Here is a 91,755-nt window from a genome sequence, read left to right as displayed (position 1 = left end):
CATGCACCAAGGCGTTCGCGCGCAAATCCCACAGGAATAATTGGCCCGAAACAGATGTAGGAGCGAGCTTGCTCGCGATGCGCCGCGCGGGCGGCGCTCGATCTCACAGGCGCCACAACATTATCGGCGAACAAAGAAAAGCCCCGCCTCAATCGCGGGGCTTGTCCTTTCAGCGTTCCAGCCTTACCGCTGAGCCTGGCTCACCGAGCGTGGTGCCACCGGCTGGTTGTCGTTGGAGATGGTCACCTCCACCCGACGGTTCTGCGCACGCCCCGAGTTGCTCGAGTTGTCCGCTACCGGGTACTCCTTGCCATAGCCTTGCGAAACGATACGCGCCGGATCTACCCCGGCACGTACCAGTGCCATGCGCACGCTGTTGGCACGGCGCTCGGACAGTGTCTGATTGTAGTTGGCCGAGCCGACGCTGTCGGTGTAGCCCTCGACGATCACCTTGCGTTCCGGGTTTTCCTGGAGGAACCGCGCCAGCTTGGTGATGTTCGGGTAAGCGCTGCTCTTGAGTTCGGCCTTGTTGAAGTCGAACAGTACATCGCCGAAGGTCACCAGCGTTCCGCGGTCGGTCTGCTTGGCGTTGAGGCTCTCCTGCAGCTTGGCGATCTGCGCGTCGCGGGCATCCAGCTTGGCCTGGGCGCGCTGGGCCGAGGCGTTCTTCAGTTCAGCTTCGGCAGTGCGCAGGGCAATGGTCTGCTTGGCCACTTCGACGCGCTGGTTGGTCAGGTAGGCCAGTTGGTCGACTTTCTTCTCGTCTTCACGGTCCATGTAGGCCTTGTCGGCCTTGTTCAGCCAGTCCTGGGCGTCCTTGGTCTCCAGCGCCGCAACCTTGCTCGCTTGCGGATTGCTCTGCAGCGAAGAGAAGTTGGTGCGGGCCGCTTCCAGGTTGGCATTCGGATCGTGCGAGCAGGCAGCAAGACCGACGCTCAGGGCCAGCAGGGCGGGAATCATGACGTGTTTGCGCATAGTGTTCATCCTTTGATCGTGTGCGAAGGCTAAGGTTGGCGGGGCAGGGCTCACTGAACGCTGCGCAGGCCTTCCTCACGTACGTCCTGAACGCCCTGGCGGGCATCCTGCACGGCCTTCTGGGCTTTGGCTGCCTGGGCCTTGCGTTCGGCGAGGCGGGCATCCCATTCGGCCTGTTGGGCCAGGCGCTTGGCCTCGTCGTACTTCTTGTCGTGCATGGCGATTTCGGCTTGCTTGAACTTGTCCTGAGCCGCCTTCATTTCCACGGCGGCGAACTCGGTACCGCCGGCGCTGACGGCGGAGTTCACGGCGGACTGGGTAACGGCATACTGCTCGGTGGGCGGATTGCCCGCACAGCCGGCCAGGACCAGGCTACTGCCCAGTGCCAGCGCGGCCAGCTTGAACCCGCGCACATGAGTGGATGACAGTTTGCTAGTGCGGGTCTTCATGGTGGTCAGTTCCATTGGATCACTCCTGATAACGACGATGTCCGTAGCAGTCCATCGCTTAATCCCTGACAAAACCGCGCGCTTCAGCTCAACGGTGCACGAGGGCAGTGTGCAGGGTTTTAGCGTGATGGCTATTGGCTCCGACTCGGACGTTTTTCGAATAGTTCAGAAAAAAGCGCCATGATCGGATAACTATTTCTGACTGATCGGTCAGTGCGATTTGCCTGGAACTTTCTCAGGCTGAAGCGGTATTCCGGGCCTTGAGCAGGCCCGGAACGGGGGAGCGGACGGTTACTTGTCGCTGTCGACTGTAGCGTTGCTCAAGTTGTGCAAGTGTTGGCGGGACAGGGAGAGAAAGCGCGGTGTAGGACCAACGTCTTCGTACAGGGGGTCACCCTCTTCGTCGGTGGCGATGACCTGGCGGCCCTGTACATAGGGGAAGCTGGCCTCCAATTCTTCAAGGGCGGCTGCGACCAGTTCGCCGAGCAGTTCTTCGGCCGTGCGTTTGGGGTACATGTCGATCAGCGCGGCCAGGCGCGCCTCGGACTCCAGGTCCAGGTGCAGGACATGGCCCGTACGGCTGAGGGTGCCGGCGGCATTCTGTTCCCAATGCTGGGCGAGTTCACGAATTTTCATGATGACCTCTGTTGACGCCTGGAAAGGCTGCACTGCATGGGAGTGCTGTGCTTTCACTTTAGTTTGGTTTGGCCGATCACGGCTTGCCATCGTCGCCCGGCTATGGGCACTCTTGGGGGATACCGCCCCCCCTGTAGGAGCGGGTTTACCCGCGAACACCGGCAACGTCGGTGCCAGGCACCGCCTTGGGTTATTCACGGGTTAACCCGCGCTTGCACAGGGCGCGCTGAGGCTGATAGGGATGCAACGGAGAGAGCGCCAATGACCGATATCGATGTGCGTTTGCGTGAAGATGTCCATGTGTTGGGCGAACTGCTTGGCGAAACCATTCGCCAGCAGCATGGCGATGCGTTCCTGCAGAAAATCGAGGACATCCGCCACAGTGCCAAGGCCGACCGCCGCGGCCCTGGTGAGCAACTGAGTTCAACCCTGGCGGACTTGGCCGAAGAAGACCTGCTGCCCGTAGCGAGAGCCTTCAACCAGTTCCTCAACCTGGCCAACATGGCCGAGCAGTACCAGTTGATCCGCCGCCGCGACGCTGACCAACCCGAACCTTTCGAAGCGCGGGTACTGCCCGAACTGCTGGGGCGCCTGAAGCAGGCCGGCCACAGCAACGACGCCCTGGCCCGGCAACTGGCCAAGCTCGATATCCAGTTGGTGCTCACCGCACACCCCACCGAAGTGGCCCGTCGCACGCTGATCCAGAAGTACGACGCGATCGCCGGCCAACTGGCCGCACAGGACCATCGTGACCTGACCGCGGCAGAACGCCAGCAAGTGCGCGAACGCCTGCGCCGGCTGATCGCCGAGGCCTGGCACACCGAAGAAATCCGCCGCACCCGGCCTACGCCGGTAGACGAAGCCAAGTGGGGTTTCGCAGTGATCGAGCATTCACTGTGGCACGCTATCCCCAGCCACCTGCGCAAGGTCGACAAGGCCCTGCTGGATGCCACTGGCCTGCGCCTGCCGCTGGAGGCCGCGCCGATCCGCTTTGCCTCGTGGATGGGTGGGGACCGTGATGGCAACCCCAATGTAACGGCTGCCGTCACCCGCGAAGTGTTGCTGCTGGCGCGCTGGATGGCCGCCGACCTGTTCCTGCGCGATATCGACGCACTGGCCGCCGAGCTGTCCATGCAGCAGGCCAGCGACGCCCTGCACAAACAGGTCGGCGACAGTGCCGAACCCTACCGCGCAGTGCTCAAGCGACTGCGTGACCGCCTGCGTGCGACACGCGCATGGGCGCAGTCGGCCTTGACCAGCAACCAACCGGCCGGTGCCGACGTGCTGGTGGAGAACCGCGAGCTGATCGCGCCGCTGGAGCTGTGCTACCAGTCACTGCACGAATGCGGCATGGGCGTTATCGCTGAAGGCCCGCTGCTTGACTGCTTGCGCCGTGCGGTCACCTTCGGCCTGTTCCTGGGCCGCCTGGACGTGCGCCAGGACGCTGCCCGCCACCGTGATGCGCTGACCGAGATTACCGATTACCTGGGCCTGGGGCGTTACGCCGACTGGGATGAGGAGCAGCGCATCGCGTTCCTCCAGGCCGAGTTGAAAAACCGCCGGCCCCTGCTACCTGCGCATTTCAAGCCGCAAGCGGACACCGCCGAAGTGCTGGCGACCTGCAGGGAAGTGGCCGCTGCACCGGCCGCCTCGCTGGGGTCTTACGTCATCTCCATGGCGGGGGCCGCCTCGGATGTACTGGCGGTACAACTGTTGCTCAAGGAAGCCGGCCTGACCCGCCCCATGCGTGTGGTGCCACTGTTCGAGACCCTGGCCGACCTCGACAACGCCGGCCCGGTCATGCAGCGCCTGCTTGGCCTGCCGGGCTACCGCGCAGGCCTGCGCGGCCCGCAGGAAGTGATGATCGGCTACTCCGATTCGGCCAAGGACGCCGGCACCACGGCTGCTGCCTGGGCGCAGTACCGGGCTCAGGAAAACCTGGTGCGTATCTGTGCCGAGCATCAGGTCGAGCTGCTGCTGTTCCATGGCCGTGGCGGTACGGTCGGGCGAGGCGGTGGCCCGGCCCATGCCGCGATCCTGTCGCAGCCACCGGGTTCGGTAGCGGGGCGTTTCCGCACCACCGAGCAGGGTGAAATGATTCGCTTCAAGTTCGGCCTGCCGGGCATCGCCGAGCAAAACCTCAACCTGTACCTGGCTGCCGTGCTTGAAGCCACGCTGTTGCCACCGCCGCCCCCGCAGCCGGCCTGGCGTGAGGTGATGGACCAGTTGGCCGCCGATGGCGTCCAGGCCTACCGCAGCGTGGTACGGGAGAACCCCGATTTCGTCGAGTACTTCCGCCAGTCGACGCCAGAACAGGAGCTGGGGCGCCTGCCGCTGGGCAGCCGCCCGGCCAAGCGTCGCGCCGGGGGCATCGAAAGCCTGCGCGCCATCCCGTGGATCTTCGGCTGGACCCAGACCCGGCTGATGCTGCCGGCCTGGCTGGGCTGGGAAACCGCGCTGACGAACGCCTTGGCCCGGGGACAGGGTGAGTTGCTGGCGCAGATGCGTGAGCAATGGCCGTTCTTCCGCACTCGCATCGACATGCTGGAAATGGTCCTGGCCAAGGCCGATGCGCAAATTGCCGAGGCCTACGACGAACGTCTGGTGCAACCGCACTTGCTCCCTTTAGGTGCGCACCTGCGCGACCTATTGTCGCAGTCGTGCCAGGTGGTGCTGGGCCTGACCAGGCAGCCGGTGCTACTGGCGCACAGCCCCGAGACACTGGAATTCATTAGCCTGCGCAATACCTATCTGGACCCGTTGCACCGCCTGCAGGCAGAGTTGCTGGCCCGCTCGCGCAGCCGCGAAGCCGCTCTGGACAGCCCGTTGGAGCAGGCCTTGCTGGTGACCGTGGCGGGTATTGCTGCCGGGCTGCGCAACACCGGCTAAGGGCAAGCCCGGGTCATGTCTGGCGAGTGTCATACAGGCCCGGCACAATGTCGGGAAGGGTGGTTGCGCCGGGCGCAACCGCCTGCCCGGTCAGCCGCAAGTGGCGCATTCCTGCAACTTTGGGACGCTTGTCTGGCTGCCGGGCGCTGTGTATCTTGAGCAGCCTTCTGACCGATTTATGGTCATACCCGATTTTCCGGACTTGGCCCTGGTTGCCGAATCCATTGAATTTCATAAAAAAATTTGAGGAGCACAAGATGCGCGTAATTCTGCTGGGAGCTCCCGGGGCCGGTAAAGGTACTCAGGCAAAGTTCATCACCGAAAAGTTCGGTATTCCACAGATCTCCACCGGTGACATGCTGCGTGCCGCCGTCAAGGCCGGTACCCCGCTGGGCCTGGAGCTGAAGAAAGTCATGGATGCCGGCCAGCTGGTCTCCGACGAGTTGATCATCAGCCTGGTGAAGGAGCGCATTGCCCAGCCTGATTGCGCCAACGGCTGCCTGTTCGACGGCTTCCCACGCACCATCCCGCAGGCCGAAGCCATGGTCGCTGCCGGTGTCGACATCGATGCCGTGGTCGAAATTGCCGTGGACGACGAGGAAATCGTCGGCCGCATGGCTGGCCGCCGCGTGCACCTGGCCTCGGGCCGTACCTACCACATTCAGTACAACCCGCCGAAAGTGGAAGGCAAGGACGACGAGACCGGTGAAGACCTGATCCAGCGTGACGACGACAAAGAAGAAACCGTTCGCCATCGCCTGTCGGTCTACCACAGCCAGACCAAGCCGCTGGTGGATTTCTACCAGAAGCTGTCGGCTGCCAATGGCGGCAAGCCGAAGTACAGCCACATCGAAGGTGTCGGCTCGGTTGAAGCCATCACCGCCAAGGTCCTGGCAGCCCTGAGCTGAACCGGCGCCTGACGCACCTCGACAACGGCCCGCTTGCGGGCCGTTGTCGTTTGTAGGCCGCACAGCGGCCCCCTCGGGACACAACGCCGCTGCTGCTCTATACTGCCGCTCTTTTTCATTCGCACCTGGATACCCGTTCGATGACCACCCTGCTGGCCCTGGATACCGCCACCGAAGCCTGTTCCGTCGCGCTGCTGCATGACGGCAAGGTAACCAGCCACTACGAGGTGATCCCGCGCATGCATGCCCAGAAGCTGCTGCCGATGATCAAGCAACTGCTGGCCGACTCTGGCGTGGCACTGAATGCGCTGGATGCCATTGCCTTTGGCCGTGGCCCGGGCGCGTTCACTGGCGTGCGTATTGCCATCGGTGTGGTGCAAGGCCTGGCCTTTGCCCTCGAACGCCCGGTGCTGCCGGTGTCCAACCTGGCCGCACTGGCCCAGGGTGCATTGCGCGAGCATGGTGTGCAGCAGGTGGCAGCGGCCATTGATGCACGCATGGATGAAGTGTACTGGGGTTGCTACCAAGCCACGGCGGGCGAAATGCGCCTGGTCGGCCGTGAAGCCGTGTTACCGCCCGAGCAGGTGGCGCTGCCGGCAGGCAGCAATGGCGAGTGGTTCGGTGCCGGTACCGGATGGGGCTATGCCGAGCGCTTGGCGGTTCAGGTGGCCGCGAGCAACCCTGGCGCCTTGCCCAATGCCCTGGACGTCCTCAGCCTGGCCACCTTCGCCTGGGCGCGTGGCGAGGCAATCGTCGCCGAGCAGGCGCAGCCGGTTTATCTGCGCGATAATGTAGCCACGCCCAAGAAGCACTGAGTGCTGTTCGTCGGTTATCGCCGAACACGCTAAAACCTTTTTCGCGATCTGTGGTCCAGTTATCACTCAAGCATTAGCGACGGAACCCTGATGCTGCTAAATTGCCATCATTGGTCCTGAGTGCTCATGCCATGCGTATCGACGGTTTCTCATCGCAGTCCTACCCGCTCAAGCGCACCTCGCGCAAAGCAGCGGTGCGTGACCAGGCCATCGACGATGCCGAGGTAATCGAGGAGGCAGAAGCCGCCCCGCAGGAAACCACCACCCGCCGCCCTGGTGGTGGACTGCCAGCCCGGCAGCAGGACATGGTTTTCCCTCGTGCCCGTGACCGCCGCACCGCCACCGCACTGGCCAGCTACCTGAGCACTGCCGGTTTTACCGACTGGGACATGGAAGTACTGGGGCTCGACCTGTACATTTGATGGATGAATCCGTCACCACTGCCTTACTTTCTCGGTTGCCCGTCGTGGAGCGAAAACGCCTGGCGCGACTACCTGTACCCCGCTGACGCCAACAGTAATCAAATGCTTGGCTTCTACAGTCAGGTCTTCAACGCCGTCGAAGGCAACACCACTTTCTATGCACGTCCCGCGCCCGGGACCATTGCCCGCTGGGCGCAAGTCATGCCCGAGCACTTTCGCTTCACTGCCAAGTTTCCGCGGGATGTCAGCCATGAGGGCGACCTACGTGACCAGCTTGAGCCTGCCTTCGACTTCACCCGGCTGATGGCCCCGCTGGGCCAGCGCGTATCACCCTACTGGCTGCAGTTGCCGGCCCAGTTCGGCCCGGCGCGCCTGGGTGAGCTTTGTCACTTCCTCGATCAGATCGCCGTGCCGGTGGCCGTGGAAGTGCGCAACCAGGCCTTTTTTGCCAAGGGTGAGGAAGAACGCCTGCTCAACCGCCTGTTGCACGAACGCGGTGTGGAGCGCATCTGCCTCGACCCCCGTGCGTTGTTCAGTTGCACCTCGCGCGACCCTGCCGTGCTGCATGCGCAGTCGAAGAAACCCAAGGTGCCACCGCGGCCCGCAGCCTTCAGCCAGCATCCGCAGGTTCGCTTCATCGGCCATCCGGAACTGGAGGCCAATCACACCTTCCTCAGCCCTTGGGTAGAAAAAGTCGCCGCCTGGATTGAAGAAGGCCGCAATCCCTATATCTTCCTGCACACCTCGGACAATCGCCTGGCTGCGGCGCTGGCCCAGCGTTTCCATCAGCGCCTGATGGCGCGCCTGCCTGGCCTGGCACCTTTGCCGGAATTGCCGCGCGCCCCTGAGGTCGAACAATTGGGGCTACTCTGACCTTTCCCTGACTGCCGGAGGTTGAACCATGGATGTGCAAACCCTGCGAGCTGAGGCCTTCAAGGCGTTACACGAGCGCGAGGGCGCGTTCGTCATCCCCAACCCGTGGGATGCCGGCTCCGCCAAGTTGCTCGCCAGCCTGGGTTTCGAGGCACTGGCTACCACCAGTGCCGGCTTGGCCTTCAGCCTGGGCCGGCCAGACGCCGAAGGCGCCTTGAGCCTGGACGATACACTGGACAATGCCGGCGAGATCGTCGACGCCACTGCGCTGCCGGTGGCCGCCGATCTGGAAAACGGCTTTGGCGATTTGCCCGAAGACTGTGCCCAGACCATTCTGCGTGCCGCCGAAGTCGGCCTGGTGGGCGGCTCCATCGAAGATGCCAGTGGCCGCAGTGATGCGCCCATCTATGACTTCGGGCTGGCCGTGGAGCGGGTGCGCGCCGCCGTGCAGGCTGCGCGAAGCCTGCCGTTCCCGTTCACCTTGTGTGCCCGGGCAGAAAACCTGCTACACGGGCGCATGGACCTCGACGACACCATCTTGCGCCTGCAAGCCTATGCCGAAGCCGGTGCAGACGTGCTCTACGCCCCGGGGCTGCGTACCGTGGAGGAAGTCCGTGCCGTGGTGCAGGCAGTCGCACCGCGCCCTGTGAATGTGCTGATGGGCACGGCGGGCGTGCCGCTCAACGTCAACCAGTTGCAGGACCTGGGCGTGCGTCGCATCAGCGTGGGCTCCTCGCTGGCCCGTGCTGCACTCGGGGCCTTTCACCGAGCCGCGTTGGAAATTCGCGATGAGGGCACGTTCGGCTACGGTGAGCAGGCAATGCCGTTTGCCCAGCTGAACGACCTGTTCCGCCGCTGATGCGGGCATTGCTGGCGCTACTGGTCGGCCTGCTGACGGTGGCCGGCCTGGCCTGGCACTTTGGCTGGCGCCTGCCTGCCCTGTGGAACCCCTGGACGCCGCTGGACGTGCGCCAACCGCCCAACCTGCTGACCCCCTACAAACTGTCACGCTTGCGCGATGACCCAGCGCTGTGCCGGCAGGCGCTGGAAACCAGCCACCTGCGTTACCGGCCACAAGCCGACAGCCCGGCCTCGGCCAACTGCCCGTTGCAGAACGTATGGCGCATCGAGGGCGGCCAGGCGCGGTTGAGCAGCAGTTTTCTGGCCAGTTGCCCGCTGGCGGTGGCCTATGCACTGTTCGAGAACCATGGCTTGCAGCCGGCGGCGCAGGAGGTGTTTGGGCAACCGGTGACGCAGGTCGATCACCTGGGCAGCTTTGCCTGCCGCAATGTCTACCACCGTAAGCAGGGCCGTTTGAGCCAGCACGCCACGGCCAATGCGCTGGACATCAGCGGTTTCCGTCTGCAGGACGGCCAGCGGATCGTGCTGGCGCGTGACTGGCAGGCGGGTGGGCAGAAGGCCGAATTCCTGCGTCGGGTGCAGCGGGCGGCTTGCGAGAGCTTCAGTACGGTACTGGGGCCGGATTACAACGCTGCGCACCGCAACCACTTTCACCTGGACATGGGGCGCTGGCAGATCTGTCGTTAGCCACAGGCGTACGCGCGCACGTTGTTCAGCACCACTGGGCGCGCCCAGTGGATGTCGAACTCCAGGTCATTCTGCTGCTTGGCCAGGGTGGCGTCGTCGAACGGTTCGGGCGCCGGGTCCAGCAGGTTCGTCTCGAACTCGGCAATGGGCAGGAATAGTGACCGTGGCGTGGGGCCAGGGCCGGGCTCGGCAATGGGCTGGCCCTGGCTCATTACCACCGGACGCAGCCAGCTGTTGTTGATGTCGAGCTGGCGCTGCTGCTCGATCAGTTCAATGGCACTGAACGGCTCGGGCGCGGGTGGTAGCAGCTTGGCCTCGAGCTCGGCCTTGGGCAGGAACAGCGGCTCGGGCGGTGCCACCACGGTGTCTTGCACCGGGCAGGCGCGCTGGGCGTCGATCAACGCCAGTGCACGGGCGCCGCCGATGGGTTCACCGCTGTCCTGGTCGTACTGCACGAACGACTGGCTGACGCCGTCTACGGGCTCTTCCTGCTGCTCGGCCATCGCCCGGGCAAAGAAATCCTGCCACAGGTGGCTGACGCCCCCGAGTGCCTGGGTGTTGTGCTGACTGTAGTTGCCGACAGGCGACAAATAGGTCAAGCCGATGGGAAGAGTATCTGACATGGCAGTCGTGCGCGCTGTGCTCTGGCAGAATAGCGGGATATTGCCTGTATCGGCCGTGGTTGCCGATTCATTAAGGGCTTGGTTTGATTTTTCGGGTGTGAACGATGGAAGAGCAAGGCACGGGTATCAGGGTCGAGGCGATGACAGCTGAATATGCGCAACAGGCCAAGGCGTGGGCTGAACGCCTGAGCCTGCCGCTGCAGGACGATACCGCCGGCTTCGCTGTGCAGGTGGGCGCCGACGGCTTGCAGATTCAGCAACTGGGGCCGCAGGCGCCCGGGCCGGTGCGTGTCGACTTCGTCGAAGGCCAGGCTGCGCATCGCCGCCAGTTTGGCGGTGGCAACGGGCAGATGATCGCCAAGGCTGTGGGCATTGCCCAAGGTATCCGGCCGCAGGTGCTGGATGCCACGGCGGGGCTGGGCAAGGACGCGTTCGTGCTGGCCAGCCTTGGCTGCCAGATGACCCTGATCGAGCGCCAGCCGCTGATTGCCGCGCTGTTGGAGGACGGCCTGGCGCGGGCGCGAGCGGACGAAGAAGTGGGCCCGATTGTCGGGCGCATGCGCCTGCTGACCGGCAACGCCATTGAGCGCATGCGCGCCTGGGAAGGGGAGGCGCCGCAGGTGATCTACCTCGACCCGATGTTCCCGCACCGGGACAAGAGCGCCCTGGTGAAAAAGGAAATGCGCGTGTTCCGGCCCTTGGTGGGCGATGACCTGGATGCCCCGGCGCTGCTCGAAGCCGCCCTGGCGCTGGCCAGCCACCGGGTGGTGGTGAAGCGGCCGCGCAAGGCGCCGATCATCGATGGGCCCAAGCCCAGCCATAGCCTGGAAGGCAAGTCGAGCCGGTATGACATATATCCGAAGAAGGCGCTGAAGGCCTGAGCGCAACTGTGAAATCACTTTGTTAGCTTCGCCTTAAGACCAATTTGCGATATTGCGGAGTCTATTTACTTCCCGGTTGATGTAATTACCTGTGAAATTAAGGAGGTTTTGCGATGGTGGCCTGTTTCTCGGCCAGGTCCCTAAGAAGGTAGCGGAGGTAGAGGCAATGTCGCTCATGCCTAAAGCTTTGATTTTTTCAAATCTGTCGTTTAGATCTTCCCAGGATGGTAAGTCTATCGAGTTGATTGAATCCCTGTGGTCTATCGAACCGATGTATCGCGTTTTGCCCTTGATTTTTACAGGCGTAAGTCTCGTTAATATGGATTCTTGGAGGGTAGCGTTGAGAATTCTTTGGTCACCTTCGTTTCTTGTTTTGTTGTCGTGGGCTTTTGTTTCTTTCGCTCCTTTAGCTTTTTGGGCCGTAATGTGATTTTGAAGTATTTTGTATTCTCGGCGTGTGAGACTGGGGTTTTGTTGATCCAAGCGGGAAGAAATTTTTTTTACGCTGTATCCTCCCTTCATGAGTTTTACTATCGAATACATGCCGCTAGGATCCGATCTGTTAATAGGATCATTGATGCAGTAAGCGTAAGCATTAATTCCCCCCCTTTCAAATGGCGACCAGCTATCTGGACTGTGAAAGCGCATCAGTCCTGGATTGAACAGGCGATGACCATTACCCAGCAAGTAGCCTATGGCAGAGGGTAACCAGCTCTGGCCTGTGAATCGAGATAACAATGTATTGGCCGGCGGGCTGCTGTCATTGCCGTAGGGGCCGTAAGTAATGGTCGTCTGGCTTTCTGAAACCATGTTGATGGTTGACGCTTGTGTGTCAGTGGCCAAGAGGCTCGCTTGCGAAGGTAGGCTTATCATTTCGCATAGGTTTAGGTTACTGGCGCTGAGCACGGTCTGCTGAGCGCTGCTTGTATACAAAGTTGACAGCTTATTGTCTTTGTAAAAGATCTTCAGTTTTTGAGCTTTCATGGGGGCGTGCTTATATTGGTAGATTAAATACAAGCTTGCGGACGAATTGCATGGTTGGCTACTGGCAAAAATGCTAGGTGGGCGTGTCGGTTAAACGGGCTCTGGCTGATTGGCGAGCGTGGTCCGTGCAGGATTGGCTTGTATCCAGCCCCCGATGTGTGTCCACCACCGATCAGTGTGGAGGTTTACCCTCGAGTACGGTGGTGGCTGCAACGGTGAACGGCAGGTGGAAATTGGCCGGTAGGCCCGGCCCTTCGCGGGTAAACCCGCTCCTATCGGGGGGCGTGATAGGTGTTTTCAGGATGGAAAGCCCGCAAGAATACTCTTACCACCTCGCGCACATGCGCCTCGGCTTCATCGCCCTCCAGCGGCCCCGCGCAACCTAGCAACAACCGGTAATCCGGTGCCCCTTTGACCAGGCAGAAGAAGTGCTCCGCAGCGCGCAGCGGGTTGTCGATGCGCAGCAGTCCGCGCTCATGTGCCCCGCGCAGTAGCGCTTCCATGCCAGCGAGCACGCGCTTGGGCCCGGCTTCGTAGAAGTACTCGCCAAAACTCGGGTCCAGGCTGCCCTGGGCCATGATCAGGCGGCTGAGCTTGATCGCTTCGTCACTGCTGATAAGCGCCTGGAAGTTGCGGGCAATCGTCAGCAGCACTTCTTCCACCGGTACCCCCTCGGGATACTCGAACAACAGATCAGGCAACTGGATCTGGCAGGTGGCCATGACCGCCGAGCAGAACAGGGTCTGCTTGTCGGTGAAGTGGCTGTACACGGTGAGCTTTGAAACACCTGCCGCCGCAGCGACCGCATCCATGCTGGTGTTGGCGTAGCCAAGGCTGAGGAACAGCGTCTTGGCCGCTTCGAGAATTGCCTCGCGCTTGGCCAGGTCCTTGGGCCGGCCCGGGCCGATGGGTGCGTCGTTGGACATTGTGGTCTGCATCTGGTTGAAGGATCACCATCTTAACGGGTCAGGCGCCATCCGGCGAAAGCCAGGCTGCATTACCTGCTCACCGCACGCTTGAAAAACCCGCGCACACCCTTCCCGGCATCGTTGCGCTGATTTAATATACCCGTCAGTACAAATATTAAATGTGCACTCCGCGAAAGGATTCATCATGTTGCGCCATGCCTTGTCCATCGCTCTGCCCGCCGCTGCTGCCCTGCTTCTGGCGGCATGTGGCCAGGAAGCCGCCCCACCCGCTGCGCCGCGCCCGGCGCTGGTGGCGCAGCCGCAGCCGGCCGAAGCCGCTGCCGACAGTTACCCCGGCGAAGTGCGCGCGCGCTTCGAGCCGGAGCTGGCCTTCCGCATTGGCGGCAAGGTTAGCAAGCGCCTGGTGGAGGAGGGGCAGCGGGTCAAGGCCGATCAGCCGCTGGCCGAGCTGGACCCGCAGGACGTGCGCCTGCAACTTGAAGCCAATCGCGCCCAACTGGCGGCTGCCGAGGCCAACCTGGCATTGGTGCGCGCCGAGCGCGACCGCTACCAGAAGCTGCTGGAACGGCAGATGGTCAGCCATTCCCTGTACGACAATGCCGAAAACCTCTACCGCGCAGGCCTTGCCCGTCTGAAGCAGGCCAAGGCCGAGTTCGATGTGGCTGGCAACCAGGCCGAATATGCCGTGCTGCGTGCGCCGCAGGCCGGGGTGATCGCCAAGCGCCAGGTTGAAGTGGGCCAGGTGGTCGCCGCCGGGCAGACCGTGTTTACCCTCGCCGCCGATGGCGAGCGAGAAGTGGCCATCGGCCTGCCGGAGCAGCAGTTCGCCCGCTTCGCTGTGGGCCAACCGGTGAGCGTGGAGCTGTGGTCGCACCCGCAGGCGCGTTTCCAGGGGCGCATTCGCGAGCTGTCACCGGCTGCCGACCCGCGTTCGCGCACGTTCGCGGCGCGCGTCGCCTTTACCACGGCCGCCGTTCCGGCTGAGCTGGGCCAGAGCGCCCGGGTGTTCATCGCCAAGGATGGGCTGATCCCGCTGTCGGTACCGCTGTCGGCAGTGACTGCGGAAAACGGTCAGGCCTATGTCTGGCGGGTGAACAAGGAAAGCCGCCTGGAGCGGGCGACGGTGCGGCTGGGGGCGTATGGCAGCGACAGTGTGCCGGTGCTCGAAGGCCTGGACCCGGGTGACTGGGTGGTTGCCGCTGGTGGCCATGTACTGCGCGAGGGCCAGGAGGTACGCCCTGTGGACCGCAGCAACCGTGTAGTGAACCTGGCGGCCAAGGAGTAAGTCCCGATGGGTTTCAACCTTTCTGCCTGGGCGCTGCGCAACCGCCAGATCGTCCTGTTCCTGATGATTCTGCTGGCGGCCATTGGCGCCATGTCGTACACCAAGCTTGGCCAGAGCGAGGACCCGCCATTCACCTTCAAGGCCATGGTCATCCGCACCCTGTGGCCAGGCGCCAGCGCCGAAGAAGTGGCGCGGCAGGTGACCGAGCGCATCGAGAAGAAGCTGATGGAAACCGGTGAGTACGAGAGGATTGTCTCATTCTCCCGCCCCGGCGAATCGCAGGTCACCTTCATGGCCCGCGACTCGCTGCATTCCAAGGACATCCCCGAGTTGTGGTACCAGATCCGCAAGAAGGTTGCGGACATTCGCCACACCTTGCCGCCGGAGATCCAGGGCCCGTTCTTCAACGACGAGTTCGGCACCACCTTCGGCAATATCTATGCGCTGACTGGCGAAGGCTTTGACTATGCGGTGCTCAAGGACTACGCCGACCGTATCCAGATCCAGCTGCAGCGGGTCAAGGATGTGGGCAAGGTCGAGCTGATCGGCCTGCAGGACGAGAAAGTCTGGATCGAGCTGTCCAACCTCAAGCTGGCCACCCTCGGCGTGCCGCTGGAAGCCGTACAGAAGGCGTTGCAAGAGCAGAACGCGGTGAGCACCGCCGGTTTCTTCGAGACGCCCAGCGAGCGCCTGCATCTGCGGGTGAGCGGGCGTTTCGACAGCGTCGAGCAGATCCGTCAGTTCCCCATTCGCGTGGGTGATCGCACCTTCCGGATTGGCGATGTCGCCGAGGTGCACCGTGGCTTCAACGACCCACCCGCACCACGCATGCGCTTCATGGGCGAGGATGCCATTGGCCTGGCAGTGTCGATGAAAGACGGTGGCGATATCCTGGTTCTGGGCAAGGCCCTGGAAGGCGAGTTCGAGCGCCTGGCGCACAGCCTGCCGGCCGGCATGGAGCTGCGCAAGGTTTCGGATCAACCTGCGGCGGTGAAGGCTGGCGTGGGGGAGTTCGTCCAGGTGCTGGTCGAGGCGCTGGTCATTGTGCTGCTGGTGAGCTTCTTCTCGCTGGGCCTGCGCACCGGCCTGGTGGTGGCGCTGGCCATTCCGCTGGTGCTGGCCATGACCTTTGCCGCCATGCATTACTTCGGCATCGGCCTGCACAAGATTTCCCTCGGCGCACTGGTGCTGGCCCTTGGCTTGCTGGTGGACGACGCGATCATTGCCGTGGAGATGATGGCGATCAAGATGGAGCAGGGCTACGACCGCCTCAAGGCAGCAAGCTATGCCTGGACAAGTACGGCCTTCCCGATGCTCACCGGTACGCTGATCACGGCAGCAGGCTTTCTGCCGATTGCCACCGCAGCCTCCAGCACGGGCGAATACACCCGGTCGATCTTCCAGGTGGTGACCATCGCTCTGCTGACCTCGTGGGTGGTGGCTGTGGTGTTCGTGCCTTACCTGGGCGAGCGCCTGCTACCCGACCTGGCCAAGCTGCATGCCGCACGCCATGGCAAGGACGGCCATGCGCCAGACCCCTACGCCACCCCGTTCTACCAGCGTGTGCGACGGCTGGTGGAGTGGTGCGTACGGCGGCGCAAGACGGTGATCCTGCTGACCGTTGCCGCCTTTATCGGCAGCATCCTGCTGTTCCGCTTCGTGCCCCAACAGTTCTTCCCGGCCTCCGGGCGCCCGGAGTTGATGGTTGACCTGAAGCTGGCCGAAGGCGCCTCGCTGGCCAATACCGCCAAGCGGGTCAAGCAGCTGGAGGCGCTGCTCAAGCAGCAGGACGGTATCGACAACTACGTGGCCTATGTGGGCACCGGTTCGCCGCGCTTCTACCTGCCGCTGGACCAGCAACTGCCGGCAGCCAGCTTTGCCCAGTTCGTGGTGCTGGCCAAGTCTATGGAGGACCGCGAGCGCCTGCGCAGTTGGCTGATCAGCACTGTGGACCAGCAGTTCCCCGACCTGCGTGCCCGGGTCACGCGCCTGGAGAATGGCCCGCCCGTGGGCTACCCGGTGCAGTTCCGGGTCACTGGCGAGCATATCGAGAAGGCCCGTGCACTGGCCCGTGAAGTGGCTGACAAAGTGCGCGAGAACCCGCATGTGGTGAACGTGCACCTGGACTGGGAGGAACCCAGCAAGGCGGTGTTCCTCGAAATCGACCAGGACCGCGCCCGGGCGCTGGGCGTAAGCACCGCGCACCTGGCCAGTTTCCTGCAAAGCTCGCTGATCGGCACCACGGTCAGCCAGTACCGCGAGGACAATGAGCTGATCGAGATCCTGCTGCGCGGCACCCTCCAGGAGCGCAGTGACCTGGGCAACCTGGGTAGCCTGGCGTTGCCTACCGACAATGGCCAAAGCGTGGCGCTGTCGCAGGTGGCGACCCTGGAGTACGGCTTTGAAGAAGGCATCATCTGGCACCGCAACCGCTTGCCGACGGTGACCGTGCGCGCCGACATCTACGATCAGGAGCAGCCGGCGACGCTGGTGAAACAGATTCTGCCGACCTTGCAGGACATCCGCGCCAAGCTGCCCGATGGCTATCTGCTGGAGGTGGGCGGCACAGTGGAGGACTCCGAGCGTGGGCAGAAATCGGTGAATGCCGGTATGCCACTGTTCGTCGTGGTAGTGCTGAGCTTGTTGATGATCCAGCTGCGCAGCTTCTCGCGCACGGTGATGGTGTTCCTCACCGCGCCGCTGGGGCTGATTGGTGTGACCCTGTTCCTGCTGGTGTTCCGCCAGCCGTTTGGCTTTGTCGCCATGCTCGGCACCATTGCCCTGGCGGGGATGATCATGCGCAACTCGGTGATCCTAGTGGACCAGATCGAGCAGGACATCGCAGCGGGGATGGAGCGTTGGCAGGCGATCATCGAGGCCACCGTGCGGCGCTTCCGGCCGATCGTGCTGACCGCGCTGGCGGCGGTGCTGGCCATGATCCCGTTGTCGCGTAGTGTGTTCTACGGGCCGATGGCGGTGGCGATCATGGGCGGGTTGATCGTGGCCACGGTGCTTACACTGCTGTTCCTGCCAGCGCTGTATGCGGCGTGGTTCAGGGTGAAGAAGGGCTGAAGGCCGCTCCTACAACGGCCTGTGTCCAACCCCGCCGCCGTGTAGGAGCGGGTTTACCCGCGAATACGGTGGCGGCAGCAACGGTGAGCGGCTGGTGAAAATTGGCCAGCAGGCCCGGCCCTTTCGCGGGTGAACCCGCTCCTACAGCGCGCCGAAAACCTTCTTGGCCAGGCTGGTAGCTGCGGCTGCCGGATTCTGGCGAATGCTCTGCTCCTGCTTGCCGATCATCTCGAACAGGCCATCCAGCGCCTTCTCGGTCACGTAGTTCTCGATATTGGCGTCATCCTTGACCAGCCCCAGGCCTTTGGCCTGGGCGGCGAAGGCATTGTACTGCTGGGCCACGCCAACCTTGTCGGTGGCCTGCTTGACGATTGGCAGGAACTTGGCGCGGATCTGCTCGCGGCTGCTCTTGTTCAGGTACTGGGTGGCCGAGTCGTCACCGCCGCTGAGAATGCCCTTGGCATCGGTCACGCTCATGTTCTTCACGGCCTCCACCAGAATTGCCTGGGCCTGCGGCACGGCAGCCTCGGCGGCCTTGTTCATGCTGGTTTCCAGGGCTTCGACCTGTTCACCCTTGCCGAACATTTTCATCGCCTTGGCAGCTTTGCCCAGGTTGCCTGGCAGCTCGATGCGCACGTCCGGGTTGTTGCTGAAGCCGCCTGGGGTGCTCAGTTGCTTGACGGCCAGTTGCGCACCTTGGGTCAGGGCGTCCTTCAGGCCGCCGGTGGCGTCTTTCTGGCTGAGGTCGCCGAGCGACAGGGCCAGGGCGCTGGCCGACAGCAGCAGGCCGGCGCACAGGGTGGTGAAGCGCAGGGAAGTGCGGATCATGAAGCTTTCCTTGTAAACGGATGAGTACGGGTATCAGCGAACCTGGTCTACCTTGATGCGTACCGATTGCGGGTCACTGCCATCGAGCGCGACAGCGTGGTGTTCGGTGTTGATGAACAGCAACTTGCCATTCAGCTCGATGCGCGCGCTCACCGCATAGCGGTGGCCAGGCTTGACCTGCGCGGGGTCATAGGTGAGATGGAACGGCAGTGGTACGTTGCCTTTGACCGGGCCGGCCTGGCGCGCCAGGGTTACGGCAGGGGCGTCCATCAGCGATACATCCTGCAGTTCCACGCTCAGGGTGGCGGCAGGCGGCAGGGCAATACGCTGCAGGTAGAAGACTTCACCGTCCAGGCTGGCCTGGCTGTGTGGGTTTTGGCTGGAACAGGCTGCAAGCAGGGATGCGCAACACAGCATAAAGAGCTTTTTCATGGAATCTCCGGTGTCCTTGGAGCTGGCTTGTGGCCAACCCCAGGGACTTTAGCGGATTTTCCCGACCGATGAACCGTTAGAGGGCCGAAGTTTCCAGCCCGTCGTCACGGTGCAGGGCCACCTGGCGGATCGACAGGCGCAGCTCGGCCGACAGCACACGCTTGGCCACGCCCTCGGCCAGCTCGCCAAGCTTGTCCTGATAACCCAGCTTGCCTTGCGCGTCGGCGTGCAGCACGCCTTGCTCGAGCAAGGTCTGGATGAAGTGGCGGAACAGCGTCTTGTCGAAGAACTCCGGAGCGTTCAGGCCATGCAGGATCGACAGGCGCTGGGCCATCATCACGCACAAGTCTTCCAGCGCTTCGGCGCTCAGGCTGTTCTGCCCGCTGTTGATCAGCAGCGAGGTGGCCATGTAAAAGCGCTGCAGGGTTTGGGTGATGGTGCGGGCGAGCAGGGTCAGCAACACGAACTGCCGCGAACTGGGCGCCGGGCGCACGTACAGATCGTTGTCCTGGCGCAGCAAGCCCTGTTCCACCAACGCGACCAGCCATTGGTCGATTACTTCGTCCAGCTGTTCTGGCGTCCAGCGCAGGAACAGTTCGGCCTGCAGGTACGGGTACAGCGCGTGCACATACTGGCCCAGCAGTTCACGGCTCATGCGTGAACTGCTGAGGAAGAAGCTGGCCAGCAGCGCCGGCAGGGCGAAGATGTGCAGCACGTTGTTGCGGTAATAGGTCATCAGTACCGCATTGCCTTCATCCAGATAGAGGATGCGGCCCAGGGCGTCCTTCTGCTCGGCCACCAGGTTCATGCTGCGTACATGTTCGATCAATGCCTGGCCGTCGCCCTCGGGCAGGGTGGTGTGGGGCGAGTAGGGCACTTGGCGCAGCAGCGCCAGGTACAGGTCGAGTACGCGGGCCAGGGCGCGTTCGTCCAGGGCAAGGCGGCTGGTGGACAGCAGTGCCAGGGCCACCAGGTTGACCGGGTTGATGGCGGCTGCCTCGTTGAGGTGACGGGCCACGGTTTCTCCCAGGCGGGCGGTGGTAGCGTTGAGCCAGTCCGGACGGTACTGCGGACCGTGATCCTGTTCACGCCAGCCGGGCTGCTGCTGGTCGAGGAAACCAGCCAGGCGGATGGGTTCGCCGAAGTTCACGTAGACCTGGCCAAAGCGCTGCTTGAGTGCGCCGAACACCTTGAAGATGTCGAACACCGACTCCTTCTTCTTGCTGGCGCCGCGCAGTTCGCCCAGGTAGGTACGACCTTCAAGCACGCGTTCGTAGCCGATGTACACCGGCACGAACACGATTGGCGTACGCGACGAACGCAGGAAGCTGCGCAGGGTAATGGCCAGCATCCCGGTGCGCGGCTGCAACATGCGCCCCGTACGCGAGCGGCCGCCTTCGACGAAGTACTCGACCGGGAAGCCCTTGGTGTACAGGGTATGCAGGTACTCGTTGAACACCGCCGTGTAAAGCGGGTTGCCCTTGAACGTGCGGCGCATGAAGAAGGCGCCACCACGGCGTAGCAGGTTACCCACCACCGGCATGTTGAGGTTGATGCCTGCAGCCACGTGCGGCGGAGTGAGGCCGTTGCGGAACAGCAGGTACGACAGCAGCAGGTAGTCGATGTGGCTGCGGTGGCACGGCACATAGATCACTTCATGGCCAGGGGCGATACCCTGCACCTGTTCGATGTGGTTGACCTTGATGCCGTCGTAGATCTTGTTCCAGAACCAGCTGAGCACCACTTCGAGGAAGCGGATGGCGGTATAGGTGTAGTCCGAGGCTATCTCGTTGCCATAGCGCAGTGCCTGGGCCTCGGCTTTGGCCAGCGGCAGGTTCTCGCGCTGTGCTTCGTCGGCAATCGCCTGGCGCACTTGCGGGGCATGGACCAGGCCTTTGACCAGGGTGCGTCGGTGCGAGATGTCCGGGCCGATGACCGCCGTCTTGAGGTTGCGAAAGTGCACGCGCATCAGGCGCTGTGCCATGCGCACGGTGCGCTCGTGGCCTTTGTTGTGCTGCACCAGTTCGCGCAGGTGGATTGGCGCGGAGAACTGTACCCGGGTCTTGCGCCCGAGGATCAGTACGGTCAGCAGCCGGCGCAGGCGCCCGGTTACCGCCCAGCTGTCGGCGAACAGCAGCTTCCAGGGGCTGGACTCGCTGGCCGGGGTCTGGCCCCAGAACACGCTGACAGGAATGATCTGCGCATCTTCTTCGGCATGCTGGCTGACGGCAGCCACCAGGCGCTCGAGCGTGGGCGGGGCGCCGCTTTTGTCCTGGCGGCCGAGCCAGTCCGGGTCGGGGGTCAGGTAGAAGAACCCGGCGGGTTCCTGCAGTGGGCCGACGGCTACCGGCAGCACCGGGCGCGGCAGCCCCGCCTTGGTGCACTCGTGGTCGAGCACGGCCAGGTCGGTGAGCGCGGGCGAGGGCAGTGCGTAGAACACCGGCCGGCTGCGGTCGAGGTTGAGGGTCATGGAAGACTGGTTGATGGTCTCGGAGCGCACCCACAGGTACAACAGGCGACGCAGGCCGCCGAAAATCAGGCGGCGCAAGGGGGAACGGGTCATGGGGTGTGTGCCCTGGGTGTGATTATCAGGTGAGTATCCTGCTATTTAGTCTGCCGTATCGGCGTAAGTTCAGCAAAATTCGGCCAACAGCGGGGCCGTCATCATTTTTTTTTGTTCTGTGTCATATACTCGGCCTGCCACTTGCAGGATATTTCGGCAAGCGGCGTTGGCACGGGGCAGGTGACCTCATGCCTGCAAGGCGATCTTCACAATAAAAATCCGGAGTAGTTCAGATGTCGTCTCGTGAGACTGGGAATGTAAAGTGGTTCAACGATGCCAAGGGTTATGGCTTCATTCAGCGCGAAGGTGGTGCGGATGTGTTCGTCCACTATCGGGCGATTCGCGGTGAGGGGCATCGTACCCTGGTCGAAGGGCAGCGGGTGGAGTACGCCTGCGTGCAGGGCCAGAAAGGCCTGCAAGCCGAAGACGTAGTGGGCCTCTGAGCCTCTGGTTTCAAGCCGTAGGAGCGGGCTTGCCCGCGAAGCAGCCACCACGGTGGCTGTCACGGGCATAGCCCGTGTTCGCGGGTAAACCCGCTCCTACAGAAACAAGCAAGGCGGCCGTTTCATGATGTACGCCAGGTGATTTCCTCTTCACCGTCGGCGCTGATGCGGACCCAGCGGTCGGCATCTTCTTCCCCGTCTTCCTCAACCCAGCCACCCGGCGCGCAGCGCACTTCCACACCCAGTGCGGCAAATGCGGCGCGGGCGCAGGCAACGTCATCAACCCAGGGCGTCTGGTCGCTTTCCAGGTACAGGCTGTTCCATTTCCCTACAGCCTTGGGTAACCAAGTGACCGGAATGTTACCGGCCTGGCATTTGAAGGTATGGCCTTTCTGCTTCCATTCAGTGCACGGGCCGATCGCCTGGGCAAGCCATTCGGCAATCTGCTTGTGGTCGACGTCGGCGTCCTTCAGGTAGATCTCGATATCAGGTTGACGCATAAGGGCTCCGGATGTGCTCAGTCTTGGCGCACGAAATAGTCATAACGCATGGAAACCGTGACCTCGAACGGCTCGGCCTGGTCGATCACCCGGGCACGTTTTTCGGCGCTGGCGCGCCAGCCGTGTGGGGTCATGGCCAACAGGTCGGCGCGGGCCTTGGGCGCGGCCAGGCTCAGGCGGAACTCGAGGGTTTCGCTGTGTGCATGGGCCATGCCTTCAGGGACCAGGGCCAGGTGCTTGTCGTCGGCGTAAGGGCGTACTTCATCGTAGAGCACTTCACGCAGTTCCATCAGGTGGCCGCTGGTCGGGCCGACCCGCATCAGGCCGCCGCCGGGGCTGAGCAAACGCTTGGCCTCGGCCCAGTCAAGCGGGCTGAAAACGCTGGCGATGAACTGGCAGCTGGCGTCGGTCAGCGGCACGCGGGCCATGCTGGCGACCATCCAGGTGACCGCCGGTGCTCGGCGGCACGCACGCTTGACCGCTTCGCGGGAGATGTCCAGCGCATAGCCGTCGGCGGCCGGCAAGGCCTGGGCGATCTGTGCGGTGTAGTAACCCTCGCCGCAGCCGATGTCCAGCCAGGCGCCTGGCTGGCGCTCGGCGGCCAGCTCGGCCAGGCGGCGGGCGACTGGCGCGTAATGGCCGGCGTCGAGAAAGTCGCGCCGGGCCTCGACCATGGCCTGGTTGTCACCGGGGTCTCGGCTGTTCTTGTGCTGCACCGGCAGCAGGTTCAGGTAACCCTGGCGGGCGCGGTCGAAGCGGTGGCCGGCCGGGCACACCACACCATTGTCGAGCCGGCTCAGCGGCGCCTGGCAAAGCGGGCAGGCAAGCATCAGGCGAGCAACCGGACCAGGGTCTGGTAGTAGATTTCGGTCAGCAGATCGAGGTCACTGGCAAGGATCCGCTCGTCAACCTGGTGGATCGTAGCGTTGACCGGGCCGAGTTCGACCACCTGGGTGCCCATGGTTGCGATGAAGCGACCATCGGAGGTGCCGCCGCTGGTGGAGGGCTGGGTATCGCGACCGGTGACGCCCTTGATGCTGGCCGCCACGGCGTCGAGCAGCTCGCCTGGCTCGGTCAGGAACGGCAGGCCCGACAGCGCCCAGTCGACCGACCAGTCCAGTTCATGCTTGTCGAGAATCGCCGATACCCGTGCCTGCAAGCCTTCAACGGTGGACTCGGTGGAAAAACGGAAGTTGAACAGCGCGGTCAGCTCGCCCGGGACCACGTTGGTGGCGCCGGTGCCGGAATTGACGTTGGAGATCTGGAAGCTGGTTGGCGGGAAGAACGCGTTGCCTTCGTCCCAGTGCTCGGCAGCCAGTTCCGCCAGGGCCGGGGCGGCCAGGTGGATCGGGTTGCGCGCCAGATGCGGGTAGGCCACATGGCCCTGTTTGCCGCGTATGGTCAGCTTGGCGCCCAGCGAACCACGGCGACCGTTCTTGACCACGTCACCCAGCAAGGTGGTGCTGGACGGTTCGCCGACGATGCACCAGTCCAGGCGCTCGTTGCGCGCTTTCAGGCGCTCGACCACCGCCTTGGTGCCGTGGTGGGCCGGGCCTTCCTCGTCGCTGGTGATCAGAAACGCGACCTTGCCGCGGTGGTTCGGGTAGTCCTGCACGAAGCGCTCGCTGGCGATAACCATGGACGCCAGGCTGCCCTTCATGTCGGCGGCGCCACGGCCGCAGAGCATGCCGTCGGCGTCGATCAGCGCCTCGAAGGGTTCATGCTGCCATTGCTGGACCGGGCCGGTAGGCACCACGTCGGTGTGGCCGGCAAAACACAGTACCGGGCCGTCCTGGCTGCCATGGGTGGCCCAGAAGTTGTCGACGTCTTCAATGCGCATCGGCTCCAGCTGGAAGCCTACGGCACCCAGACGGTTCATCATCTGCGCCTGGCAATCGGCGTCGACGGGGGTGACCGAGGGGCGACGGATCAGGTCGCAGGCCAGTTGAAGGGTAGGCGAGAGCTCGGCAGGGGCCGTCATGGGGGACTCCGGGGCAAGGCAAGGCGGGGAAATCTGAGGGGCGTTATCTTATATCAAATGATTTCGGGCAGCACGGCCCATTCGCGGGCACGCCCGCTCCACCAGGTACCGCACAGCTCTGAATGCCTGTGCCAGGCCTGTGGGAGCGGGCGTGCCCGCGAATGGGCTGCACAGGTCAGCCCAGGCAACTTCAAGCCTGCTGCGCTTCGGCAGCCTTTTCTGCGGGCTTGGGCAGCGACGACAGAAATGCCATCACCAGAGCTGCCACATATGGCAACGACTGCACCAGCAACATCGCCACCCAGAAGCGCATGTCCGAGCTCGGCAGCCCCTGAACCAGGTAGATGCCCAGCGCCGCGCCCCACAGCAGCACCATGATGAACAGCTCTTCACGCGCTTCGGAAATCGCCACCAGCAACCCATGGCTGTCAGCATTCTTCGGCGTGCGGAAGAACGGCATGCTGCTGGTGAAGAAACCATACAGAACCGCCTTGGCGATGGTGTGCGACAGTGCCAGCCCGGCCAGCGCAGCTGCGAAGGCATCCTTGAGGTTCACCCCCACCGCTCGGCGGTACAGGAAGACGATCTTGCCGACCTTGAAGAAGAACAGCGCCAGCGGCGGGATGGCGAAGATCATCAGCGGCGGGTCGACCCGATGCGGCACGATGATCATCGCCGCCGACCACAGCAGCGCGCCGATGGTGAAGAAGATGTTCATGCCATCGGCGATCCACGGTAGCCAGCCGGCCAGGAAGTGGTAGCGCTGGCCACGGGTCAGCTGGCTGCCTTTGCCGCGCAGCAGTGCGCTGGCGTGGTGCTTGATGATCTGGATGGCGCCGTAGGCCCAGCGGAAGCGTTGCTTCTTGAAGTCGATGAAGGTGTCAGGCATCAGGCCCTTGCCGTAGCTGTTGTGGGCGTAGGCGGCTGACAGGCCTTTCTCGAACACGCGCAGGCCCAGTTCGGCGTCCTCGCAGATGCACCACTCGGCCCAGCCCAGTTCTTCCAGCACACTGCGCCGGGTCATGGTCATCGTGCCGTGCTGGATGATCGCGTCACGGTCGTTGCGGGTGACCATACCGATGTGGAAGAAGCCCTTGTACTCGCTGTAGCACAGCTTCTTGAAGGCGCTTTCGTGCTGGTCGCGGTAATCCTGCGGTGATTGCACCACGGCAATTTTCGGGTCAGCGAAGTGCGGCACCATGTGCTTGAGCCAGTTGCGGTCGACGCAGTAGTCCGAGTCGATTACCGCGATCACTTCGGCGTCCTTGGCCGTGTGCGGGATCAGGTAATTCAGTGCACCGCCCTTGAAGCCGGCCAGAGGCGCGACGTGGAAGAACTTGAAGCGCTCGCCAAGCTTCTCGCAGTGGGCCTTGAGCGGCTCCCAAACGGCCGGGTCCTTGGTGTTGTTGTCGATCACCAGCACTTCGTAGTCGGGGTAGTCCAGGGCGGCCAGGGCGTCGAGGGTTTGTTTCACCATCTCAGGTGGCTCGTTGTAGCACGGCACATGCACCGAAACCTTGGGCCGGTAGGCACTGTCTGCCTGCACGGGCAGGAACTCGCGCCGGCGCTTGTGTATCCATACCGCCTCGGCCAGTTCGTGGGCCTCGGTGAGCAGCACGATGAACACGCCCAACGCGCCAAGGGCCAGCAGCACGCCCACGGTCAGGCTGAACCAGGTGCTGTACTGCTGGCTATAGTCGTAGGCGATCCACACCAGTACCGACCCGCACAGGAAGGTGATGAACGTCAGGAAGGTGCGACCACGCTGGCGCAGGGCCGAGCCATCGATGAACAGCACCGTCAGGGCGATCATTGCCAGCACCACAGACGCCACTGCCAGGGCCCGCCACTGCGGGATCGCCACCACGGGGCCGTCGAAGTTGAACTTCTGCTGGCGCTCGGCGTTGTAGACCCCCCAGTAGGCGCCTACCGAGCCTTCGTCGCTGGCTTTCCAGGGTTGGTCATAGGCTTCAATGACAAAGTAGTTGTAGCCTCGGCGGTTGAGGGTGTTGACCAGGGTGCGCAAGTAGATGGCCTGGTCGGCCTGTGTGGCATCGGCACCACCGCGCATGCGGCCGTTGCTTGGCCAGCCGACTTCCGACAGCAGCAGGGGTTTGCGCGGGAACTGGCGCTTCAGTTCACGGGCGCGGTCGAGGACGAACTCGACCGAATCCTTCATCGGCACGAACTCCCAGTAGGGCAGGATGTGCGCCGCAATCAGGTCGACGTGCCTGGCCAGCTCGGGGTGTTCCTTCCAGATGTGCCATTGTTCACTGGTGGTCACGGGCACCTTTACAGCTGCGCGTACCCGGTCCAGGTATTTGATCAGGTTTTCCGGTGTGACTTCTTCCCGGAACAGCGCCTCGTTGCCGACCACCACCCGCACCACGCTACGCGACGTGTTGGCCAACTGGATGGCCGTGGCGATTTCGCGCTCGTTGCGCTCCAGGTCCGGGCTGATCCATATCCCCAGTGTTACCCGCAGGCCCAACTCCTCAGCCAGGCGCGGGATGTCGGCCTGGGTGCCTTCCACGGTATAGATACGGATGCTGTCGGTCAGTTTGCTCAACTGCTCCAGGTCCTGGCGCATTTCGTCGTCAGTGGGATACTGACCCTTCTGTGGGCTTTCGCCCAGGCGGAACGGCGAATACGAAAAGCCAGAGATCTGTTCTGGCCAGGCGGGGGCGGAGACCGGGCGGTTGATCAGTGCCCAGAACCCGGTGAACAGTGCGGCGATGGCCAGCACCACTACCAGGTTCAGGCCGAATTTACGTGAAGACATCGTCGTCCATTCATGTCGAAGTGATAGGACATTAAAGCAGGGTTGGCAGTCTCTTTCCTAACGATGCAGGGCAGGGGCTCACTGGCATATAATGCGCGCCGGTTTTTTGGGGTATGAACATGAGCACAGAAGATCCACGCTTTGCCGGCGTTGCCCGGTTGTATGGCGACCAAGGGCTGCAACGGCTGGGCCTGGCCCATGTGGGCGTGGTCGGTATCGGCGGTGTGGGCTCGTGGGTGGCCGAAGCGCTGGCCCGCAGCGGCGTGGGCGAAATCACCCTGTTCGACCTGGACGATGTCTGTGTCAGCAACACCAACCGCCAGGCCCATGCGCTGGAAGGGCAGGTGGGGCGGCCCAAGGTCGAGGTCATGGCCGAGCGCCTGCGGGCGATCAACCCGGCGTGCACGGTGCATGCGGTGGCCGACTTCGTCACCCGCGAGACCATGGCCGAATACATCACCGAGCACCTCGACTGCGTGATCGACTGCATCGACAGCGTCATGGCCAAGGCGGCGCTGATCGCCTGGTGTCGGCGGCGCAAGATTGCCATTGTCACTACCGGTGGTGCGGGCGGGCAGATCGACCCGACGCAGATCCAGATCGCCGACCTGAACAAGACCTTCAACGACCCGCTGGCCTCGCGGGTACGCTCCACCCTGCGCCGCGACTACAACTTCTCGCGTAACGTCAGCCGCAACTATGGCGTGCCGTGCGTGTTCTCCAGCGAACAGCTGCGTTACCCCAAGGGTGATGGCAGCGTTTGCCTGCAGAAGAGCTTTGTCGGTGAGGGCGTGCGTCTGGACTGCTCGGGGGGCTTTGGAGCGGTGATGATGGTGACCGCGACCTTTGGCATGGTGGCGGCGAGCAAGGCGATCGAGAAGCTGGTGGCCGGAGCGCGCCGGCCGTCGGAACGGGTCAAGCCTGAATAGACCGCGTGGGCATCTTCGCAGGCCCGCCCGCTACAGGTATTGCATCTCTCTCAAGCATGATGCCATACCTGTGGGAGCGGGCAGGCCCGCGAAGAAACCGGCGCCGATTCAGCGGTCGGACGCCAACTCTGCCATCCGCTGCAACACCGCATGCAGCCCATTGCTGCGCGACGGCGACAATTGGCGTTCCAGCCCGAGCTGGGTAAACCACTCGCGCAGATCAAGCCCGGCCAGCTCCTCACTGGCCAGTCCCTGCACCCGCACCAGCAACAGCGCCAGCAGCCCACGCAACAAGCGGGCATCGCTGCTGGCCTTGAACCGCCACACGCCCTCGACCTGCTCGGCCACCAGCCACACCAGGCTCTCGCAGCCATGCACCCGGTTGGCCTCGGTCTTTTCGGTGTCATCCAGCGCGTCCAGCCGTTCACCCCACTGCATCAGCAGCCGCGCACGCTGTTCCCAGCCTTTGCCCTGTTGAAACGCTTCCAGCGCTTGGTGCGCCTGTTCCGGCAGGCTCATCGCAACAGCTCCAGGCCTTGGTCCAGCGCGTCGAAGAAACGCTGCACGTCATCGCTGTCGTTGTACAAACCCAGCGATACCCGTATCGCGCCTTCCAGCCCCAGCCCCTTCAGCAGTGGCATGGCGCAGTGGTGACCCGCACGCACGGCAATGCCCTGTTCAGTCAGCAGGTGAGCGATATCGGCGTTGTGCACGCCCTCAATGACGAAACTGGCCAGGGCCGTCTGCGGTGCGCCCAACACCCGCACGCCCTCGCGGTCGCCCAGGCCACGCAGCAGGTGCTGGTGCAGGCTGGCTTCATGCGCTGCGACCGCATGGGCATCGAGGCTGGCCAGGTAGTCCAGTGTCGCGCCCAGGCCGATCACCCCGGCAATGGGCGGCGTACCCGCTTCGAAGCCCAAGGGGGCGGGGCGGAAAGTGGCGCTGTGGTACTCGGCCTGCTGCACCATCTCGCCACCGAACTGCCAGTGGCGCAACAACTGCAGAGCCTGGCTGCGGCCATAGAGCACGCCGACGCCGTCCGGACCGTACAGCTTGTGGCTGGAAAACACATAGAAGTCGCACCCCAGTTGCTGCACGTCATGGCGGCCATGCACCACGCCCTGGGCGCCATCGACCACAGTCAGCGCGCCCTGGGCGCGGGCATGGGCCAATAGCGCTGGCAGCGGCTGCCAGGTACCCAGCACGTTGGACAGCTGGCTGATGGCGAGCACCCGGGTGCGTGGGCCGATCAGCTGCAGTGCCTGGTCCTGGTCGATACGACCATGGGCATCCAGTGGCAGCACCACCAGGCGCAGGTTGCGCCGGTGCGCCAGCTGTTGCCAGGGCAACAGGTTGGCATGGTGCTCCAGGGCACTGACGGCAATTTCGTCACCGGCTTCCAGGCGGTGCTCCAGGCCATAGGCCAGCAGGTTCAGTGCCGAGGTGGCGCCGTGGGTGAACACGATCTGCCGCGAGTCTGCGGCATTGAGCCAGGCGCCGACCTTGTCGCGGCTGGCTTCGAAGGCCTGGGTCGCCAGCGCACCAGGCAAATGCTGGGCACGGTGCACGTTGGCCGCGCCATGGCCGTAGTAATGGCTCAGGGCATCGAGCAAGGCTTGCGGCTTCTGGGTGGTGGCGGCGCTGTCCAGATAGGTCTGGTGCTGCCGTTGCAGGGCGGCGATGGCGGGGAAGTCGGCACGCCAGGGAGAGGGCTGGAACATGTTTGCGAGGCCTGGAATGAAAATCGGGTCTGGTGCATTGGCGCCAGACCCGATCTTAACACCTCAAACCCGGCAAGGTTCTCAGTTGTGAGCGTGCAGCGCTTCGTTCAGCTCGATGGCCGACTTGTGGGTCTTGCACTCAACTGCGCCGTTGAGCGAGTTGCGGCGGAACAGCAGGTCGGTCTGGCCGGCCAGGTCGCGGGCCTTGACCACTTTGACCAGTTCGTTGTTCTCGTCCAGCAGGTTCACCTTGGTGCCCGCGGTGATGTACAGGCCGGCTTCGACGGTGTTGCGGTCGCCCAGCGGAATACCGATACCGGCGTTGGCGCCGATCAGGCAACCCTCGCCGACTTTGATGACGATGTTGCCGCCACCGGACAGGGTGCCCATGGTCGAGCAGCCGCCGCCCAGGTCCGAACCTTTGCCAACGAATACACCAGCGGAAACGCGGCCTTCGATCATGCCCGGGCCTTCGGTGCCAGCATTAAAGTTGACGAAGCCTTCGTGCATGATGGTGGTGCCTTCGCCGATGTAGGCACCCAGGCGCACACGGGCGGTGTCGGCGATACGCACGCCGGCCGGGACCACGTAGTCGGTCATTTTCGGGAACTTGTCCACCGAGAACACTTCCAGCAGCTCGCCCTTCAGGCGTGCTTCCAGTTGCAGTTCGGCCAGTTCGGCCAGGTCGACTGCGCCCTGGTTGGTCCAGGCCACGTTCGGCAGCAGCGGGAAGATGCCGGCCAGGCTTACGCCATGCGGCTTGACCAGGCGGTGCGACAGCAGGTGCAGCTTGAGGTAGGCCTCTGGGGTCGAGCTCAGTGCTGCGTCTTCGGCCAGCAGGGTGGCGACCAGCGGCTTGTGGCTCTCTGCCAGACGGGTCAGCAGGGCGGCCTGGGCAGCGTCCACGCCTTTCAGGGCTTCGGCCAGTTGTGCGGCCTGGGCGTTGCTGAAGGCGATGGCCTGGTTGCCACCTTCGTAACCGAGAACAGGGGCTACTGCAGCAACCAGTTCGGCGCTCGGGTTGAGCAGGGGTTGTGCGTAGAACACTTCCAGCCAGGCGCCCTGGCGGTTCTGGGAGCCGACACCAAAGGCCAGGCTGAACAGGGTATTGGACATGTGATTACCTCGTGCGAAATAGGGTAGGGGCTCAGGCCAGGGCAGCGGCGTACAGGTCGGGCTTGAAGCCAACCAGGGTACGCGCGCCAAGGTCGAGCACCGGGCGTTTGATCATCGACGGCTGGGCCAGCATCAGCTCGACGGCCTTGGCCTGGTCGAGGTCTGCCTTGCTGGCGTCGTCCAGCTTGCGGAAGGTGGTGCCGGCACGGTTGAGGATGACTTCCCAGCCGTGTTCGTCGCACCAGCGGTTCAGGCTGTCACGGTCAATGCCTTGGGTCTTGTAGTCGTGAAATTCGTAGGCGATGGCTTTGTCTTCGAGCCAGGTACGCGCCTTTTTCATGGTGTCACAGGCTTTGATGCCGTAGAGCGTGTAGGTCATTGTGTACATTGGGGGTACAAGTCGCCCCAATCTCTCCGTTTTTCGATGTCAGTCGCGGGATTATGCGGGAACGCTCCTCGCGGCGCCACGCCCGTGGCGCCCCTGTTTATTGATCAGGATGTGTTCAAGCGACCAGGCGCTGGACCGACCCGATGATCTCATCGCCGTGTTGCTGTTCGGCTGTGCGCAGATCGAAGGCCGTCTGCAGGTTGAGCCAGAACTCAGGGGTGGTGTCCAGGCAGATGGACAGACGCAGTGCCATGTCGGCGGAAACACCGCCCCGTTCGCGCAGGATGTTGTTGACGGTTGGCGTTGCTACACCCAACGCCCTGGCCAGAGCCGCGGCGCTGAAGCCCATTTCCTTCTGGAAGTCCTCCCGCAGGATTTCACCCGGATGGATTGGACGCATACCGTTCTTGAGCATGATGCACCTCAGTGGTAATCGACAATTTCAACGCTAACTGGCCCGTGTTCTGTCCAGGTGAAGCACAACCGCCATTGGTCATTTACACGGATATTGTGTTGGTCGGCGCGGTTGCCGCTCAGTGACTCGAGGCGATTGCCAGGTGGCGACCTAAGGTCTCGCAACTCTGTTGCGGCATCGAGCATGGCCAGTTTGCGCTCCGCGACTGACTTGATATCTGACCAACGCCGTGTCTTTCCCGTTGTGAAGAGCGCTTCCGTGTCGGCACAGCTAAAGCTTCGAATCATGAGCCTGAATGCTTAACGTTATTCGTTAATGTCGATTATACGACGGGATCGCTGTAGTTCAAGTCTTCAATAACGGGGCACGCGACTCCCAAGCTCCGGTCACATCTGCTGGGTATCATCATGTTACATATTCCCCCGTCACCTGCGACTATCGTGCAGCGGTCCCGAACCGTCGGTCGCCGCTAACATATTGTTTCAATGGCGATGCCTCGCCCTGCCATCGTTTCAGCTCACAAAGGAAGCTTTCCCGGATGCAGTCCGCCTACACCGTCCTCATCCTGTTGACGTTGGTCAGCCTGTCGAAGCTGGTCGGCCGCATGATTCCGCTGCCGTTGCCGTTGGTGCAGATCGCCGCCGGTGCTTTGCTGGCCTTGCCGACACTGGGCTTGCATGTGGCCTTGAACCCGGAGTTGTTCCTGTTCCTGTTCTTGCCTCCGCTGCTCTTTGCCGACGGATGGCGCATTCCCAAGCGTGAGTTGTGGCGCATTCGCGGGCCTGTGGTGGCGCTGGCTGTCGGGTTGGTACTGTTCACCGTGGTCGGGGCCGGCTACTTCATTCACTGGCTGCTGCCGAGCATCCCGTTGCCGGTGGCCTTCGCCCTGGCGGCAGTGCTGTCGCCCACCGACGCCGTGGCGGTTTCGGCCATCGCCCAGGACCGCCTGCCTACCCCGCTGATGCACATGCTGCAAGGGGAGGCCCTGATGAATGACGCATCAGGCCTGGTGACCTTCAAGTTTGCCTTGGCGGCGGCGATCACCGGGGCGTTCTCGCTGGCCGATGCAAGCTTCAGTTTCGTCCTGGTCGCGCTGGGTGGCCTGGCGGTGGGCGTTGCCCTGAGTTGGCTGGTCGGCCGCTTGCGCGCCTGGATGATCGCCCGCGGCTGGGACGATCCAGCTACCCATGTGGTCTTCATGCTGCTGCTGCCGTTCGCCGCCTACGTGCTGGCCGAGCGTCTGGGTGTTTCGGGCATTCTCTCGGCGGTGGCTGCCGGCATGATGCAGAGCTGGCTCGACTTGCTGCCGCGGCAGACCAGCACTCGCTTGCTCAACAGAAGCGTCTGGTCGCTGCTGGAGTTTGCCTTCAACGGCCTGATCTTTCTGCTGTTGGGCCTGCAATTGCCGGACATCATCAAGGCGGTGGTCAGCCACGAAGCTACCCTGTGGCCGACCCTGGCTTACCGCTGCCTGGATGTGGTGGCGATCTTTGCCGCGCTGATCCTGCTGCGGTTCGTCTGGGTGCAGAGTATCTGGCGCTCGATCGGTGTGGTGCGCCGCTGGCGCGGTAAACCGGCGCTGGTGCTGATGCCCACGGCGCGCTCCTGCTGGTTGCTGACCCTGGGCGGTGTGCGGGGCGCAGTGACCCTGGCCGGTGTGATGTCGATACCTTTGCTGATGGGGGCGGGCAAGGCCTTCCCGGAACGGGACTTGCTGATTTTCATTGCAGCCGGGGTGATCCTGCTGTCGTTGATCAGCGCCTGCATCGCGCTGCCGATATTACTGCGCGGGGTCACCAAGAGCCCGGACGAGCGCTTGCACCAGGAAGTGCAGGAAGCCTGGCGGCGCACGGCCGAGGCGGCGATTCATGCCTTGGAAGCAGAGGAGGTGATCGACGCCACTGCCCCGCAAGACGCCGCGCAGGCTACCTTGGCGACCGAGCTGAAGGCGCGGTTGATGGCAGAGTATCGGGATGAGCTGGAAAGCTATGACGACAGTGCCGAAGCCAGGGCATTGGCCGAACAGATGGACTTGCTGGAGCGGCGTTTGCGCTTGCGTGCACTGAGGGCGCAGCGGCTGGAGCTTTACAACCTGCATCGCCAGCACCTGGTGGGGGATGAGGTGGTGCGGCAAGTACTGGGTGAGCTGGATATGAGTGAGGCGAACCTGGGTTCAGTCAAGTAGATCCCAAGAGGGCTGCGTTGCAGCCCCTGTAGGAGCGGGTTTACCCGCGAAGAATCCAACGCGGTAAATGGCACCGGCCGTGCCGCGCTGGTAACCCGCTCCCACAGGCCCCTGCCAGATCAGCGGTTTTGCAGGAAGGCGCGAATCCGCTCCGCCGCCTCGATGCATTCGGCCAGCGGTGCAACCAGTGCCATGCGCACGCGCCCGGCACCCGGGTTCACCCCGTCCACTTCACGCGACAGGTACGACCCCGGTACCACGGTCACATGCTGGGCTTCGAACAGGTCACGGGTGAACTCGGCATCGTCGCCCGGTACCTTAGCCCACAGGTAGAAGCTGCCGTCCGGGCGCTGCACGTCCAGTACCGGCTGCAGAATATCCAGCACGGCATCGTACTTGGCCCGGTACTGGTCGCGGTTCTCGCGCACATGCGTCTCGTCCTGCCAGGCGGCGATGCTGGCCAGTTGGGTTTGTACCGGCATCGCGCAGCCGTGGTAGGTGCGGTACAACAGAAACGGCTTGATGATCCGGGCATCGCCAGCGACGAAGCCCGAGCGCAGCCCCGGCAGGTTGGAGCGCTTGGACAGGCTGTGGAACACCACGCAGCGCGCAAAATCGCTACGACCAAGCTCGGCGCATGCCGTCAGCAGGCCTGGCGGTGGTGCGTCTTCGTCGAAGTACAGCTCGCTGTAGCACTCATCGGCGGCGATCACGAAGTCGTGCTCGTCAGCCAGGGCAATCAGCTTCTTCAGGGTGTTCATCGGCACCAGCGCACCGGTAGGGTTGCCCGGCGAGCACAGGAACAGGATCTGGCAACGCTTCCACACCTCGGCCGGTACGGCGTCGAAGTCCGGGTTGAAACCGTTGTTTTCCAGGCACGGCAGGTAGTGCGGGGTGGCGCCGGCCAACAGCGCTGCGCCTTCGTAGATCTGATAGAACGGGTTGGGGCTTACCACCAGGCCGTCATCGGCGCGGTTGACCACGGCCTGGGTGAAGGCGAAAAGTGCTTCACGGGTGCCGTTGACCGGCAGGATGTTGCGGTCGGCGTCCAGCCAGCCGGTCGGCACGCCAAAGCGTCGTTCGCACCACTGACCGATGGCCTGGCGCAGGGCTGGCAAGCCGATGGTGCTGGGATAAACCGCCAGCTTGTCGAGGTTGTCGGCCATGGCCTGGGCGACGAACGCCGGCGATTCGTGCTTCGGCTCACCGATCGACAGGGCGATGGCGCGTTTGTCCGCCGCAGGCGTCACGCTGCCCAGCAGGGCACGAAGCTTTTCGAACGGATAGGGCTGAAGCTGGGTCAAGGCATGGTTCATCGGCGCAAGGTCTCGTCAATCGTCTAATCGTTAAAAGGTCACGCGGGTCTGGCTGGTGTCGCTACCTTGGCCGGCCTGCAGTTGCTGCACGATGGCCTCCTGCAGGCGGCTGCACAACTGCGGGTCTGACAGCGGCTGGTTGTCGGCATCGGTAATGAAGAACACGTCTTCCACCCGCTCGCCGAGGGTGGCGATCTTGGCATTTTGCAGCGAAAGGTCGAACTCCAGGAAAATCCGTCCCAGCCGGGCCAGCAGGCCCGGGCGGTCTGGCGCGGTGATTTCGAGGATGGTCACCGGCCGCTGGGCATCGTTGAGGATGGTCACTTGCGGCGGGAAGTCGAAGTGCTTGAGCTGGCGCGGTACCCGGCGCTGGATGATGGTCGGGTAGTCCTCAGGGTTGCGCAGCGCTTCGGTCAGTCCGTCGCGAATCTGCTTGACCCGTTGCGGGTTGTCGCCGATCGAGCCACCGTCGTTGTCCAGCACAATGTAGGTGTCGAGGGTGAACTGGCTGCTCGACGTGATGATCCGGGCGTCGTGGATGTTCAGGTTCAACTGCGACATGGCCGCCACCGTCACGGCGAAGAAATCATGCTGGTCGGGGGCATAGATGAAAATCTGCGTGCCGCCTTCGAACTCGCGCTGGGTGGTTTCCTTGATCAGTACCAGTGGCCCGCCATCGGCCGGTTGCTGCAGGATCGCATCCGTGTGCCAGGCCACGTCGGCGGCGGTGTGCTTGAGGAAATAGTCATCGCCCAGTTGCGCCCATAGCTGCTCGACGTCGTCCGGGTCGGTCCCCTCGCGCACCAGGATATCCAGCGCTGACGACTGGGTCTGGCGAATCTGCTCTTCGCGGTCCAGCGGGTTTTCCAGGCCACGGCGCAGGGCGCGCTTGGTCTCGCTGTACAGCTGGCGCAGCAGGCTGGCGCGCCACGAGTTCCACAGGCTGGGGTTGGTGGCGTTGATGTCCGCCACAGTCAGCACGTACAGGTAGTCAAGGCGTGTCTCGTCGCCCATGTGCAGGGCAAAGTCGTTGATCACCTGCGGATCGGACAAGTCCTTGCGCTGAGCGGTGGTCGACATCACCAGGTGGTTCTGCACCAGCCAGACGATCAGGCGGCTGTCCCAGGCCGGCAACTGGTGTCGTTCGCAGAACTTCTGCGCGTCCACTGCACCGATTTCCGAGTGGTCGCCCTGGCGACCCTTGCCGATGTCGTGGTACAGGCCGGCCAGGTAGATCAGCTCGGGTTTGGGCAGGCGCCCCATGAGCTTGCTGGCCAGCGGGAATTTCTCGGACACCGGCGTGTATTGCAGCTTGCGCAGGTGCTTGATGAGGTTGAGGGTGTGCGCATCGACCGTATAGATGTGGAACAGGTCATGCTGCATCTGCCCAACGATCAGGCCGAACTCTGGCAGGTAACGGCCAAGAATGCCGTAGCGGTTCATCCGGCGCAGGTTGCGGTGGATGCCGATTTCGCACTTGAACAGCTCGATGAACAGGCTGGTATTGCGGATATCGGTGCGGAACGTGTCATCGATCAGGTGGCGGTGTTCGCGCAGCAGGCGCACGGTATCGGCACGCACGCCCTTGATCTCGGGGTGTTGGGCCATCAGCACGAAGATTTCCAGCATGGCGAACGGCGTGCGCTTGAACACGTTCGGGTTGGCGGCCTCGATATAGCCGTCATGCAGGCGGAACCGCGCGTTCAGCGGCTGGGTGCTGCCACTTTCCTCGTCGGCGAGGATAACTTCTTCGAAGTGCTGGATGATCAGGTCGCACAGTTGGCTGATGCTCATCACCACCCGGTAGTACTGCTGCATGAACTGTTCGATCGCCCGCTTGGGGTTTTCGTCGCTGTAGCCCAGCAGCGTGGCGAGGCTGCGCTGGTGATCGAACAGCAGGCGGTCTTCGGCGCGCCCGGCCAGCATGTGCAGGGCATAACGGACTTTCCAGAGGAAGTCCTGGGACGAAGCCAGCAGTTCGTTCTCGCTTTCCAGCAAGAAGCCTTCGCCGGCCAGTGCATGCAGGTTCAGTGTCCCGTACTGGCGACGGGCTACCCACAGTACCGTCTGGATGTCGCGCAGGCCACCTGGCGAACCCTTGACGTTGGGTTCGAGGTTGTACTCTGTGTCGTTGTACTTGTGGTGGCGGGCCTTGAGTTCGGCGCGCTTGGCCAGGAAGAACTCCTTGCTCGGCCACATGTGCGCGGTGCTGGTGACTTCCAGCATGCGCTGGCGCAAGGCCTCGGGGCCGGCGATGGTGCGGCTTTCCATCAGGTTGGTGATCACCGTCAGGTCGGCGCGGGCCTGTTCGGCGCACTCGTCGACGGTACGCACGCTCTGGCCGACTTCCAGGCCAATGTCCCACAGCAAGGTTAGAAAGCGCTCGATGGCGTCGCGGTACTGCTCGTGCTCGGCAGCGCCTAGCAGAATCAGCAGGTCGATGTCCGAGTGCGGGTGCAGTTCACCGCGCCCATAGCCGCCCACCGCAACCAGGGCAATGCCGCTCTGGTCGCCCCAGTCGAACTGGTTCCACGCCTGTTGCAGGATATTGTCGACGAGCCAGGCGCGGGCCTCGATCAGCGGGCGGATGTCGCTGCCGGCGCGAAAACGCTTGTCGAGCACCTCGCCGGCCAGGCGGATGGCTTTCTTGAAGGCGGCGATGGGGCTCGCCTTGAGGGCCAGTTCCGCCTGGAACTGGCCACGGTCGAACAGCTCGGGGTCCACCTGGGGCATCGCGTCACGTTCCTGTCGTGGGGTGGCCTGTCGGGGTGCGGTCAGGCCGAAGTGCGCGGGATGGTGTCGTCCTTGCGCAGGGTGAAGATCTCGTAGCCGGTCGCGGTCACCACCAGAGTGTGTTCCCACTGGGCCGAGAGCTTGCGATCCTTGGTGATGGCGGTCCAGCCGTCGCCCAGCACCTTGGTGTCGGCCTTGCCCTGGTTGATCATCGGCTCGATGGTGAAGGTCATGCCTTCCTTCAGCTCCATGCCCGTGCCAGCGCGGCCGTAGTGGAGGATCTGCGGCTCTTCGTGGAACACCTTGCCGATGCCGTGACCGCAGAACTCGCGTACCACCGAGAAACCGTTCTTCTCTGCGTGCTTCTGGATCACTTCACCGATGTCGCCCAGACGGCAGCCCGGCTTCACCAGCTCGATGGCCTTGTACATGCATTCCTGGGTGACCTTGGACAGGCGCTCGGCCCAGACCGGCACGTTGCCGACGTGGAACATGCGGCTGGTGTCGCCGTGGTAGCCGTCCTTGATCACGGTGACGTCGATATTGAGCGTGTCACCGTCCTTGAGCGGCTTGTCGTTGGGGATGCCGTGGCAGACCACATGGTTGATCGAGGTGCAGATCGACTTCGGGTAGCCCTTGTAGTTGAGCGGTGCCGGGATGGCCTGCTGGACGTTGACGATATAGTCGTGGCACAGGCGGTCGAGCTCTTCGGTGGTGATACCGGGCTTGACGTGTTCTTCGATCATTTCCAGCACTTCGGCGGCCAGGCGGCCAGCGATGCGCATCTTCTCGATGTCTTCTGCGGTCTTGATGGTGACGGTCATTACAGGCTCTCTACGGCGCCGTGCACGGCGCGAACAAACGGGAAAGGCCGGATTCTAGCAGAGCAGGGCGCCGATCGGTCGGGATAAAGACGGCCATGCTGTTGTCTACAGCTGGCATTCTGGCGCGAAAGCCGGGGTGCTGCAAAAAGTGCTGACAGACGCAACAGTATCCGGGTTCCGTTCGCTCGCGGTCTGTGGTATAAAATGCGCCGCTTTCGGGGACGACCCCGTCAGTACTTAACCCACACACGTGTCGACACGATGACCTGGGTGCCCCGAGTTGCAGAATTCGCGGGTTGGTCATTGGGATACGTGGAGGCCCAACCCGACTTATCAAGGAACTATCATGTCCCAAGTCAATATGCGCGATATGCTGAAGGCCGGTGTGCACTTCGGCCACCAGACCCGTTACTGGAACCCGAAAATGGGCAAGTACATTTTCGGCGCGCGTAACAAGATCCACATCGTCAACCTGGAAAAAACCCTGCCAATGTTCAACGACGCTCTGTCGTTCGTAGAGCGCCTGGCCCAGGGCAAGAACAAGATCCTGTTCGTCGGCACCAAGCGTTCCGCCGGCAAGATCGTTGCCGAGCAAGCAGCTCGTTGCGGTTCGCCATACGTTGATCACCGTTGGTTGGGCGGCATGCTGACCAACTACAAGACCATCCGCGCTTCGATCAAGCGTCTGCGCGACCTGGAAACCCAGGCCGAAGACGGCACTTTCGCCAAGCTGACCAAGAAAGAAGCCCTGATGCGCTCCCGCGACCTGGAAAAACTGGATCGCAGCCTGGGTGGCATCAAGGACATGGGCGGTCTGCCAGACGCTCTGTTCGTTATCGACGTTGATCACGAGCGCATCGCGATCACCGAAGCCAACAAGCTGGGCATCCCGGTTATCGGCGTTGTCGATACCAACAGCAGCCCGGAAGGTGTTGACTACATCATCCCAGGTAACGATGACGCCATTCGCGCTATCGAGCTGTACATGACTTCGATGGCTGACGCAGTCATCCGCGGCCGCAACAACGTTGCCGGCGGCACCGAAGTTTACGCTGAAGAAGCGGCTGCACCTGCTGCTGAGTAATAGGCGCTAGCGTCTACTTGGCACGCAAAAAGGGGGCTCTGCCCCCTTTTTGCCACCTTGAAATCCTGCTGTCAGCATCGGCCCCGCATCATGGGCCTGCTGAAATCAAAACAGCGGATTTGCAGAATTGAACGCCCGTGATTGACGGGTGGAATGGTTGAAAAACTTTCCAAGAGGATTTTGAAATGGCAGCAATTACTGCAGCGCTGGTAAAAGAACTGCGCGAGCGTACCGGCGAAGGCATGATGGATTGCAAAAAGGCCCTGGAAAAGGCCGGCGGCGACATCGAGAAAGCCATTGACGACATGCGTGCCTCGGGCGCCATCAAGGCCGCCAAAAAGGCTGGCAACGTCGCTGCTGAAGGCGCTATCGCCGTCAAGACCGACGGTACATCTGCCGTCCTGCTGGAAGTGAACTCGCAGACCGACTTCCTGGCCCTGCAAGACGACTTCAAGAACTTCGTGGCCGAAAGCCTCGAAGAAGCCTTCGCCCAGAAGCTGACCGACGCCGCCCCGCTGATCGCCTCGCGCGAAGCTGCTCGTGAAGCCCTGGTTGCCAAGTGCGGCGAGAACGTCAACATCCGTCGCCTGGTGCGCGTTGAGGGTGACGTTGTCGGTGCCTACCTGCACGGCAACAAGATCGGCGCTGTCGTCGTTCTGAAAGGCGGTGACGTTGAGCTGGCGAAGAACATCGCCATGCACGTTGCAGCTTCGAACCCTGAGTTCCTGGATTCGTCGGAAATCTCCGCCGAGGCCATCGAGCGCGAGAAGAATGTCTTCCTGCAGCTGAACGCCGACAAGATCGCCGGCAAGCCGGAAAACATCGTTGAGAACATGATCAACGGCCGTATCACCAAGTTCAAGGCCGAAGCCTCGCTGAAAGAGCAAGCCTTCGTCATGAACCCGGAAGTCAAGGTTGGCGAGCTGGCCAAGAAAGCCGGTGCTGAAATCGTTTCCTTCACCTACTTCAAAGTAGGCGAAGGCATCGAGAAGCCAGTCGACGACTTCGCTGCTGAAGTTGCCGCTCAGGTAGCTGCTGCCAAGCAGTAAGACAGCCCCGTCTGTCGCCCCAAAGAGGCTGCCCGCTCACGCGCGCAGCCTCTTTGTCAAAACGGAGAGGGGTTTATACGACTCCCTCTTCGCTGGCACCGAAGCGGTGCCACGCTACAGTTAGCAGGCTGCAAACAGCCCGCACGAATTTTCTAAAAGTACGCCGCAGGAGAGACTCGCAATGGCTCAGCAGGTGAGTGGTCGCCAACCTCGCTATAAACGCATTTTGCTCAAACTTAGCGGCGAGGCCCTGATGGGCTCGGAAGACTTCGGGATCGACCCGAAAGTGCTGGATCGCATGGCGCTTGAAGTTGGCCAGCTGGTAGGGATCGGTGTTCAGGTCGGCCTGGTGATCGGTGGTGGCAACCTGTTCCGCGGCGCTGCGCTCAGCGCAGCCGGCATGGATCGCGTCACGGGTGACCACATGGGCATGCTGGCTACCGTGATGAACGGCCTGGCCATGCGCGATGCGCTGGAGCGCTCGAACATCCCGGCCCTGGTAATGTCGGCGATTTCCATGGTGGGTGTCACCGATCATTACGATCGTCGCAAAGCTATTCGTCACCTCAACTCCGGGGATGTGGTAATTTTCTCCGCCGGTACCGGCAACCCGTTCTTCACCACCGACTCCGCGGCCTGCCTGCGCGCCATCGAAATCGATGCTGACGTGGTGCTGAAGGCGACCAAGGTCGATGGCGTGTACACTGCCGATCCATTCAAGGACCCGCACGCCGAGAAATTCGATCACCTGACCTACGATGAGGTTCTGGATCGCAAGCTGGGTGTGATGGACCTGACCGCAATCTGCCTGTGCCGTGACCACAAGATGCCATTGCGGGTATTCAACATGAACAAGCCTGGCGCCCTGCTGAACATCGTGGTGGGTGGCGCTGAAGGTACACTGATCGAGGAAGGCCAAGCATGATCAACGACATCAAGAAAGACGCGCAGGAGCGCATGGGCAAGTCCATCGAAGCCCTGTCTCGCAACCTGGCTGCAATCCGCACCGGTCGCGCTCACCCAAGCATCCTGGACAGCGTCAAGGTTACCGCCTGGGGTAGCGAAATGCCGCTGAACCAGGTCGCCGCGATCACCGTCGAAGATGCCCGCACCCTGAAGATCGTCGCTCACGACAAGAACCTCAGCGCTGCCATCGAAAAGGCTATCCTCACCTCCGATCTGGGCCTTAACCCGTCCAGCGCCGGTACTACCATCCGTGTACCGATGCCGGCCCTGACCGAGGAAACCCGCAAGGGCTACACCAAGCAGGCCAGCGGTGTTGCCGAGGATGCCAAGGTGGCCGTGCGCAACGTGCGCCGCGACGCCCTGGCTGACCTGAAAAAACTGACCAAGGACAAGGAAATCAGCGAAGACGAAGAGCGTCGCGCCGCTGACGAGATCCAGAAGCTGACCGACAAGTTCGTTGCTGAAGTCGATGCCGCCTTCAAAGCCAAGGAAAAGGACCTGATGGCCGTCTAAGGCCGGGGTTTTTTAATGGAAAAGACCAAGCCAGCGGCGCCGTCCTCGGTGCCGCGTCATGTCGCGATCATCATGGATGGCAACAACCGCTGGGCGAAAAAACGCCTGCTGCCTGGCGTGGCCGGGCACAAGGCGGGTGTGGACGCCGTTCGCGCGGTCATCGAAGTCTGTGCCAAGGCCGGGGTCGAGGTGCTGACCCTGTTCGCCTTCTCCAGCGAGAACTGGCAGCGCCCTGCCGAAGAAGTCGGTGCGCTGATGGAGCTGTTCTTCTCGGCTCTGCGCCGTGAGGCCAAGCGCCTTGACGAGAACAATATCAGCCTGCGCATCATCGGCGACCGTTCGCGTTTCCATCCTGAGCTGCAGGCCGCCATGCGCGAGGCCGAGGCAGCCACCGCCGGCAACAACCGCTTCATTCTGCAGATAGCAGCCAACTACGGTGGCCAGTGGGACATCGCCCAGGCTGCCCAACGGTTGGCGCGGGAAGTGCAAGCTGGGCATCTGCGCCCGGAGGACATCACCCCGGGTCTGCTGCAGACCTGCCTGGCAACCGGCGAACTGCCGTTGCCGGATCTTTGCATTCGCACCGGTGGCGAGCACCGCATCAGCAATTTCCTGCTGTGGCAGCTGGCCTATGCCGAGTTGTACTTCTCCGACCTCTACTGGCCGGACTTCAAACACGAGGCCATGCGCAAAGCCCTGGCCGATTTCGCTTCGCGCCAGCGCCGCTTCGGTAAGACCAGCGAGCAGGTCGAGGCTGGAGCTCGTGCTTAATGCTTAAACAACGCATCATTACTGCGCTGATCTTGCTGCCGGTCGCGCTGGGCGGTTTCTTTCTGCTCAATGGCGGGGATTTCGCCCTGTTCATCGGCTTCGTGGTGGCCCTCGGCGCCTGGGAGTGGGCACGCCTTGCCGGGCTTATGGCCCAGCCGCTGCGCATCGCCTATGCGGTGGTGGTCGCCGGGGCGCTGATGCTGCTGCACATCCTTCCGGAGCTGGCGCCCTGGGTGCTGGGCGCTGCGGTGATCTGGTGGGGGCTGGCCACCTGGCTGGTGCTTACCTACCCGCGCAGCAGCGATCTGTGGGCCAGTGCTGCCTGTCGGCTGTTGATCGGTCTGCTGGTGCTGCTGCCGGCTTGGCAGGGGCTGGTGCTGCTCAAGCACTGGCCCTTGGGGAACTGGCTGATCCTGTCCGTCATGGTGCTGGTGTGGGCTGCCGACATCGGTGCGTACTTTTCTGGCCGGGCGTTCGGCAAGCGCAAGCTGGCCCCGCAGGTCAGCCCAGGCAAGAGCTGGGAAGGTGTGTATGGTGGGCTGGCGGTCAGCCTGTTGATTACCCTGGGTGTCGGCATCGGCCGCGACTGGGGCTTTGGTCAGATCCTGCTGGGCCTGCTGGGCGCTGCGTTGCTGGTGATGTCTTCGGTGGTCGGTGACCTGACCGAGAGCATGTTCAAGCGTCGCTCCGGCATCAAGGACAGCAGCAATCTGCTGCCTGGGCATGGTGGTGTGCTCGATCGCATCGACAGCCTGACTGCGGCAATCCCGATCTTCGCGGTGCTGCTGTGGGCTGCCGAATGGGGTGTGATGTGAGTCGCCCGCAACGTATTACCGTGCTCGGGGCCACCGGCTCCATCGGCCTGAGCACTCTGGATGTGATTGCGCGTCACCCTGACCGTTATCAAGCGTTTGCCCTCACTGGCTATTCGCGCATCGACGAGTTGTTGGCGCTATGTGTGCGTCATCGCCCGGCATTCGCTGTGGTGCCGAGCACCGAAGCAGCGGTGAGGTTGCGCGCAAGTCTGGCTGCAGCCGGTTGCTCCACCGAGGTGCTGGAAGGCGAGGCCGGGCTTTGCCAGGTGGCGTCGGCCGTTGAAGTGGACGCAGTGATGGCGGCCATTGTCGGTGCTGCCGGTCTGCGTCCCACGCTGGCGGCAGTCGAGGCAGGCAAGAAGGTGTTGCTGGCCAACAAGGAAGCACTTGTAATGTCGGGCGCGCTGTTCATGGAGGCGGTGCGGCAAAAGGGTGCCGTGCTGCTGCCGATCGACAGCGAACACAACGCTATCTTCCAGTGCATGCCTGGCGACTACGCCCGTGGCCTGAGTGCTGTCGGTGTGCGCCGGATCCTGCTTACCGCTTCTGGTGGGCCGTTCCGCGAGACGCCGGTCGAGGCGCTGCTGGACGTGACCCCGGAGCAAGCTTGTGCTCACCCTAACTGGTCCATGGGGCGCAAGATTTCCGTGGATTCGGCCAGCATGATGAACAAAGGCCTCGAGTTGATCGAGGCCTGCTGGTTGTTCGATGCCGCGCCGTCCAAGGTTGAGGTGGTGGTGCACCCGCAAAGCGTGATCCACTCACTGGTCGACTACGTGGACGGTTCGGTGCTCGCGCAACTGGGCAACCCGGACATGCGTACGCCGATCGCCAGCGCGTTGGCCTGGCCGGAACGGATCGATTCCGGGGTCGCCCCCCTGGACCTGTTCGCCATCGCCCGTCTGGATTTCCAGGCGCCCGACGAACAACGCTTCCCTTGCCTGCGCCTTGCGCGGCAGGCTGCCGAGGCAGGCAACAGCGCGCCTGCCGTGCTCAATGCAGCCAACGAAGTTGCCGTCGAGGCATTTCTTGAACGGCGCATCCGTTTCCCGGAGATCGCGGGTATGATCGAACAGGTACTCGACCAGGAACCCGTCGTGCCACTGCCTTCGCTGGATGCGGTATTTGCCGCCGATCAGCGTGCCCGGGAGCTTTCCCGTGAATGGCTGAGGCGTCACGGTCGCTGATGCAGGCCCGCCAAGGTTCGTGAGGGGGCTGGGCAGCAATGCCGGCCCGCTGAACATCATTCGGAGATGGACATGACAGCGCTCTACATGATTATCGGCACCCTCGTGGCTCTGGGTGTGCTGGTCACTTTCCACGAATTCGGTCACTTCTGGGTGGCGCGCCGCTGCGGCGTCAAGGTGCTGCGTTTTTCGGTCGGTTTCGGCACGCCGCTGCTGCGGTGGCATGACCGCTACGGCACCGAGTTCGTTGTTGCGGCCATTCCTCTGGGCGGCTACGTCAAGATGCTCGACGAGCGAGAGGGCGATGTGCCGCCAGCGCTGGCCGGGCAGTCGTTCAACCGCAAGTCGGTGCGCCAGCGTATAGCGATTGTCGCCGCAGGCCCGATTGCCAACTTTCTGCTGGCTATCCTGTTTTTCTGGGTGCTGGCGATGCTGGGTACCCAGCAAATCCGACCGGTTATCGGTGCGGTCGACAGTGGCAGCCTGGCAGCATCGGCCGGGCTGACCGCGGGTCAGGAAATCGTCTCTGTTGACGGCAAACCGACCAACGGATGGTCGGCGGTCAATCTGCAGCTGGTTCGTCGTCTGGGTGAGAGCGGTACCTTGCAGATTGGCGTGCGTGATGAGGGCGCCAGCAACGAGCGTCAGTTGCAGGTCAAGCTGGACAGCTGGCTCAAGGGCGCCGACGAGCCCGACCCGATTCAGTCCCTGGGGCTGCGCCCATGGCGCCCGGCGATCACGCCGGTGCTGGCCGAGATCGATCCGAAGGGGCCGGCTGCCGCTGCAGGCCTGAAAACCGGGGACAAGCTGCTGGCTCTGGATGGTGTGGCAGTGACCGAATGGCAGCAAGTTGTCGACAGCGTGCGTGCCCGCCCGGATGCCAGGGTAGTGGTGCGTGTGGAGCGCGATGGTGCAGCCCTGGAGTTGCCGGTGACCCTGGCCCGCAAGGGTGAGGGCAAGGCAGTGGGTGGCTATCTTGGCGCTGGCGTCAAGGGTGGCGAATGGCCTGCCAGCATGCTCCGCGAGATCAGCTACGGCCCGCTGGATGCGGTGGGTGAGAGCTTGTCGCGTACCTGGAACATGAGTGTCCTGACCCTTGAATCGCTGAAGAAAATGCTGTTCGGGGAGCTCTCGGTAAAAAACTTGAGTGGACCGATAACCATTGCTAAAGTGGCGGGCGCTTCAGCCCAGTCCGGCGTGGGGGATTTCCTGAATTTCCTGGCCTACCTGAGCATAAGCCTGGGGGTTCTTAACCTGCTGCCCATACCTGTGCTGGATGGGGGGCATTTGCTGTTTTACCTGGTCGAGTGGGCGCGCGGTCGTCCGCTGTCGGATCGGGTGCAAGGTTGGGGGGTTCAGATCGGTATCAGTTTGGTCATAGGGGTGATGTTGCTCGCCCTGATCAACGATCTGGGTCGACTATAAAGCTTCGCTCAATTGCGAACCTGTCGTTTGTGACGGCAGGTTGTTTATTGCCAGTTGGAATAAAAGGACTTCATGAAACGTCTGCTGCTAACTGCGGTCATGTCCGCACTGATGATCGCTGAAGTTCACGCCGAGTCCTTCACCATCTCCGATATTCGCGTCAACGGCCTGCAGCGGGTTTCCGCCGGCAGTGTGTTCGGTGCCTTGCCACTGAACGTTGGCGACCAGGCCGACGACCGTCGCCTGGTGGACTCGACTCGTTCCTTGTTCAAGACCGGGTTCTTCCAGGACATCCAGTTGAGCCGCGATGGCAATGTGCTGATCATCAACGTGGTCGAGCGCCCGTCGGTGTCGAGCATCGAGATTGAAGGCAACAAGGCGATCAGCACCGAAGACCTGATGAAGGGCCTGAAGCAATCGGGCCTGGCCGAAGGCGAAATCTTCCAGCGCGCCACCCTCGAAGGCGTGCGTAACGAGCTGCAGCGCCAATACGTGGCCCAGGGCCGCTACTCGGCCGAGGTCGACGCCGAAGTGGTGCCGCAGCCGCGCAACCGTGTGGCGCTGAAGATCAAGATCAACGAAGGCACCGTTGCTGCCATCCAGCACATCAACATCGTTGGTAACAACGTATTCGATGACGAGACCCTGGGGCAGTTGTTCGAACTGAAGACCACCAACTGGCTGTCGTTCTTCAAGAACGACGACAAGTACGCCCGTGAAAAGCTCTCCGGTGACCTGGAGCGCCTGCGCTCCTACTACCTGGACCGCGGCTACATCAACATGGACATTGCCTCCACCCAGGTGTCCATCACGCCGGACAAGAAGCACGTCTACATCACCGTCAACATCAACGAAGGCGAGAAATACACCGTTCGCGACGTGAAGCTGTCTGGTGATCTCAAGGTGCCGGAAGACCAGGTCAAGTCGCTGCTGCTGGTGCAACCGGGCCAGGTATTCTCGCGCAAGGTGATGACCACCACGTCCGAGCTGATCACCCGCCGTCTGGGTAACGAAGGCTATACCTTCGCCAACGTCAACGGCGTGCCACAGCCGAACGACCAGGACCACACCGTCGACATCATGTTCGTGGTCGACCCGGGCAAGCGTGCCTACGTCAACCGCATCAACTACCGCGGCAACACCAAGACCGAAGACGAAGTGCTGCGTCGCGAAATGCGCCAGATGGAAGGTGGCTGGGCTTCGACCTACCTGATCGATCAGTCCAAGACCCGTCTGGAGCGTCTGGGCTACTTCAAGGAAGTGAACGTCGAGACCCCGCAGGTGCCAGGCACCGACGACCAGGTCGACGTCAACTACAGCGTCGAAGAGCAGGCCTCTGGTTCGATCACCGCCAGCGTCGGTTTCGCCCAGAGCGCCGGCCTGATCCTCGGTGGTTCGATCAGCCAGAGCAACTTCCTCGGTACCGGTAACAAGGTATCCGTCGGTCTGACCCGTTCGGAGTACCAGACCCGCTACAACTTTGGCTTCGTTGATCCCTACTTCACTGCCGATGGCGTCAGCCTGGGTTATAACGCCTTCTACCGCAGCACCGATTACGACGACCTCGACGTCGACGTCGCCAGCTATGCGGTGGACAGCTACGGTGCCGGCGTCAGCCTGGGCTACCCGATCAGCGAGACTTCGCGCCTGACCTACGGCCTGAGCGTGCAGCAGGACAAGATCAAGACCGGCAAGTACACCGTTGACGAGATTTTCGACTTCCTCGAGCAGGAAGGTGACAATTTCCTGAACTTCAAGGCCTCGATCGGCTGGTCCGAGTCGACCCTGAACAAAGGCGTACTGGCCACCCGTGGTCACTCGCAAAGCCTGACCCTGGAGTCCACCATTCCGGGCAGCGACCTGTCGTTCTTCAAGCTTGACTACCGTGGCCAGCTGTTCAAACCGATCACCAACGACTACACCCTGCGCCTGCATACCGAGCTGGGCTATGGTGATGGTTACGGCAGCACCTCTGGCCTGCCGTTCTACGAGAATTATTTCGCGGGTGGTTTCAACTCTGTCCGTGGCTTCAAGGACAGCAGCCTGGGCCCACGCAGTACGCCTAGCCGCGGCGAGGCCAATGGCGGCAAGCCGGGCACTATCCGCGACCCGGATCAGGATCCGTTGCCGTTTGGTGGTAACGTGCTGGTGCAGGGCGGTGCCGAGCTGCTGTTCCCGCTGCCGTTCGTCAAGGACCAGCGTTCACTGCGCACCTCCGTGTTCTGGGACGTGGGTAACGTGTTCGACACCAATTGCGGCAACAAACCTGATTGCGAGAAGGTCGGGTTCTCGGGCATGGCCAGTTCGGTCGGCCTGGGCGTGACCTGGATTACCGCTCTGGGCCCGTTGAGCTTCAGTCTGGCAATGCCGGTCAAGAAGCCGGACGATGCCGATACCCAGGTGTTCCAATTCTCTCTGGGCCAGACCTTCTAAGGTCGGCCCCTGCTTAACGACAACGGTTTATCCAGGAGTGCATCGTGCGTAAATTGGCTCAACTGGCCGTAGTGGCCGCGGCGCTGGTCGCCACCCCGGCTTTCGCCGAAATGAAGGTTGCCGTCCTGAACTACCAGATGGCCCTGCTCGAGTCGGATGCCGCCAAGAAGTATGCGGTGGATGCCGAGAAAAAGTTCGGTCCGCAACTGACCAAGCTGAAAAGCCTGGAAAGCAGTGCCAAGGGCATCCAGGACCGCCTGATCAAGGGCGGCGACAAGATGCAGCAGCAGGAGCGTGAGCGCCTGGAGCTCGAGTTCAAGCAAAAGGCTCGCGACTTCCAGTTCCAGTCCAAGGAGCTGAACGAAGCCAAGGCCGTTGCTGATCGCGACATGCTCAAGCAGCTGAAGCCGAAGCTGGATGGCGCTGTCGAGGAAGTGATCAAGAAGGGCGGCTACGACCTGGTCCTCGAGCGTGGTGCGGTCATTGATGTCAAGCCTCAGTACGACATCACCCGCCAAGTCATCGAGCGCATGAACCAAGCCCGTTGATATGAGTGTGACCATGACGCTAGGCCAGCTGGCCGAGGCACTTGGAGCCACCCTCAAGGGGCCCGAGGCGCTGCAGATTACCGGGCTGGCCACCTTGCAGGAGGCTGGCCCCGGTCAGTTGAGCTTCCTCGCCAACCCGCAGTACCGCAAATTCCTGGACGACAGCCAGGCGGCTGCAGTGCTGCTGAAGGCTGCGGATGCCGAAGGCTTTGCCGGCAATGCACTGATCGTCGCCGATCCGTACCTGGCCTACGCACGCATTTCCCACCTGTTCGACCCCAAACCCAAGGCTGTGGCGGGTATTCATCCCAGCGCCGTGGTAGCTGAGGACGCGCAGGTGGATGCCAGTGCCAGCATCGGGCCGTTCGCGGTCATCGAAAGCGGTGCGCGCATCGCAGCCAATGTCAGCGTGGGTGCACACTGCGTGGTCGGCGCACGTTGCGTGATCGGCGAGGGCGGTTGGCTGGCACCGCGGGTCACGCTGTATCACGACGTAACCATCGGCAAGCGTGTGGTCATTCAGTCGGGTGCCGTGATCGGCGGCGAGGGCTTCGGCTTTGCCAACGAGAAGGGCATCTGGCGCAAGATTGCACAGATCGGCGGCGTCACCATTGGTGATGACGTTGAGATCGGTGTCAATACTGCTGTCGACCGTGGCGCGCTGTCCGACACCCGGATCGGCGACGGGGTCAAGCTGGATAACCAGATCCAGATCGCTCACAACGTTCAGATCGGTGATCACACTGCCATGGCCGCTTGCGTCGGAATCTCCGGCAGCACGCGCATCGGCAAGCACTGCATGCTGGCCGGTGGTGTGGGGCTGGTTGGGCACATCGATATTTGCGATAACGTTTTCGTTTCCGGAATGACCATGGTTACCCGTTCGATCACTGAACCGGGTTCCTATTCTTCCGGCACTGCCATGCAGCCGCTGGCTGACTGGCGCAAGAGCGCCGCGCGTATCCGCCACCTGGACGACATGGCCAAGCGTCTCCAGCAGCTGGAAAAACGCGTCGATACCGTGACCTCAGGTGGCCTGCCGACATCAGAAGGCTGATACCATTCCCTGAGCAAGAGTGAACAGTCGCTAGCTGGCTCCTCTTTGGATTGCAAAAGGAGCGTGTGGTCAGCACCTGCGCTCCCTATTCTTATTACAGGCTTCCCCACCGAAATGATGGACATCAACGAGATTCGCGAATACCTGCCTCACCGCTACCCGTTCCTGCTGGTAGACCGTGTGACGGATCTGGACTTCGAGGCCCAGAGCATTCGTGCCTACAAGAATGTCAGCATCAACGAGCCGTTTTTCAATGGCCACTTCCCGGCACACCCGATCATGCCGGGTGTCCTGATCATCGAAGCCATGGCCCAGGCGGCCGGCATCCTTGGTTTCAAGATGCTCGATGCCAAGCCGGCCGATGGCACCCTGTACTACTTTGTCGGTTCCGACAAACTGCGTTTCCGTCAGCCGGTGCTGCCGGGCGACCAGCTTGTGCTGGAAGCCAAGTTCCTCAGCCGTAAAAGCATGATCTGGAAGTTCGAGTGCCGCGCCCTGGTCGACGGCAAGCCGGTCTGCTCGGCAGAAATCACCTGCGCGGAACGATCCCTATGAATTCGATTGATCCTCGGGCCATTATCGATCCGTCGGCCAGGCTGGCCGACGGCGTCGAGGTCGGCCCTTGGTCGATCGTTGGCCCTGATGTAGAAATCGGGGAGGGCACCGTTATCGGCCCGCATGTTGTGCTCAAAGGGCCGACCCGCATCGGCAAGCACAATCGTATCTTCCAGTTTTCCTCGATTGGTGAAGACACCCCGGACCTGAAGTACAAGGGTGAGCCGACGCGCCTTGTAATCGGCGATCACAATGTGATTCGCGAAGGGGTTACCATCCACCGCGGTACTGTTCAGGACCGTGCGGAAACCACCGTGGGCGACCACAACCTGATCATGGCCTATGCCCACATTGGCCACGACAGTGTCATCGGCAACCACTGCATCCTGGTAAACAATACGGCGCTGGCAGGTCATGTGCATGTGGGTGACTGGGCGATCCTGTCCGGTTACACCCTGGTTCACCAGTATTGCCACATTGGCGCCCACGCGTTTTCCGGTATGGGCACGGCGATTGGCAAGGACGTTCCGGCCTTCGTTACCGTGTTCGGCAGCCCGGCCGAAGCCCGCAGCATGAACTTCGAGGGCATGCGCCGCCGCGGTTTCAGCGACGAGGTGATCCATGTGCTGCGTCGTTGCTACAAGATTGTCTACCGTCAGGGCCTGACCGTCGAAGACGCACTCAAGGAGCTGGCTGAACCTGCCGCGCAACACCCCGAGGTCGAGCTGTTCCGTCAGTCGATCCTGAGCTCCGCTCGCGGCATCACGCGCTGATATGGCCCAGCTTTGCGTAGCGCTGGTCGCCGGTGAGGCCAGTGGCGATATTCTTGGTTCAGGCTTGATGCGCGCCCTCAAGGCGCGTCATCCCGACGTACGTTTCATCGGGGTTGGCGGCCCCTTGATGGAAGCCGAAGGCCTGCAATCCTATTTCCCCATGGAACGTCTGGCCGTCATGGGGCTGGTCGAGGTGCTGGGGCGTCTGCGCGAGCTGCTCAAGCGCCGCAAGTTGCTGATCCAGACTCTGATCGAAGAAAAGCCTGACGTATTCATCGGCATCGACGCCCCTGACTTCACCCTCAATATCGAGCTGAAGCTGCGTCAGGCCGGGATCAAGACCGTGCACTATGTCAGCCCGTCAGTGTGGGCTTGGCGGCAGAAGCGCGTGCTGAAGATTCGCGAGGGCTGCGACCTGATGCTGACGCTGTTGCCGTTCGAGGCGCGGTTCTACGAAGAGCAGGGTGTGCCAGTGCGTTTTGTCGGCCACCCGCTGGCAGACACCATCCCGCTTGAAGCCGACCGCTCTGCCGCGCGTGCCACGCTGGGCCTGGGCGAGGGGCCGGTGGTGGCACTGATGCCGGGCAGCCGGGGCGGCGAAGTAGGGCGCCTGGGCGCGTTATTCCTCGACGCCGCCGAGCGCCTCTGTCAACAAGTGCCGGGTGTGCGCTTCGTGTTGCCCTGCGCCAACGCCACGCGGCGTGCCCAGATCGAGCAGATGCTGGAAGGGCGCCAACTGCCGCTGACCCTGCTTGATGGCCAGTCGCACCAAGCCCTCGCGGCTTGTGACGCGGTGCTGATCGCCTCGGGCACCGCCACCCTCGAGGCGCTGCTGTACAAGCGGCCGATGGTGGTGGCGTACCGCCTTGCGCCCTTGACCTACTGGATTCTCAAGCGTCTGGTGAAAAGCCCTTACGTGTCATTGCCGAACCTGCTGGCCCAGCGAGAGCTGGTGCCCGAGTTGCTTCAAGACGACGCTACCAGCGGAGCGCTGGCCAACACCTTGGCGCCGCTGGTGCGCGATGGAAGCCAGCAGACCGAACGTTTCGACGAAATTCACCGCACCCTGCGCCGTGACGCCTCCAATCAGGCGGCCGAGGCGGTACTGGCCCTGCTCAAGGACCGCTGACATGCAAATTGGACTGGACTTCAACCTGGTAGAAGACCTGGTCGCCGGCGTTGACGAAGTGGGCCGCGGCCCGCTGTGTGGCGCGGTGGTCACGGCGGCGGTGATTCTTGATCCTGCACGGCCGATTCTCGGTCTGAACGATTCGAAGAAACTCACCGAGGCCAAGCGTGAGGCGCTGTTCGACGAGATCTGCGAAAAGGCCTTGAGCTTCTGCATCGCCCGCGCCGAAGTCGAGGAAATCGACAGCCTGAACATCCTGCAGGCCACCATGCTGGCCATGCAGCGGGCAGTGGAGGGCTTGCACATTACGCCGAAGCTGGCATTGATCGATGGCAATCGCTGTCCGAAGCTGGCTGTGCCTGCAGCACCGGTGGTCAAGGGGGACAGCCAGGTGCCGGCCATTGCGGCGGCATCGATCCTGGCCAAGGTGACCCGTGACCGGGAGATGAGCGCCTTCGAACTGATCTACCCGGGGTATGGCATTGGCGGGCACAAGGGCTACCCGACCCCGGTGCATCTCGAGGCCTTGGCGCGCCTTGGGCCTACGCCCATTCATCGGCGATCCTTCGGCCCTGTGCGGGCGGCCTGGGAAGCGCGCGAAGGCGTCAGCGATTCCCTGATCTGACCTATTGAGGCCGCTTTGCGGCCCTTCGCGGGCACCCCCGCTCCCACAGGATTCATCGGTCTGAGCAGCGGTGCCGTACCTGTGGGTGCGGGCGTGCCTGCGAAGGGCTGCAAAGCAACCCCAAAAAAAGCCCCTAGTTAGGCTACAATCCCGCCCTTGTCGTTAAGCACTGCTACAGGATCTTCCATGTCGGTTTCCTTCGTTCACCTGCGCGTCCACTCCGAATTCTCGCTGGTTGACGGCCTGGTGCGGATCAAGCCGCTGGCCAAGGCGCTGACCGGGATGAACATGCCGGCGGTCGCCATCACCGATCAGAGCAACATGTGCTCGCTGGTGAAGTTCTACAAGACTGCCATGGGCGCCGGTATCAAACCGATCTGCGGTGCCGACCTGTGGCTGGCCGGTGCCGACCCGGAAGCCCCGCTGTCACGCATCTGCTTCCTGGCCATGGACCCCAAGGGCTATCGCAACCTCACCGAATTGATCTCGCGCGGCTGGACCGATGGCCAGCGCAACGGCCTGGTCATCCTCCAGCGTGAATGGATCGCCCCCGCCAGCGAGGGCCTGATTGCCCTTTCCGCGGGTAAGGAAGGCGACATCGGCATGGCCTTGCTGGCTGGGCGGCAAGATGAAGCCGAAGCGCTACTTCAGGACTGGATGGGCATGTTCCCCGAGCGCTTCTACGTTGAAGTGCAGCGCACCAATCGCGCACGCGACGAGGAATACGTGCATGCGGCGGTGGCGTTGGCCGACAAGCTTGGCGCCCCGCTGGTGGCTACCAACGACGTGCGCTTCATCAAGCAGACGGACTTCGACGCCCACGAAACCCGCGTATGCATCGGCGAGGGCTGGACCCTCGACGACCCGCGCCGTCCGCGTTGCTACAGCGACCAGCAGTACCTGAAGTCGGCAGAGGAAATGGCCGAGCTGTTCAGTGACCTGCCCGACGCCATCGCCAACACCGTCGAAATCGCCAAGCGCTGCAACATCCAGGTGCAGTTGGGCAAGTACTTCCTGCCTGACTTCCCCACGCCCAACGGTATGGGCATCGACGACTATCTGCGGCATGTGTCCCACGAAGGTCTGGAAGAGCGCCTGGCGGTGCTGTGGCCGAAAGAGACCACGCCCAATTATGAAGAAAAGCGTCAGGTCTACCTGGACCGCTTGAAGTTCGAGCTGGACATCATCATCCAGATGGGCTTCCCCGGTTACTTCCTGATTGTTATGGACTTCATCAAGTGGGCCAAGAACAACGATGTACCGGTTGGCCCGGGCCGCGGTTCGGGTGCTGGCTCGCTGGTGGCGTACGTACTGAAGATCACCGACCTCGACCCGCTGGCCTACGACCTGCTGTTCGAGCGCTTCCTCAACCCTGAGCGTGTTTCCATGCCCGACTTCGACGTCGACTTCTGCATGGACGGCCGTGACCGGGTGATCGACTACGTGGCCGAGGCCTACGGTCGTAATGCGGTGAGCCAGATCATCACCTTCGGTACCATGGCCGCCAAGGCAGTGGTACGTGACGTGGCGCGGGTGCAAGGCAAATCCTATGGCCTGGCCGACCGCCTGTCGAAGATGATCCCCTTCGAAGTGGGCATGACTCTGGAGAAGGCCTACGAGCAGGAAGAAATCCTGCGCGACTTCCTCAAGGGCGACGAAGACGCCCGTGAGATCTGGGACATGGCCCTGAAGCTGGAGGGTGTGACCCGGGGTACCGGCAAGCACGCCGGTGGTGTTGTTATCGCACCGACCAAGCTCACCGACTTTTCGCCGATCGCCTGTGATGAAGAGGGTGGTGGCCTGGTAACCCAGTTCGACAAGGATGACGTCGAGGCCGCCGGCCTGGTGAAGTTCGACTTCCTCGGCCTGCGTACCTTGACCATCATCAAGTGGGCGATGGAGATCATCAACCGCGAGCAGGCCAAGAAGAACCTGCCCGACCTCAACATCGACTTCATCCCGCTGGACGACCGCAAGACTTACGAGCTGCTGCAGAAGGCCGAAACCACGGCGGTGTTCCAGCTTGAATCGCGTGGCATGAAGGAGCTGATCAAGAAGCTCAAGCCCGACTGCCTGGAAGACCTGATCGCACTGGTTGCGCTGTTCCGCCCGGGCCCGCTGCAGTCGGGCATGGTGGACGACTTCATCAACCGCAAGCACGGCCGCGCCGAACTGGCCTACCCCCACTCCGACTACCAGTACGAAGGCCTCAAGCCAGTACTGGCGCCGACCTACGGCATCATCCTGTACCAGGAACAGGTGATGCAGATCGCCCAGGTGATGGCGGGTTACACCCTGGGTGGCGCCGACATGCTGCGCCGAGCCATGGGTAAGAAAAAGCCCGAGGAAATGGCCAAGCAGCGCGGTGGTTTCATCGAAGGTTGCGTAGCCAACAATATCGATGCGGACCTCGCCGGTAACATCTTCGACCTGGTAGAGAAGTTCGCGGGCTACGGCTTCAACAAATCCCACTCCGCCGCCTATGGCCTGGTGTCGTACCAGACCGCCTGGCTGAAAACCCACTACCCGGCGCCGTTCATGGCCGCGGTCCTGTCGGCGGATATGCACAACACCGACAAGGTGGTGGTGCTGGTGGAGGAGGTGCGCAGCATGAAGCTGCGCCTCGACGCGCCGGACGTGAACTTCTCGGACTTCAAGTTCACCGTCAACAACGACGGCCGGATCGTCTACGGCCTTGGCGCCATCAAGGGCGTCGGCGAAGGCCCGGTGGAGGCGATTGTCGAGGCCCGTGCCCTGGGTGGTCCGTTCAAGGACCTGTTCGATTTCTGTGAACGCATCGACCTCAAGCGGGTCAACAAGCGTACCCTTGATGCGCTGGTGCGCAGTGGCGCGCTGGACCGCCTTGGCCCGCACTTCCATGACGAGATCAAGGCCTACCACGCCAACATCGACATCAACCGGGCAACCTTGCTGTCGGCGCTGGGCGAGGCCATCAAGGCAGCCGAGCAGGCTGCGCACACCGCTGACAGTGGCCATGTCGACCTGTTCGGCGGCATGTTCGACGCGGCAGATGTCGACGTCTATGCCAACCATCGCAAGGTGCGCGAGCTCACCCTCAAGGAGCGTTTGAAGGGGGAGAAAGACACCCTTGGCCTGTACTTGACCGGCCACCCGATCGACGAGTACGAGACCGAAATTCGCCGCTTCGCCCGCCAGCGCATCGTCGACCTCAAGCCGTCGCGCGAAACCCAGACCATTGCCGGCATGATCATTGCGTTGCGGGTGATGAAGAACAAGAAGGGCGACAAGATGGGCTTCGTCACCCTGGATGACCGTTCCGGGCGGATCGAGGCATCGCTGTTTGCCGATGCCTTCATGGCGGCACAGTCCTTGCTGCAGACCGATGCCATGGTGGTGGTGGAAGGCGAGGTCAGCAATGACGACTTCTCCGGGGGCTTGCGCCTGCGGGTGAAGCAGGTGATGACCATGGAAGACGCGCGCACCAAGCTGGCTGAGAGCCTGCGCCTGAAGGTGGCGCACGACGCACTGAAAGGCGACCGGCTGAAGTGGCTGGGCGAGCTGATCACCCGCCATCGTGGTGCTTGCCCGATCACGCTGGAGTACACCGGCAGCGACGCCAAGGCCATGCTGCAGTTTGGCGAGCAGTGGGCGATAGACCCGGCCGATGGGCTGATTCAGGCGCTGCGTGACCAGTTCGGGCGTGAGAACGTCTTCCTGCAATATCGTTGAACCGACAAAAATTTAATCTCGACCTGAATGCGCCTGATCCCTTAAGGTATGGCGCCAAACGGATCAACCGGCCGGCCGCCTGGCCGTAGACCCAAGACGGATGACTATGAACCCGAATTTCCTCGATTTCGAACAGCCGATTGCCGACCTGCAAGCCAAGATCGAAGGCCTGCGCCTGGTGGGTAACGACAACTCGCTGAACATCAGCGATGAAATTGCCCGTCTGCAAGACAAGAGCAACACCCTGACCGAAAGCATCTTCGGCAACCTGACCAGCTGGCAGATCGCCCGCCTGGCCCGTCACCCCCGTCGTCCATACACCCTGGACTACCTGGAGCACATCTTCACCGAGTTCGAAGAGCTGCACGGGGACCGTCACTTCTCTGACGACGCCGCCATCGTGGGTGGTACTGCGCGCCTGGACGGCAAGCCGGTCATGGTCATTGGTCACCAGAAGGGCCGTGAAGTGCGCGAGAAAGTGCGTCGCAACTTCGGCATGCCGCGCCCGGAAGGCTACCGCAAGGCCTGTCGCCTGATGGAAATGGCCGAACGCTTCAAGATGCCGATCCTGACCTTCATCGACACGCCGGGCGCCTACCCGGGTATCGACGCTGAAGAACGCAACCAGAGTGAAGCCATCGCCTGGAACCTGCGTGTCATGGCACGCCTGAAAACTCCGATCATCGCTACCGTGATCGGTGAGGGTGGTTCCGGTGGGGCACTGGCCATTGGCGTGTGCGACCAACTGAACATGCTGCAGTACTCCACTTACTCGGTTATCTCGCCGGAAGGCTGTGCTTCCATTCTGTGGAAAACTGCCGACAAAGCAGCAGACGCGGCCGAAGCCATGGGTATCACCGCCGAGCGCCTGAAGAGCCTGAACATTGTCGACAAGGTCATCCAGGAGCCGCTGGGCGGCGCCCACCGTGACCCGGCCAAGATGTCCGAAAGCATTCGTGCCGATCTGGTGCAGCAGCTGGACATGCTCGGCAAGTTCGACAACGACGCGCTGCTGGCCCGCCGTTACGAGCGCCTGATGAGCTACGGTCTCTGATTCTGATTTGCCCCGGGGGCCGTTTTTGTGGCCCTTGTGATTGACGGCACCGGCTTCGCCGGTGTTCGCGGGTAAACCCGCTCCTACAGGGAATGCACGGCCCCTGTGGGAGCGGGTTTACCCGCGAATGCGGCATCAAACCTTTCGAGGTCCTGATGATTGATCTCGCCCCCTGGCTCAACGCCCCCACCTGGTTCATCGCGTTCTCTGGCGGCCTCGATTCCACCGTCCTCCTGTACCAGCTGGCCGACTTCGCTTGCAAGCACACATCCCCCCCGCTGCGTGCCATTCATGTCCACCATGGCCTGCAGTCCGCTGCTGACGCCTGGCCCGCCCACTGCCAAGCCATCTGCGACAATCTTGGCATCGAGCTCCAGGTCATCCGCGTCCAGGTCAGTCCCGGCGCCAGTCTTGAGCAGGCCGCTCGCGACGCCCGCTATGCCGCCTTCAGGCAAGTCCTCGGCCCGGGCGACATCCTGTTCACTGGCCAGCACCGCGACGACCAGGCCGAGACCCTGCTGTTCCGCCTGTTGCGCGGCGCGGGCCTGCGCGGCCTGGCAGCCATGCCGGTGCAGCGGGCATTAGGGCGGGGCAGCCTGGTCAGGCCGTTGCTGGGTTGTTCCCGGCAGCAGTTGCAGGACTACGGCAAAGCCCAAGGGCTGGTCTGGATCGATGACCCGTCAAACGCCGACACACAATTCGCCCGCAACTACCTGCGCGGCGAAGTGATGCCGCACTTGCAGCAACGTTGGCCTCAGGCCAGCCAGAACTTCGCCCGTGCAGCAGAACATCTGGGTGAGGCGCTGGGTTTGCTGGACGAACTGGCCCGGGAGGATCTGGCGCTTGCGCGTAAGGGGGCGCCCATCGTCTGGCCGGGGCTGGATTCCCTCGACCTGGCCGCCCTGTTGACGTTATCGCCGGCCCGTCAGCGAAATGCCTTGCAGTACTGGCTGAGCCAGCGCACCCGTTTGCCCGATACCCGGCACTGGGCCGGCTGGGCAGACCTGCGCGATGCCGCTGCCGATGCCCGGCCAGTCTGGCGGCTTGCCGATGGACGGTTGGTGCGTAGCCACGGGCGCATCTGGTGGTTGAGCGGTGATTGGCTACAGCAACCGGCTGGCTCGCTGGCCTGGCCCGAGCCTGATGTGCCATTGCGGTTGCCGGGCAATGGTAGCGTGCGTCTTGTTGGCGCAGCCGTGCCGGGCGGGTTGCGCGTTGCCTACCGTCAGGGTGGTGAAATGCTGGAGGTTCCCGGCCGTGGCCGGCGTGACCTCAAGCGCCTGCTCAACGAGCAGCAGGTGCCGCATTTCCTGCGCTCGCGCCTACCGTTGCTGTATCGCGGCGAATGCCTGCTGGCGGTAGCCAACCTGCCCGGGCTGGTGCAGGCGGATTGCCAGCTGCACTGGCAGTTACCGACGAACGCGCAAGGTTTGAGCTGAAGGGTACATTCCGGTAGACTACCCTCCCTTCTTGATACAACTTCTGTGGGTTCCGCGAAAACACAGGAGTTGCCGATTACCAAGCAGTTTTTTGCCGAGCTGATTCTGGAAATGACGAGCGAACGCCATGCCGGGGATACCCTGGCTGTACAGACGCGGCAGTTTTTCGAGATGCACTGTGATTGACGCAGGTGATCGGGGGCTTCGGCCTTCCTTCGCTTTCTCCGGCGGCGCTGGCCGCCTTAACGCAGACTTCTAGGGTTTTTCATGACGCGCTACATATTCGTCACGGGCGGTGTTGTTTCTTCATTGGGGAAAGGCATTGCCTCGGCTTCCCTGGCGGCCATCCTGGAAGCGCGGGGCCTGAAGGTCACCATGCTCAAGCTGGATCCGTACATCAACGTCGACCCGGGCACCATGAGCCCGTTCCAGCACGGTGAAGTTTTTGTCACCCATGATGGTGCCGAGACCGACCTCGACCTGGGTCACTACGAGCGGTTCATCCGCACCACCATGACCCAGAACAACAACTTCACCACTGGCCGTATATACGAGCACGTGCTGCGTAAAGAGCGTCGTGGTGATTACCTGGGCGCGACCATCCAGGTCATCCCGCACATCACCGACGAAATCAAGCGTCGCATCATCAAGGGTGCCGGCGATGCCGACGTGGCCCTGGTGGAAATCGGCGGTACCGTGGGTGATATCGAGTCGCAGCCGTTCCTCGAGGCGATTCGCCAGCTGCGCGTCGAAGTGGGTTCCAAGCGTGCCATGCTGATGCACCTGACCCTGGTCCCGTACATCGCCACCGCTGGCGAAACCAAGACCAAGCCGACCCAGCACTCGGTCAAGGAACTGCGCTCCATCGGCCTGCAGCCTGACGTGCTGATCTGCCGCTCCGACCACCCGGTCGATGCTTCGTCGCGTCGCAAGATCGCGCTGTTCACCAACGTTGAAGAGCGTGCGGTGATTTCGCTGGAAGACGTCGACACCATCTACAAGATCCCGGGCGTACTGCACGCACAGGGCCTGGACGACTTCGTCGTCGAGCGCTTCGGCCTGCAATGCAATGGCGCCGACCTGTCCGAGTGGGACAAGGTGGTCGATGCCAAGCTCAACCCGGAGCACGAAGTGACCATCGCCATGGTCGGCAAGTACATGGAGCTGCTGGATGCGTACAAGTCGCTGATCGAAGCGATGAGCCACGCCGGCATCACCAACCGCACCAAAGTCAACCTGCGTTACATCGACTCGGAAGACATCGAGAACCAGGGTACCAGCCTGCTGGAAGGCGCTGATGCCATCCTGGTTCCGGGTGGTTTCGGCCTGCGTGGCGTAGAAGGCAAGATTACCGCGGTGCAATATGCCCGTGAGAACAAGGTGCCGTACCTGGGTATCTGCCTGGGCATGCAGGTGGCCGTCATCGAGTTCGCCCGTAACGTGATGGGCTGGAAAGACGCCAACTCCACCGAGTTCGACCGTAACAGCGGCCACCCCGTGGTCGGCCTGATCACCGAGTGGGCCGATGCCACCGGTGCCGTCGAGACCCGCGACGAGGCTTCCGACCTGGGCGGTACCATGCGCCTGGGCGCACAGGACTGCCAGCTGGCTGCCGGCTCCAAAGTGCACGACTGCTACGGCAAGGACGTGATCACCGAGCGTCACCGTCACCGCTACGAAGTGAACAACAACCTGCTGCCACAACTGGTGGACGCTGGCCTGGTGGTTTCCGGTCGTTCCGAAGACGGCGCGCTGGTGGAAGTGGTTGAATCCAAGGACCACCCATGGTTCGTGGCCTGCCAGTTCCACCCGGAGTTCACCTCCACCCCGCGTGACGGCCACCCGCTGTTCAGTGGTTTCGTCAAGGCAGCCCTGGCTCAGAAGAACAAGGCCTGATCAATGACTCAGAAGATCATTCGCGTCGGTAACATCGAGATCGCCAACGACAAGCCGTTCGTCCTGTTCGGCGGCATGAACGTCCTGGAGTCCCGTGACCTGGCAATGAAGGTCTGCGAAGAGTACGTGCGGGTTACCGAAAAGCTTGGTATCCCGTATGTGTTCAAGGCCAGCTTCGACAAGGCCAACCGTTCGTCGGTAACGTCCTACCGTGGGCCTGGCCTGGAAGAAGGGCTGAAGATCTTCGAAGAGATCAAGCGCACCTTCAATGTGCCGGTGATTACCGACGTGCACGAGCCGTATCAGGCCGAGCCGGTGGCCAAGGTGTGCGACATCATCCAGCTGCCGGCCTTCCTGTCGCGGCAGACCGATCTGGTGGTGGCCATGGCCAAGACCGGTGCGGTGATCAACATCAAGAAGGCCCAGTTCCTCGCACCTCAGGAAATGAAACACATCCTGGCCAAGTGCGAAGAGGCCGGTAATGACCAGTTGATCCTCTGCGAGCGTGGTTCAAGCTTCGGCTACAACAACCTGGTAGTGGACATGCTCGGCTTCGGTATCATGAAGCAGTTCGAGTACCCGGTGTTCTTCGACGTGACCCATGCCCTGCAGATGCCGGGTGGTCGCGCCGATTCTGCCGGTGGTCGCCGCGCCCAGGTTACCGACCTGGCCAAGGCCGGCATGAGCCAGGGCCTGGCCGGGCTGTTCCTCGAAGCGCACCCCGACCCGGACAACGCCAAGTGCGATGGCCCGTGCGCGCTGCGCCTGGACAAACTGGAGCCATTCCTGGCCCAGCTCAAGCAACTGGACGACCTGGTGAAAAGTTTTCCGACGGTAGAAACCGCGTAAAGCTCATTTCTCGGGTAAAGTACTGCCCGTTCCACCCCTGACCCGCCGGTCAGGGGCTCCCTTCACTTGGCCTGCCAATCGCAATCTCAGCCAGGTGAACGGCAAGAATTCTCTAAGCTGCGTTGTTTTCGTCAATTCTGGAGTGCTTACAACAATGGCAAAAATCGTCGACATCAAAGGTCGTGAAGTTCTCGATTCGCGTGGCAACCCCACTGTGGAAGCCGATGTACTGCTCGACAACGGCATCATCGGCAGCGCTTGCGCGCCGTCCGGTGCTTCCACCGGCTCGCGCGAAGCGCTGGAGCTGCGTGATGGCGACAAGAGCCGTTATATGGGCAAGGGCGTGCTGAAGGCCGTCGCCAACATCAACGGCCCGATCCGTGACCTGCTGCTGGGCAAGGACCCTTCCGACCAGAAGGCTCTGGACCGCGCCATGATCGAACTGGACGGTACCGAGAACAAGGCCAAGCTGGGCGCCAACGCCATCCTGGCTGTTTCCCTGGCTGCCGCCAAAGCAGCTGCCCAGGACCAGGACCTGCCGCTGTACGCGCACATCGCCAACCTGAACGGCACCCCAGGCGAGTACTCGATGCCGGTTCCGATGATGAACATCATCAACGGTGGCGAGCATGCCGACAACAACGTCGACATCCAGGAGTTCATGGTTCAGCCGGTTGGCGCCAAGACCTTCTCTGACGGCCTGCGCATGGGCACCGAAATCTTCCACCACCTCAAGGCTGTACTGAAGGCCCGTGGCCTGAACACCGCCGTAGGTGATGAAGGTGGTTTCGCCCCTAACCTGGCATCCAACGAAGACGCCTTGGGCGCCATCGCCGAAGCTGTCGAAAAAGCCGGCTACAAGCTGGGCACCGACGTGACCCTGGCTCTGGACTGCGCGGCTTCCGAATTCTACGAAGACGGCAAGTACAACCTGTCCGGTGAAGGCAAGTCGTTCGACGCCGAAGGCTTCGCCGACTACCTGAAAGGCCTGACCGAGCGTTTCCCGATCATTTCGATCGAAGACGGCCTGGACGAGTCCGACTGGGCTGGCTGGAAAATCCTCACTGACAAGATCGGTGAAAAAGTCCAGCTGGTCGGTGACGACCTGTTCGTGACGAACACCAAGATCCTCAAGGAAGGCATCGAGAAGGGCATTGGTAACTCGATCCTGATCAAGTTCAACCAGATCGGCTCGCTGACCGAAACCCTGGAAGCCATCCAGATGGCCAAAGCTGCCGGTTACACTGCAGTGATCTCGCACCGTTCCGGTGAAACCGAGGACTCGACCATCGCCGACCTGGCTGTGGGTACTGCTGCTGGCCAGATCAAGACGGGTTCGCTGTGCCGTTCCGACCGCGTTTCCAAGTACAACCAGCTGCTGCGCATCGAAGAGCAACTGGGCGCCAAAGCGGTTTACCGCGGTCGTGCCGAGTTTCGCGGCTAAGCAAGAGATGGTAAAAAGGCAGCAGCCGAAGTTGTAGGAACGTTCGTACTGAACTTTCCTACGTACCAACGGGTTTCTGTCGACGAAGCCTGGCCTCGGCCAGGCTTCGTGCTATTCGAGGCCCCGAAGTAAAACGCGGCAGCCTTTTTAACCTGGATAACGTGATGCGCAGTCCCTATTGGTTGTTCCTCGTTCTGCTCTTGCTGTTGGGTGGCCTGCAGTACCGCCTGTGGGTGGGTAGCGGCAGCCTGGCGCAAGTAACCGAACTGAAGCAGCAGATTGCCGATCAGCATGCCGAAAACGAGCGCTTGCTCGAGCGTAATCGCGTGCTCGATGCTGAAGTGCTAGAGCTGAAAAAAGGCATGGAGACCGTTGAAGAACGAGCCCGCCATGAATTGGGGATGGTAAAAGAGGGCGAAACCCTCTTCCAGTTGCCACAGAAATGATCGATACCTTGCCGGCCTTCTGGGCCGTGATTCCTGCGGCGGGTGTAGGTGCCCGCATGGCTGCCGACCGCCCCAAGCAATACCTGGAGCTGGCTGGGCAGACGCTACTCGAGCACAGCCTCGATTGTTTTCTTGGCCATCCGGCGCTTAAAGGCGTGGTGGTCAGCATTGCCGAAGACGACCCGTACTGGCCTGGCCTGCGCTATGCCAGCGACCCACGCATCCAGCGCGCGGCAGGTGGCCGTGAGCGAGCTGACTCGGTGCTTAACGCCTTGCTGATGCTGCATGCCCAAGGGGCGGCTGACAGCGACTGGGTACTGGTGCACGATGCCGCGCGGCCGAACCTGGCACGCAGCGACCTGGACAAGCTGTTGTCGGAGCTGGCGGACGATCCGGTGGGTGGTCTGCTGGCGGTGCCGGCGCGCGATACCCTCAAGCGCGCCGACAGTAATGGCCGGGTGAGTGCTACTGTGGACCGCAGCACGATCTGGCAGGCGTACACACCACAGATGTTCCGCCTTGGAGCGTTGCACCGGGCGCTGGCCGAATGCCTGGTGTCGGATGTGGTGGTGACCGACGAGGCTTCTGCCATCGAATGGTCCGGTCAGGCGCCGCGGCTCGTGGAAGGGCGCAGTGACAACATAAAGGTGACCCGGCCCGAAGATCTCGAATGGTTGCGCCAGCGCTGGGCGGGTAAACGCTGAGCGTTCTCCTGTACTGGCCTTTTCGCGGGTTCACCCGAAGAGGCCAGTACATGCAGTACATCCCGTCAGCCGAACCGGTATTCCGGCAACCCTGCCAACCCCTCCTTCAGGTAATCCACCAGCCGCCGCACCTTCGGCGACAGGTGCCTCTGCTGCGGATACAGCGCCCAAACCGCGGTATTCGGCGGCTGGTGCGCCTCAAGCAGCGACACCAGCGCGCCGCTATTGAGGTGTTCCAGTACGTAGTAATCCGGCAACTGGCACAACCCTATCCCTTGTAACGCCGCATCCAGCACTGCCTGGCCACTGTTGCAGCGCCAGTTACCCTGTACCCGCTGGCTGATCTCACGGCCATCCTGCTGTAGTGCCCACAAGTCCGAACTCCCCACCAGGCAATTGTGCCGCGCCAGCTCGGACAGGCTGTGTGGCCGGCCATAGCGCTCAAGATAGGCCGGCGAGGCGCACAGGTACATGCGCCTCGGCGCCAGACGGGTGGCCACCAACCGAGAGTCGGCCAGGCGGCCCAGGCGGATGGCCAGGTCCATGCCTTCATGCAGCAGGTCGAGGGTGTGGTTGCTCAGCTCCACATCCACGCGCAGCTGCGGGTACAGCGCCATGAATCGTGTCACCAGCGGCACGATGAAGCGCTCGCCGTAGGCCACAGCGCAGGTCATGCGCAGCAAGCCCTTGGGTTCGCTGGCCAGGTCGCCCATGGCGCGCAACGCTTCCTCACGGCCATCCTGCAAGCGCTGGCAATGCTGCAGGAAGGTCTGCCCGGCCTCGCTCAGGGTTACCCGGCGGGTACTGCGGTACAGCAAGCGCGTTTGCAGGCGTTCCTCCAGCCGGGCGATCTGCCGGCTGATGTGCGATGAGGAAACCCCCAGGCGTTCGGCGGCGGCAGTGAACTGGCCCGATTCGGCCACGGCGACAAATTCGTCGATGCCTTCCCATCGGCTGCTCATTGATTATCCCTGTATGGCAATAATGTTTTGTCTTTGGCCTGATTATTCATCAAAAGGCGCTGAATTACACTGCGAGACTGAATCGACCCACTGTCTGGAGACCTTTGATGATCAAGTCCCGTGCTGCCGTAGCCTTCGAAGCCAAGAAACCCCTGGAAATCGTCGAAGTCGACGTGGCCATGCCAAAGGCCGGTGAAGTGCTGCTGCGCGTGGTCGCCAGCGGTGTCTGCCACACCGATGCCTATACCCTGTCCGGTGCTGACCCGGAAGGTATCTTCCCATCGATCCTCGGCCACGAAGGTGGTGCAATTGTCGAAGCGGTAGGCGAGGGGGTCACCTCGGTCGCCGTGGGCGACCACGTCATCCCGCTGTACACCCCGGAATGCGGCAAGTGCAAGTTCTGCCTCTCGGGCAAGACCAACCTGTGCCAGGCCATCCGCGCCACCCAGGGCAAGGGCCTGATGCCGGACGGCACCACGCGCTTCTCGTACAAGGGCCAGGAGTTGTTCCACTACATGGGGACCTCGACCTTCTCCGAGTACACCGTGCTGCCGGAAATTTCCGTGGCCAAGATCCAGAAAGAAGCACCACTGGAAAAGGTCTGCCTGCTGGGCTGCGGCGTCACCACCGGTATCGGCGCGGTACTCAACACTGCCAAGGTCAAGCCGGGTGATACCGTGGCCATCTTCGGCCTGGGGGGCATCGGTCTGTCGGCCGTGATCGGTGCGGTCAAGGCCAAGGCCTCACGCATCATCGCCATCGACATCAACCCGGCCAAGTTCGAAATCGCCCGCCAACTGGGTGCCACCGATTGCGTCAACCCGAAAGACTACGATCGCCCTATCCAGGAAGTGATCGTCGACCTCACCGATGGTGGCGTGGACTTCTCCTTCGAGTGCATCGGCAACGTCCAACTGATGCGCGCCGCTCTGGAATGCTGCCACAAGGGTTGGGGTGAGTCGGTGATCATCGGTGTGGCCGGTGCCGGCCAGGAAATTTCCACGCGTCCGTTCCAGCTGGTGACCGGTCGCGTGTGGCGTGGTTCGGCGTTCGGTGGCGTGCGCGGCCGCAGCGAGCTGCCAAGCTACGTGGAAATGTCCGAGAAAGGCGAGATCCCGCTGGACACCTTCATCACCCACACGATGGGTCTGGAAGACATCAACAAGGCCTTCGACCTGATGCATGAAGGCAAGAGCATCCGTAGCGTGATCCACTTCTGAGGTCTGCCATGAGCCTGGATAACATCTCCTGCCAGAAGAGCTTCGGCGGCTGGCACAAGCGTTACCGGCATCACTCCAAGGTGCTGGGTTGCGACATGGTGTTTGCTGTGTACCTGCCGCCGCAAGCCGAGCAGGGCGAAAAGCTGCCGGTGCTGTACTGGCTCAGCGGCCTCACCTGCACCGACGAGAACTTCATGCAGAAGGCCGGCGCCCAGCGTCTGGCCGCCGAGCTGGGGCTGATCATCGTTGCCCCCGATACCAGCCCGCGTGGCGAGCAGGTGCCGGGCGACCCGGACGGCGCCTGGGACTTCGGCCTGGGCGCTGGCTTCTATCTCAACGCCACCCAGCAACCCTGGGCCCAGCACTACCGCATGCACGACTATGTGGTGGAGGAGTTGCCAGCCCTGATCGAGGCGCACTTCCCGGCGTCGGGCGAGCGTAGCATCAGCGGCCACTCCATGGGTGGGCACGGCGCGCTGGTGTGCGCCTTGCGCAACCCGGGGCGCTACCGGTCGGTGTCGGCATTCTCGCCGATCAGCAATCCGATGGATTGTCCGTGGGGCGAGAAGGCCTTCAGCCGCTACCTGGGTGAAGACCGTGGGCGCTGGCGTGAGTGGGATGCCAGCGTGCTGCTGGCCGAAACCCCTGCTGGCCAATGCCCGCCGTTGCTGGTGGATCAGGGCGACCGTGACGATTTCCTCGAGAAGCAGCTCAAGCCTGAAGCGTTGGAGCAGGCGGCACGCAAAGGTGGCCATGAAATGACCCTGCGTATGCAGCCGGGCTATGACCATAGCTATTACTTCATTGCCAGCTTCATCGAGGAGCACCTGCGTCATCATGCGGTGGCACTGGGGCGGGTGTAAGGCGTAGCTTTTTCGGTGCCTGGGAGATCGGGCGCCGCGCGGGCGGCGCCGATCTCCCAGGCGCCGACAATGCCGCGTCAATCACCTCACGCCCCACTGCCTCAAAAGCAGGTAGAATCACGCCCTGACTCATTCAGGGCGTTTTTTTATGCGTATTGGCCACGGCTACGATGTGCACCGTTTCTGCGACGGTGATTTCATTACCCTGGGCGGGGTGCGTATCCCCCACAAATACGGCCTGCTGGCCCATTCCGACGGTGACGTGCTGCTGCACGCCCTGAGTGATGCCTTGCTTGGCGCTGCGGCGCTGGGCGACATCGGCAAGCATTTCCCCGACACCGACCCACAGTTCAAGGGTGCTGACAGCCGCGCGCTGCTGCGCCATGTGGTCGGTATCGTCAAGGCCAAAGGCTGGAAGGTCGGCAACGTTGACGCCACCATCGTCGCTCAGGCACCGAAAATGGCCCCACACATCGAAACCATGCGCCAGCTGATCGCCGAAGACCTGCAGGTCGAACTCGACCAGGTCAATGTCAAGGCCACCACCACAGAGAAGCTGGGCTTTACCGGCCGCGAGGAGGGCATTGCCGTGCATTCGGTCGCCCTGTTGCTGCCAGCATGACCGAACTGGAACTGCTGGGCCCTCGCGCATCGGGTGAAGCACTGGGTACCGCCGTCCTCAAAGCGGTTGCCGAAGACTTTCAGGTTGACGAAGTCCTGGATATCCCGCTATCGGGCCAAGGCGAGCACCTGTGGCTGTGGGTCGAAAAGCGTGATCTGAACACCGAAGAAGCCGCCCGACGCCTCGCCCGCGCCGCTGGCGTACCGGTGCGCAGCATCAGCTACGCCGGCCTCAAGGACCGCCAGGCGCTGACCCGCCAGTGGTTCAGCCTGCACCTGCCGGGCAAGGCCGACCCGGATCTGTCGCGTGCCGAGGATGCCAGCCTGCGTGTGCTCAAGCAGGTGCGCCATCAGCGCAAACTGCAGCGTGGCGCGCATTCGGCCAACGGGTTCACCTTGCGCCTGACGGCCCTGGCTGCCGATCACCAGGCGGTGGATGCGCGCCTGGAACAGCTCAGACAGCACGGTGTGCCCAACTATTTCGGCACCCAGCGTTTCGGGCACGGCGGTGGCAACGTTCATGACGCCCTCGATTGGGCCGCGCGCAAGGCTTTGCCTGAGCAGCGCAACGTGCGTTCGCGGCTGCTTTCGGCCGGGCGCAGCTATCTGTTCAATCAGTTGCTGGCTGCGCGTGTCGCTGACGGTAGCTGGGCCCGAGCCCAGGTCGGGGACCTGCTGGCGTTCACCGACAGCCGCAGTTTCTTCCCGGCGGGTGAGGCGGAATGTGCCGACCCGCGCCTGGCGATTCTCGACCTGCACCCGACCGGGCCGATGTGGGGGGAGGGCGCTTCACCTGCGGGCGCTGTGCCTGCCCAGCTGGAAAACGCTATCGGCGCACGCCAGCCGGCACTTTGCCAGTGGTTGGCCCAGGCGGGCATGGATCACGAACGACGAATTCTGCGGCTCCCTATTGGCGGCCTGACGTGGCATTATCCCGAGCCTGATATCCTGCAACTGGAATTCGTCCTGCCGGCCGGATGCTTCGCCACCGTGGTGGTGCGTGAAGTCGTGGATCTGGTGTCGGCAGGGCAGACGGACAGCCCATGCGTATTCTGATTTCGAATGACGACGGTGTTACCGCACCTGGCATCGCCGCGCTGCACGCTGCGCTGGTGGATTATGCCGAGTGCGCAGTGATCGCCCCGGATCAAGACAAGAGCGGCGCCGGCAGTTCGCTGACGCTGGACCGGCCACTGCACCCGCAGACCCTGGCCAATGGCTTCATCAGCCTCAATGGCACGCCGACCGACTGCGTGCACCTGGGGCTCAATGGGCTGTTGCCGCAGACGCCGGACATGGTCGTGTCGGGGATCAACCTCGGTGCCAACCTGGGCGACGACGTGCTGTATTCGGGAACGGTCGCTGCGGCGCTGGAAGGCCGCTTCCTCGGCGGTACCTCGCTGGCGTTCTCACTGTTGTCGCGCCTGCCGGACAACCTGCCGACCGCGGCCTATATCGCCCGCCGTCTGGTCGAGGCACAGTCGCGCCTGGCGTTGCCGCCACGCACCGTACTCAACGTCAACATCCCCAACTTGCCGCTGGAGCACATCCGTGGCATCCAGCTCACCCGTCTCGGTCACCGGGCACGTGCGGCGGCGCCAACCAAGGTGGTCAACCCGCGTGGCAAGGAAGGCTACTGGATTGCTGTGGCCGGTGATGCCGAGGACGGCGGCCCGGGCACCGACTTCCACGCGGTGATGCAAGGCTACGTATCAATTACCCCGCTGCAACTCGATCGCACCTTCAATGATGCCTTCGAGCAGCTCGATGGTTGGCTGGAGGGCCTGCTCTGATGCGTGAGGACGATATGCTGCGGCGTGGCATCGGCATGACCTCTCAGCGTACCCGGGAGCGGCTGATCCAGCGCTTGTGCGAGGAGGGTGTTTCGAACACCCAGGTGCTCGACGTAATCCGTCGTACGCCGCGCCACCTGTTCGTTGACGAGGCGCTGGCGCATCGGGCTTACGAAGACACAGCGCTGCCGATCGGCCACAACCAGACCATTTCACAGCCGTTCATGGTTGCGCACATGAGCGAGCTGTTGCTCGAGGCCGGGCCGCTGGACAAGGTGCTGGAGATTGGCACCGGCTCGGGCTACCAGACGGCGATCCTGGCCCAGCTGGTCGAGCGGGTGTTCTCGGTAGAGCGCATCAAGGTACTGCAGGACCGGGCCAAAGAGCGCCTGGTGGAGCTGAACCTGCGCAACGTGGTATTCCGCTGGGGTGATGGTTGTGAGGGGTGGCCGGCGCTCGCGCCTTACAATGGCATCATCGTCACCGCCGTGGCGCCGGAAGTGCCACAGGCACTGCTCGACCAGTTGGCACCCGGTGGGCGCATGGTCATCCCGGTAGGGCCTGCCGGCGAAGTGCAGCAACTGATGCTGATCGTGCGTGAGGAGCATGGATTCTCCCGTCGCGTACTGGGGGCTGTGCGTTTCGTGCCACTGCTCAATGGTCCCCTGGCCTGAGGTCTGTTGATCTGAGCTGTGCAGGCATGAGGCGCGGTGTATTTTTGTGCCGCCGGCGAATTCTTGTCGCTTCGCCCTGTCTATCAGGCGGTGCGAAGCGCTAACGCACAGCGTGTGCCGGGGGTTTTCGCCCGTCTTTCGTACCCGTCTGCCAATACCGGCTGGCTTGGTTATAATTGCAACAATATTGCATTTCTTGTCTTCATATAGATTTTCGGCACCATGAGGGGAGCGCGGGTGGGTCACACAGTCATTCGGCAGCGCAAGGACGGGTCGGGTTTCAAGCTTCTGGTGATTGCATTGGCCATGGGCGCGCTTCTGGTGGGTTGCTCAAGCACCAGCAGCAACAACGCGCGGGTGGTCGACCGCAACAACACCGTGCCCAAACGCCCGGCGGTGACTTCCGGGCAATACATCGTCAAGCCAGGCGACACCCTGTTCTCCATCGCCTTCCGCTATGGTTGGGACTACAAGGAGCTGGCTGCACGCAACGGCATCCTGGCGCCCTATACCATCCGCCCGGGGCAGGCGATCCGTTTCAGCAGCGGTTCCAGCAGCCGCACCACGGTGGTATCCAGCCCGTCCTCGTCAAGCCGCACCACGGTCACGCGGCGGCCTGTGGGCAGCACTGCCACGGCGCCCGCCAGCACCCGCAAACCAGTCGCGCCGGCCTCTTCGGGCAGCGCGCCCGTGGTTGCCAGCGTGCCGGCTGCGGAGCGTGCGGTGGGTGGCTGGGCCTGGCCTGCCAATGGCGTGCTGATTGGAAAATTTGCTTCAAACGGTAGTTTGAATAAAGGCATTGATATCGCCGGTGATTTGGGACAGCCTGTTTTTGCTGCGTCTGATGGTGCAGTGGTCTACGCCGGGAGTGGTTTGAGGGGCTACGGCGAGCTGATCATCATCAAGCACAGCGACACCTACGTCAGTGCCTACGGTCACAACCGCAGGCTGTTGGTTCGGGAGGGGCAGCAGGTCAAGGCAGGGCAGTCGATTGCTGAAATGGGGTCTACGGGCACAGATCGGGTGAAGCTGCATTTCGAGATTCGCCGCCAGGGCAAACCCGTCGATCCGCTCCAGTTCCTGCCACGTCGTTGATCGTTGTACCCAGCCTGTTCCTGTGATGTAGAGGGGACAGGCTCAAGCGCTGCCAGGGATAAAGGTGCCGCTCGAGTCTGAGTTCGAACTCAGCAAAGGATTATAACAATGGCTCTCAGTAAAGAAGTGCCGGAGTTTGACATCGATGATGACGTCCTCCTGATGGAGACGGGCATCGTTTTGGAAACGGATGTGGTGTCAGACGAACCTGCTGTATCTTCGGTTCGGACGAGGGCCAAGTCGGGCTCTTCGCTCAAGCAACACAAGTACATCGATTACAGCAGGGCGCTCGATGCCACCCAGCTGTATCTCAACGAGATTGGTTTCTCGCCGCTGCTTTCGCCGGAAGAAGAAGTGCATTTTGCGCGCTTGTCGCAAAAGGGTGACCCTGCCGGCCGCAAGCGCATGATCGAAAGCAACCTGCGCCTGGTTGTCAAAATTGCCCGTCGTTACGTGAACCGTGGCCTGTCGCTGCTCGACCTGATCGAGGAGGGCAACCTGGGGTTGATCCGTGCGGTCGAGAAGTTCGACCCGGAGCGTGGTTTCCGTTTTTCGACCTATGCGACCTGGTGGATTCGCCAGACCATCGAACGGGCGATCATGAACCAGACTCGCACCATTCGCCTGCCGATCCACGTCGTCAAGGAGCTGAACGTCTATCTGCGTGCCGCGCGCGAACTGACCCAGAAACTCGACCACGAACCCTCACCAGAAGAAATCGCCACGCTGCTGGAGAAGCCGGTTACCGAGGTCAAGCGCATGCTGGGCCTGAATGAGCGGGTGTCGTCTGTGGATGTTTCGCTTGGCCCGGACTCGGACAAGACCCTGCTTGATACGTTGACCGACGACCGCCCGACTGATCCGTGCGAATTGCTGCAGGATGACGACCTGTCGCAGAGCATTGATCAGTGGCTGGGTGAGCTGACCGACAAGCAACGCGAGGTGGTGGTGCGTCGCTTTGGCCTGCGTGGGCATGAAAGCAGTACCCTTGAAGATGTTGGCCTGGAGATTGGCCTGACCCGGGAGCGGGTGCGGCAGATTCAGGTAGAGGGGCTCAAGCGTTTGCGCGAGATCCTTGAGAAGAATGGCCTGTCCAGTGAGTCGCTGTTCCAATAACGAAGGTCTGTCACTCAAAACGCCCCGATGACCTCGGGGCGTTTTTGTGTGTGGGGCGAAAAGTTTGAGAACGTCGGGGGGCACTTCAGGGCAGAACAGATATCTAATATGTACTGCGCTACCCCGGTAACATTGCCTGTAAGCCTTTTCTTACTCGTTTTGTAAGCTATCTACGCACGTCTCAGTAGACCATTGTCGTTTCCTGGCGCTGGTTTTTTACAAGTCATTGAAAATCATGATTTATTCGCCGCTGACCAAATGTGTCTTCGGAAATACCCTGTGAGGTCTGGCGCTTGCCCGCCCGACTCAACCCGCTAGTATTCGAACTGTGCACAGGGACATGCGCAGGCTTTCAGGATGAAGGCCAGGGACATCGCAAGAAGCGATTTCATCAGGATGATGTTTGGGACAAGCAGGGACTACGGAAAAAATGTGGGCGGGTCAAACCGCCCCTTTTTTTGCCCGCAGAAAAACAAAAAAGGCCCCTTGGGGCCTTTTTCGCATCTGGGCGCTATCAGCGCTCCAGGTCGGCAATCTTGCCGGTCTTGCCGTCCCACTCTTCAGCGTCTGGCAGGGCATCCTTACGTTCGGTGATGTTCGGCCAGATTTCCGCTAGCTCCGCGTTCAGCTCGATGAAGTTCTCCATGCCAGCAGGCACTTCGTCTTCCGAGAAGATGGCTTGCGCTGGGCACTCCGGCTCGCACAGGGCGCAGTCGATGCACTCGTCCGGGTGGATGACCAGGAAGTTCGGGCCTTCGTAGAAGCAGTCCACCGGACAGACTTCCACGCAGTCGGTGTATTTGCATTTGATGCAGTTGTCGGTGACGACGAAGGTCATTTCTAATTCTCTCCTCAGGCGACGGCGGCGGCCCTTCCTCTCAGGGCCGCGCGGTTTACGGCGATGTGGCTGCAGGCCAGGCTAATAACCTGCAGCACCAGCAAACCGCGGCGGATTCTATCAGCTTGTAGTGGGCGCCGTTATAACAGGTTCTTTAGTTGATATAGCATTTCGATAGCTTGACGCGGGGTCATGTCGTCCAGTTGCAGCTTGCCCAGCTTCTCGATGGCTGGGTGTGGCAGGCTGGCGAACAGGTCGCTCTGGTGCGGTACCTGAGGCGCATCCTTGGCTTTTGCGGCCGCAGGCTGCTCGTGCGGCAGGCTGGTGGTTTCCAGGCGCCCCAGGTGTTCGCGGGCTCGCTGGATGACCACCGTCGGCACACCGGCCAGTTGCGCCACGGCCAGGCCGTAGCTCTGGCTGGCAGGGCCGGGCAGTACATGGTGCAGGAACACGATGCGTTCGTTGTGCTCGGTGGCGTTCAGGTGCACGTTGGCCACCAGCGGCTCGCTCTCCGGCAGCACGGTCAGTTCGAAGTAGTGCGTGGCGAACAGTGTGTAGGCACGCAGTTGGGCCAGGCGCTCGGCGGCGGCCCAGGCCAGCGACAGGCCGTCGAAGGTACTGGTGCCGCGGCCCACTTCGTCCATCAGCACCAGGCTGCGGTCGGTGGCATTGTGCAGGATGTTGGCGGTTTCGCTCATCTCGACCATGAAGGTCGAGCGCCCGCCTGCCAGGTCATCGCTGGAGCCGATGCGCGTGAAGATGCGGTCGACCAGCGACAGCTCGCAACTCGCCGCAGGGACGAAGCTGCCGATGTGCGCCAGCAGCACGATCAGGGCGGTCTGGCGCATGTAGGTGGACTTACCGCCCATGTTCGGGCCGGTGATGATCAGCATGCGCGTGTTGTTGTCCAGGCCCAGGTCGTTGGCCACGAACGGCGTGGTCAGTACCTGCTCCACCACCGGATGGCGGCCCTGCTCGATGCGCAGGCAAGGCTCGTCGACGAAGCGCGGGCAGTTAAGGTCGAGGTTCAGTGCGCGTTCGGCCAGGTTGCTGAGCACATCCAGTTCAGCCAGGGCGGCAGCGCTGTCCTGCAGCGGTGCCAGGTGGCTGATCAAGGTTTCCAGCAGGGCGTCGTAGAGCATCTTTTCGCGGGCCAGGGCGCGGCTCTTGGCCGACAATGCCTTGTCCTCGAACGCCTTCAGCTCTGGGGTGATGAAGCGCTCGGCGCCTTTGAGTGTCTGACGGCGGATGTAGTCGCCCGGGGCCTGCTCGGCCTGCTTGGTCGGCAGTTCGATGAAGTAGCCGTGTACACGGTTGTAGCCGACCTTGAGGTTGGCCAGGCCGGTGCGAGCTTTTTCCCGGGCTTCCAGGTCGATCAGGAACTGGCCGGCGTTCTCGCTGATTGCCAGCAGCTCGTCCAGTTCGTTGTCGTAGCCGGCCTTCAGTACGCCGCCATCGCGGATCACCGCCGGCGGGTTATCGATGATCGCCCGTTCCAGCAGGCTGGCCAGTTCTGGATAGGTGCCGGTAATGGCCGCCAGACGCGCCAGGTGCGGCGCTTCGAGCTCGGTCATGGCGTTCTGCAGCTCTGGCAACGCGCCCAGCGCATCGCGCAGGCGTGCCAGGTCGCGCGGGCGGGCATTGCGCAGGCCAATACGGGCGAGGATCCGCTCGATATCGCCAATTTCCTTCAACTGCGGCTGCAGTTTTTCGAAGCGGTAGCTGTCGAGCAGGCAGCGGATCGAGTCCTGGCGTGCTTGCAGCACCTTGAGGTCACGCAGCGGGCGGTTCAGCCAGCGGCTCAGCAGGCGGCTGGCCATGGCAGTCTGGCAGCGGTCGATCACCGATTGCAGGGTGTTGTCGCGCCCGCCGGCCAGGTTGATGTCCAGCTCAAGGTTTCGTCGGCTGGCACCATCGAGGATGACCGTATCGTCCAGGCGCTCGTGGCGCAGGCTGCGCAGGTGCGGCAGGGCGGTGCGCTGGGTTTCCTTGGCGTAGGTCAGCAGGCAGCCGGCGGCACCGATGGCCAGGGTCAGCTTGTCGCAGCCGAAGCCCTTGAGGTCCTTGGTCGCGAACTGCTGGCACAGTGCCTTGCGTGCCGAGTCGCGGTCGAAGTCCCACGGTGCGCGGCGGCGGGCGCCAGGGCGTTTCTCCGCAGGCAGGTCCCGTGGCCAGTCATCGGGGATCAACAGCTCGACCGGGTTCAGGCGCTCGAGTTCGGCCAGCAGGTTTTCCCAGCCCTTGATCTCCTGCACGCTGAAATTGCCGCTGGTGATGTCCAGTACCGCCAGGCCGAACAGGCGCTCGTCACCGAGCAGTGCGGCAATCAGGTTGTCGCGGCGCTCGTCGAGCAGTGCCTCGTCACTGACCGTGCCGGGGGTGATGATGCGCACCACCTGGCGCTCCACCGGGCCCTTGCTGGTGGCTGGGTCGCCGACCTGCTCACAGATCACCACCGACTCGCCGAGCTTGACCAGCTTGGCCAGGTAGCCCTCCAGCGAATGGAACGGAATCCCGCACATGGGGATGGACTGGCCGGCCGACTGACCGCGGGCGGTCAGGGTGATATCCAGCAGTTTCGCGGCCTTTTTCGCATCTTCATAGAAGATTTCGTAGAAGTCGCCCATGCGGTAGAACATCAGCTGGTCCGGGTGCTGGTTCTTCAGCTTCCAGTACTGCTGCATCATCGGGGTGTGTGCGGAAAGATCTGAGATTGCTTTATTCATCAATGGCTTAGAAAGTAGGTCTCAACATTGTGGGGCAAATTTGAGGCGTTCTGTGTTGCGTTTGCGACGCCGAGACCCACCGGATTTTAAAGTCGCATAGGTTACCACGGGTACCGGGCAGGCAGTACCGGGCAACCGCGATGAAGGCTTATTGACACCATGTGCCCCCTGTGGAGAATTGCGCAACTTGATCATCAGGGGTGGCCTGCCTCATTCACCTGCGGTGGTACCTGGCCCGGTAAACATCTATTGCAAGGTTGATTAGAGCAGTGAGCGGAATTCGTTTTGACGTCGATGCGGTATTTTGTATTTCCCTCGAAACGCGGAGTGACCGGCGTGCCCTGTTCCGCGAAACCATCGGCCGGCAACTCGACAATCAAGTGGTCTTTCATGTCGTTGAAAAAAACAGCGACCCCAGGCGAGGGTGCTACGAGTCGCATCAACAACTGGCCCGCCATGCGCTCGACAATGGCCACGACAGGATTCTGATTTTTGAAGATGATGCCAAGGCCTATGAATTCAAGGCTTGGCAGGTGCGCTGGGTAAACCGGTTCATGCAGACCCGGCGATTCGAGGCCCTGCACCTGGGCTATTCGATGGGGCGAACCTGGCTGACTTGGTTCCCGTTCATCGCCAGGGGCCGGGTTGTTGCGCTGCACGCTTACGTGCTGTCCCGCGAGGGCTGCAGGATTCTGGCAGAGACGCCCTATGATGGCACGCCTGTGGATGTGTTGGTCAAACACAAGATCCGCCAGCATTGCGTGTTCCCCATGATGTTCCGCCAGCATGCTGCCGCCGTTGCAGGCAGTGACCTGGAGCAGGTAGTGCGCAATGAGGATGAATGGTGGGAACGTAACTGGGCGAAGCACCGCCGCTCACCTCTGAAAAACATCTGGCGCACCATGCTTCGGCTGAACTTCTGAGGTAGTCATTTTGTTCAGGCGTATCGTGTGTAGGCTGTTCCGGCACCGGTCCATAGAGGTCGAGCGCATTTTTGTCGGAGAAATCGTTATCTCACGTAGAGTCTGTGGGCGCTGTGGCCAGCCGCTGCGGGATTTGGCTGAATATCAGTGAGCGGCGGCGGGTACTTTAAAATTGCGCTGATGCTCTGATGCATGCCATGAGTGGTCTATCGTCAGTGAGATCGGGTGCCGTCCACCCTCCCCGGAATGATAGGGTAGAGGGCAGCCTACCAGGAGCACCCTACATGGACCCGATCACCACGCTCGCCACCCGCCTGGGTGAGCACCTGCGCCGTTTCAATGCACAGGTGACTACCGCCGAATCGTGCACCGGTGGTGGCATTGCCGAAGCCATCACCCGCATACCTGGCAGCTCGGCCTGGTTCGAGGCCGGTTACGTCACCTATTCCAATGCCCAGAAAACCCGCCAGCTGGGGGTGCCTGAAGCGTTGTTCGGGCAGGTGGGGGCAGTCAGCCAGGAAGTGGTCGAAGCCATGGTCCGTGGGGCTCAGGCCGCCAGTGGCGCACGCTTCGCCGTGGCGGTGAGTGGTGTGGCCGGGCCGGACGGCGGCTCGCCAGCCAAACCGGTGGGCACCGTGTGGCTGGCCTGGGGTGACGGCGGCCGGGTGTTCAGCGAACGCCGGCAGTTCGACGGTGACCGCGAGGCGGTGCGCCGACAGACGGTGATCGCCGCGTTAGACGGCTTGTTACAGCTTGGTGCCGAGTAAATCGACGACAGGGGTTTGCGCGGGCGTCTGCCTGTGGAATAATACTGGCTACTTATACAGGTATTCCGGCCGTCAGGGCCAAGTCGAACACGTGAGGATTTCAATGGACGACAACAAGAAGCGCGCCTTGGCTGCGGCCCTGGGTCAGATCGAACGCCAATTCGGTAAAGGCGCGGTCATGCGCATGGGTGACCATGAGCGTCAAGGCATTCCGGCCATCTCCACCGGCTCGCTGGGCCTGGACATCGCCCTCGGCATCGGCGGTCTGCCAAAAGGCCGTATCGTCGAGATCTACGGCCCGGAATCGTCGGGTAAGACTACGCTGACCCTGTCTGTCATCGCTGAAGCGCAGAAGAACGGTGCCACCTGCGCCTTCGTCGACGCCGAACATGCCCTTGACCCTGAGTACGCCGGCAAGCTGGGCGTCAACGTCGATGACCTGCTGGTTTCGCAACCGGACACCGGTGAGCAGGCCCTTGAAATCACCGACATGCTGGTGCGCTCCAATGCGGTCGACGTGATCATTGTCGACTCCGTGGCCGCACTGGTGCCGAAGGCCGAAATCGAAGGCGAGATGGGTGACATGCATGTGGGCCTGCAGGCCCGCCTGATGTCCCAGGCGCTGCGCAAGATTACCGGTAACATCAAGAACGCCAACTGCCTGGTCATCTTCATCAACCAGATCCGTATGAAGATCGGTGTGATGTTCGGCAGCCCGGAAACCACTACCGGTGGTAATGCCCTGAAGTTCTACGCTTCGGTCCGTCTGGACATCCGCCGTACCGGCGCGGTCAAGGAAGGCGACGAGGTGGTCGGCAGCGAAACCCGCGTCAAGATCGTCAAGAACAAGGTCTCGCCTCCGTTCCGTCAGGCTGAGTTCCAGATTCTTTACGGGAAAGGTATCTACCGTAACGGCGAGATCATTGATCTGGGGGTATCTCAGGGCTTGGTCGAGAAGTCTGGTGCCTGGTACGCCTACCAGGGCAACAAGATCGGCCAAGGCAAAGCCAACGCTGCCAAGTACCTGGCTGAGAACCCGGCTATTGGTGCCGAGATCGAGAAGCAGATTCGTGAGAAGTTGCTGAAAGCGGGTGCTGCTGCTGAAGCCGGCAAAGCTGCTGCCGAAGCTGATGCCGATGACATGGCCGACGCTGACGCCGGTTATTGATTGCGCAGTAGATAGCCGAATATGTCTGCCGTACTCGACACCCCCGTCGCCATCCGGCGGACAGCCATGGACCTGCTCGCACGACGTGAGCACGGTCGAGTCGAACTGACGCGCAAGTTGCGTCAGCGCGGCGCTTCGGACGAGTTGATCGAGCCTGAGCTCGATCGGCTCACCGAAGAAGGGCTGCTTAGTGAAGCCCGCTACCTTGAGAGTTTCATCCGTTATCGTTCCGGTTCTGGCTATGGCCCTGCGCGTATTCGCGAAGAGCTATGCCAGCGTGGTTTGGCGCGTGCAGACATCGACCAGGCCCTGCGTGAAAGCGAGGTGAATTGGATCGAGCGTATGCGAGACGTGTGGCAGCGCAAGTTTGCCGGGCAGCGCCCGCAAGATCCGCGCACCCGTGCCCAGCAGACCCGGTTCCTGGCTTACCGTGGGTTCCCCATGGACATGATCGGCCGTCTGCTCAGCGGGCGTGATCTCGACGATTATTGACGCTTGAAACTACAGTGAGACGTGCACGTCGCGAATAATCGGTTTGGGCGGTCTGCGCCCGGCCACCGATCAGGTGTAGGCGCAGCACAAGGTTGCCCCAGCAGGCATCACGCGAACTGTTACAAAAAAGCATCAACTCACTTTCAGCGCCTGCCTGGCCCTCTGCGTGGTATGCATGGGCTCTGGCTTTGCCCAGTTCTCCGGCAGGTTGATGAAATCCACCAGCTCACGCAAGCGCCCCTGGTCCCGGCCAGTGAAGGCGAATGACAGGCGTGTCAGGTGGCTGTAATCGCCTACTTCGTGTTCGGCGCTGCTATCCGCTTGCTGGTGATATTTGCCACTCAGGCGCAAGTCGGCAAAACCTTCCTGAATGTCATACAGCGCCGCTTCGCTGAGCGGGTGATGCATGCGGATCACGAACTGGCTCTTCAACCAGCGGCTGGAGTGGTAGTTGCTGTAGAACTGGTTGATTTCCTCCACGGCCTCGTCGGCACTGTGTACCAGCCGCACCAGCTTCAGGTCGCTGGGCAGGATGTAGCGGTTCTCTTCGAGTTGGCGGCTGATGAAGTCCAGGCAGTCGTGCCAGAAGCTGCCGCCCGGCGAATCCAGTAGCACCACTGGCACAAGTGGGCTTTTGCCGGTCTGTATCAGGGTCAGTACCTCAAGCGCTTCATCCAGCGTGCCAAAGCCGCCAGGGCACAACACCAGGCCATCGGCCTCCTTGACGAAGAACAGCTTGCGGATGAAGAAAAAGTGGAACGGCAGAAGTTTGTCGGTCCCGTTCACCGTCGGGTTGGCATGTTGCTCGAAGGGTAAAGTGATGTTGAAGCCCAGGCTGTGCTCGCTGCCGGCCCCTTCGTGGGCGGCAGCCATGATGCCGCCGCCGGCGCCGGTGATGACCATCAGGTCGGAGCGTGCCAGAGTGGCGCCCAGTTCGCGGGCCAGGGCGTACATCGGATGCTCCGGTGGGGTGCGTGCCGAGCCGAACACGGTCACCTTGCGTCGGCCTTTGTAGCGCTGCAGGGTGCGAAACGACTGGTCCAGTTCGCGCAAGGCCTGCAGGGTGATCTTGGCGCTCCAGCGGTCGCTGTCGTCATGGGCCATGCGCAGGATGGTCAGCATCATGTCGCGGTAGAGCGGTAGGTTAGGGCTGTTGGGGGCAACCAGTTGCAGTTGTGCTTCGATATTGCTCAGGTCGATATTGTTGTCGCGGAAGTGGCTGAACAGCAGTTCATTCGAATGGTAAGGCATGCGACGTCTCCTTCTGCACCAATACCTCTGACCTCAATCTAGACCCTTGCGCCCGATCGTGCCGACGTGATCGGCGCAGCCGCCTGTCGGCCTGCGGCCATCGGCAGCACGGGTTTGGTTAACTGGTAGAGCGAAATGTGTCGATGCAGGAGGTGGCGGTATGCATCGCTTGGTCATCGAAGTGGACCGGCAGCTCTACCAGCAGCTGGAGAACGCCGCCCAGGTGCATCACCTGAGCCTTGAGGCCGAGTGCCGTCGCAGGCTGTCGGGGCTGGAGTGCCGGTCGCGATACTTGCAGGCGCTGTTGGCGGAGATGCGCGCCGATGCCGCTGAAGGTGGCTGGCGCGCTCATGAGGACGAGAAGGTGTAGCGTTAACGCTGTGCTTACTTCTTCTTGTTGCCGGCCACGCAACTGGCGTTGTCGAAGGCCTGGTCCATGAGGGGCCGGTTGGTTTTGTAGACCGTGAAGCGGTAGACCATGACCGCGCCCTTGGACATCAGGTTGCGGAAGCCGTTGTTGCGGCACACGCTGTCGCCGAGCTGGCTACGCACCTGCTCAGGGTTGGCCTGCATGCGCTCTGCGTGGCTCTGGCGTACGCTCAGATGGTTGACCAGCGCCTTGCCTTCAACGGTGTAACCCTGATCGAGGATGTCCTCGTTGATCGCACGCGGGGTGCCGACGCTGCTCTCTTTGGCGACCTTTTGCAGCAGGGTGTTCAGGTCGTAATCCTGCTTGGATGCCGCCTGAGCTGCCAGAGGTAGGGCAAGCAGCAGGCTCAGGGCGGGGGCGATAAGGCGCAGCATGAATCTCTCCTGGTTCGATGACTGGCGCTTTGACATGCGCGGGTCAACGGCGTTCCGTGGAATTGCGTGCGGCGAGGTCCGGCACGGCAAAAAACCGATTATAAGGAGCGCTGTGCCGGCTGCACAGCAATTGCCACCTGTTCTGGTAAACTGGCCGCCTTGTTTTCTCCGAGTCATCCTTGTGCCCATTTCCAATCTGTCCAGAGGCCTGCCGGCATGAGCCATGCGGTAGCGCGTCTGCGTGCCGAACGCCTGGCCCGCAGCAACAAGCCTTTCATCGCCCGTGGCTCGCGTGCCGAGCGTTGCCCGGCGTGCCGGGTCATCGCTACCCATTGCCTGTGTGCCTGGAAGCCTCGGGTGCAGGCTGACGCAGGTGTGTGCCTGCTGATGCACGACACCGAGCCGCTGAAACCCACCAACACCGGCTGGTTGATTGCCGACCTGATCGAAGACACCTGGGCCTTCGGCTGGTTGCGCACTGCGGTTGACGAGCGTCTGCTGGCCTTGCTCGATGACCCGCGCTGGCAGCCCTATATCGTATTTCCGGGCGAGTTCGTTGCCCAGGAACGGGTGGTCAGCGAGGTGGTGCGCGAGCCGGGCAAGCGTCCACTGTTCATCCTGCTGGATGCCACATGGACCGAAGCGCGCAAGATGTTCCGCAAAAGCCCCTACCTGGACCGCTTCCCGGTGTTGAGCCTGCAAGCCGAGCAGATGTCGCGCTACCGCTTGCGGCGCTCCAAGCGCGATGATCATTTCTGCACGGCGGAAGTTGCGGCCATGTGCCTGGACCTTGCTGGCGACAGCCAGGCTTCGCAGGCGCTGGATGCCTACCTGGATGTATTCAGCCTGCATTACCTGAGCGGCAAGCGGCGGTTGCCGCTTGACGAGCAGGACGACATCCACCAGCGTTTGCATACCTTCCTATAGTCCAAGGGGCATAACCCCTGCTTTGGTTCATAATGACGGAGCTGGCAGCCGGGGTGGGCGAGGCGGCAGGGCGATTGGCTTGATCACCCTGCACTGTGCTCGTCATCCTTGGTGCCGATTCCCGCCGGGCGCTTCCCTTCCTCTCGAGTGCCTGGCACAGAACAGGATCCTTAGATCGATGGCCACATACGAAATCCTGATTGCCGATGACCACCCACTGTTCCGTGGCGCCCTGCGCCAGGCCGTTACCCTCGGGCTTGGCTCCGATGTGCGTCTGGTCGAAGTCGCAAGCATTGCCGAACTGGAAACCCGCCTGAGCGAAAAAGCCGACTGGGACCTGGTGCTGCTGGACCTGAACATGCCGGGTGCCTACGGTTTTTCCGGTCTGGTACTGCTCCGCGGGCAGTACCCGCAGATCCCCGTGGTGATGGTTTCGGCACAGGAAGAGGCCGCCGTGGTGGTCAAGTCCCGCGAGTTCGGCGCCAGTGGTTTCATTCCCAAGTCCAGCACCCTGGAAGTGATCCAGGATGCGGTGCGCAAGGTGCTTGACGGCGAGGTCTGGTGGCCGCCGCAGGCGTTCGAAAAGGTAGATGTTTCGGCCGAGGCAAAGGCCGCCAGCGAAGGCTTGGCCAGCCTCACGCCCCAGCAGTTCCGCGTACTGACCATGGTCTGCGAAGGCTTGTTGAACAAGCAGATCGCCTATGAGCTGAGCGTATCGGAAGCGACTATCAAGGCTCACGTTACCGCGATCTTCCGCAAACTGGGCGTGCGCACCCGGACCCAGGCTGCGTTGCTGCTGCAACAACTTGAATCGGTTGCCAGCAACTGACTGCGCGTGGCTTCACGCTTTTTTGACCCGAGCCGGTCTAGTCTGCTGGCCTTTCTGCTGTGAAGTGACTCACATGACATCGCCATTCAAGGGCCAGACCGGCCTCAAACGCATCTTCAACGCCGCTGGCTACTCGCTGGACGGCCTGCGTGCAGCCTTCAAGGGCGAGGCCGCATTCCGCCAACTGGTGCTGCTCAACGTGCTGCTGATCCCGATCGCCTTCTGGCTGCCGGTCAGCCGCGCCGAGCGGGCAATCATGATCGCCGTTTGCCTGCTGGGGCTGATCGTCGAGCTGTTCAACTCAGCGGTGGAGGCGGCCATCGATCGCATTTCGCTGGAGCGCCACCCCCTGTCGAAAAATGCCAAGGACATGGGCAGCGCCGCACAGTTGGTGGCCCTGACCATGGTGGCGCTGGTGTGGGGTGTGATCCTGCTTTAAGCGATCGGTGGCAGCACGATTTCGTCGCTGCGGGTAAAGCCCGCAGTGAAGTTGCGGCATAGCTCGAGAAACTCACGCATGGCCGAGGTCTGGTACTTCTGTTTGTGCCAGATGAAGTAGAACTGGCGCAGCAGGTCCAGTTCCGGGGTTTCCACAGGAACCAGACTGCCACGGCGGAAGGCGTCACGCAGGGCCAGGCGTGAAATGCAACCGATGCCCAGGCCCGACTCCACCGCGCGCTTGATCGCTTCGGTGTGTTCCAGCTCCAGGCGAATATTAAGATTGGCGCGGTGATGGCGCATGGCCTGGTCGAAGGTCAGGCGCGTGCCTGAGCCTTGTTCGCGCAGGATCCACGCCTCTTGCGAAAGGCTTTCGATATCGGCGCGGCCCAGTTTCGCCAGTGGGTGCTGTGGCGCACAGAACACCACCAGTTCGTCCTCGACCCACGGCTGAACCTCCAGGTCGGGGTGATTGCAGTCGCCTTCGATTAGACCCAGATCAATTTCGTAGTGCGCGACCTGTTGCACGATATGCGCAGTATTTTGAACATGCAGTTTTACCTGGCTTTCCGGGTGAGTCTGCATGTAGTTGCCGATCAGCAGGGTGGCCAGGTAGTTGCCGATGGTCAGCGTGGCGCCGACCGCCAGCGAGCCGAAACCGGATTTGCCGTTGAGCAAGTCTTCGATTTCCTTGGCCTGGTCAAGCAGGGCTACTGCTTGTGGCAGCAGCTGATGGCCAAGGGCATTGAGGGCCAGGCGTTTGCCGGCACGGTCGAACAGCTGGCAGCTCGATTGGCGCTCAAGTTCGGTGATAGAGGTGCTGGCAGCCGACTGCGACAGCGCCAGCAGGCTGGCGGCCCGAGAGACGCTTTGGTGCTGGGCGACGGCGACGAAGACTTGCATTTGACGGAGTGTGAATCGCATATCGATATAACCGATAACACATATCTTGATAATCCAGTTAACAGATATTGTCGCTGCCCCTAAACTATTGCGCAACTGTGCGCTTTGCGCGCGCGTTTTTCTTCAGGAGCCCCATCGATGAGCAACATGAACCACGAACGTGTCCTCAGTGTGCACCACTGGAACGACACCCTGTTCAGCTTCAAGTGCACCCGCGACCCGGGCCTGCGCTTCGAGAACGGTCAGTTCGTGATGATCGGCCTGCAGCAGGACAACGGCCGTCCGCTCATGCGTGCCTACTCCATCGCTTCGCCGAACTGGGAAGAGCACCTTGAATTCTTCAGCATCAAGGTGCCGGACGGCCCGCTGACCTCGCAGCTGCAACACCTGAAGGAAGGCGATGAGATCATCATCAGCAAGAAGCCTACCGGCACCCTGGTGCTCGACGACCTGAATCCTGGCAAGCACCTGTACCTGCTGAGCACCGGCACTGGCCTGGCGCCGTTCATGAGCGTCATCCAGGACCCGGAAACCTACGAGCGCTTTGAAAAAGTGATCCTGGTGCACGGCGTGCGCTACGTGAACGAAGTGGCCTACCGCGAGTTCATCACCGAGCACCTGCCGCAGAACGAGTTCTTCGGTGAGTCGGTTCGCGACAAGCTGATCTACTACCCGACCGTGACCCGCGAGCCGTTCGAAAACCAGGGCCGTCTGACCGACCTGATGCGCAGCGGCAAGCTGTTCAGCGACATCGGCCTGCCGCCGATCAACCCGCAAGACGACCGCGCGATGATCTGTGGCAGCCCGAGCATGCTCGACGAGACCAGCGAAGTGCTGGACAGCTTCGGCCTGAAGATCTCCCCGCGCATGCGCGAGCCGGGTGACTACCTGATCGAGCGTGCCTTCGTCGAGAAGTAAGGCGCAGATGGGTTCAGGAAGGCGACTCTCGGGTCGCCTTTCTTATGCCTGGGATTTGTGCATTGCCTGTTCCGGCCCTTTCGCGGGTAAACCCGCTCCTACGGGGGGCGTGCAACTCTCGAGACGTGCGCTGCACCTGTAGGAGCGGGCTTGCCCGCGAAAGGGCCGGTGCAGGCGCCCCCCGATCTATTCGACCCGCGTCTCACCGCTGTACACCAGGATTTCCCGACACCGCTTGCACAGGTATCGCCGCCCCTGGCGCACCAGCCTGTGCCGCTGCGCGGTAAACGGGAAATCGCTTTTCGGGCATGGGCAGCGGTAGATGTAGCGGGTCACTGCGCGCCGTTGCACGTCATAGTTGTGGCAACGATTGGGCGGCAGTTCATACACCCCGCGCATGATCAGCTGCCACTCTTCACCATGGGCCTGGATGCGGTCGCCAAACAGCTGGTGGGCAACCAGGTGTGCCACTTCATGGGCCACGGTCTGGCGCAGGAAGTCTTCCTGGTTTTCGCGGTAGAGCTGCAGGTTGAAGCGCAGCAGATTCTCGTGCAGGTGGGCGACACCGGCTTTTTGCCCACGCAGTTTGAAGCTGACTTCCGGGCGCGGGAAGCGGCGTTTGAAAAAGGCTTCGGCTTGCTGGTAGCAGGTTTCGACGCGTTGTTTGAGCTGCTCGGGCATGGCGGGGCGGTTCTCCTGGCCAGGCATTATGCCGCAAGCGCAGGTGGCTTGCCGAGTCACCGGTCAGCGCACAGCCAGAAGCCGCCTTACGGCGGCCCCTGGTTGATGCCCCAGTGTTGTTTCAGTCTGTTCTAGTTGGTGTAGACGGGCCCCACGCCCAGTCCCCAGATAATGACGGTAGCGGCCATGATTGCCACCAGTACCACCAAGCCTACTGCCAGCACCGAGCTGGAGAACAGGAAGCCTTCATCCGACGGTATGTTCATGAACGTTGGCAAGCCGACATACAGCAGGTATACCGTGTAGCAGATAGCGGCAGTGCCGATCAGCATGCCCAGCCAGAGATGCGGGTAAAGCGCCGCCAGGCCGCCGATGAACAAGGGTGTGGCGGTGTAGGTGGCAAAGGCGATGCATTGCGCCATGGACGGGTTGGCATCGTAGGTTCGGGCCATCCAGTGGATGAACGCGCCCATTACTGCCACCCCGGCCAGCATGGCCAGGTAGGACATGATGCTCATCCAGATTGCGCTTTCCATGGTCAGCATCACTGCTGGTCGGTCACCGATCACCCAGCCCACCTGGGTAGTGCCGATAAACGCCGAAACGGCCGGAATCGCCGCGAGGATCAGGGTGTGTGTCAGGTACATGTGGCTGATGGTTTCTTCTTCGCCACGAATCTCCCGCCATTCCTGATCGGGATGGGTAAACAGCCCCACAACGTGATGAATCATGCCGATCACTCCTCTCAATGTTGCCAAACGCCCCCCACATGGAGCGCAAGCGGCCCGAGGCCCTAACACCGATGCAAGCGGTAATGTGGCCTTATGTGGCAGTATAGGAAGCCGTTCCCCGCATAAGCCGGGCTTTTTAGAGCAAATTGCGCTGTAAGCGGTGCTGTTGATTACATTGAAGTCTTTATCGGAATGCCTACAGTGATGCTGCGTTTGTGCGTAAAATAGCCGGCTTTTGTCACACCTCGCGGATTCAAGCGCTATGGGCACCCTCTCGGTCAACCAGAACAAACTGCAAAAACGCCTGCGTCGTCTCGCCGGCGAAGCCATCACCGACTACAACATGATCGAGGATGGCGACAAGGTCATGGTCTGCCTGTCCGGCGGCAAGGACAGCTACACCATGCTCGACGTTCTGTTGCACCTGCAGAAGGTGGCACCGATCACGTTCGAGATCGTGGCGGTGAACATGGACCAGAAACAGCCGGGCTTCCCTGAGCACGTATTGCCGGCCTACCTCAAGGAACTGGGTGTCGAGTACCACATCGTCGAGAAGGATACCTACTCGGTGGTAAAGGAGCTGGTACCCGAAGGCAAGACCACCTGCTCGCTGTGTTCGCGCCTGCGCCGCGGTACCCTGTACACCTTTGCCGACGAAATTGGCGCTACCAAGATGGCGCTGGGGCATCACCGCGACGACATCGTCGAAACCTTCTTCCTCAACATGTTCTTCAACGGCGCGCTCAAGGGCATGCCGCCGAAGCTGCGCGCCGACGACGGCCGCAACGTGGTGATCCGCCCGCTGGCCTACTGCAGCGAGAAGGACATCCAGGCCTACTCGGACATGAAGGAATTCCCGATCATCCCGTGTAACCTTTGCGGCTCGCAGGAAAACCTGCAGCGCCAGGTGGTCAAGGACATGCTGGTGGAGTGGGAACGCAAGCACCCGGGCCGTACCGAGAGCATCTTCCGTGCCCTGCAGAACGTGGCACCGTCGCAGTTGGCCGACCGGAACCTGTTTGACTTCACCAGCCTGAAGATCGACGAAAACGCTACCCCGCGTTTCCTCGACGTGCTGAACATCTGAGCCCATGCGCGATTACCAGTGGTTGCATGAGTACTGCCTGAACCGTTTTGGTTCGGCCCAGGCGCTGGAGGCTTTCCTGCCGCAGCCGCGCACGCCGGCGCAACTGCGCGACATCAGTGACGACCGCTACCTGTCGACGCTGGCCTTGCGGGTGTTTCGCGCCGGGCTCAAGCACAGCCTGGTGGACGCCAAGTGGCCGGCGTTCGAGCAGGTGTTCTTCGGCTTCGATCCGGAGAAAGTGGTGTTGATGGGCGCCGAGCATCTGGAACGGTTGATGCAGGATGAGCGCATTATCCGCCACCTGGGCAAGCTCAAGAGCGTGCCGCGCAATGCGCAGATGGTGCTGGATATCGCCAAGGCGCATGGCAGTTTTGGGGCATTCATCGCCGACTGGCCAGTGACCGACATTGTCGGCTTGTGGAAGTACCTGGCCAAGCACGGCAACCAGTTGGGTGGGTTGTCGGCGCCACGGTTTTTGCGCATGGTCGGCAAGGACACGTTCATCCCAACCGATGACATGGCGGCGGCGTTGATTGCGCAGAAGGTGATCGACAAGCAGCCGACCAGCCAGCGTGACCTGGCTTTGGTGCAGCAGGCGTTCAACCAGTGGCATGCAGAGAGCGGGCGGCCGCTGTGCCAGTTGTCAGTGATGCTGGCGCATACCGTCAACCATTGAGTCTTGTGTTGCTCCCATTCGCGGGCACGCCCGCTCCCACTAGTACTGCACAGGCCTTAAGCGCGGTGCGATTCCTGTGGCAGCGGGCACGCCTGCGAAAAATCTAACTGCCTTCGCCCGCCATGCGCCGCTCATGCTGGAACTTCCAGCGCACGTACAGTAACCCGGCAATGAACAGCCCCAGGCTCACCAGCACTTCAAGCCAGCCGAATACCGCCCGGGCCGGGTCGAACGCCGCCAGCACGCCCTTGATGAAATAGATGTTCACCACGAAGCAGGTCCAGGCATGCGCCCGGGCGCTGCCTTTCAGCATGCCTGGCAGCAGTAACAGCAACGGCACCAGTTCGATCGCCAGAATCACCTCGACCCGGGCCCCATGTAGGTTGGCGAACCACAGGTTGTTCACCACCAGCAGGGCGATCAGGCCGAAGAAGCATGCCAGGCTCAATGCCCGGGTCAGGCGCAGGCGTGGTACCAGCCATTGCAGCGGCGGCAATACCTTGGGCTTTCTAGCCACGCGTGGCCTCCAGGGCCTTGGCCGTGGCTGCCAGGCGTTGGCCCAGGGCGCGGCACAGGGCGATTTCGTGGGGGTCGAGTTCGCGTTTGCCATCGGCGCCTGCGTGGTGGCTGGCACCATAAGGCGTGCCCCCGCCACGGGTCTCGAGCAGTGCCGACTCGCTGTAGGGCAAGCCCATCACCAACATGCCGTGGTGCATCAGCGGCAGCATCATCGACAGCAAAGTCGTTTCCTGGCCGCCGTGCAGGCTGGCGGTGGAGGTGAACACGCCAGCCGGTTTGCCGACCAGCTCACCGCCTAGCCAAAGGCTGCTGGTGCCATCCAGGAAGTACTTGAGTGGCGCTGCCATGTTGCCGAACCTAGTCGGGCTGCCCAGTACCAGGCCTGCGCAGTGGCGCAGGTCATCAAGGCTGGCGTACAGCGCACCACTGGCCGGAATATCCGGGGCCACCGCTTCGCATTCGGTGGAAATAGCCGGCACCGTGCGCAGGCGTGCCTCCATGCCGGCCAGCTCGATACCGCGGGCGATGTGCCGGGCCATTTCGCTGGTCGCTCCATGGCGGCTGTAATACAGCACCAGGATGTAGGGCGCGCTCACGGCAGGATCTCCAGCACTTTTTCTGGCGGACGACCGACCACGGCCTTGTCACCGGCAACCAGGATCGGCCGCTCGATCAGCTTGGGGTGCTGGGCCATGGCCTCGATCAGTTGCGCGTCGGTCAGTGCCGGGTCGGCCAGGTTAAGCGTTTTATATTCGTCCTCGCCGCTGCGCAGCAATTGGCGCGGGGCGATGCCCAGCTTGTCGAGCAGGGCCTTGAGGGTGGCAGCGTCGGGCGGGGTTTCCAGGTAGCGCACGATGGTCGGGGCCAGGCCGCGGGCTTCGAGCAGTTCAAGGGCGCCGCGGGATTTTGAGCAGCGCGGGTTATGATAGAGCGTGAGGTCAGTCATGTCGGGTCGCATCCAGCTGGGTGTGGCGGCTATTCTAACCGCAGCGACTGACCAATTTGCTTTAAAACTCGAGAAGGATTGACCCATGGCAAGGCGTCTGGCAGCAGTACTGGCCATCACCGCGAGCCTGTTGCTCGGTGGTTGCGGTGCCGATTACGGCGTGGACCAACACGGTAATACGGTTAAGGCCGAACAGATCGAAGGGCACTGGCTGGTGCTCAACTACTGGGCTGAGTGGTGCGGGCCGTGCCGTACCGAAATCCCGGAACTGAACGCAGCGGCCAAGCAGTGGGCGGCTGATGGCGTCAAGGTGGTGGGGGTGAACTTCGATGGCCTGCAGGGGCAGGACCTGAAGCAGGCTGCCGAAACCCTGGGTATCGGTTTCACCGTGCTGGCCCAGGACCCGGCCGAGCGCTATGACCTGCCGCGCAGCGAGGCCTTGCCGGTGACCTACATCATTGACGACAAGGGCAAGGTGCGTGAGCAGTTGATGGGCGAGCAGACCCTGGAAGGGTTGCAGGCCAAGATCAAGGCCCTGAAAGGCGCCTGATGCCGGAGGGGCCGCTTTCGCGGCCCTTCGCGGGCATGCCCGCTCCCACAGGGGGACAGTCCAGACTGTGGGAGCGGGCGCGCCCGCGAAGGGCCGCAAAGCGGCCCCGGCAATCCTCAGCCTTCCTCAGGCCAGAAGCGCAGCGGCTTGCCTTCGGCCGGCCAGAAGCGTATCTGCTCCACCGGTGACACATCCCAACGCTCAACCGTTTCCAGCGCCTGCAGGAAGCGCTTTTCCTGTTCCATCAGCGCGGGTGCGCACAGCTTGCGGGTCTTGCCGACCTTACCAAAGCTGAGGTGTTCGCCATCCAGCGTGTAAG

Annotated in this window: 90 protein-coding genes (1 of these 90 cut by a window edge); 56 read left to right on the top strand and 34 right to left on the bottom strand. The window is 62.2% G+C overall.

The features are described from left to right. Positions 1–183: 183 nt before the first annotated feature. The 3 genes from ACF8EA_RS14875 to ACF8EA_RS14865 all read right to left on the bottom strand — a co-directional run bounded on the left by ACF8EA_RS14875 (position 184) and on the right by ACF8EA_RS14865 (position 2,060). Positions 184–975, bottom strand: a complete 792-nt coding sequence (locus tag ACF8EA_RS14875) for an OmpA family protein (protein WP_053870484.1) — start codon at positions 973–975, stop codon at positions 184–186. 50 nt (positions 976–1,025) lie between these two features. Next, positions 1,026–1,439: a DUF4398 domain-containing protein gene (locus tag ACF8EA_RS14870; protein WP_020190164.1), complete on the bottom strand. Its 414-nt coding sequence runs from the start codon at positions 1,437–1,439 to the stop codon at positions 1,026–1,028. Between the two features lie 276 nt (positions 1,440–1,715). Then, positions 1,716–2,060: a hypothetical protein gene (locus ACF8EA_RS14865; protein WP_021785939.1), complete on the bottom strand. Its 345-nt coding sequence runs from the start codon at positions 2,058–2,060 to the stop codon at positions 1,716–1,718. A 261-nt stretch (positions 2,061–2,321) separates the two neighbouring features. On the opposite strand from ACF8EA_RS14865, the gene ppc reads away from it, so the two are divergent. The 7 genes from ppc to ACF8EA_RS14830 all read left to right on the top strand — a co-directional run bounded on the left by ppc (position 2,322) and on the right by ACF8EA_RS14830 (position 9,515). After that, positions 2,322–4,949 carry a phosphoenolpyruvate carboxylase gene (gene ppc / locus ACF8EA_RS14860; RefSeq protein ID WP_392522441.1) on the top strand — a complete coding sequence of 876 codons (2,628 nt, stop codon included), beginning with the start codon at positions 2,322–2,324 and terminating at the stop codon, positions 4,947–4,949. Positions 4,950–5,206: 257 nt separating this feature from the next. Further along, positions 5,207–5,857 carry an adenylate kinase gene (gene adk / locus ACF8EA_RS14855; protein ID WP_004575467.1) on the top strand — a complete coding sequence of 217 codons (651 nt, stop codon included), beginning with the start codon at positions 5,207–5,209 and terminating at the stop codon, positions 5,855–5,857. Between the two features lie 140 nt (positions 5,858–5,997). Next, entirely contained in the window at positions 5,998–6,672 is a 675-nt protein-coding gene (gene tsaB, locus ACF8EA_RS14850; protein ID WP_084850407.1) for a tRNA (adenosine(37)-N6)-threonylcarbamoyltransferase complex dimerization subunit type 1 TsaB, read from the top strand. Positions 6,673–6,803: 131 nt separating this feature from the next. Beyond that, positions 6,804–7,094 carry a hypothetical protein gene (locus ACF8EA_RS14845; protein ID WP_103469416.1) on the top strand — a complete coding sequence of 97 codons (291 nt, stop codon included), beginning with the start codon at positions 6,804–6,806 and terminating at the stop codon, positions 7,092–7,094. A gap of 3 nt (positions 7,095–7,097) precedes the next feature. Further along, on the top strand, positions 7,098–7,967 hold the full coding sequence (locus ACF8EA_RS14840; protein ID WP_020192467.1) for a DUF72 domain-containing protein: 870 nt from the start codon (positions 7,098–7,100) through the stop codon (positions 7,965–7,967). Between the two features lie 28 nt (positions 7,968–7,995). Continuing rightward, positions 7,996–8,826, top strand: a complete 831-nt coding sequence (locus ACF8EA_RS14835) for an oxaloacetate decarboxylase (RefSeq protein ID WP_392522439.1) — start codon at positions 7,996–7,998, stop codon at positions 8,824–8,826. Further along, a complete protein-coding gene (locus ACF8EA_RS14830; RefSeq protein ID WP_392522438.1) occupies positions 8,826–9,515 on the top strand; it encodes an extensin family protein in 690 nt (229 codons plus the stop codon). Before ACF8EA_RS14835 ends, ACF8EA_RS14830 begins: the two co-directional genes overlap by 1 nt. Here the strand turns inward: ACF8EA_RS14830 and ACF8EA_RS14825 are convergent. Next, positions 9,512–10,138, bottom strand: a complete 627-nt coding sequence (locus ACF8EA_RS14825; RefSeq protein WP_392522437.1) for an energy transducer TonB — start codon at positions 10,136–10,138, stop codon at positions 9,512–9,514. The two genes, ACF8EA_RS14830 and ACF8EA_RS14825, sit on opposite strands and share 4 nt — an antisense overlap. A 104-nt stretch (positions 10,139–10,242) precedes the next feature. Here ACF8EA_RS14825 and ACF8EA_RS14820 point away from each other — a divergent pair, with 104 nt between their 5' ends. Beyond that, entirely contained in the window at positions 10,243–11,019 is a 777-nt protein-coding gene (locus tag ACF8EA_RS14820) for a class I SAM-dependent methyltransferase (protein ID WP_392522435.1), read from the top strand. Positions 11,020–11,052: 33 nt separating this feature from the next. On the opposite strand, the gene ACF8EA_RS14815 is transcribed toward ACF8EA_RS14820, so the two are convergent. Both ACF8EA_RS14815 and ACF8EA_RS14810 read right to left on the bottom strand, forming a co-directional pair. Continuing rightward, the gene (locus ACF8EA_RS14815) at positions 11,053–12,003 is read right to left on the bottom strand and encodes an RHS repeat-associated core domain-containing protein (RefSeq protein ID WP_392522434.1); all 951 of its coding nucleotides are present in this window, start codon (positions 12,001–12,003) and stop codon (positions 11,053–11,055) included. Between the two features lie 272 nt (positions 12,004–12,275). Further along, a complete protein-coding gene (locus ACF8EA_RS14810) occupies positions 12,276–12,941 on the bottom strand; it encodes a TetR/AcrR family transcriptional regulator (RefSeq protein WP_392522433.1) in 666 nt (221 codons plus the stop codon). Between the two features lie 175 nt (positions 12,942–13,116). Between ACF8EA_RS14810 and ACF8EA_RS14805 the strand changes: the two genes are divergently transcribed. Then, complete coding sequence (locus ACF8EA_RS14805; protein WP_392522431.1) at positions 13,117–14,217, top strand: efflux RND transporter periplasmic adaptor subunit; 1,101 nt, start codon at positions 13,117–13,119, stop codon at positions 14,215–14,217. 6 nt (positions 14,218–14,223) lie between these two features. After that, complete coding sequence (locus tag ACF8EA_RS14800; RefSeq protein WP_392522429.1) at positions 14,224–17,289, top strand: efflux RND transporter permease subunit; 3,066 nt, start codon at positions 14,224–14,226, stop codon at positions 17,287–17,289. A gap of 141 nt (positions 17,290–17,430) precedes the next feature. Here the strand turns inward: ACF8EA_RS14800 and ACF8EA_RS14795 are convergent, their stop codons facing one another. The 3 genes from ACF8EA_RS14795 to plsB form a co-directional block, all read right to left on the bottom strand. Next, positions 17,431–18,117 (bottom strand): DUF4197 domain-containing protein, encoded by a 687-nt coding sequence (locus ACF8EA_RS14795; RefSeq protein ID WP_021785927.1) that lies wholly within the window; start codon positions 18,115–18,117, stop codon positions 17,431–17,433. A gap of 33 nt (positions 18,118–18,150) precedes the next feature. Then, positions 18,151–18,549: a YbaY family lipoprotein gene (locus ACF8EA_RS14790; RefSeq protein WP_392522428.1), complete on the bottom strand. Its 399-nt coding sequence runs from the start codon at positions 18,547–18,549 to the stop codon at positions 18,151–18,153. Between the two features lie 76 nt (positions 18,550–18,625). Beyond that, a complete protein-coding gene (gene plsB, locus ACF8EA_RS14785; protein ID WP_392522426.1) occupies positions 18,626–21,112 on the bottom strand; it encodes a glycerol-3-phosphate 1-O-acyltransferase PlsB in 2,487 nt (828 codons plus the stop codon). A gap of 233 nt (positions 21,113–21,345) precedes the next feature. Here plsB and ACF8EA_RS14780 point away from each other — a divergent pair, with 233 nt between their 5' ends. Continuing rightward, on the top strand, positions 21,346–21,555 hold the full coding sequence (locus ACF8EA_RS14780; protein ID WP_003252255.1) for a cold-shock protein: 210 nt from the start codon (positions 21,346–21,348) through the stop codon (positions 21,553–21,555). 122 nt (positions 21,556–21,677) lie between these two features. On the opposite strand, the gene ACF8EA_RS14775 is transcribed toward ACF8EA_RS14780, so the two are convergent. From ACF8EA_RS14775 to ACF8EA_RS14760, 4 genes are all read right to left on the bottom strand, one after another. Beyond that, entirely contained in the window at positions 21,678–22,055 is a 378-nt protein-coding gene (locus tag ACF8EA_RS14775; RefSeq protein WP_084850399.1) for a hypothetical protein, read from the bottom strand. 17 nt (positions 22,056–22,072) lie between these two features. Then, the gene (locus ACF8EA_RS14770; RefSeq protein WP_021785923.1) at positions 22,073–22,885 is read right to left on the bottom strand and encodes a putative RNA methyltransferase; all 813 of its coding nucleotides are present in this window, start codon (positions 22,883–22,885) and stop codon (positions 22,073–22,075) included. Continuing rightward, positions 22,885–24,036: a succinyl-diaminopimelate desuccinylase gene (gene dapE / locus ACF8EA_RS14765; RefSeq protein WP_392522424.1), complete on the bottom strand. Its 1,152-nt coding sequence runs from the start codon at positions 24,034–24,036 to the stop codon at positions 22,885–22,887. Before dapE ends, ACF8EA_RS14770 begins: the two co-directional genes overlap by 1 nt. Before the next feature lie 190 nt (positions 24,037–24,226). Next, positions 24,227–26,818 (bottom strand): glycosyltransferase, encoded by a 2,592-nt coding sequence (locus tag ACF8EA_RS14760; RefSeq protein ID WP_021785921.1) that lies wholly within the window; start codon positions 26,816–26,818, stop codon positions 24,227–24,229. A 119-nt stretch (positions 26,819–26,937) separates the two neighbouring features. Between ACF8EA_RS14760 and tcdA the strand changes: the two genes are divergently transcribed. Beyond that, positions 26,938–27,747: a tRNA cyclic N6-threonylcarbamoyladenosine(37) synthase TcdA gene (gene tcdA, locus ACF8EA_RS14755; protein ID WP_162149610.1), complete on the top strand. Its 810-nt coding sequence runs from the start codon at positions 26,938–26,940 to the stop codon at positions 27,745–27,747. Positions 27,748–27,855: 108 nt separating this feature from the next. Here the strand turns inward: tcdA and ACF8EA_RS14750 are convergent, their stop codons facing one another. The 6 genes from ACF8EA_RS14750 to graT all read right to left on the bottom strand — a co-directional run bounded on the left by ACF8EA_RS14750 (position 27,856) and on the right by graT (position 31,674). Beyond that, positions 27,856–28,266 (bottom strand): SufE family protein, encoded by a 411-nt coding sequence (locus ACF8EA_RS14750; RefSeq protein ID WP_392522423.1) that lies wholly within the window; start codon positions 28,264–28,266, stop codon positions 27,856–27,858. Beyond that, on the bottom strand, positions 28,263–29,468 hold the full coding sequence (locus ACF8EA_RS14745; RefSeq protein WP_392522422.1) for a cysteine desulfurase: 1,206 nt from the start codon (positions 29,466–29,468) through the stop codon (positions 28,263–28,265). The genes ACF8EA_RS14750 and ACF8EA_RS14745 overlap by 4 nt, the downstream gene beginning before the upstream one ends. 81 nt (positions 29,469–29,549) lie before the next feature. Continuing rightward, complete coding sequence (gene dapD / locus ACF8EA_RS14740) at positions 29,550–30,584, bottom strand: 2,3,4,5-tetrahydropyridine-2,6-dicarboxylate N-succinyltransferase (RefSeq protein WP_021785917.1); 1,035 nt, start codon at positions 30,582–30,584, stop codon at positions 29,550–29,552. Positions 30,585–30,615: 31 nt separating this feature from the next. Beyond that, complete coding sequence (locus ACF8EA_RS14735) at positions 30,616–30,963, bottom strand: ArsC family reductase (RefSeq protein ID WP_003252272.1); 348 nt, start codon at positions 30,961–30,963, stop codon at positions 30,616–30,618. 124 nt (positions 30,964–31,087) lie between these two features. Continuing rightward, positions 31,088–31,387, bottom strand: coding sequence for a type II toxin-antitoxin system antitoxin GraA (gene graA / locus ACF8EA_RS14730; RefSeq protein WP_003252274.1), 300 nt, complete (start codon positions 31,385–31,387; stop codon positions 31,088–31,090). An 8-nt stretch (positions 31,388–31,395) separates the two neighbouring features. Further along, positions 31,396–31,674: a type II toxin-antitoxin system toxin GraT gene (graT, locus tag ACF8EA_RS14725; protein ID WP_101196209.1), complete on the bottom strand. Its 279-nt coding sequence runs from the start codon at positions 31,672–31,674 to the stop codon at positions 31,396–31,398. 251 nt (positions 31,675–31,925) lie between these two features. Between graT and ACF8EA_RS14720 the strand changes: the two genes are divergently transcribed. Next, entirely contained in the window at positions 31,926–33,572 is a 1,647-nt protein-coding gene (locus tag ACF8EA_RS14720) for a Na+/H+ antiporter (protein ID WP_103462962.1), read from the top strand. Between the two features lie 119 nt (positions 33,573–33,691). Here ACF8EA_RS14720 and dapC read toward each other — a convergent pair whose 3' ends face one another. Genes dapC through map form a run of 3 tightly spaced genes read right to left on the bottom strand, consistent with a single transcriptional unit; the run spans position 33,692 to position 38,445 of the window. Beyond that, positions 33,692–34,888 (bottom strand): succinyldiaminopimelate transaminase, encoded by a 1,197-nt coding sequence (gene dapC, locus ACF8EA_RS14715; protein WP_392522419.1) that lies wholly within the window; start codon positions 34,886–34,888, stop codon positions 33,692–33,694. A 30-nt stretch (positions 34,889–34,918) separates the two neighbouring features. Beyond that, positions 34,919–37,621 (bottom strand): [protein-PII] uridylyltransferase, encoded by a 2,703-nt coding sequence (locus ACF8EA_RS14710; RefSeq protein ID WP_021785915.1) that lies wholly within the window; start codon positions 37,619–37,621, stop codon positions 34,919–34,921. A gap of 41 nt (positions 37,622–37,662) precedes the next feature. Further along, complete coding sequence (map, locus tag ACF8EA_RS14705; protein WP_021785914.1) at positions 37,663–38,445, bottom strand: type I methionyl aminopeptidase; 783 nt, start codon at positions 38,443–38,445, stop codon at positions 37,663–37,665. Between the two features lie 346 nt (positions 38,446–38,791). Between map and rpsB the strand changes: the two genes are divergently transcribed. The 23 genes from rpsB to ispD all read left to right on the top strand — a co-directional run bounded on the left by rpsB (position 38,792) and on the right by ispD (position 64,918). After that, positions 38,792–39,529 (top strand): 30S ribosomal protein S2, encoded by a 738-nt coding sequence (gene rpsB, locus ACF8EA_RS14700; RefSeq protein ID WP_003252287.1) that lies wholly within the window; start codon positions 38,792–38,794, stop codon positions 39,527–39,529. Positions 39,530–39,714: 185 nt separating this feature from the next. Continuing rightward, positions 39,715–40,578, top strand: a complete 864-nt coding sequence (gene tsf, locus ACF8EA_RS14695) for a translation elongation factor Ts (RefSeq protein ID WP_003252290.1) — start codon at positions 39,715–39,717, stop codon at positions 40,576–40,578. 181 nt (positions 40,579–40,759) lie between these two features. After that, positions 40,760–41,503 (top strand): UMP kinase, encoded by a 744-nt coding sequence (gene pyrH, locus ACF8EA_RS14690; RefSeq protein WP_003252294.1) that lies wholly within the window; start codon positions 40,760–40,762, stop codon positions 41,501–41,503. Beyond that, positions 41,500–42,057: a ribosome recycling factor gene (gene frr, locus ACF8EA_RS14685; RefSeq protein WP_003252296.1), complete on the top strand. Its 558-nt coding sequence runs from the start codon at positions 41,500–41,502 to the stop codon at positions 42,055–42,057. Before pyrH ends, frr begins: the two co-directional genes overlap by 4 nt. A 15-nt stretch (positions 42,058–42,072) precedes the next feature. Further along, positions 42,073–42,828, top strand: coding sequence for a polyprenyl diphosphate synthase (uppS, locus tag ACF8EA_RS14680; RefSeq protein WP_021785913.1), 756 nt, complete (start codon positions 42,073–42,075; stop codon positions 42,826–42,828). Further along, positions 42,828–43,643 carry a phosphatidate cytidylyltransferase gene (locus tag ACF8EA_RS14675; protein WP_021785912.1) on the top strand — a complete coding sequence of 272 codons (816 nt, stop codon included), beginning with the start codon at positions 42,828–42,830 and terminating at the stop codon, positions 43,641–43,643. Before uppS ends, ACF8EA_RS14675 begins: the two co-directional genes overlap by 1 nt. Further along, a complete protein-coding gene (ispC, locus tag ACF8EA_RS14670) occupies positions 43,640–44,830 on the top strand; it encodes a 1-deoxy-D-xylulose-5-phosphate reductoisomerase (protein WP_392522418.1) in 1,191 nt (396 codons plus the stop codon). Before ACF8EA_RS14675 ends, ispC begins: the two co-directional genes overlap by 4 nt. Before the next feature lie 72 nt (positions 44,831–44,902). Then, positions 44,903–46,255 carry an RIP metalloprotease RseP gene (rseP, locus tag ACF8EA_RS14665; protein ID WP_028698300.1) on the top strand — a complete coding sequence of 451 codons (1,353 nt, stop codon included), beginning with the start codon at positions 44,903–44,905 and terminating at the stop codon, positions 46,253–46,255. Positions 46,256–46,327: 72 nt separating this feature from the next. Next, entirely contained in the window at positions 46,328–48,688 is a 2,361-nt protein-coding gene (gene bamA / locus ACF8EA_RS14660) for an outer membrane protein assembly factor BamA (protein WP_021785909.1), read from the top strand. Between the two features lie 44 nt (positions 48,689–48,732). After that, complete coding sequence (locus ACF8EA_RS14655; protein ID WP_003252311.1) at positions 48,733–49,236, top strand: OmpH family outer membrane protein; 504 nt, start codon at positions 48,733–48,735, stop codon at positions 49,234–49,236. A 1-nt stretch (position 49,237) separates the two neighbouring features. Next, complete coding sequence (lpxD, locus tag ACF8EA_RS14650) at positions 49,238–50,293, top strand: UDP-3-O-(3-hydroxymyristoyl)glucosamine N-acyltransferase (RefSeq protein WP_028698301.1); 1,056 nt, start codon at positions 49,238–49,240, stop codon at positions 50,291–50,293. Between the two features lie 114 nt (positions 50,294–50,407). After that, positions 50,408–50,848: a 3-hydroxyacyl-ACP dehydratase FabZ gene (gene fabZ / locus ACF8EA_RS14645; RefSeq protein WP_003252314.1), complete on the top strand. Its 441-nt coding sequence runs from the start codon at positions 50,408–50,410 to the stop codon at positions 50,846–50,848. Then, positions 50,845–51,621 carry an acyl-ACP--UDP-N-acetylglucosamine O-acyltransferase gene (gene lpxA / locus ACF8EA_RS14640; RefSeq protein ID WP_021785907.1) on the top strand — a complete coding sequence of 259 codons (777 nt, stop codon included), beginning with the start codon at positions 50,845–50,847 and terminating at the stop codon, positions 51,619–51,621. The genes fabZ and lpxA overlap by 4 nt, the downstream gene beginning before the upstream one ends. Position 51,622: 1 nt before the next feature. After that, positions 51,623–52,750: a lipid-A-disaccharide synthase gene (gene lpxB, locus ACF8EA_RS14635; RefSeq protein WP_392522416.1), complete on the top strand. Its 1,128-nt coding sequence runs from the start codon at positions 51,623–51,625 to the stop codon at positions 52,748–52,750. A gap of 1 nt (position 52,751) precedes the next feature. After that, on the top strand, positions 52,752–53,375 hold the full coding sequence (rnhB, locus tag ACF8EA_RS14630) for a ribonuclease HII (RefSeq protein WP_101196204.1): 624 nt from the start codon (positions 52,752–52,754) through the stop codon (positions 53,373–53,375). A gap of 186 nt (positions 53,376–53,561) precedes the next feature. Beyond that, positions 53,562–57,086: a DNA polymerase III subunit alpha gene (gene dnaE, locus ACF8EA_RS14625; protein ID WP_392522414.1), complete on the top strand. Its 3,525-nt coding sequence runs from the start codon at positions 53,562–53,564 to the stop codon at positions 57,084–57,086. A 106-nt stretch (positions 57,087–57,192) separates the two neighbouring features. Next, positions 57,193–58,140 carry an acetyl-CoA carboxylase carboxyltransferase subunit alpha gene (locus ACF8EA_RS14620; protein WP_003252323.1) on the top strand — a complete coding sequence of 316 codons (948 nt, stop codon included), beginning with the start codon at positions 57,193–57,195 and terminating at the stop codon, positions 58,138–58,140. 155 nt (positions 58,141–58,295) lie between these two features. Further along, complete coding sequence (tilS, locus tag ACF8EA_RS14615) at positions 58,296–59,579, top strand: tRNA lysidine(34) synthetase TilS (protein ID WP_392522412.1); 1,284 nt, start codon at positions 58,296–58,298, stop codon at positions 59,577–59,579. Between the two features lie 267 nt (positions 59,580–59,846). Next, a complete protein-coding gene (locus ACF8EA_RS14610; RefSeq protein WP_012270851.1) occupies positions 59,847–61,475 on the top strand; it encodes a CTP synthase in 1,629 nt (542 codons plus the stop codon). A gap of 3 nt (positions 61,476–61,478) precedes the next feature. After that, positions 61,479–62,324 carry a 3-deoxy-8-phosphooctulonate synthase gene (kdsA, locus tag ACF8EA_RS14605; RefSeq protein ID WP_021785900.1) on the top strand — a complete coding sequence of 282 codons (846 nt, stop codon included), beginning with the start codon at positions 61,479–61,481 and terminating at the stop codon, positions 62,322–62,324. Positions 62,325–62,478: 154 nt separating this feature from the next. Continuing rightward, on the top strand, positions 62,479–63,768 hold the full coding sequence (gene eno, locus ACF8EA_RS14600) for a phosphopyruvate hydratase (RefSeq protein WP_021785899.1): 1,290 nt from the start codon (positions 62,479–62,481) through the stop codon (positions 63,766–63,768). A gap of 164 nt (positions 63,769–63,932) precedes the next feature. Next, on the top strand, positions 63,933–64,214 hold the full coding sequence (gene ftsB, locus ACF8EA_RS14595) for a cell division protein FtsB (RefSeq protein WP_021785898.1): 282 nt from the start codon (positions 63,933–63,935) through the stop codon (positions 64,212–64,214). Beyond that, a complete protein-coding gene (ispD, locus tag ACF8EA_RS14590) occupies positions 64,211–64,918 on the top strand; it encodes a 2-C-methyl-D-erythritol 4-phosphate cytidylyltransferase (RefSeq protein ID WP_021785897.1) in 708 nt (235 codons plus the stop codon). The genes ftsB and ispD overlap by 4 nt, the downstream gene beginning before the upstream one ends. 65 nt (positions 64,919–64,983) lie before the next feature. Here the strand turns inward: ispD and ACF8EA_RS14585 are convergent, their stop codons facing one another. Beyond that, entirely contained in the window at positions 64,984–65,880 is an 897-nt protein-coding gene (locus ACF8EA_RS14585; RefSeq protein ID WP_021785896.1) for a LysR substrate-binding domain-containing protein, read from the bottom strand. A 107-nt stretch (positions 65,881–65,987) separates the two neighbouring features. Here ACF8EA_RS14585 and ACF8EA_RS14580 point away from each other — a divergent pair, with 107 nt between their 5' ends. The 8 genes from ACF8EA_RS14580 to rpoS all read left to right on the top strand — a co-directional run bounded on the left by ACF8EA_RS14580 (position 65,988) and on the right by rpoS (position 73,262). After that, the gene (locus ACF8EA_RS14580) at positions 65,988–67,100 is read left to right on the top strand and encodes an S-(hydroxymethyl)glutathione dehydrogenase/class III alcohol dehydrogenase (protein WP_021785895.1); all 1,113 of its coding nucleotides are present in this window, start codon (positions 65,988–65,990) and stop codon (positions 67,098–67,100) included. A gap of 8 nt (positions 67,101–67,108) precedes the next feature. After that, positions 67,109–67,963 carry an S-formylglutathione hydrolase gene (fghA, locus tag ACF8EA_RS14575; RefSeq protein WP_014592130.1) on the top strand — a complete coding sequence of 285 codons (855 nt, stop codon included), beginning with the start codon at positions 67,109–67,111 and terminating at the stop codon, positions 67,961–67,963. Positions 67,964–68,111: 148 nt separating this feature from the next. Then, the gene (ispF, locus tag ACF8EA_RS14570) at positions 68,112–68,585 is read left to right on the top strand and encodes a 2-C-methyl-D-erythritol 2,4-cyclodiphosphate synthase (RefSeq protein WP_003252342.1); all 474 of its coding nucleotides are present in this window, start codon (positions 68,112–68,114) and stop codon (positions 68,583–68,585) included. Then, positions 68,582–69,640, top strand: coding sequence for a tRNA pseudouridine(13) synthase TruD (truD, locus tag ACF8EA_RS14565; protein WP_021785880.1), 1,059 nt, complete (start codon positions 68,582–68,584; stop codon positions 69,638–69,640). Before ispF ends, truD begins: the two co-directional genes overlap by 4 nt. After that, positions 69,628–70,377 (top strand): 5'/3'-nucleotidase SurE, encoded by a 750-nt coding sequence (gene surE, locus ACF8EA_RS14560; RefSeq protein ID WP_021785879.1) that lies wholly within the window; start codon positions 69,628–69,630, stop codon positions 70,375–70,377. The genes truD and surE overlap by 13 nt, the downstream gene beginning before the upstream one ends. Positions 70,378–70,412: 35 nt before the next feature. Continuing rightward, positions 70,413–71,051 carry a protein-L-isoaspartate(D-aspartate) O-methyltransferase gene (locus tag ACF8EA_RS14555; protein ID WP_162149611.1) on the top strand — a complete coding sequence of 213 codons (639 nt, stop codon included), beginning with the start codon at positions 70,413–70,415 and terminating at the stop codon, positions 71,049–71,051. Positions 71,052–71,288: 237 nt separating this feature from the next. Further along, positions 71,289–72,146, top strand: coding sequence for a peptidoglycan DD-metalloendopeptidase family protein (locus ACF8EA_RS14550; protein WP_392522411.1), 858 nt, complete (start codon positions 71,289–71,291; stop codon positions 72,144–72,146). 108 nt (positions 72,147–72,254) lie between these two features. Beyond that, complete coding sequence (gene rpoS / locus ACF8EA_RS14545; protein ID WP_021785876.1) at positions 72,255–73,262, top strand: RNA polymerase sigma factor RpoS; 1,008 nt, start codon at positions 72,255–72,257, stop codon at positions 73,260–73,262. A gap of 514 nt (positions 73,263–73,776) precedes the next feature. Here the strand turns inward: rpoS and fdxA are convergent. Beyond that, positions 73,777–74,100: a ferredoxin FdxA gene (fdxA, locus tag ACF8EA_RS14540; RefSeq protein ID WP_004375459.1), complete on the bottom strand. Its 324-nt coding sequence runs from the start codon at positions 74,098–74,100 to the stop codon at positions 73,777–73,779. Positions 74,101–74,240: 140 nt separating this feature from the next. Then, positions 74,241–76,814: a DNA mismatch repair protein MutS gene (mutS, locus tag ACF8EA_RS14535; protein ID WP_028698024.1), complete on the bottom strand. Its 2,574-nt coding sequence runs from the start codon at positions 76,812–76,814 to the stop codon at positions 74,241–74,243. A 281-nt stretch (positions 76,815–77,095) separates the two neighbouring features. On the opposite strand from mutS, the gene ACF8EA_RS14530 reads away from it, so the two are divergent. The 4 genes from ACF8EA_RS14530 to recX all read left to right on the top strand — a co-directional run bounded on the left by ACF8EA_RS14530 (position 77,096) and on the right by recX (position 80,176). Further along, entirely contained in the window at positions 77,096–77,749 is a 654-nt protein-coding gene (locus tag ACF8EA_RS14530) for a hypothetical protein (protein ID WP_021785874.1), read from the top strand. 284 nt (positions 77,750–78,033) lie between these two features. Further along, positions 78,034–78,516 carry a CinA family protein gene (locus ACF8EA_RS14525; protein ID WP_103469356.1) on the top strand — a complete coding sequence of 161 codons (483 nt, stop codon included), beginning with the start codon at positions 78,034–78,036 and terminating at the stop codon, positions 78,514–78,516. A 103-nt stretch (positions 78,517–78,619) separates the two neighbouring features. Next, a complete protein-coding gene (recA, locus tag ACF8EA_RS14520) occupies positions 78,620–79,684 on the top strand; it encodes a recombinase RecA (RefSeq protein ID WP_021785873.1) in 1,065 nt (354 codons plus the stop codon). 21 nt (positions 79,685–79,705) lie between these two features. Next, positions 79,706–80,176, top strand: a complete 471-nt coding sequence (recX, locus tag ACF8EA_RS14515) for a recombination regulator RecX (protein WP_392522409.1) — start codon at positions 79,706–79,708, stop codon at positions 80,174–80,176. A 132-nt stretch (positions 80,177–80,308) separates the two neighbouring features. On the opposite strand, the gene ACF8EA_RS14510 is transcribed toward recX, so the two are convergent. Beyond that, positions 80,309–81,427 carry an LOG family protein gene (locus ACF8EA_RS14510; protein WP_103469354.1) on the bottom strand — a complete coding sequence of 373 codons (1,119 nt, stop codon included), beginning with the start codon at positions 81,425–81,427 and terminating at the stop codon, positions 80,309–80,311. 160 nt (positions 81,428–81,587) lie between these two features. Here ACF8EA_RS14510 and ACF8EA_RS14505 point away from each other — a divergent pair, with 160 nt between their 5' ends. Continuing rightward, a complete protein-coding gene (locus ACF8EA_RS14505) occupies positions 81,588–81,797 on the top strand; it encodes a hypothetical protein (protein ID WP_021785870.1) in 210 nt (69 codons plus the stop codon). Positions 81,798–81,811: 14 nt separating this feature from the next. Here ACF8EA_RS14505 and ACF8EA_RS14500 read toward each other — a convergent pair whose 3' ends face one another. Beyond that, the gene (locus ACF8EA_RS14500) at positions 81,812–82,231 is read right to left on the bottom strand and encodes a quorum-sensing-regulated virulence factor family protein (protein ID WP_392522407.1); all 420 of its coding nucleotides are present in this window, start codon (positions 82,229–82,231) and stop codon (positions 81,812–81,814) included. 216 nt (positions 82,232–82,447) lie between these two features. On the opposite strand from ACF8EA_RS14500, the gene ACF8EA_RS14495 reads away from it, so the two are divergent. The 3 genes from ACF8EA_RS14495 (at position 82,448) to ACF8EA_RS14485 (ending at position 84,426) form a co-directional block, all read left to right on the top strand. Further along, positions 82,448–83,158: a tRNA-uridine aminocarboxypropyltransferase gene (locus ACF8EA_RS14495; RefSeq protein ID WP_103469352.1), complete on the top strand. Its 711-nt coding sequence runs from the start codon at positions 82,448–82,450 to the stop codon at positions 83,156–83,158. A 178-nt stretch (positions 83,159–83,336) separates the two neighbouring features. Beyond that, positions 83,337–83,987, top strand: a complete 651-nt coding sequence (gene erdR, locus ACF8EA_RS14490) for a response regulator transcription factor ErdR (protein ID WP_010952699.1) — start codon at positions 83,337–83,339, stop codon at positions 83,985–83,987. Between the two features lie 73 nt (positions 83,988–84,060). Continuing rightward, the gene (locus ACF8EA_RS14485; protein ID WP_010952700.1) at positions 84,061–84,426 is read left to right on the top strand and encodes a diacylglycerol kinase; all 366 of its coding nucleotides are present in this window, start codon (positions 84,061–84,063) and stop codon (positions 84,424–84,426) included. Here ACF8EA_RS14485 and finR read toward each other — a convergent pair. After that, positions 84,423–85,349, bottom strand: a complete 927-nt coding sequence (gene finR, locus ACF8EA_RS14480; RefSeq protein WP_003252379.1) for a LysR family transcriptional regulator FinR — start codon at positions 85,347–85,349, stop codon at positions 84,423–84,425. The two genes, ACF8EA_RS14485 and finR, sit on opposite strands and share 4 nt — an antisense overlap. 117 nt (positions 85,350–85,466) lie before the next feature. On the opposite strand from finR, the gene fpr reads away from it, so the two are divergent. Further along, on the top strand, positions 85,467–86,246 hold the full coding sequence (fpr, locus tag ACF8EA_RS14475; protein WP_003252381.1) for a ferredoxin-NADP reductase: 780 nt from the start codon (positions 85,467–85,469) through the stop codon (positions 86,244–86,246). Positions 86,247–86,432: 186 nt separating this feature from the next. Here the strand turns inward: fpr and ACF8EA_RS14470 are convergent, their stop codons facing one another. Together ACF8EA_RS14470 and ACF8EA_RS14465 are read right to left on the bottom strand one after the other, a co-directional pair. After that, positions 86,433–86,927, bottom strand: coding sequence for a SprT family zinc-dependent metalloprotease (locus ACF8EA_RS14470; RefSeq protein ID WP_021785867.1), 495 nt, complete (start codon positions 86,925–86,927; stop codon positions 86,433–86,435). A 131-nt stretch (positions 86,928–87,058) separates the two neighbouring features. After that, on the bottom strand, positions 87,059–87,658 hold the full coding sequence (locus ACF8EA_RS14465) for a Yip1 family protein (RefSeq protein WP_003252385.1): 600 nt from the start codon (positions 87,656–87,658) through the stop codon (positions 87,059–87,061). A gap of 262 nt (positions 87,659–87,920) precedes the next feature. Between ACF8EA_RS14465 and ttcA the strand changes: the two genes are divergently transcribed. Continuing rightward, on the top strand, positions 87,921–88,745 hold the full coding sequence (gene ttcA, locus ACF8EA_RS14460; protein WP_014592121.1) for a tRNA 2-thiocytidine(32) synthetase TtcA: 825 nt from the start codon (positions 87,921–87,923) through the stop codon (positions 88,743–88,745). Positions 88,746–88,749: 4 nt separating this feature from the next. Beyond that, positions 88,750–89,421: a DNA-3-methyladenine glycosylase I gene (locus ACF8EA_RS14455; protein ID WP_010952703.1), complete on the top strand. Its 672-nt coding sequence runs from the start codon at positions 88,750–88,752 to the stop codon at positions 89,419–89,421. A 103-nt stretch (positions 89,422–89,524) separates the two neighbouring features. On the opposite strand, the gene ACF8EA_RS14450 is transcribed toward ACF8EA_RS14455, so the two are convergent. From ACF8EA_RS14450 to arsC, 3 genes are read right to left on the bottom strand one after another with little or no spacing between them, the layout of a single operon-like run. Further along, a complete protein-coding gene (locus ACF8EA_RS14450) occupies positions 89,525–89,938 on the bottom strand; it encodes a DUF2069 domain-containing protein (protein WP_021785866.1) in 414 nt (137 codons plus the stop codon). Further along, positions 89,931–90,536, bottom strand: coding sequence for an NAD(P)H:quinone oxidoreductase (wrbA, locus tag ACF8EA_RS14445; protein WP_021785865.1), 606 nt, complete (start codon positions 90,534–90,536; stop codon positions 89,931–89,933). The genes ACF8EA_RS14450 and wrbA overlap by 8 nt, the downstream gene beginning before the upstream one ends. Next, on the bottom strand, positions 90,533–90,886 hold the full coding sequence (arsC, locus tag ACF8EA_RS14440; RefSeq protein WP_392522405.1) for an arsenate reductase (glutaredoxin): 354 nt from the start codon (positions 90,884–90,886) through the stop codon (positions 90,533–90,535). The genes wrbA and arsC overlap by 4 nt, the downstream gene beginning before the upstream one ends. Before the next feature lie 85 nt (positions 90,887–90,971). Here arsC and ACF8EA_RS14435 point away from each other — a divergent pair, with 85 nt between their 5' ends. Continuing rightward, on the top strand, positions 90,972–91,436 hold the full coding sequence (locus tag ACF8EA_RS14435) for a peroxiredoxin family protein (protein ID WP_010952706.1): 465 nt from the start codon (positions 90,972–90,974) through the stop codon (positions 91,434–91,436). Positions 91,437–91,552: 116 nt separating this feature from the next. On the opposite strand, the gene ACF8EA_RS14430 is transcribed toward ACF8EA_RS14435, so the two are convergent. After that, positions 91,553–91,755 carry the 3' portion of an META domain-containing protein gene (locus ACF8EA_RS14430; RefSeq protein WP_021782541.1) on the bottom strand. It continues 202 nt past the right edge of the window, so the window shows 203 of its 405 coding nt (coding positions 203–405); its start codon lies off the right edge, out of view; the stop codon is at positions 91,553–91,555.

This window comes from Pseudomonas sp. YQ_5 (assembly GCF_043103305.1).
GTDB lineage: Bacteria > Pseudomonadota > Gammaproteobacteria > Pseudomonadales > Pseudomonadaceae > Aquipseudomonas > Aquipseudomonas putida_Y.
Note: the sequence above shows the minus strand (reverse complement) of the source record. Positions and strands in the feature narration are given on the sequence as shown.

Bases quoted from the DNA above. Each gene is read 5' to 3' on its own strand.
- ACF8EA_RS14875 (WP_053870484.1), bottom strand. From the start codon at position 975: ATGCGCAAACACGTCATGATTCCCGCCCTGCTGGCCCTGAGCGTCGGT.
- ACF8EA_RS14870 (WP_020190164.1), bottom strand. From the start codon at position 1,439: ATGGAACTGACCACCATGAAGACCCGCACTAGCAAACTGTCATCCACT.
- ACF8EA_RS14865 (WP_021785939.1), bottom strand. From the start codon at position 2,060: ATGAAAATTCGTGAACTCGCCCAGCATTGGGAACAGAATGCCGCCGGC.
- ppc (WP_392522441.1), top strand. From the start codon at position 2,322: ATGACCGATATCGATGTGCGTTTGCGTGAAGATGTCCATGTGTTGGGC.
- adk (WP_004575467.1), top strand. From the start codon at position 5,207: ATGCGCGTAATTCTGCTGGGAGCTCCCGGGGCCGGTAAAGGTACTCAG.
- tsaB (WP_084850407.1), top strand. From the start codon at position 5,998: ATGACCACCCTGCTGGCCCTGGATACCGCCACCGAAGCCTGTTCCGTC.
- ACF8EA_RS14845 (WP_103469416.1), top strand. From the start codon at position 6,804: ATGCGTATCGACGGTTTCTCATCGCAGTCCTACCCGCTCAAGCGCACC.
- ACF8EA_RS14840 (WP_020192467.1), top strand. From the start codon at position 7,098: ATGAATCCGTCACCACTGCCTTACTTTCTCGGTTGCCCGTCGTGGAGC.
- ACF8EA_RS14835 (WP_392522439.1), top strand. From the start codon at position 7,996: ATGGATGTGCAAACCCTGCGAGCTGAGGCCTTCAAGGCGTTACACGAG.
- ACF8EA_RS14830 (WP_392522438.1), top strand. From the start codon at position 8,826: ATGCGGGCATTGCTGGCGCTACTGGTCGGCCTGCTGACGGTGGCCGGC.
- ACF8EA_RS14825 (WP_392522437.1), bottom strand. From the start codon at position 10,138: ATGTCAGATACTCTTCCCATCGGCTTGACCTATTTGTCGCCTGTCGGC.
- ACF8EA_RS14820 (WP_392522435.1), top strand. From the start codon at position 10,243: ATGGAAGAGCAAGGCACGGGTATCAGGGTCGAGGCGATGACAGCTGAA.
- ACF8EA_RS14815 (WP_392522434.1), bottom strand. From the start codon at position 12,003: ATGAAAGCTCAAAAACTGAAGATCTTTTACAAAGACAATAAGCTGTCA.
- ACF8EA_RS14810 (WP_392522433.1), bottom strand. From the start codon at position 12,941: ATGCAGACCACAATGTCCAACGACGCACCCATCGGCCCGGGCCGGCCC.
- ACF8EA_RS14805 (WP_392522431.1), top strand. From the start codon at position 13,117: ATGTTGCGCCATGCCTTGTCCATCGCTCTGCCCGCCGCTGCTGCCCTG.
- ACF8EA_RS14800 (WP_392522429.1), top strand. From the start codon at position 14,224: ATGGGTTTCAACCTTTCTGCCTGGGCGCTGCGCAACCGCCAGATCGTC.
- ACF8EA_RS14795 (WP_021785927.1), bottom strand. From the start codon at position 18,117: ATGATCCGCACTTCCCTGCGCTTCACCACCCTGTGCGCCGGCCTGCTG.
- ACF8EA_RS14790 (WP_392522428.1), bottom strand. From the start codon at position 18,549: ATGAAAAAGCTCTTTATGCTGTGTTGCGCATCCCTGCTTGCAGCCTGT.
- plsB (WP_392522426.1), bottom strand. From the start codon at position 21,112: ATGACCCGTTCCCCCTTGCGCCGCCTGATTTTCGGCGGCCTGCGTCGC.
- ACF8EA_RS14780 (WP_003252255.1), top strand. From the start codon at position 21,346: ATGTCGTCTCGTGAGACTGGGAATGTAAAGTGGTTCAACGATGCCAAG.
- ACF8EA_RS14775 (WP_084850399.1), bottom strand. From the start codon at position 22,055: ATGCGTCAACCTGATATCGAGATCTACCTGAAGGACGCCGACGTCGAC.
- ACF8EA_RS14770 (WP_021785923.1), bottom strand. From the start codon at position 22,885: ATGCTTGCCTGCCCGCTTTGCCAGGCGCCGCTGAGCCGGCTCGACAAT.
- dapE (WP_392522424.1), bottom strand. From the start codon at position 24,036: ATGACGGCCCCTGCCGAGCTCTCGCCTACCCTTCAACTGGCCTGCGAC.
- ACF8EA_RS14760 (WP_021785921.1), bottom strand. From the start codon at position 26,818: ATGTCTTCACGTAAATTCGGCCTGAACCTGGTAGTGGTGCTGGCCATC.
- tcdA (WP_162149610.1), top strand. From the start codon at position 26,938: ATGAGCACAGAAGATCCACGCTTTGCCGGCGTTGCCCGGTTGTATGGC.
- ACF8EA_RS14750 (WP_392522423.1), bottom strand. From the start codon at position 28,266: ATGAGCCTGCCGGAACAGGCGCACCAAGCGCTGGAAGCGTTTCAACAG.
- ACF8EA_RS14745 (WP_392522422.1), bottom strand. From the start codon at position 29,468: ATGTTCCAGCCCTCTCCCTGGCGTGCCGACTTCCCCGCCATCGCCGCC.
- dapD (WP_021785917.1), bottom strand. From the start codon at position 30,584: ATGTCCAATACCCTGTTCAGCCTGGCCTTTGGTGTCGGCTCCCAGAAC.
- ACF8EA_RS14735 (WP_003252272.1), bottom strand. From the start codon at position 30,963: ATGACCTACACGCTCTACGGCATCAAAGCCTGTGACACCATGAAAAAG.
- graA (WP_003252274.1), bottom strand. From the start codon at position 31,387: ATGCTCAAGAACGGTATGCGTCCAATCCATCCGGGTGAAATCCTGCGG.
- graT (WP_101196209.1), bottom strand. From the start codon at position 31,674: ATGATTCGAAGCTTTAGCTGTGCCGACACGGAAGCGCTCTTCACAACG.
- ACF8EA_RS14720 (WP_103462962.1), top strand. From the start codon at position 31,926: ATGCAGTCCGCCTACACCGTCCTCATCCTGTTGACGTTGGTCAGCCTG.
- dapC (WP_392522419.1), bottom strand. From the start codon at position 34,888: ATGAACCATGCCTTGACCCAGCTTCAGCCCTATCCGTTCGAAAAGCTT.
- ACF8EA_RS14710 (WP_021785915.1), bottom strand. From the start codon at position 37,621: ATGCCCCAGGTGGACCCCGAGCTGTTCGACCGTGGCCAGTTCCAGGCG.
- map (WP_021785914.1), bottom strand. From the start codon at position 38,445: ATGACCGTCACCATCAAGACCGCAGAAGACATCGAGAAGATGCGCATC.
- rpsB (WP_003252287.1), top strand. From the start codon at position 38,792: ATGTCCCAAGTCAATATGCGCGATATGCTGAAGGCCGGTGTGCACTTC.
- tsf (WP_003252290.1), top strand. From the start codon at position 39,715: ATGGCAGCAATTACTGCAGCGCTGGTAAAAGAACTGCGCGAGCGTACC.
- pyrH (WP_003252294.1), top strand. From the start codon at position 40,760: ATGGCTCAGCAGGTGAGTGGTCGCCAACCTCGCTATAAACGCATTTTG.
- frr (WP_003252296.1), top strand. From the start codon at position 41,500: ATGATCAACGACATCAAGAAAGACGCGCAGGAGCGCATGGGCAAGTCC.
- uppS (WP_021785913.1), top strand. From the start codon at position 42,073: ATGGAAAAGACCAAGCCAGCGGCGCCGTCCTCGGTGCCGCGTCATGTC.
- ACF8EA_RS14675 (WP_021785912.1), top strand. From the start codon at position 42,828: ATGCTTAAACAACGCATCATTACTGCGCTGATCTTGCTGCCGGTCGCG.
- rseP (WP_028698300.1), top strand. From the start codon at position 44,903: ATGACAGCGCTCTACATGATTATCGGCACCCTCGTGGCTCTGGGTGTG.
- bamA (WP_021785909.1), top strand. From the start codon at position 46,328: ATGAAACGTCTGCTGCTAACTGCGGTCATGTCCGCACTGATGATCGCT.
- lpxD (WP_028698301.1), top strand. From the start codon at position 49,238: ATGAGTGTGACCATGACGCTAGGCCAGCTGGCCGAGGCACTTGGAGCC.
- fabZ (WP_003252314.1), top strand. From the start codon at position 50,408: ATGATGGACATCAACGAGATTCGCGAATACCTGCCTCACCGCTACCCG.
- lpxA (WP_021785907.1), top strand. From the start codon at position 50,845: ATGAATTCGATTGATCCTCGGGCCATTATCGATCCGTCGGCCAGGCTG.
- lpxB (WP_392522416.1), top strand. From the start codon at position 51,623: ATGGCCCAGCTTTGCGTAGCGCTGGTCGCCGGTGAGGCCAGTGGCGAT.
- rnhB (WP_101196204.1), top strand. From the start codon at position 52,752: ATGCAAATTGGACTGGACTTCAACCTGGTAGAAGACCTGGTCGCCGGC.
- dnaE (WP_392522414.1), top strand. From the start codon at position 53,562: ATGTCGGTTTCCTTCGTTCACCTGCGCGTCCACTCCGAATTCTCGCTG.
- ACF8EA_RS14620 (WP_003252323.1), top strand. From the start codon at position 57,193: ATGAACCCGAATTTCCTCGATTTCGAACAGCCGATTGCCGACCTGCAA.
- tilS (WP_392522412.1), top strand. From the start codon at position 58,296: ATGATTGATCTCGCCCCCTGGCTCAACGCCCCCACCTGGTTCATCGCG.
- ACF8EA_RS14610 (WP_012270851.1), top strand. From the start codon at position 59,847: ATGACGCGCTACATATTCGTCACGGGCGGTGTTGTTTCTTCATTGGGG.
- kdsA (WP_021785900.1), top strand. From the start codon at position 61,479: ATGACTCAGAAGATCATTCGCGTCGGTAACATCGAGATCGCCAACGAC.
- eno (WP_021785899.1), top strand. From the start codon at position 62,479: ATGGCAAAAATCGTCGACATCAAAGGTCGTGAAGTTCTCGATTCGCGT.
- ftsB (WP_021785898.1), top strand. From the start codon at position 63,933: ATGCGCAGTCCCTATTGGTTGTTCCTCGTTCTGCTCTTGCTGTTGGGT.
- ispD (WP_021785897.1), top strand. From the start codon at position 64,211: ATGATCGATACCTTGCCGGCCTTCTGGGCCGTGATTCCTGCGGCGGGT.
- ACF8EA_RS14585 (WP_021785896.1), bottom strand. From the start codon at position 65,880: ATGAGCAGCCGATGGGAAGGCATCGACGAATTTGTCGCCGTGGCCGAA.
- ACF8EA_RS14580 (WP_021785895.1), top strand. From the start codon at position 65,988: ATGATCAAGTCCCGTGCTGCCGTAGCCTTCGAAGCCAAGAAACCCCTG.
- fghA (WP_014592130.1), top strand. From the start codon at position 67,109: ATGAGCCTGGATAACATCTCCTGCCAGAAGAGCTTCGGCGGCTGGCAC.
- ispF (WP_003252342.1), top strand. From the start codon at position 68,112: ATGCGTATTGGCCACGGCTACGATGTGCACCGTTTCTGCGACGGTGAT.
- truD (WP_021785880.1), top strand. From the start codon at position 68,582: ATGACCGAACTGGAACTGCTGGGCCCTCGCGCATCGGGTGAAGCACTG.
- surE (WP_021785879.1), top strand. From the start codon at position 69,628: ATGCGTATTCTGATTTCGAATGACGACGGTGTTACCGCACCTGGCATC.
- ACF8EA_RS14555 (WP_162149611.1), top strand. From the start codon at position 70,413: ATGACCTCTCAGCGTACCCGGGAGCGGCTGATCCAGCGCTTGTGCGAG.
- rpoS (WP_021785876.1), top strand. From the start codon at position 72,255: ATGGCTCTCAGTAAAGAAGTGCCGGAGTTTGACATCGATGATGACGTC.
- fdxA (WP_004375459.1), bottom strand. From the start codon at position 74,100: ATGACCTTCGTCGTCACCGACAACTGCATCAAATGCAAATACACCGAC.
- ACF8EA_RS14525 (WP_103469356.1), top strand. From the start codon at position 78,034: ATGGACCCGATCACCACGCTCGCCACCCGCCTGGGTGAGCACCTGCGC.
- recA (WP_021785873.1), top strand. From the start codon at position 78,620: ATGGACGACAACAAGAAGCGCGCCTTGGCTGCGGCCCTGGGTCAGATC.
- recX (WP_392522409.1), top strand. From the start codon at position 79,706: ATGTCTGCCGTACTCGACACCCCCGTCGCCATCCGGCGGACAGCCATG.
- ACF8EA_RS14510 (WP_103469354.1), bottom strand. From the start codon at position 81,427: ATGCCTTACCATTCGAATGAACTGCTGTTCAGCCACTTCCGCGACAAC.
- ACF8EA_RS14505 (WP_021785870.1), top strand. From the start codon at position 81,588: ATGCATCGCTTGGTCATCGAAGTGGACCGGCAGCTCTACCAGCAGCTG.
- ACF8EA_RS14500 (WP_392522407.1), bottom strand. From the start codon at position 82,231: ATGCTGCGCCTTATCGCCCCCGCCCTGAGCCTGCTGCTTGCCCTACCT.
- ACF8EA_RS14495 (WP_103469352.1), top strand. From the start codon at position 82,448: ATGAGCCATGCGGTAGCGCGTCTGCGTGCCGAACGCCTGGCCCGCAGC.
- erdR (WP_010952699.1), top strand. From the start codon at position 83,337: ATGGCCACATACGAAATCCTGATTGCCGATGACCACCCACTGTTCCGT.
- ACF8EA_RS14485 (WP_010952700.1), top strand. From the start codon at position 84,061: ATGACATCGCCATTCAAGGGCCAGACCGGCCTCAAACGCATCTTCAAC.
- finR (WP_003252379.1), bottom strand. From the start codon at position 85,349: ATGCGATTCACACTCCGTCAAATGCAAGTCTTCGTCGCCGTCGCCCAG.
- fpr (WP_003252381.1), top strand. From the start codon at position 85,467: ATGAGCAACATGAACCACGAACGTGTCCTCAGTGTGCACCACTGGAAC.
- ACF8EA_RS14470 (WP_021785867.1), bottom strand. From the start codon at position 86,927: ATGCCCGAGCAGCTCAAACAACGCGTCGAAACCTGCTACCAGCAAGCC.
- ACF8EA_RS14465 (WP_003252385.1), bottom strand. From the start codon at position 87,658: ATGATTCATCACGTTGTGGGGCTGTTTACCCATCCCGATCAGGAATGG.
- ttcA (WP_014592121.1), top strand. From the start codon at position 87,921: ATGGGCACCCTCTCGGTCAACCAGAACAAACTGCAAAAACGCCTGCGT.
- ACF8EA_RS14455 (WP_010952703.1), top strand. From the start codon at position 88,750: ATGCGCGATTACCAGTGGTTGCATGAGTACTGCCTGAACCGTTTTGGT.
- arsC (WP_392522405.1), bottom strand. From the start codon at position 90,886: ATGACTGACCTCACGCTCTATCATAACCCGCGCTGCTCAAAATCCCGC.
- ACF8EA_RS14435 (WP_010952706.1), top strand. From the start codon at position 90,972: ATGGCAAGGCGTCTGGCAGCAGTACTGGCCATCACCGCGAGCCTGTTG.